107 protein-coding genes, 2 tRNA genes and 1 pseudogene (2 of these 110 only partly in view) are annotated in these 114,424 nt (G+C 55.7%); 62 read left to right on the forward strand and 48 right to left on the reverse strand.

What is annotated here, in order from left to right; genetic code table 11:
• The 4 genes from AC0L7R_RS08655 to AC0L7R_RS08670 all read left to right on the forward strand — a co-directional run.
• Positions 1–979 carry the 3' portion of a sensor histidine kinase gene (locus AC0L7R_RS08655; RefSeq protein ID WP_247129008.1) on the forward strand. Its footprint begins 776 nt before the window's first position, so only the last 979 of its 1,755 coding nucleotides appear in the window; the start codon falls outside the window, past its left edge; it ends in the stop codon at positions 977–979.
• Between the two features lie 11 nt (positions 980–990).
• Positions 991–2,328 carry a sigma-54-dependent transcriptional regulator gene (locus AC0L7R_RS08660; RefSeq protein ID WP_247128831.1) on the forward strand — a complete coding sequence of 446 codons (1,338 nt, stop codon included), beginning with the start codon at positions 991–993 and terminating at the stop codon, positions 2,326–2,328.
• A gap of 74 nt (positions 2,329–2,402) precedes the next feature.
• Positions 2,403–3,152, forward strand: coding sequence for a hypothetical protein (locus tag AC0L7R_RS08665; protein WP_473660327.1), 750 nt, complete (start codon positions 2,403–2,405; stop codon positions 3,150–3,152).
• Positions 3,153–3,585: 433 nt separating this feature from the next.
• Entirely contained in the window at positions 3,586–6,459 is a 2,874-nt protein-coding gene (locus AC0L7R_RS08670; protein ID WP_473660329.1) for an Rne/Rng family ribonuclease, read from the forward strand.
• A 167-nt stretch (positions 6,460–6,626) separates the two neighbouring features.
• Here the strand turns inward: AC0L7R_RS08670 and AC0L7R_RS08675 are convergent, their stop codons facing one another.
• On the reverse strand, positions 6,627–6,893 hold the full coding sequence (locus tag AC0L7R_RS08675) for a sulfurtransferase TusA family protein (protein ID WP_473660383.1): 267 nt from the start codon (positions 6,891–6,893) through the stop codon (positions 6,627–6,629).
• Positions 6,894–6,966: 73 nt separating this feature from the next.
• Here AC0L7R_RS08675 and AC0L7R_RS08680 point away from each other — a divergent pair, with 73 nt between their 5' ends.
• The 3 genes from AC0L7R_RS08680 to AC0L7R_RS08690 all read left to right on the forward strand — a co-directional run bounded on the left by AC0L7R_RS08680 (position 6,967) and on the right by AC0L7R_RS08690 (position 10,410).
• Positions 6,967–7,722: a cytochrome c biogenesis CcdA family protein gene (locus AC0L7R_RS08680; protein WP_348109089.1), complete on the forward strand. Its 756-nt coding sequence runs from the start codon at positions 6,967–6,969 to the stop codon at positions 7,720–7,722.
• 67 nt (positions 7,723–7,789) lie between these two features.
• Positions 7,790–9,061, forward strand: a complete 1,272-nt coding sequence (locus AC0L7R_RS08685) for a hypothetical protein (protein WP_473656479.1) — start codon at positions 7,790–7,792, stop codon at positions 9,059–9,061.
• A complete protein-coding gene (locus AC0L7R_RS08690; RefSeq protein WP_473656482.1) occupies positions 9,058–10,410 on the forward strand; it encodes a cytochrome P450 in 1,353 nt (450 codons plus the stop codon). The genes AC0L7R_RS08685 and AC0L7R_RS08690 overlap by 4 nt, the downstream gene beginning before the upstream one ends.
• A 461-nt stretch (positions 10,411–10,871) precedes the next feature.
• Here AC0L7R_RS08690 and AC0L7R_RS08695 read toward each other — a convergent pair whose 3' ends face one another.
• The 6 genes from AC0L7R_RS08695 to AC0L7R_RS08720 all read right to left on the reverse strand — a co-directional run bounded on the left by AC0L7R_RS08695 (position 10,872) and on the right by AC0L7R_RS08720 (position 15,476).
• On the reverse strand, positions 10,872–11,108 hold the full coding sequence (locus AC0L7R_RS08695; RefSeq protein WP_247128825.1) for a ribbon-helix-helix domain-containing protein: 237 nt from the start codon (positions 11,106–11,108) through the stop codon (positions 10,872–10,874).
• On the reverse strand, positions 11,101–11,280 hold the full coding sequence (locus AC0L7R_RS08700) for a DUF4169 family protein (protein ID WP_247128824.1): 180 nt from the start codon (positions 11,278–11,280) through the stop codon (positions 11,101–11,103). The genes AC0L7R_RS08695 and AC0L7R_RS08700 overlap by 8 nt, the downstream gene beginning before the upstream one ends.
• Before the next feature lie 75 nt (positions 11,281–11,355).
• Positions 11,356–12,747 (reverse strand): class II fumarate hydratase, encoded by a 1,392-nt coding sequence (gene fumC / locus AC0L7R_RS08705; protein WP_348109084.1) that lies wholly within the window; start codon positions 12,745–12,747, stop codon positions 11,356–11,358.
• Positions 12,748–12,826: 79 nt separating this feature from the next.
• Positions 12,827–13,300: a ClpXP protease specificity-enhancing factor SspB gene (locus AC0L7R_RS08710; RefSeq protein WP_473660385.1), complete on the reverse strand. Its 474-nt coding sequence runs from the start codon at positions 13,298–13,300 to the stop codon at positions 12,827–12,829.
• Between the two features lie 128 nt (positions 13,301–13,428).
• Complete coding sequence (gene chrA / locus AC0L7R_RS08715; protein ID WP_473656483.1) at positions 13,429–14,676, reverse strand: chromate efflux transporter; 1,248 nt, start codon at positions 14,674–14,676, stop codon at positions 13,429–13,431.
• Positions 14,673–15,476 (reverse strand): chromate resistance protein ChrB domain-containing protein, encoded by an 804-nt coding sequence (locus AC0L7R_RS08720; protein WP_473656484.1) that lies wholly within the window; start codon positions 15,474–15,476, stop codon positions 14,673–14,675. The genes chrA and AC0L7R_RS08720 overlap by 4 nt, the downstream gene beginning before the upstream one ends.
• Before the next feature lie 236 nt (positions 15,477–15,712).
• On the opposite strand from AC0L7R_RS08720, the gene AC0L7R_RS08725 reads away from it, so the two are divergent.
• Positions 15,713–16,366, forward strand: coding sequence for a hypothetical protein (locus AC0L7R_RS08725; protein ID WP_473656485.1), 654 nt, complete (start codon positions 15,713–15,715; stop codon positions 16,364–16,366).
• Here the strand turns inward: AC0L7R_RS08725 and AC0L7R_RS08730 are convergent, their stop codons facing one another.
• The 3 genes from AC0L7R_RS08730 to mepK all read right to left on the reverse strand — a co-directional run bounded on the left by AC0L7R_RS08730 (position 16,367) and on the right by mepK (position 20,397).
• On the reverse strand, positions 16,367–17,017 hold the full coding sequence (locus AC0L7R_RS08730; protein WP_473656487.1) for a DUF1194 domain-containing protein: 651 nt from the start codon (positions 17,015–17,017) through the stop codon (positions 16,367–16,369).
• Between the two features lie 44 nt (positions 17,018–17,061).
• Positions 17,062–19,683, reverse strand: coding sequence for a peroxidase family protein (locus tag AC0L7R_RS08735; RefSeq protein ID WP_473656488.1), 2,622 nt, complete (start codon positions 19,681–19,683; stop codon positions 17,062–17,064).
• 144 nt (positions 19,684–19,827) lie between these two features.
• A complete protein-coding gene (gene mepK, locus AC0L7R_RS08740; RefSeq protein WP_247128817.1) occupies positions 19,828–20,397 on the reverse strand; it encodes a peptidoglycan L,D-endopeptidase MepK in 570 nt (189 codons plus the stop codon).
• Between the two features lie 328 nt (positions 20,398–20,725).
• Between mepK and AC0L7R_RS08745 the strand changes: the two genes are divergently transcribed.
• The 4 genes and pseudogenes from AC0L7R_RS08745 (at position 20,726) to AC0L7R_RS08760 (ending at position 24,947) form a co-directional block, all read left to right on the forward strand.
• Complete coding sequence (locus AC0L7R_RS08745; protein WP_473656489.1) at positions 20,726–22,342, forward strand: L,D-transpeptidase scaffold domain-containing protein; 1,617 nt, start codon at positions 20,726–20,728, stop codon at positions 22,340–22,342.
• 43 nt (positions 22,343–22,385) lie between these two features.
• Positions 22,386–23,468 (forward strand): UDP-3-O-(3-hydroxymyristoyl)glucosamine N-acyltransferase, encoded by a 1,083-nt coding sequence (gene lpxD / locus AC0L7R_RS08750; protein ID WP_473656490.1) that lies wholly within the window; start codon positions 22,386–22,388, stop codon positions 23,466–23,468.
• 26 nt (positions 23,469–23,494) lie between these two features.
• A complete protein-coding gene (locus AC0L7R_RS08755) occupies positions 23,495–23,752 on the forward strand; it encodes an acyl carrier protein (protein ID WP_348109075.1) in 258 nt (85 codons plus the stop codon).
• A 3-nt stretch (positions 23,753–23,755) separates the two neighbouring features.
• Positions 23,756–24,947: pseudogene (locus AC0L7R_RS08760) on the forward strand (beta-ketoacyl-[acyl-carrier-protein] synthase family protein).
• Between the two features lie 54 nt (positions 24,948–25,001).
• Here AC0L7R_RS08760 and AC0L7R_RS08765 read toward each other — a convergent pair.
• Positions 25,002–25,634: an invasion associated locus B family protein gene (locus AC0L7R_RS08765; RefSeq protein ID WP_473656492.1), complete on the reverse strand. Its 633-nt coding sequence runs from the start codon at positions 25,632–25,634 to the stop codon at positions 25,002–25,004.
• Between the two features lie 417 nt (positions 25,635–26,051).
• Between AC0L7R_RS08765 and AC0L7R_RS08770 the strand changes: the two genes are divergently transcribed.
• Complete coding sequence (locus tag AC0L7R_RS08770) at positions 26,052–27,593, forward strand: helicase HerA-like domain-containing protein (protein ID WP_473656493.1); 1,542 nt, start codon at positions 26,052–26,054, stop codon at positions 27,591–27,593.
• Between the two features lie 68 nt (positions 27,594–27,661).
• Here the strand turns inward: AC0L7R_RS08770 and AC0L7R_RS08775 are convergent, their stop codons facing one another.
• From AC0L7R_RS08775 to AC0L7R_RS08785, 3 genes are read right to left on the reverse strand one after another with little or no spacing between them, the layout of a single operon-like run.
• Positions 27,662–28,963 (reverse strand): HlyC/CorC family transporter, encoded by a 1,302-nt coding sequence (locus tag AC0L7R_RS08775; protein ID WP_348108309.1) that lies wholly within the window; start codon positions 28,961–28,963, stop codon positions 27,662–27,664.
• Between the two features lie 53 nt (positions 28,964–29,016).
• On the reverse strand, positions 29,017–29,976 hold the full coding sequence (locus AC0L7R_RS08780) for a tyrosine recombinase (protein ID WP_473656494.1): 960 nt from the start codon (positions 29,974–29,976) through the stop codon (positions 29,017–29,019).
• A complete protein-coding gene (locus AC0L7R_RS08785; protein ID WP_473656495.1) occupies positions 29,973–31,529 on the reverse strand; it encodes a hypothetical protein in 1,557 nt (518 codons plus the stop codon). The genes AC0L7R_RS08780 and AC0L7R_RS08785 overlap by 4 nt, the downstream gene beginning before the upstream one ends.
• A 318-nt stretch (positions 31,530–31,847) precedes the next feature.
• Here AC0L7R_RS08785 and AC0L7R_RS08790 point away from each other — a divergent pair, with 318 nt between their 5' ends.
• Both AC0L7R_RS08790 and aroB read left to right on the forward strand, forming a co-directional pair.
• Positions 31,848–32,414, forward strand: coding sequence for a shikimate kinase (locus AC0L7R_RS08790; RefSeq protein WP_473656497.1), 567 nt, complete (start codon positions 31,848–31,850; stop codon positions 32,412–32,414).
• A complete protein-coding gene (aroB, locus tag AC0L7R_RS08795; protein WP_473656498.1) occupies positions 32,411–33,523 on the forward strand; it encodes a 3-dehydroquinate synthase in 1,113 nt (370 codons plus the stop codon). The genes AC0L7R_RS08790 and aroB overlap by 4 nt, the downstream gene beginning before the upstream one ends.
• A gap of 6 nt (positions 33,524–33,529) precedes the next feature.
• On the opposite strand, the gene AC0L7R_RS08800 is transcribed toward aroB, so the two are convergent.
• Positions 33,530–36,019 (reverse strand): ATP-binding protein, encoded by a 2,490-nt coding sequence (locus tag AC0L7R_RS08800; RefSeq protein ID WP_473656499.1) that lies wholly within the window; start codon positions 36,017–36,019, stop codon positions 33,530–33,532.
• Between the two features lie 42 nt (positions 36,020–36,061).
• Positions 36,062–36,565: a putative pterin-binding protein gene (locus AC0L7R_RS08805; protein WP_473656500.1), complete on the reverse strand. Its 504-nt coding sequence runs from the start codon at positions 36,563–36,565 to the stop codon at positions 36,062–36,064.
• 314 nt (positions 36,566–36,879) lie between these two features.
• Here AC0L7R_RS08805 and AC0L7R_RS08810 point away from each other — a divergent pair, with 314 nt between their 5' ends.
• A complete protein-coding gene (locus AC0L7R_RS08810; RefSeq protein WP_473656501.1) occupies positions 36,880–37,494 on the forward strand; it encodes a response regulator transcription factor in 615 nt (204 codons plus the stop codon).
• Positions 37,495–37,500: 6 nt separating this feature from the next.
• On the opposite strand, the gene AC0L7R_RS08815 is transcribed toward AC0L7R_RS08810, so the two are convergent.
• Positions 37,501–38,820, reverse strand: coding sequence for an ATP-binding protein (locus AC0L7R_RS08815; protein ID WP_473656502.1), 1,320 nt, complete (start codon positions 38,818–38,820; stop codon positions 37,501–37,503).
• A gap of 45 nt (positions 38,821–38,865) precedes the next feature.
• Here AC0L7R_RS08815 and AC0L7R_RS08820 point away from each other — a divergent pair, with 45 nt between their 5' ends.
• Positions 38,866–39,774 (forward strand): MBL fold metallo-hydrolase, encoded by a 909-nt coding sequence (locus AC0L7R_RS08820; protein ID WP_473656503.1) that lies wholly within the window; start codon positions 38,866–38,868, stop codon positions 39,772–39,774.
• A gap of 86 nt (positions 39,775–39,860) precedes the next feature.
• Positions 39,861–39,935, forward strand: a tRNA-Asn gene (locus AC0L7R_RS08825).
• A gap of 56 nt (positions 39,936–39,991) precedes the next feature.
• Here AC0L7R_RS08825 and AC0L7R_RS08830 read toward each other — a convergent pair.
• Complete coding sequence (locus tag AC0L7R_RS08830) at positions 39,992–40,822, reverse strand: nitroreductase family protein (protein WP_473656505.1); 831 nt, start codon at positions 40,820–40,822, stop codon at positions 39,992–39,994.
• Between the two features lie 117 nt (positions 40,823–40,939).
• Between AC0L7R_RS08830 and AC0L7R_RS08835 the strand changes: the two genes are divergently transcribed.
• From AC0L7R_RS08835 to AC0L7R_RS08860, 6 genes are read left to right on the forward strand one after another with little or no spacing between them, the layout of a single operon-like run.
• Positions 40,940–41,653 carry a 2Fe-2S iron-sulfur cluster-binding protein gene (locus AC0L7R_RS08835; RefSeq protein ID WP_473656506.1) on the forward strand — a complete coding sequence of 238 codons (714 nt, stop codon included), beginning with the start codon at positions 40,940–40,942 and terminating at the stop codon, positions 41,651–41,653.
• The gene (locus AC0L7R_RS08840; protein ID WP_473656508.1) at positions 41,653–41,994 is read left to right on the forward strand and encodes a succinate dehydrogenase; all 342 of its coding nucleotides are present in this window, start codon (positions 41,653–41,655) and stop codon (positions 41,992–41,994) included. The genes AC0L7R_RS08835 and AC0L7R_RS08840 overlap by 1 nt, the downstream gene beginning before the upstream one ends.
• Complete coding sequence (sdhC, locus tag AC0L7R_RS08845) at positions 41,991–42,332, forward strand: succinate dehydrogenase, cytochrome b556 subunit (protein ID WP_473656509.1); 342 nt, start codon at positions 41,991–41,993, stop codon at positions 42,330–42,332. Before AC0L7R_RS08840 ends, sdhC begins: the two co-directional genes overlap by 4 nt.
• 1 nt (position 42,333) lies before the next feature.
• Positions 42,334–44,094, forward strand: a complete 1,761-nt coding sequence (locus AC0L7R_RS08850; RefSeq protein ID WP_473656510.1) for an FAD-binding protein — start codon at positions 42,334–42,336, stop codon at positions 44,092–44,094.
• A 22-nt stretch (positions 44,095–44,116) separates the two neighbouring features.
• Positions 44,117–45,073 carry a fumarate hydratase gene (locus AC0L7R_RS08855; RefSeq protein ID WP_473656511.1) on the forward strand — a complete coding sequence of 319 codons (957 nt, stop codon included), beginning with the start codon at positions 44,117–44,119 and terminating at the stop codon, positions 45,071–45,073.
• A complete protein-coding gene (locus AC0L7R_RS08860; RefSeq protein ID WP_473656512.1) occupies positions 45,070–45,735 on the forward strand; it encodes a fumarate hydratase C-terminal domain-containing protein in 666 nt (221 codons plus the stop codon). The genes AC0L7R_RS08855 and AC0L7R_RS08860 overlap by 4 nt, the downstream gene beginning before the upstream one ends.
• Here AC0L7R_RS08860 and AC0L7R_RS08865 read toward each other — a convergent pair.
• Complete coding sequence (locus AC0L7R_RS08865) at positions 45,732–46,610, reverse strand: LysR substrate-binding domain-containing protein (RefSeq protein WP_473656513.1); 879 nt, start codon at positions 46,608–46,610, stop codon at positions 45,732–45,734. The two genes, AC0L7R_RS08860 and AC0L7R_RS08865, sit on opposite strands and share 4 nt — an antisense overlap.
• A 183-nt stretch (positions 46,611–46,793) precedes the next feature.
• Between AC0L7R_RS08865 and AC0L7R_RS08870 the strand changes: the two genes are divergently transcribed.
• Entirely contained in the window at positions 46,794–47,621 is an 828-nt protein-coding gene (locus tag AC0L7R_RS08870) for a DUF2059 domain-containing protein (protein ID WP_473656514.1), read from the forward strand.
• A complete protein-coding gene (locus tag AC0L7R_RS08875; protein ID WP_473656515.1) occupies positions 47,618–48,106 on the forward strand; it encodes a hypothetical protein in 489 nt (162 codons plus the stop codon). The genes AC0L7R_RS08870 and AC0L7R_RS08875 overlap by 4 nt, the downstream gene beginning before the upstream one ends.
• Here the strand turns inward: AC0L7R_RS08875 and AC0L7R_RS08880 are convergent.
• Positions 48,103–48,450 (reverse strand): hypothetical protein, encoded by a 348-nt coding sequence (locus tag AC0L7R_RS08880; protein ID WP_348106604.1) that lies wholly within the window; start codon positions 48,448–48,450, stop codon positions 48,103–48,105. The genes AC0L7R_RS08875 and AC0L7R_RS08880 overlap by 4 nt on opposite strands.
• Positions 48,451–48,627: 177 nt before the next feature.
• On the opposite strand from AC0L7R_RS08880, the gene rplU reads away from it, so the two are divergent.
• The 8 genes from rplU to AC0L7R_RS08920 all read left to right on the forward strand — a co-directional run bounded on the left by rplU (position 48,628) and on the right by AC0L7R_RS08920 (position 54,903).
• Positions 48,628–49,419 (forward strand): 50S ribosomal protein L21, encoded by a 792-nt coding sequence (gene rplU, locus AC0L7R_RS08885; protein ID WP_348106603.1) that lies wholly within the window; start codon positions 48,628–48,630, stop codon positions 49,417–49,419.
• A 12-nt stretch (positions 49,420–49,431) separates the two neighbouring features.
• Positions 49,432–49,701 carry a 50S ribosomal protein L27 gene (rpmA, locus tag AC0L7R_RS08890; protein ID WP_183530947.1) on the forward strand — a complete coding sequence of 90 codons (270 nt, stop codon included), beginning with the start codon at positions 49,432–49,434 and terminating at the stop codon, positions 49,699–49,701.
• 149 nt (positions 49,702–49,850) lie between these two features.
• A complete protein-coding gene (locus tag AC0L7R_RS08895; protein ID WP_247128787.1) occupies positions 49,851–50,414 on the forward strand; it encodes a GNAT family N-acetyltransferase in 564 nt (187 codons plus the stop codon).
• Positions 50,387–50,929, forward strand: a complete 543-nt coding sequence (locus tag AC0L7R_RS08900; protein WP_473656516.1) for a GNAT family N-acetyltransferase — start codon at positions 50,387–50,389, stop codon at positions 50,927–50,929. The genes AC0L7R_RS08895 and AC0L7R_RS08900 overlap by 28 nt, the downstream gene beginning before the upstream one ends.
• A complete protein-coding gene (locus AC0L7R_RS08905; RefSeq protein ID WP_473656517.1) occupies positions 50,922–51,419 on the forward strand; it encodes a GNAT family N-acetyltransferase in 498 nt (165 codons plus the stop codon). The genes AC0L7R_RS08900 and AC0L7R_RS08905 overlap by 8 nt, the downstream gene beginning before the upstream one ends.
• A gap of 73 nt (positions 51,420–51,492) precedes the next feature.
• A complete protein-coding gene (obgE, locus tag AC0L7R_RS08910) occupies positions 51,493–52,545 on the forward strand; it encodes a GTPase ObgE (protein ID WP_247128784.1) in 1,053 nt (350 codons plus the stop codon).
• Entirely contained in the window at positions 52,533–53,639 is a 1,107-nt protein-coding gene (proB, locus tag AC0L7R_RS08915) for a glutamate 5-kinase (RefSeq protein ID WP_473656519.1), read from the forward strand. The genes obgE and proB overlap by 13 nt, the downstream gene beginning before the upstream one ends.
• A 7-nt stretch (positions 53,640–53,646) precedes the next feature.
• Complete coding sequence (locus AC0L7R_RS08920; protein ID WP_473656520.1) at positions 53,647–54,903, forward strand: glutamate-5-semialdehyde dehydrogenase; 1,257 nt, start codon at positions 53,647–53,649, stop codon at positions 54,901–54,903.
• Positions 54,904–54,909: 6 nt separating this feature from the next.
• Here AC0L7R_RS08920 and AC0L7R_RS08925 read toward each other — a convergent pair whose 3' ends face one another.
• A complete protein-coding gene (locus tag AC0L7R_RS08925) occupies positions 54,910–55,503 on the reverse strand; it encodes a histidine phosphotransferase family protein (RefSeq protein ID WP_473656521.1) in 594 nt (197 codons plus the stop codon).
• Between the two features lie 28 nt (positions 55,504–55,531).
• Between AC0L7R_RS08925 and AC0L7R_RS08930 the strand changes: the two genes are divergently transcribed.
• The 3 genes from AC0L7R_RS08930 (at position 55,532) to olsA (ending at position 57,442) form a co-directional block, all read left to right on the forward strand.
• Complete coding sequence (locus AC0L7R_RS08930) at positions 55,532–55,711, forward strand: DUF3553 domain-containing protein (protein WP_247128780.1); 180 nt, start codon at positions 55,532–55,534, stop codon at positions 55,709–55,711.
• 134 nt (positions 55,712–55,845) lie between these two features.
• On the forward strand, positions 55,846–56,616 hold the full coding sequence (locus AC0L7R_RS08935) for a GNAT family N-acyltransferase (protein ID WP_473656522.1): 771 nt from the start codon (positions 55,846–55,848) through the stop codon (positions 56,614–56,616).
• Between the two features lies 1 nt (position 56,617).
• Positions 56,618–57,442, forward strand: a complete 825-nt coding sequence (olsA, locus tag AC0L7R_RS08940; RefSeq protein WP_473656523.1) for a lyso-ornithine lipid O-acyltransferase — start codon at positions 56,618–56,620, stop codon at positions 57,440–57,442.
• On the opposite strand, the gene AC0L7R_RS08945 is transcribed toward olsA, so the two are convergent.
• Entirely contained in the window at positions 57,425–58,054 is a 630-nt protein-coding gene (locus AC0L7R_RS08945) for a thiamine phosphate synthase (RefSeq protein ID WP_473656524.1), read from the reverse strand. The genes olsA and AC0L7R_RS08945 overlap by 18 nt on opposite strands.
• Positions 58,055–58,193: 139 nt before the next feature.
• Here AC0L7R_RS08945 and AC0L7R_RS08950 point away from each other — a divergent pair, with 139 nt between their 5' ends.
• The 3 genes from AC0L7R_RS08950 (at position 58,194) to AC0L7R_RS08960 (ending at position 61,622) form a co-directional block, all read left to right on the forward strand.
• Positions 58,194–58,934, forward strand: a complete 741-nt coding sequence (locus AC0L7R_RS08950; RefSeq protein ID WP_473656525.1) for a TrmH family RNA methyltransferase — start codon at positions 58,194–58,196, stop codon at positions 58,932–58,934.
• Between the two features lie 75 nt (positions 58,935–59,009).
• Positions 59,010–60,152 (forward strand): heme A synthase, encoded by a 1,143-nt coding sequence (gene ctaA, locus AC0L7R_RS08955; protein ID WP_473656526.1) that lies wholly within the window; start codon positions 59,010–59,012, stop codon positions 60,150–60,152.
• On the forward strand, positions 60,153–61,622 hold the full coding sequence (locus tag AC0L7R_RS08960) for a carboxypeptidase M32 (protein WP_473656527.1): 1,470 nt from the start codon (positions 60,153–60,155) through the stop codon (positions 61,620–61,622).
• A 68-nt stretch (positions 61,623–61,690) separates the two neighbouring features.
• On the opposite strand, the gene AC0L7R_RS08965 is transcribed toward AC0L7R_RS08960, so the two are convergent.
• Positions 61,691–62,473: an enoyl-CoA hydratase gene (locus AC0L7R_RS08965; RefSeq protein WP_473656528.1), complete on the reverse strand. Its 783-nt coding sequence runs from the start codon at positions 62,471–62,473 to the stop codon at positions 61,691–61,693.
• Between the two features lie 60 nt (positions 62,474–62,533).
• On the opposite strand from AC0L7R_RS08965, the gene AC0L7R_RS08970 reads away from it, so the two are divergent.
• Positions 62,534–62,959 carry a hotdog domain-containing protein gene (locus tag AC0L7R_RS08970; protein ID WP_473656530.1) on the forward strand — a complete coding sequence of 142 codons (426 nt, stop codon included), beginning with the start codon at positions 62,534–62,536 and terminating at the stop codon, positions 62,957–62,959.
• Positions 62,960–62,999: 40 nt separating this feature from the next.
• On the opposite strand, the gene AC0L7R_RS08975 is transcribed toward AC0L7R_RS08970, so the two are convergent.
• On the reverse strand, positions 63,000–63,230 hold the full coding sequence (locus tag AC0L7R_RS08975; protein WP_247128771.1) for a DUF1127 domain-containing protein: 231 nt from the start codon (positions 63,228–63,230) through the stop codon (positions 63,000–63,002).
• Positions 63,231–63,316: 86 nt separating this feature from the next.
• On the opposite strand from AC0L7R_RS08975, the gene AC0L7R_RS08980 reads away from it, so the two are divergent.
• The 7 genes from AC0L7R_RS08980 (at position 63,317) to AC0L7R_RS09010 (ending at position 69,076) form a co-directional block, all read left to right on the forward strand.
• Positions 63,317–64,738 carry an aminotransferase class I/II-fold pyridoxal phosphate-dependent enzyme gene (locus tag AC0L7R_RS08980; RefSeq protein WP_473656531.1) on the forward strand — a complete coding sequence of 474 codons (1,422 nt, stop codon included), beginning with the start codon at positions 63,317–63,319 and terminating at the stop codon, positions 64,736–64,738.
• 204 nt (positions 64,739–64,942) lie between these two features.
• A complete protein-coding gene (locus tag AC0L7R_RS08985) occupies positions 64,943–65,260 on the forward strand; it encodes a DMT family transporter (RefSeq protein WP_247128769.1) in 318 nt (105 codons plus the stop codon).
• A 17-nt stretch (positions 65,261–65,277) separates the two neighbouring features.
• Positions 65,278–65,901 carry an isochorismatase family protein gene (locus AC0L7R_RS08990; protein ID WP_473656532.1) on the forward strand — a complete coding sequence of 208 codons (624 nt, stop codon included), beginning with the start codon at positions 65,278–65,280 and terminating at the stop codon, positions 65,899–65,901.
• A 268-nt stretch (positions 65,902–66,169) separates the two neighbouring features.
• Complete coding sequence (gene rplM, locus AC0L7R_RS08995; protein ID WP_247128767.1) at positions 66,170–66,631, forward strand: 50S ribosomal protein L13; 462 nt, start codon at positions 66,170–66,172, stop codon at positions 66,629–66,631.
• Entirely contained in the window at positions 66,631–67,128 is a 498-nt protein-coding gene (gene rpsI, locus AC0L7R_RS09000; protein WP_247128766.1) for a 30S ribosomal protein S9, read from the forward strand. The genes rplM and rpsI overlap by 1 nt, the downstream gene beginning before the upstream one ends.
• Before the next feature lie 124 nt (positions 67,129–67,252).
• Positions 67,253–67,621 carry a hypothetical protein gene (locus AC0L7R_RS09005; RefSeq protein ID WP_473656533.1) on the forward strand — a complete coding sequence of 123 codons (369 nt, stop codon included), beginning with the start codon at positions 67,253–67,255 and terminating at the stop codon, positions 67,619–67,621.
• Positions 67,622–67,687: 66 nt separating this feature from the next.
• Positions 67,688–69,076 carry a PepSY domain-containing protein gene (locus AC0L7R_RS09010; RefSeq protein WP_473656534.1) on the forward strand — a complete coding sequence of 463 codons (1,389 nt, stop codon included), beginning with the start codon at positions 67,688–67,690 and terminating at the stop codon, positions 69,074–69,076.
• A 52-nt stretch (positions 69,077–69,128) separates the two neighbouring features.
• On the opposite strand, the gene AC0L7R_RS09015 is transcribed toward AC0L7R_RS09010, so the two are convergent.
• Genes AC0L7R_RS09015 through AC0L7R_RS09040 form a run of 6 tightly spaced genes read right to left on the reverse strand, consistent with a single transcriptional unit; the run spans position 69,129 to position 74,019 of the window.
• On the reverse strand, positions 69,129–69,674 hold the full coding sequence (locus tag AC0L7R_RS09015) for an acyloxyacyl hydrolase (protein WP_473656535.1): 546 nt from the start codon (positions 69,672–69,674) through the stop codon (positions 69,129–69,131).
• A gap of 26 nt (positions 69,675–69,700) precedes the next feature.
• Positions 69,701–70,318: a TetR/AcrR family transcriptional regulator gene (locus AC0L7R_RS09020; RefSeq protein WP_247128762.1), complete on the reverse strand. Its 618-nt coding sequence runs from the start codon at positions 70,316–70,318 to the stop codon at positions 69,701–69,703.
• Positions 70,311–71,171 (reverse strand): polyphosphate kinase 2, encoded by an 861-nt coding sequence (ppk2, locus tag AC0L7R_RS09025; RefSeq protein ID WP_473656536.1) that lies wholly within the window; start codon positions 71,169–71,171, stop codon positions 70,311–70,313. The genes AC0L7R_RS09020 and ppk2 overlap by 8 nt, the downstream gene beginning before the upstream one ends.
• A 44-nt stretch (positions 71,172–71,215) precedes the next feature.
• Entirely contained in the window at positions 71,216–72,223 is a 1,008-nt protein-coding gene (locus tag AC0L7R_RS09030) for an alpha/beta fold hydrolase (RefSeq protein ID WP_473656537.1), read from the reverse strand.
• Positions 72,198–73,115 carry a homoserine O-acetyltransferase MetA gene (metA, locus tag AC0L7R_RS09035; protein ID WP_247128759.1) on the reverse strand — a complete coding sequence of 306 codons (918 nt, stop codon included), beginning with the start codon at positions 73,113–73,115 and terminating at the stop codon, positions 72,198–72,200. The genes AC0L7R_RS09030 and metA overlap by 26 nt, the downstream gene beginning before the upstream one ends.
• A 37-nt stretch (positions 73,116–73,152) precedes the next feature.
• A complete protein-coding gene (locus AC0L7R_RS09040; RefSeq protein ID WP_473656538.1) occupies positions 73,153–74,019 on the reverse strand; it encodes an ATPase in 867 nt (288 codons plus the stop codon).
• A gap of 148 nt (positions 74,020–74,167) precedes the next feature.
• Between AC0L7R_RS09040 and AC0L7R_RS09045 the strand changes: the two genes are divergently transcribed.
• Positions 74,168–75,112, forward strand: a complete 945-nt coding sequence (locus tag AC0L7R_RS09045; protein ID WP_473656539.1) for a glutathione S-transferase N-terminal domain-containing protein — start codon at positions 74,168–74,170, stop codon at positions 75,110–75,112.
• A 28-nt stretch (positions 75,113–75,140) separates the two neighbouring features.
• Here the strand turns inward: AC0L7R_RS09045 and AC0L7R_RS09050 are convergent, their stop codons facing one another.
• The 5 genes from AC0L7R_RS09050 to mnmA form a co-directional block, all read right to left on the reverse strand.
• Positions 75,141–75,359 carry a hypothetical protein gene (locus AC0L7R_RS09050; RefSeq protein WP_473656540.1) on the reverse strand — a complete coding sequence of 73 codons (219 nt, stop codon included), beginning with the start codon at positions 75,357–75,359 and terminating at the stop codon, positions 75,141–75,143.
• A 174-nt stretch (positions 75,360–75,533) separates the two neighbouring features.
• Positions 75,534–76,154: a VTT domain-containing protein gene (locus AC0L7R_RS09055; protein ID WP_473656541.1), complete on the reverse strand. Its 621-nt coding sequence runs from the start codon at positions 76,152–76,154 to the stop codon at positions 75,534–75,536.
• A complete protein-coding gene (locus tag AC0L7R_RS09060; RefSeq protein WP_473656542.1) occupies positions 76,151–76,510 on the reverse strand; it encodes a hypothetical protein in 360 nt (119 codons plus the stop codon). The genes AC0L7R_RS09055 and AC0L7R_RS09060 overlap by 4 nt, the downstream gene beginning before the upstream one ends.
• An 81-nt stretch (positions 76,511–76,591) precedes the next feature.
• Positions 76,592–77,653 carry an acyltransferase family protein gene (locus AC0L7R_RS09065; protein ID WP_473656543.1) on the reverse strand — a complete coding sequence of 354 codons (1,062 nt, stop codon included), beginning with the start codon at positions 77,651–77,653 and terminating at the stop codon, positions 76,592–76,594.
• Positions 77,654–77,665: 12 nt separating this feature from the next.
• The gene (mnmA, locus tag AC0L7R_RS09070) at positions 77,666–78,805 is read right to left on the reverse strand and encodes a tRNA 2-thiouridine(34) synthase MnmA (RefSeq protein WP_247128752.1); all 1,140 of its coding nucleotides are present in this window, start codon (positions 78,803–78,805) and stop codon (positions 77,666–77,668) included.
• 143 nt (positions 78,806–78,948) lie between these two features.
• Between mnmA and sciP the strand changes: the two genes are divergently transcribed.
• The 5 genes from sciP to AC0L7R_RS09095 all read left to right on the forward strand — a co-directional run bounded on the left by sciP (position 78,949) and on the right by AC0L7R_RS09095 (position 84,634).
• The gene (gene sciP, locus AC0L7R_RS09075; protein ID WP_247128751.1) at positions 78,949–79,227 is read left to right on the forward strand and encodes a CtrA inhibitor SciP; all 279 of its coding nucleotides are present in this window, start codon (positions 78,949–78,951) and stop codon (positions 79,225–79,227) included.
• A gap of 90 nt (positions 79,228–79,317) precedes the next feature.
• Positions 79,318–80,031 carry a response regulator transcription factor CtrA gene (gene ctrA / locus AC0L7R_RS09080; RefSeq protein WP_247128750.1) on the forward strand — a complete coding sequence of 238 codons (714 nt, stop codon included), beginning with the start codon at positions 79,318–79,320 and terminating at the stop codon, positions 80,029–80,031.
• 124 nt (positions 80,032–80,155) lie between these two features.
• Entirely contained in the window at positions 80,156–82,315 is a 2,160-nt protein-coding gene (gene ligA, locus AC0L7R_RS09085; RefSeq protein WP_473656544.1) for an NAD-dependent DNA ligase LigA, read from the forward strand.
• Positions 82,312–84,402, forward strand: a complete 2,091-nt coding sequence (gene recG / locus AC0L7R_RS09090) for an ATP-dependent DNA helicase RecG (RefSeq protein WP_473656545.1) — start codon at positions 82,312–82,314, stop codon at positions 84,400–84,402. The genes ligA and recG overlap by 4 nt, the downstream gene beginning before the upstream one ends.
• 109 nt (positions 84,403–84,511) lie before the next feature.
• Positions 84,512–84,634: a hypothetical protein gene (locus tag AC0L7R_RS09095; protein ID WP_281378350.1), complete on the forward strand. Its 123-nt coding sequence runs from the start codon at positions 84,512–84,514 to the stop codon at positions 84,632–84,634.
• A gap of 200 nt (positions 84,635–84,834) precedes the next feature.
• Here the strand turns inward: AC0L7R_RS09095 and AC0L7R_RS09100 are convergent, their stop codons facing one another.
• Complete coding sequence (locus tag AC0L7R_RS09100) at positions 84,835–85,281, reverse strand: iron-sulfur cluster assembly scaffold protein (protein WP_473656546.1); 447 nt, start codon at positions 85,279–85,281, stop codon at positions 84,835–84,837.
• A 67-nt stretch (positions 85,282–85,348) separates the two neighbouring features.
• Here AC0L7R_RS09100 and hisI point away from each other — a divergent pair, with 67 nt between their 5' ends.
• Positions 85,349–85,708 (forward strand): phosphoribosyl-AMP cyclohydrolase, encoded by a 360-nt coding sequence (gene hisI, locus AC0L7R_RS09105; protein ID WP_348106570.1) that lies wholly within the window; start codon positions 85,349–85,351, stop codon positions 85,706–85,708.
• Positions 85,709–85,715: 7 nt separating this feature from the next.
• On the opposite strand, the gene gluQRS is transcribed toward hisI, so the two are convergent.
• From gluQRS to rocF, 6 genes are all read right to left on the reverse strand, one after another.
• Positions 85,716–86,534 carry a tRNA glutamyl-Q(34) synthetase GluQRS gene (gene gluQRS / locus AC0L7R_RS09110; protein ID WP_473656547.1) on the reverse strand — a complete coding sequence of 273 codons (819 nt, stop codon included), beginning with the start codon at positions 86,532–86,534 and terminating at the stop codon, positions 85,716–85,718.
• Positions 86,531–87,886, reverse strand: coding sequence for a methylenetetrahydrofolate--tRNA-(uracil(54)-C(5))-methyltransferase (FADH(2)-oxidizing) TrmFO (gene trmFO / locus AC0L7R_RS09115; RefSeq protein WP_473656548.1), 1,356 nt, complete (start codon positions 87,884–87,886; stop codon positions 86,531–86,533). The genes gluQRS and trmFO overlap by 4 nt, the downstream gene beginning before the upstream one ends.
• A 42-nt stretch (positions 87,887–87,928) precedes the next feature.
• Positions 87,929–88,660 (reverse strand): hypothetical protein, encoded by a 732-nt coding sequence (locus AC0L7R_RS09120; RefSeq protein ID WP_473656549.1) that lies wholly within the window; start codon positions 88,658–88,660, stop codon positions 87,929–87,931.
• Positions 88,661–88,765: 105 nt separating this feature from the next.
• Positions 88,766–91,516 (reverse strand): DNA gyrase subunit A, encoded by a 2,751-nt coding sequence (gene gyrA / locus AC0L7R_RS09125; protein WP_473656550.1) that lies wholly within the window; start codon positions 91,514–91,516, stop codon positions 88,766–88,768.
• 94 nt (positions 91,517–91,610) lie between these two features.
• Positions 91,611–92,654: an ornithine cyclodeaminase gene (locus AC0L7R_RS09130; protein ID WP_473656551.1), complete on the reverse strand. Its 1,044-nt coding sequence runs from the start codon at positions 92,652–92,654 to the stop codon at positions 91,611–91,613.
• Complete coding sequence (gene rocF, locus AC0L7R_RS09135; RefSeq protein ID WP_473660386.1) at positions 92,651–93,580, reverse strand: arginase; 930 nt, start codon at positions 93,578–93,580, stop codon at positions 92,651–92,653. Before rocF ends, AC0L7R_RS09130 begins: the two co-directional genes overlap by 4 nt.
• Before the next feature lie 98 nt (positions 93,581–93,678).
• Here rocF and AC0L7R_RS09140 point away from each other — a divergent pair, with 98 nt between their 5' ends.
• Positions 93,679–94,098: an Lrp/AsnC family transcriptional regulator gene (locus tag AC0L7R_RS09140; protein ID WP_247128740.1), complete on the forward strand. Its 420-nt coding sequence runs from the start codon at positions 93,679–93,681 to the stop codon at positions 94,096–94,098.
• A 6-nt stretch (positions 94,099–94,104) separates the two neighbouring features.
• Here AC0L7R_RS09140 and AC0L7R_RS09145 read toward each other — a convergent pair whose 3' ends face one another.
• Both AC0L7R_RS09145 and AC0L7R_RS09150 read right to left on the reverse strand, forming a co-directional pair.
• Entirely contained in the window at positions 94,105–94,551 is a 447-nt protein-coding gene (locus AC0L7R_RS09145) for a disulfide bond formation protein B (protein ID WP_473656552.1), read from the reverse strand.
• The gene (locus AC0L7R_RS09150; RefSeq protein WP_247128738.1) at positions 94,551–95,129 is read right to left on the reverse strand and encodes a YqaA family protein; all 579 of its coding nucleotides are present in this window, start codon (positions 95,127–95,129) and stop codon (positions 94,551–94,553) included. The genes AC0L7R_RS09145 and AC0L7R_RS09150 overlap by 1 nt, the downstream gene beginning before the upstream one ends.
• A gap of 112 nt (positions 95,130–95,241) precedes the next feature.
• On the opposite strand from AC0L7R_RS09150, the gene ypfJ reads away from it, so the two are divergent.
• The 4 genes from ypfJ (at position 95,242) to AC0L7R_RS09170 (ending at position 107,378) form a co-directional block, all read left to right on the forward strand.
• Complete coding sequence (gene ypfJ / locus AC0L7R_RS09155; RefSeq protein WP_473656553.1) at positions 95,242–96,102, forward strand: KPN_02809 family neutral zinc metallopeptidase; 861 nt, start codon at positions 95,242–95,244, stop codon at positions 96,100–96,102.
• 67 nt (positions 96,103–96,169) lie between these two features.
• Positions 96,170–96,255 (forward strand) — tRNA-Leu (locus tag AC0L7R_RS09160).
• 629 nt (positions 96,256–96,884) lie between these two features.
• Positions 96,885–105,215 carry an Ig-like domain-containing protein gene (locus AC0L7R_RS09165; RefSeq protein ID WP_473656554.1) on the forward strand — a complete coding sequence of 2,777 codons (8,331 nt, stop codon included), beginning with the start codon at positions 96,885–96,887 and terminating at the stop codon, positions 105,213–105,215.
• A 264-nt stretch (positions 105,216–105,479) separates the two neighbouring features.
• Positions 105,480–107,378 (forward strand): Hint domain-containing protein, encoded by a 1,899-nt coding sequence (locus AC0L7R_RS09170; RefSeq protein ID WP_473656555.1) that lies wholly within the window; start codon positions 105,480–105,482, stop codon positions 107,376–107,378.
• Here AC0L7R_RS09170 and AC0L7R_RS09175 read toward each other — a convergent pair.
• The 3 genes from AC0L7R_RS09175 to hemB form a co-directional block, all read right to left on the reverse strand.
• On the reverse strand, positions 107,375–107,971 hold the full coding sequence (locus tag AC0L7R_RS09175; RefSeq protein WP_473656556.1) for an NTP transferase domain-containing protein: 597 nt from the start codon (positions 107,969–107,971) through the stop codon (positions 107,375–107,377). The two genes, AC0L7R_RS09170 and AC0L7R_RS09175, sit on opposite strands and share 4 nt — an antisense overlap.
• A 9-nt stretch (positions 107,972–107,980) precedes the next feature.
• The gene (locus AC0L7R_RS09180; protein WP_473656557.1) at positions 107,981–108,538 is read right to left on the reverse strand and encodes a YSC84-related protein; all 558 of its coding nucleotides are present in this window, start codon (positions 108,536–108,538) and stop codon (positions 107,981–107,983) included.
• Between the two features lie 184 nt (positions 108,539–108,722).
• Positions 108,723–109,721 carry a porphobilinogen synthase gene (hemB, locus tag AC0L7R_RS09185; RefSeq protein ID WP_473656558.1) on the reverse strand — a complete coding sequence of 333 codons (999 nt, stop codon included), beginning with the start codon at positions 109,719–109,721 and terminating at the stop codon, positions 108,723–108,725.
• A gap of 123 nt (positions 109,722–109,844) precedes the next feature.
• Here hemB and AC0L7R_RS09190 point away from each other — a divergent pair, with 123 nt between their 5' ends.
• Positions 109,845–110,366: a component of SufBCD complex gene (locus AC0L7R_RS09190; protein ID WP_247130030.1), complete on the forward strand. Its 522-nt coding sequence runs from the start codon at positions 109,845–109,847 to the stop codon at positions 110,364–110,366.
• Between the two features lie 39 nt (positions 110,367–110,405).
• Complete coding sequence (mfd, locus tag AC0L7R_RS09195; protein WP_473656559.1) at positions 110,406–113,858, forward strand: transcription-repair coupling factor; 3,453 nt, start codon at positions 110,406–110,408, stop codon at positions 113,856–113,858.
• Here mfd and AC0L7R_RS09200 read toward each other — a convergent pair.
• A protein-coding gene (locus AC0L7R_RS09200) for an MFS transporter (protein ID WP_473656560.1) crosses the window boundary here: on the reverse strand, positions 113,855–114,424 show its 3' end. The gene runs 639 nt beyond the window's last position; 570 of the gene's 1,209 nt are visible here — the last part of the coding sequence; the start codon falls outside the window, past its right edge — the gene reads right to left on this strand; the stop codon is at positions 113,855–113,857. The genes mfd and AC0L7R_RS09200 overlap by 4 nt on opposite strands.

Below are 114,424 nucleotides of genomic sequence, written 5' to 3' on the forward strand. Positions count from 1 at the left end.
CCGCGAAATCCGCGTGCCGTTCCAAGGCTGGCGCATGGTCAGTTTCACAACTTACAGTTCGGTCCGCGAAAAGGTGAACGGGGTTCTGGCGCTCGAAGTCATGGGATTCGCGATCCTGTTGGCGCTAATGTTCTGGCTGTCGAACCGCCAGACGACGTCACGGCTGATCTTTTTCCAACGCGAGTCGGCAGAGTTGCGCGCACTGAACGCAAGGCTACAGCGAGAAATTGCCGAACGCGAAAAGGTCGAAAAGACCCTGGAAGTGGCCGAACAAACGCTTGCGCAATCGTCGAAATTGGCAGCACTCGGCGAGATGTCGGCGGCCGTGTCGCACGAGTTGAACCAGCCGCTGGCCGCGATGAAGACATACCTCGCAGGTGCCCGTCTTTTGCTGCAACGCAAACGCCCTGATGAGGCGCTGTCATCCTTCCAGCGGATCGATGATTTGATCGACCGAATGGGTGCGATCACGCGTCAGCTGAAATCTTACGCCCGCAAAGGTGCCGATGCCTTTGAACCCGTTGATACAAGGGCCGCGGTGTCGTCTGCGCTTGCGATGATGGAACCGCAATTGAAAACCCGCGACGTCGATATCACCCGCACTTTGCCGTCTGAACCGGTGATGATCATGGGCGACAGGCTGCGTCTGGAACAAGTGATTATTAACCTGCTGCGTAATGCGCTGGACGCCACCAAATTGTCCGATGATCCGGCGATTGAAATCATCCTTGCCGCTGGTGACACCGTTAGTTTGACGGTCCGTGATAACGGGCAGGGGATTGATGACTTGGATGAATTGTTCGAACCATTCTACACCACAAAAGAGCCGGGTGACGGCGTGGGCTTGGGGCTTGCGATCTCTTCCGGGATCGTAAACGACCTAGGCGGACGGCTGACTGCGCGCAATGCAGTGGCCGGGGGGGCTGTTTTTGAGGTGCAGCTCCCTATCTATAAAGAACACGTTGCTGCGGCAGAATAAGGAATGATCCGATGAACAAGGCTATGAAGATTGCCATTGTGGATGATGAAAAAGATATGCGGCAGTCGATTTCCCAGTGGCTTGCGCTGTCTGGATTCGACACCGAAACATACGCCAGCGCCGAAGATGCGCTGAAAGGCCTGTCGCCTGATTTTCCGGGGATCGTTGTCAGTGACATCAAGATGCCGGGCATGGACGGGATGCAGTTTCTGAAGAAACTGAAGGGCGTCGATAGCAGCCTGCCTGTGATTATGATCACCGGCCACGGCGACGTTCCGATGGCTGTTGAGGCGATGCGCGTTGGTGCGTTTGATTTCTTGGAAAAGCCGTTCAACCCTGACCGGATGACGGAACTGGCAAAACGGGCAACGACGGCACGCCGTTTGACGTTGGACAACCGTGCGCTGCGCCGCGAATTGTCTGATGGGACCGCGATTATCAAGAAACTGATTGGTCAGTCGCCTGTGATGGAACGTCTGAAGGAAGACATTCTTGATCTGGGCCAGGCCGACGGCCACGTGTTGATCGAAGGCGAGACTGGGACAGGCAAAACGCTGGTTGCCCATGCCCTGCACGCTGTTGGTGCGCGTGCGTCCAAGACGTTTAGCCTGATTTCATGTTCTGCCTTTGACGAAGACAGTCTTGGCCGCCGACTATTTGGTCCTGCCGATGAAGGCGAACCGATCCCCGCGATTGAAGCCGCCCGTGGTGGCACATTGGTGCTGGAAGACGTTGAAGCGTTGTCGGACAAACTGCAGGCCCGTCTTCTGACCGCCATTAACGAGCAGGGCACGCCTGCCGAAACGCGCATTGTCGCGATTTGTAATCTGCAAGAGCAGGACAAGACCTGCGAAAGCGTTCTGCGGCCTGATTTGTTCTATCGCCTTGCTGCCCTGCGGATCACAGTCCCACCACTGCGCCAGCGCGGCGAAGATATTTTGACGTTGTTCACACGTCTGGGCGAACAGTTCGCTGATGAATACGGTTGTGACGCGCCAGAGGTGACAGCACAAGAAGCCGCACAGCTATTGCAGGCGCCTTGGCCGGGCAATGTGCGTCAGTTGATCAACGTGGCAGAACGGGCCGTGTTGCAGAACCGCCGTGGGTCTGGGTCAATTGCATCGCTTTTGATGTCGGACACCGAAGAAATGAAGCCGGTGATGACGACTGAAGGCAAGCCGCTGAAAGAGTTTGTCGAAGCGTTCGAGCGGATGCTGATCGACAACACGATGCGCCGCCACAAAGGCTCTATCGTTGCGGTCATGGATGAACTCTGTCTGCCGCGCCGGACGTTGAACGAAAAAATGGCGAAATACGGGCTGCAACGGTCTGATTATCTGGCTGCGTAAAGCGCACACATTTGAACTCTGTAAACACCTGTCGTAGCTTCTGCCGCGACAGGTGTTTTATTTTGGGGTGTGTGATGCGGAAAGTTGTGAGTTTGATTGCGTTGGCGGCTCTTGCAGCTTGTGGTGGGACTGGCAGTGGTCGCGCTTATCTGGGCGGCATCATTGAGGAAGTAGACATCAACGGCAACTTTGTCGGCGTACCACCTGAAGATGTGCAGATCGTGCGCGACGGCGTCAACGCTGTGGCGTTTGGTTTTTCGCGTGGGCTGGATGCGACGGTCGTAGGAAACTCTTACCAAGCCTCATCGGGGGACACGGGTAACTTCGGCGTTGCAGGTATCGTGCCGGGATATGATGTGGGCGAACCGATCTTGTCCGGATCAGCATCCTTAACAGGTGACTACGCCTTCACAAAAATCACAGGGTACGAAGATACGCCAAATGCCGCGAATTGGACCGAAGAAGAATTTGCAGGTTTCATGACGGCAACAATCACCTTTGACCGTGAAGAGGCGGATATTTCCGATCCGGAAGACCCTAGCACAGCCGGTGACGTTGATGTTTACCAGAACGACATGATCCTCACTGGTGAATCTGTCGATGGACGCTTTGTCGTCGAAGAGTCGCGCATTTATGATTTGTTGAACCAACGTGATCTGTCTGCGCCGTCTGTCGTCTCGGACCTGAACATCACAGTCGATGGGCAGGCACTATCACCGCGTAACGAAGTCGTTGCAGGCCAACGTGGTGTGGTCGCCGCGTTTGCCGGATCACAAGATAATACAATCATAACGGGTGGCTTCGTTTTGGGGCGCGACAACTGATCCGCCTTACTTATCTTGCGGATTAACATGCGATTTCGGTCATCTACGTCGATCTACACTTGTTTTCGGGCATGTAAGTGACCTATGTATAAGGAACGGGAGTGCCACGAGAAGGATCGTTGTGACCCCGGTGAGATTCTCTGACAGCGTCGCGCGGCGAATACGCCCCCCGAATGATGATCAGCTGATTTGGCGGAAACGCCATATATAACGCCTAGGGCGAGAGATCACATCAACCGCTAGGCCTTGAATGGGTGTCGCGAAACCGCGACGCTGGAGACCAACGCGATGCAAAGCGCGCCAGATACAGGCTACGACGCACGCGCCCCGAGGGGCCGCGACGACGCCTACGCGCACATCGCCAACATCAGACACATCACAGGCGCGTCTGCCCCACCGGGGCGGCGCGATTTGTCGTGTGCGAACGGACAATATGCCAAAGAAAATGCTAATCGATGCAACACACGCGGAAGAAACCCGCGTTGTTGTCGTAGACGGAAACAAAGTAGAGGAGTTTGATTTCGAGAGCCAGTTCAAGCGTCAGCTTGCTGGGAACATCTATTTAGCCAAAGTGACACGGGTTGAACCATCGTTGCAGGCTGCTTTTGTTGACTACGGTGGGAACCGTCACGGTTTCCTCGCGTTCTCTGAAATCCACCCTGACTATTACCAAATCCCTGTGGCTGACCGTGAAGCGTTGATCGCTGAGGAAAAAGCCTATGCCGAAAGCCTGAAGGCTGAAGCGGAAGCGCAGGACGAAGAAAAGCCAAAACCAAAACGTCGCCGCCGTAGTCGTGCCAAAGCGTCCGAGACTGTATCTGATGATGCAGTGGCAACGGCCGAAGTTGCGTCAGACGATACCGGCGCAGAAGTCGCTGGCATGGAAACCATTGATCTGGAGGAAGGCGACGAAGGGTCGTCTCCGATGGAATTGGTCGCGGAAACGCCTGTTGAAACGCCGTCTGCTGATGATGATGCAGCGACTGGTGACGCGGACGCAGCAGTAGTGTCAGAAGATGCACCGGCAGAAGTCGGTGAAGAGGCCGCGGATGACGCATCCTCTGACGATGAAGATGACGCGCCGAAAGGCAAAGACGCCACGTCCAAAGACGACAGCATCGAAAGCGTCGCTGAAGAAGACGACACCGACGAAGTTCGTCCTGTGCGTAAGCCACGTCCAAAACGCTATAAAATTCAGGAAGTGGTAAAAGTTCGCCAAATTCTGTTGATTCAAGTTGTGAAAGAAGAACGCGGCAACAAGGGCGCTGCCCTGACGACTTACTTGTCACTGGCGGGTCGTTATTGCGTTCTGATGCCAAACACTGCGCGTGGTGGTGGCATTTCCCGCAAGATCACAAACGCTGCCGACCGTAAGAAGCTGAAAGAAATCGCGAATTCCATGACCGTGCCCGATGGGGCAGGTTTGATCATCCGGACTGCGGGGTCCCAGCGGACCAAGGCCGAGATCAAACGCGATTACGAATACTTGCAGCGTATGTGGGAACAGATCCGCGAACTGACGATGAAATCTATCGCCCCTGCGAAGATTTACGAAGAAGGCGATCTGATCAAACGGTCGATCCGTGATCTGTATAACAAAGACATCGACGAAGTGATTGTCGCGGGCGACGAAGGCTACAAAACAGCCAAGACGTTCATGAAAATGATCATGCCGTCCCATGCCAAGAACGTGAAGCATTACAGTGAGCAACTGCCGCTGTACGCGCGCTATCAGGTGGAAACCTATCTCGGCGGTATGTTCAATCCGACGGTTCAGCTGCCATCTGGCGGTTACATCGTGATCGGGATCACTGAGGCGCTGGTTGCGATCGACGTGAACTCTGGCCGTGCGACCAAAGAAGGCTCGATCGAGCAAACAGCGCTGAAGACCAACCTTGAAGCGGCCGATGAAGTGGCCCGTCAATTGCGTCTGCGTGACCTTGCTGGTCTGATCGTGATCGACTTCATCGACATGGACGAACGCCGCAACAACATCGCCGTTGAAAAGCGGATGAAGGACAAGCTGAAAACAGACCGCGCCCGTATTCAGGTCGGTCGGATTTCCGGCTTTGGTCTGATGGAAATGTCGCGTCAGCGTCTGCGTCCGGGTATGCTGGAAGCAACAACGCAGATGTGTTCGCATTGTCACGGGACAGGTCTGCTGCGGTCTGACGACAACGTATCGCTGTCGATCCTGCGTGCCTTGGAAGAAGAAGGCACACGCGGTCGGTCGAAAGAAGTTCTGGTACGTGCGCCGATTGCGATTGCTAACTTCCTCATGAACGGCAAACGCGAGCATATCGGCGATATCGAAGCCCGCCACGGCATGTCCGTGCGGATCGAATGTGATATGTCACTGACATCGCCCGACTTCGCGATTGAGAAGTTCAAGACAGCGACACGTGTCGTGCCGGAAGCGGCCGCACCAGTTGTCGGATCATCCGTGATCATGGACGACGATGACGATCTCGAGCTGCTCGGTATGACTGACGAGGACGAAACAGAGGTAACTGCAGAGGCAGAGACTGAAACGTCGACTGAGGATCAACCAAAACGCAAACGTCGTCGGCGTCGTCGGCGTCGGGGTGGCGGCGGAAACGCGGATGGCCAGAACGGCGAGACGCAAAACGCTGAAGGGCAAACCGAAGGCACGACTGACGGGGAAGCTAAACCTGCGGATGCGCCGTCAGAAGATGCTGAAACGGTCAACGACGATGCTGCTGAAGCGCCTGTGGCTGAGGGTGACGCAGAGGTAAAAGAGAAACCGAAGCGGACACGCACGCGCAGGTCGCGTAAGAAGGTTGAAGAACCAGTTGCGGCAGACGCACCAGTTGCAGAAGAAACTGCTGCGGCGGAAAACGCACCAGCCGAGGTTGCGACGACTGAGGCGGCACCGGCTGAAGAGCCGGTTGCGGAAGAAAAGCCAAAGCCAAAACGTCGGAGCCGTGCAAAGAAGGCGGCACCAGTGGCGGAAGAGGCCGCGACCGAAGAGGTGGCAGCGACTGAAGATGCGCCAGCCGCTGAAGAAAAGCCAAAACCGAAGCGGCGGTCTCGGGCGAAAAAGCCTGCGGTAGTAGTTGCGGAAGAAGCGCCAGCCGCTGAGGCACCAGTTGAGTCGGAAGAAGCACCGGCGACTGAAGCGCCAAAGGCTGAAGCCCCCGCCGAGCCAGCAGCGGCTGAACCCGCGCCTGCGCCAGAGCCCACACCGGAACCGGCACCCGAGCCAACGCCAGAGCCGGTTGCTGAGACCAAGGCCGATGAGCCCGAAAAACCAAAGCGTAAAGGCTGGTGGTCATTGGGCCGCTAAGACATAGAAAAGGGCCGTCGCATCATGCGGCGGCCCTTTTTCTCTATGTGAACGGCTACGGAATGTGCGATTCTCGAAAAAGCGCTACGGCCCGTCCGCGATCTGCTGATCCCCGAATCGATCCGTTTAAAGCCGCGCTGCGGCCTTCGGTTATTCAGGGGAAATCGTCACTTGCGGCGGATGATGAACGTTAGCACGCCGTCGGCATCGTTTTGATCAAGCAGGGTATGACCCGCCTCAGCGCAGAAATGCGGTACATCGATCACTGCAGCAGGGTCGTCCGCGACCATTTCCAGAACGGCGCCAGAGGCCATACCAGACAGGCGTTTACGGGCTTTCAGGACCGGCAACGGACACAGCAATCCGAGCGCATCAAGAGTGTGATCAGGTGTTGTCATATCAGGCAGGTAGGGCCGATGTTTCAAAGAGTCCACAGACTTGTGACGATCTGCGTCGTGACGCCGCCGCATTCCCCGCGTAGGGAAGGGGTAAGGAGACCGAATTCCAATGCTCGAAGCTGATCTGATCCTAGACGCCACGCTTTTGCCTGCGATTATCATTGCGATGTCTGCGGGCCTGTTGTCGTTTTTATCACCCTGCGTTTTGCCAATCGTGCCGCCATATCTGGCCTACATGGGCGGCGTGTCGATGGGCGAGATGGACGAAGATCGCGCGGCGCGGCGGCGGGTTCTGTTAGCGGCCGCATTTTTCGTTTTAGGGCTTTCGACGGTTTTTCTGCTGCTTGGGTTCGCGTTTTCCGCGCTCGGGCGCACGTTCCTGCAATTCCAAGATTGGTTCTTGTTGATCGCGGGTATCGTCGTGATGATTTTCGGGGCGCATTTCGTGGGCGTCTTCCGGATTGGTTTTCTTGATCGCGAGGCCCGCGTGGATATTGGCGACAAGGGTGGATCCGCCATGGGCGCCTACATTCTTGGTCTTGCCTTCGCGTTTGGCTGGACACCTTGTCTGGGGCCGATCCTTGGCACCATCCTTGGGCTCGCTGCGTCTGAGGCGGATGTTGCGCGTGGCACGGTTCTGCTGGCTTTCTACGCGCTTGGCCTTGGTATTCCGTTTCTGCTGGTTGCTGCGTTTTTCCCACGTCTGAAAGGCGTGATGGGCTGGATGAAGCGCCATATGGGCCGGATCGAGCGGACGTCTGGCCTATTATTGTGGACGGTTGGCCTGATGATGATCACGGGTCAGTTCGCTGCGATGAGCTATTGGATGCTGGAAGCTTTCCCTGCCTTAGCCAACTTCGGCTAAAAGGCTTATTATCGGCACAGTTTCCGGTTATGCTGTCGAAAACGCCGAGCAGCATATCAGGCAGCACATGACGAGTACCACAGGTTCACAACAGGTTCAGCGCCGACGAGTGTTCTACATTCCTGGCTATGATCCTATTCATCCGCGCAGGTATCGCGAACTTTACCGCAAAGAAGGGGCTGCCCAAGCCCGGATTTCCGGCTATGACATAGGCATTACGCCAAAGCTGAAATCGAAAACCTTCGGGTGGCACGCTGAGGCCGAGATTGACGGTCAAAAAACGTCTGCCGACATTGATGTGCTAATTTGGTCCGACATTGTGCGCGACAGTATGTCCAACACGATCCCCGCCACCTACTGGCAGCTCATCCGGACCGCATGGACCTACATCGCAACAGGCGCGTTAGGCCGGTTGATGAAGATGCGTAAGGGGCCGGTGATTGCGGCGCTGTATCCGGTTGGGATGTTGATTTTGCAGCTTTTTCTGGCAGTCGTCATCGCCTTTTGGGTGCGTTTCGTTTGCGGCCGTATCTTGGGCGTCTTGGCATTTCAAGGATTGGGATTTGCGCCGAGTCCAACGTTCTCAATCTCTTTTCTCATTACGAGTTGGGTGGTTGGACTTTGGATCGGGCTGAAGGTGCTTAAATGGTTTAAAGCGAAAGACGGCAAATTTTTCGCATATTATCTGATGCACGATTATTCCTATTCGGCGAAATGGCGGGGTGCGAATCCGGCACCACTGGAAGCCCGTATCGCAGCGTTTGGTGATCAAATCGCTGCGGCCTTTAACGATGACGTGGAGGAAGTCCTTGTTGTCGGCCATTCATCCGGCGCGCATCTAAGCGTTTCGATCCTTGCCGATTTGATCCGCGCGGGCAGAGTGCCTTTGGATGGTCCTCGGTTAGCGTTTCTGTCGCTGGGGCAAGTTGTCCCGATGGTGTCGTTCTTGCCAGAGGCCAAGCGCCTGCGCGCTGACTTGGCCTATCTTAGTGCCCGAGACCGGCTAACGTGGGTCGATGTGACAGCGCCCGGTGATGGTTGCGCCTTTGCGCTATGTGACCCTGTGGCGGTGTCAGGTGTGGCGCCGACGGATAAGAAATGGCCGCTGGTGGTGTCTGCAGCCTTTACCCAAACACTGAAGCCTGAGACGTGGAAGGCGTTACGGTGGCGGTTCTTTCGGCTGCATTTCCAGTATCTTTGCGCCTTCGACAATCCGGGCGATTACGACTATTTCCAGATCACTTGCGGGCCAGTGACCTTGGCTGACCGCTACAAAGATCGCGCGGCATCCAAGAGCCGGATTGAGACGCCTTTGTCAAAATACACAAGCACATCATGACCTTGCCACCCAAACCTAAATCGCGGCCTGATCGTGTGTCGCTGTGGCAGTATATGAAATTGTTCCGCGCCGATATTCTGTCGGCGCAGCCTGCAAAGCTTTATCGTGCATGGATGGCTGAGTTTAAGACGCCGTTCTTTCGCAGTTATCTGATCAACGATCATAGCTTGATCAAACGCGTGCTGAACGAACGGCCGGATGATTTTCCGAAGTCGGATCGCATTGGTGCTGGCTTGCGGCCGTTGCTTGGTAATTCGGTGTTTCTGACAAATGGTGACGTTTGGAAACGGCAGCGGCGGATCATTGATCCCGCGTTTGAAGGTGGGCGGCTACGCGATACGTTTCCGGCGATCTGGGCGGCAGGGGAAGCCGCTGTTGCGCGGATGGCGCCACATGCCACGAATACGCCGTTTGAAATTGAACCGGAAACAAGCCACGCCGCCGCGGATGTCATTTTTCGAACCTTGTTTTCGATCCCGATTGAAAACGAGATCGCATCAGAGGTGTTCGATAAGTTCAAATCGTATCAGCGCACCCAACCAATCTTGAACCTTGCAGCCTTTGTACCGGGGCCGTCGTGGATGCCGCGTTTCTTCCGCAAGGACACGAAAGAGTCCGCAACGGCCATTCGAAAGCTGATCACGAAACTGACCCAAGATCGATTGGATGACATTCAAAGCGGCAACGTACCTGATGATTTAGCGACGAAAATCATGACGACGGCCGATCCCGAAACGGGCGAGAAATTTGATGTCGAAGAAATGGTGGATCAGGTCGCGATCTTCTTTCTGGCGGGACACGAAACTAGCGCATCTGCCTTGGCATGGACACTTTATCTGTTGGCGATGTATCCCGAATGGCAGGATAAGATCGCGGAAGAAGCCGCTGAAATGACATCGGAATTTTCGCAACTTTCAACTTTGAAACATACGCGGGACGTGTTTCGCGAAGCGCTGCGCCTGTATCCACCGGTGCCAATGATGGTCCGCGAGACAACAAGGCCCGAAACGTTCCGTGGGCGGTCCGTGAAACCGGGTGCGCAGGTTGTTGTGTCACCGTGGCATCTGCATCGCCAATCGCGGCTTTGGGACAATCCGGATGCATTCGATCCGGCCCGATGGGGGACTGAAAACGGGAAATCCTGCCAAAGAGAGGCCTATTTGCCGTTCTCAGCTGGCCCCCGTGTGTGTACCGGTGCCGGTTTTGCGATGATTGAGGGCGTTGTGTTGCTCGCGCAATTGGTACGTGCGTATCGGTTTGAAATCGCCGAAGGACGTGTTCCCGTGCCCGTCGCACATTTGACGGTCCGTTCGAAGGACGGAATATGGCTGCGATTCGTGCCGCGCTAAATGTGATTGTTGCCGACGTTGTGACAATCGCGATCTGGACGCGCGTTCGTGTCGAAAGCGCAAACTGAGCAATTTGTCTAATATTTGTGTCGATCGTCCATTATTGTTATTTAATTTCCAATGCTTACGCTGATTAACCCTTTGTTAATGTACCCGATAATAGACTGTGAAATGCGTCGAAAAGGTGCGTTTTTGTCAGAAGCGCGACACAGTGTGTGTGTTGGGATGGGTAGGAATTGAATGATGTTTGGACAGTCTTCAGAAAGCGTAATGGGAAAAATGGTTGGTTTACGGGCGCGTCTACGCGCGATTGGTGCACCTTCGGAACATACGCTGTACGCACGTAAGGCGGCTGCACTCCATAAAGGTCGGTCAACGACCGTTCCTGCGTCGGCGCGCGATGGGCGCCGTACAAACGCCCGCCTTGAGCACGACAGTGCATCTCTAATCCGCAAGGGTCTTTATTCTGGTACGCGGTCCTGAACGTCCTTTAGGACAAATACACGGATCGCTGACGCGAGCCCGATATCGCCCCGCTGTGCATCAATTTCACGGGCCAAGTCGTTAATCGGCTGACCACGCCGCGCGGCAATCTGGCGAAATGCGTTCCAAAAGATATCTTCTAGTGACACGCTCGTCCTGTGACCTGCTAATGTCAGGGACCGTTTGACGGGCCGACCTGTGAGTACGTCATTCATCATCGAATTTCAGCGCATCTAACCGCGCAGAGGCTTGTTTTGATTGGGTAACCTCAAGCAGGCGTTGTGCTTTGCTTTGCCCGAACTTCACGGAATTCGCATCGGCGCGCAGTTTCTTTTCGGTGCGCGCTTTGTCTTTACGGACCTTGTTGAGGTTAATCGGCGTTGTCATGGTGTCTCTGTCATAAATGAAAAACGCGCGCCGTGATAGCAGGGCGCGCGCTTGAAAACTTATATTGGAAGGCGCTTACTTTGGCCCGATCATATCCTCGGGGCGCACAACCTTTTCAAAGGTTTCTTCGTCCACAAAGCCTAGCTTGATCGCTTCTTCTTTTAGTGTGGTGCCGTTCTTGTGCGCCGTCTTCGCGACAGTCGTCGCGTTGTCGTAGCCGATGGTCGGCGCGAGTGCTGTCACAAGCATAAGTGATTCACGCATCAGTTTTTCGATGCGGTCTTCGTTGGCTTTGATGCCAGATACGCAGTTGTCAGTGAAGGCAGAGGATGCGTCACCGATAAGCTGCATAGATTGCAATACGTTATAGGCCATCATTGGCTTCATGACATTCAGTTCAAAGTGGCCCTGTGAACCAGCGAAACCGACTGCGGCATCGTTACCCATGACGTGCGCACAGACCTGCGTGATCGCTTCGACCTGTGTTGGGTTCACTTTGCCCGGCATGATGGACGAGCCAGGTTCGTTTTCAGGCAACATCAATTCGCCGAGGCCGCAGCGCGGGCCAGAACCCAGCATACGGATGTCTGCTGCGATCTTGTAAAGGCTGGCAGCGACAGTTTTCAACGCGCCAGACATTTCGACAAGGGCGTCGTGACCTGCAAGTGCTTCGAATTTGTTCGGCGCAGTCACAAACGGCAGACCCGTAATCGCCGCCATTTCGGCAGCGACGGTTTCACCCCAACCTTTTGGTGTGTTCAGGCCGGTGCCGACGGCTGTGCCGCCTTGCGCAAGTTCGTAGATCGCGGGAAGAGCGGCTTTGATGCGGCGGATGCCCATAGCAACCTGGTGAACGTAGCCGGAGAATTCTTGGCCCAATGTCAGCGGTGTTGCGTCCATTGTATGGGTCCGACCAATCTTGATGATGTGGTCGAATTCCTGCTGTTTCTGCTCCAGTGCCGCGTGCAGTTTAGCAAGACCCGGTAGCAACACGTCATGCGCTGTGGTCGCCACGGCGATGTGCATGGCTGTCGGGAATGTGTCGTTAGACGACTGGCCCATGTTGCAATGATCGTTCGGGTGTACCGGGTCTTTGGACCCGATTTCGCCGCCCAAGATTTCAATCGCGCGGTTTGAAATAACTTCGTTTGCGTTCATGTTCGACTGTGTGCCGGACCCTGTTTGCCAAACGACAAGCGGGAAGTGATCGTCGAGCTTGCCAGCCACGACTTCGGATGCCGCTTCGATCATCGCGTCGGCCAGTTTCGCATCCAGCTTGCCGCGTTCTTTGTTCGCCACGGCGCAGGCTTGCTTAATCACGCCAAGTGCACGGACGATTGCAACAGGCTGCTTTTCCCAACCAATCGGAAAGTTCATGATGGAACGCTGTGTCTGCGCCCCCCAATACCGGTCTGCTTGGACCTCCAGTGGGCCAAAGCTGTCGGATTCAGTACGGGTGGCGGTCATGGGACGCTCCAATCGTGTAAAGTATGCGGTTGTATACCGATTAGGCCGCAATTTCGGCCGCGGCAAGTCTTCAGTTCGGTTATTTGCGGAATTGATCGAGGCTGACCACATCAGCGTCTTTGCGTTCGGACGCTTGTTCTTCCGGCTCGGGCTCTACCATTTCTTGCATGGGCGCCTCTGGGATCGTTTCGACGTTTTCAGATTCGTCGTGATCATCGTCGTCGTCTTCACTTTGGGTTTCAAACCGCAGCCCGAATTCTACGGATGGATCCACAAACGTCTGGATCGAATCGTAGGGGATATAAAGCGGTTCCGGGTTTTCACCAAAGTTCAGAGTGATCGAAAACCCTTCGTCCGTTACTTCAAGATTGTCGAACCAATGCTGGATCACGACGGTCATTTCGCCCGGATACCGGTCCGAAAGCCAATCAGCGATTTCGACGTCGGGGTGCATTGTATCAAAGGTGATAAAGAAATGATGTTCGCCCGGTAGGCCATTTTCGGCGATGTCGGACAAAACTTTTTGGATCAAGCCACGCATGGCCCGGTGCATCAGGTTTCCATAATCAATGGTGCTTGAGGCTGGTGTACGGGTCACGGGCGGCACGTCCTTCACTTCACTTAACTGACCGACAACATACGGGATTCGAAGAGGGATGAAAGGGGGCGTGCGCAAACGTGTCAGAACATCGCGAGTGTTCCACTGATTGCAGCACAGATAAACAGGACCCAAAGGAGATTGATATGTCGCCACAGCAAGAGCACACCAGCCAGTCCGGCCAAAGCGACTGCTAATGGCTGGACGGTCATCAGGTCTGGCCAAACACTTGTGATTGGACCTGCTGTGAAGGGTGTGACAGTGCCGAAAAAGACATGGAGCGCGAACCACACTGACAGGTTGGCGATGACCCCCACAACCGCGGCTGTGATGCCAGCAAGTGCCGCCTTCAGGCGCGGCTGTTGTTCCAGCCAGTCAATCAGCGGCGCGCCTGCAAAAATCCAGATAAAGCAGGGGACAAACGTCACCCACAGCGTCAGGACACCTGCGATCAATGCTAGTCCGGTCCCGCCAGCCTTTGCACCTGCGATCATGCCAACAAATTGCGTCACAAGGATCAGCGGTCCGGGCGTCGTTTCGGCCAGCCCCAATGCATCCATCATTTGTGGCGTTGTCAGCCAACCATAATCGCCAACGACCGCTTGGGTCATATAGGCCAGCACCGCATAGGCCCCGCCAAAGGTGACCACGGCAAGCCACGCAAAGAACGCACCAATTTCGGCAAGGATAGGATCGGCGTTTCCAATCAGGGCAAAGGGTGCGGCCCAAAGCAAACAACCGATTACGATGACCGCGAAACTTTTGGCCCACGGGAATTTTGCACTTGGCGTCGCAACTGTATCAGTCGCTGCGGTCATGGCCCCGACAATGGCCGCGATAACAATGACAATTGGAAAGGGCAGTGCGAAAAAGAATAATGCGACAAAGGCAAATGCAGCCAGCCAAAGTGCCGTGCGCGACACGAGCGCGCGTTTGGACACTTTGATCAATGCTTCGATGACGATCACGACAACGGTCGCTTTCACGCCCAAGAAAATCGCTTGCACGAGTGGTAATGAGCCGTAACTGCCGTACAGCAGGGCGAGCGCCATGATGACGATTGCGCCGGGTAGGACGAACAATCCGCCGCCGATCAAACCACCCAGAATGCCGCGCTGTCGCCAACCTGCGTAGGTGGCAAGCTGCATGGCTTCGGGTCCGGGCAGCAACATGCAGAAAGATAACGCTCTTAGGAATTGATCTTCGGTCAGCCAATCGCGGTCTTCGACCAGAGATTTATGCATCAAGGCAATTTGCGCGGCGGGGCCGCCGAACGACAGCAAACCGATGCGGCCAAAAACGCGGGTCAGGTCAGCGTAAGACGGGGTCATTGGTACGGCCAATCATGTGTTTCGTCTTGGCCATCACGGGCCCAGCGATACAGCGCGTCATAAAGCGGCAAAGCGGCTTCTAACTGGGCCTGATCGTCTTTGTATTGGCGTGACAGACCGACAGAAAGCGCGAGCAATCCCGCAGCTTCTGGCACAGACGTATCATCGGTATCTGCGGCGCGTATCACGCGGCTGAGGCGGTCCAGCGCCGGTGTGCGCAGACCAAAGTGGTCCAGCATCGCGTCAAAGGTGCATTGCCCGTCGCTGTGGGTGAATGTGACGTCCGGCACATCAAACGCGATTGCGTCGAACTTTTCAGCGACCATGACAACTTCGGCGGGCGGGACAAAAAGAACACGGGCGTCAGGTGCTATGAAGCGGCGGATCAACCAAGGGCAAGCAATGCGGTCGATCTTGGGGCGGTGGCGAGTGACCCACAGGTCGGTGCCTGACAGAGCCTCAAGTGGAATGCTGGGGTAATCCGTTGCCAACCATGCCAGAATGCCGCCGGCCAGAACTTCGGCAGCAATGCCATGACTGCGCAAAACGGCGGCGGTGCCGTGGCTTAGTTTCTTGCCTTTCTGACAAACAACAACAACGGATTGGCCATGTAGGACAGGGATCATAGCCGTGATGTCTTTGTGGCTGCACGATACGCTTGTCGGGATGCGATACGGATTTTCTGCGACGTCTTCGGGAATACAGACGTCGATGATCACGGGGCAATCTGGCGTCCCGATCAATCGCATCAATTGCTTGCAGGACATTTCGGTGAAGCCAGGTTTTTGGGTGTCAGCCATGAGGGCATCCTTTCTGAGATGGTCAGTGGATGCGAACCTTTGGCATCAGCCTCACGGGGCGGTCGCAATCCCCATGACCTAGGAATGGCGGTCTGGGGGCCATGGGTCAAGGCAAAATTATGGGGCGCGCAGATTGTGTTGCGCTGTCTTATTGTGGTAGTTGGCGAAACAATAATAACGACATATTGCGGTGTACAATTCAAAGTTTGGGCCGCGTCGCGTGGGGGAATGAGTAGATGAAACTAGGCGAAGCCATTGGAATGGTTGCCGTTGGCGCGATTGCGACATTCGGTGTGACACAATTTCTGTTCACGGATGCTGCACCGGAAGAGACAACTGGAATCGGTGCAAATGTACCCGTTGTTGACGCAGCACCGACGGAGATTGCTACGTCAGGCAATGTGGCGGCGGATACGCCCGCACCCTTGACCGATGACGTTCAGGTTTCCCGTATGGCGTCCAACCTCGACACCTTTGCTATTTTGGAACAGGTCATCAGTTCGCATCAGAACGAAGATGCCGCAGCTGGTGACGACGTCGTCAAACTGACGCCTGAACAGGAACAAGTCATTGAAATGTTCCGTGCAACGGCACGACGCCAGAACGAAAACAAAGGGGCTGCTGGTGATGGTAGCCTAGTGTTGAATAACATGGCCGTCGTTGGGTTGAACGTCCGCTATTATTACACCGTCATGTTGCCACACTCTGCGCTGACACCGGAGCAAGTGATGGAACGGCAGCAGTCGAAAGTGATCGGCGCTGTTTGTGGGTCGCCAGAAATCAAAATCTTGATGGAAGATTACGGTTTTGATTACACCTATTCATATCTGTCCGAAGATCGCCGCTTGATCGGCACGATTGATGCAAACCTCGAGACCTGCACGGGCTGATTAACCTAGCACTTGGCTGAGTTCCCTAATGATCTTGCGTCTTATGGCGTCGGGGTATTCACGGTGTGTGCGCGCGGTAATCACAAACCCATCGCGGGTGATGATATGCCTTTGAAAGAAGGTTGTGATGGCGACGCCCATTGATTCAATCGCGATCCCATTGATCGTAATCCCGCGACGTTGGGCAAATTGCCGTGCTGTGCTGCTATCCGATCCGGCATTCGGGGTGCCATCGCCAGAGATATCAATGACTTGCCGCTTACAGTCCGGGGCGCTGCGAAACAGTTCGACGGCGTAGTATATCGCCTCTGCGGGTGCTGTGTCGGACAACACAAACGCACGGGTCATCAAACGGGCGTCGGCGGACAAGCGTTCCGCATCAAATTTCGTTCGTATTTGACGCCATGGGATGCTGAGTTCTTGGCGTTCCGCCCCTGACCATTGCATCACGGCGATTGCAACGTCGCCCGCGACCATTGCATCAACGATTTCGGGATCCAGTAGAGCGTCGGCCATACCATCAACCTGCAAACGGTATTCGGCAACATCGACGGAATTTGACACATCAATCGACAAAACAAGTGCTGTATCACAAGCCATGCAGGGCGATGCAAAACCAAGACATGCAGCGATCAGACGAAGGATTTTCATTCCGACAGCCTGCGCGGGGTTGCTGCAATTTGCAACCTTCCGCTTTAGGCAGTGATCATGCGAGCTTCGTGGCGTTTGATCTGAAGGCGGGCAGAGGGGCCGTAGCTGATCGGGCTCATCGCGACTTTGGGGAAGAGGCGGAACAATTCTGCTCGCGTCGCCGCAGACAGGGCATCAAGCGCCATCGCACCCGGATGGAAGCTTTCGGACCACGCGCCGTCAGCACAGATCACTTCGTGCCTGTCAAACGCGAGATGCACGTATGTGACCGTGTCGCGGTGGACCTGCCGGATGGTGGTGTCGTTGATCAGGTGCTTGGCTGGCGCCAATGCTTCTTGTGTGCCGCTGGCCAGTTCGCAACGCCATCCGGACAAGAGCATCCGGTGTTGCGGCGACACTTCAAACGCGGCGTGCGCACCAAGCGCATTTTCAGCAAAGCGGATTGGCGCGAGATCACCCAGAGCAGCAACCGTTGTCGTCCCAATCCATCGGATCGGCTGCGCGCCGTGATCGCGCGTGATGACCAGATCCCCAGTGTGCAGCGCCTCAATCGGGATTTCGCCGCGTGGTGTCAGGATCAGTGCGCCAGTCGTGAAACAGGCAACCGTTTCAATGTTTTGGAAGGCAATGCTGTCACCGGTTTCACTGCCGTCAGCATCCAGATAGACCACTGTTCCGTTGACCGCATTCGGATCATCATTCTGATAATCGACGCGGAAACGACTGCCTTTGATGGTCAGTGTGTCATCGCCTGAACCACCGCTTATTTTGTCGACATCAGCACCTGCCTCGACAGTGATCGTATCACTGCCGCTGCCAAGAAAGACCTCGGGTGCGGACGTGTTTCCACCAAGGCTGACGGTGTCGTCACCGGCCCCTGCACGGATACGCGCGACATCTGCAAAGTCATCAAGCGTGATTTCATCGTTGCCGCTGCCGCCGGAGACGTCACCTAGGACTTCGCCATCGCCGCCGACATACAGAACATCATCTCCGCTTCCCGTACGCACATCGCCGGTGATGGTGCCGCTGGTCTGGGTGAAGGTGTCGTTGCCGCTGCCGTGCTGCACATTGCCGTCAACGATTGTGCCGCCGCGTACCGTGATTTCGTCATCGCCAGCGCCGCCTTGCACCGTGCCGTCAATGCGTTGCGATACAAGGTCGAAATCGTCGTCAAACCACGTTGTGTCCGGTGCGGCCGTATCAACCAAATCCATGGGTGCGGCCAAGAACGGATCGTCCTGCACCGCATCAACGCCCGTTGTGCGCATCAGGATATCGTTCAACCCGCTTTGTTGTACCTCGGCGATGATGTCTTCGCCAATCGCCGGATCAAGCTGACCGAATTCGGGATCTGCGTCGCGGATACGGCTGAACTGGTCTGCGACGATAAACGTAAACGTCGGCCCCAGTTGCGTGTCGCCAATCGAATCCTCGGCCAATCCACCAACCCACAGATCAACGTCATGGACTGTATCGTAAACCTCGGCCAAGGCGGCTTGTTGATCTGGGTCGGATGTGATGATCGAAAAGTCGTAAGGATCGAGCGTGTCCGGATCAATATCACCGAGCAAAGCCGCACGGGTGTCCACGTAACTTTGCAGGCCATGATCTTGGCCGCGCAACAGGTTCAATGCCACAAGGCTGAACCCTGAAAGACCATCGGGCGACGACAAAAAGAAGTTCAGGTCATCCACAACTTTGGTGTCGAATTCTTGCGCGTTGCTGGTTAGCTGTCCGCGCAGGATCGCATCCAGATCGCCGTCTTTCAGTGGATAGGCGTTAAAGAACGCGTCCATAATGGCCAAGTCACCATCTTCGGTATCAGTGCCATCGGCGTTGATGCGGGGTAGGGTGCTGGACACCATCGTGTGACCAAACCGGAACGCAGCCGTGGAAAACTCTACCGATATTTCACCCACGGCATCCGGATCATGACCGTCATAATCACCAGCGGCTTCACCGATCAGATGCGGCAGCCATTGTTCATATGTGATTGACTGCAATTCATAAGTAACGATCTGGCGTGCTGCATCAAACAGCTGATCATCCGTCCAATCGGGATGTTCTTCAGCCAACCGTTCGGCCCAATAGTTATGTTCACGCGCCATGACCGTGTGCATCGACGCAAGTGCCGGATTTTCGTTGGCGCGTATGTCGCCCGATAGAAAGACCGGATCGTCCGAATGGATATCACCCGCCATGAAACTATCAGGATCAGCCAGCGGCATGAGCCCGTCATCGGATGCAGGATCGTCCGACATTCGGAGTTTTCCGCCCGCGAAGCTGCGCAAATCCGCGGTGCGTTCTTCGGTCGTTCCATAGACTTGGCTGCCGTCGATCTGCCAAGAAATGGCATTGGTCGGCACGCGTGCGCCATCTTCGCCGATCTCATAGACGGACCGCGCGAGAGGGGCGACAAGCCCCTCAGCGGTCAAAACCTCTGCGTGGCTTTCTAGCGATAGCGTAATGTCGTGGTCCAGAAACTGACCCCACGCCACAAACATATTGCTTAGCCCCGCCGCATTCGGCGTGTCACCGTCTTGGTCAAACAGATTGGCCGAAATCGCGACCGGATCGGTGCCGCCGACAACTTCGCCGACGCCGTCAGCATAGTTTGCTTCGGTCAAACGGATTTGTGGCTTTGGATCGTGGGTAAAGGGCATGGAACCGGTCACACTTGTTAACGTGTCCCATAGGTTTCACGATTCTGTGTTGTGACAAAGGGCTATGTGGCAGAAAAAAGGCCTGATTATATGGCGTTAACCAGATAATCAGGCCGATTTAATTGGATTGTTTCTAGTGCGGGATCAACCGCCCCAAGACCGGACAGGACCACAATCCATATGCACGAAATTAGAGCCGGAATACCGACCGACACCACCGGCAGCACATGACCGTGCAGCGCGCGCCATCTGCGCGGTAGAGCGGCTTTCCAAGCGCAGATCAGCGGCCTGACCTTGGATGTGCAGTGAATTGCGTGCCACGCCCGAAGACCGGCTGCGCAGCATCGCGTTCGTTTCAGGTGACCGGTAACCGGACAACAACATGTACGGTTCGTTTGCATCCAAAAGACGCAAAGACGCGGCCATGATATCGATGTTGCGGATATCGATATTGATTGTTTTGTTGTTACGCCAGTCGCGCATGAACGTGTTGATTTCAGCCAGCGCTTCACCAACGTATTGGCCTTCGATCCAGTAGATCGTGTCCATGCGTTCGCCGGTGCGCCCGGAATACATCCGCAAGCGGCGTACGTCGCCGCCTCCGCGCAAGAATCCTGCTGCATTTGAATAGGTTGGTGCCGCTGCTACAGCTGTTGCTGCAAACGCGCGAAGCACGCCGCGTCGGGTCATGCCCGATGTCGAAGTATTTGTCATATCTATGCGCCTGTCCCGTCGCTCGATCTGATGTCGGCTTTTCGCCGACGATGCACTGTTCCCCCAGATGCACGCACAACTTCTCACAAACCTGTCAGTCAACCAAGTGCTTTGTGTCGAAATGGCCATAATTCATCCAAAATAGGCGAATTTCGGCCAATTGAACGGATCAAACATTGGTCGTGTCATTTTGATCACGTCTAGTGCCGTCAGGCATACAGATGATTTCAACGTGATTAGACACCTACAACATATTGTGCGTACACAGTTGGATAACGCTGCCCGCGGCAATAATTTCGGGCAAAAGACGAGTAATCTAGGGGGAATAATGGGTCGGTTTATCGATTTCGCTGGCGCACGGTTGCGTCGTTTTGGATGTGTTGTAAGCGTTGTCGCACTGGCCGGAACTGCCATTCCTGCAAGCGTTCAGGCACAAGTCACTGCTTTTCGCCAAGCCGTTGCTGAAACTGCAGCGCGTGATGATGATGTGGCTGCGTTTTACCGGTCTCGTAATTTCGAAGGGATTTGGAGCGGCGATTCGGCGATGGGGCACCGCAATGCGTTGTTGTCCGCGCTTGAAAATGCAGGTCACCACGGCCTGCCCACGAACCGCTATGATGTCGCGTCCCTAATTGCACAAATGCAATCTGCACGGACACCAGCAGAGCTGGGTGAGATCGAAGTGCTGTTGACCAAGACGTTCTTGCAATACGCCCGCGACGTCCAATCCGGTGTGTTGCGTCCAAAGTCGGTTGATCCGATGATTGTCCGTGAAGTAACCTATATGCCGCGTGTCGATCTTCTGACGGAATTCCGCAGCAGCAACCCTACGACTTTCTTGCGGTCATTGCCGCCAAGCACACCAGAATACACGCGATTGGTCGCTGCAAAATTGCGTTTGGAAACCCAACAAGCGACAGGCGGTTGGGGTCCGGTCGTGAATGCTGAAAAGCTGGAATCAGGAGCCACTGGCGCGGAAGTCATCGCCTTGCGGAACCGTTTAGTTGCGATGGGGTATTTGGAGCGGTCTGTCACCGCGACCTATGATGCGCAGATCGTCGAAGCTGTTCGTGCATTTCAGCGCAGTCATGGTTTGCAAGAAGACGGCACTGCTGGTCCGTCTACAATCGCAGAAATGAACCGCCCGATTAGCGAACGACTTCAGTCGATTGTGGTCGCGATGGAACGCGAACGTTGGTTCAGCCAAGACAAAGGCGACCGCCATGTTTGGGTGAACTTGACTGATTTTTCAGCGAAGGTCGTTGATTTTGGCCAAGTTACCTTTTCGACCCGTTCCGTAATCGGGGCCGTCGATCCGGACCGCGAAACGCCAGAATTTTCCGACATCATGGAATATATGGTGATCAACCCGAGCTGGTACGTCCCACGCTCTATCGTCACAAAAGAATACCTGCCGCAGATGCAGCGTAACCGTGGCGCTGCTGGTCATTTGCTGATCACGGACCGCAATGGCCGGACGGTGAACCGCGCGAATATCGACTTCAACCGTTACAACGCGCGTAACTTCCCGTTCTCAATGCGCCAGCCTCCGTCGAACCGGAACGCCCTTGGTTTGGTGAAATTCATGTTCCCGAACCAATACAACATCTATTTGCATGACACGCCCGCCAAAAGCCTGTTTGGCCGCGAAGTGCGCGCCTACAGCCACGGCTGTATTCGTTTGAACGATCCGTTTGATTTCGCCTATGCGTTGCTGGCGAAACAGTCTGATAACCCCGAGGAATTGTTCCAGTCGCGCTTGCGGACTGGCAACGAATCGCGCGTGACGTTGGATGAAGCTGTTCCTGTGCATTTGGTGTACCGGACCGCGTTTACGACGAACACGGGCGACGTAGAATTCCGTCGCGACATCTACGGACGTGACCGTAAGATCTGGAATGCACTGACCCGCGAAGGGGTGGTCGTTCCCGGCGTTCAGGGCTAAGTCTGTCGCACGACCTTCAAGCTGGGTCAAAGGGCAGGGATAGATGACACAAACGATTGCGACGATCGCACAGGCGCTTGGTGCTCAGGTTCTGGGCGACGGGACTGTGGCTGTTCAAGGCCTGTCAGAACCTGCGTCAGCAGGACCGGATGATCTGGCTCTGGCAATGTCACCGCGTTATGGCGACGCGCTGAAGGCAAGTGATGCCGTTGCTGCAATCGTCTGGGCGGATGCCGATTGGCAAGCGCTTGATCTGAAAGCCGCGATTGTTGTGCCACGTCCGCGTCTCGCGATGTCAGTCCTGACCCAGATGATGGACAAGCCTTTGATCGGGCAGGGTATCCATCCGTCTGCAATCATCGATCCATCGGCCACTATCGCGGAAGGCGTATCTATCGGACCGTTCTGTGTGGTTGGCGCAGATGCAGTCATCGGGGCTGATACAACGATTGTCGAACATGTCAGCATCGGGGCTGGTGCAATGGTTGGCGCGCGCTGTGAAATACATGCGGGCGTGCGGATCGGGCGAAATGTGCGGATCGGGGATCGGGTCATCTTGCACCCCAATGTTGTGATCGGTGCGGATGGGTTTTCATTCGTCACCGCGACACCTTCTATTGCTGAAATCGGACGACGGACACTGGGCAAGACGGCTTTTGAAGCATCAGATGACGCCATCCAACATCGTATCCATTCACTTGGCTCAGTTGTCTTGGGTGATCATGTCGAAGTTGGTGCAAACGCGACCATTGATGCGGGCACCATTCGTCCGACGCAAGTTGGACGCGGCACGAAGATCGATAACCTTGTGCAAGTTGGGCATAATGTCATTGTCGGCGAAGATTGCCTTTTGTGCGCGCAAACGGCTGTGGCAGGGTCTGCTGTGATCGGAGACCGGTCAATCTTAGGGGGGAAGTCAGGTGTCGCTGATAACATTTCTATTGGATCCGATTGCCTGCTTGGTGGCGCCGCGATTGTGCTGGGCAATACACCTCGTGGCAGCTTTATGATGGGCTATCCGGCCAAGCCGATGCTGACGTTCCGCGCTGAACAACGGGCGCTGCGCGATGCGGCCCAAAACGGGGCCCGTCGTAATCTTGTTTCCAAACCAAGTGATGATACATAAGCGCAAAGTCAGAACGAGGTCGGTCCGTGAATACCCAAGACAAAGTCATCGCTATTATCGCCGAACAAGCTTTGATGGACCCGTCTGATATCAAACTGACTGATACGCCGGAATTGCTTGGGATCGATAGTATGGGGCTGGTTGAAACCATCTTCGGGATTGAAGAAGCCTTTGATATCTCCGTTCCATTTAACGCGAACGAACCATCGGAAAGCGATTTTGACATCTCGAATGTCGCGGCCATCATCAAGGCGGTTGACCGTCTTGTGACAGAGCAGGCCTAGCCTATGCGCCGTGTGGTGATCACGGGTGCTGGCACGATTAACCCATTGGGTCATGATGTGGCGTCTACAATGGACGCAATGCGCGAAGGGCGCTGCGGTATTGGTCCGCTGGATATCCGTGACGTTGATCGGCGCACAGGTGCGTGGCTATGACGAAGCGGACCATTTTGATCGCCAGAAACTGACGCTTTACGATCGTTTTACCCAATTTGCGCTTTTGGCCGCAGATCAAGCGATTGCGCAGTCTGGCATGAACTTTGATGGCGAACTGTCTGATAAGTCAGGTGTTATTCTTGGCACGTCCGGCGGCGGTCTGAATACCCAAGACGATAACTACCGCGCCGTTTATGAGGACGGTAAAAACCGTGTCCATCCGTTTATCGTGCCACGTCTAATGAACAACGCGGCTGTGTCCCATGTGGCCATGACCCATAATCTGCGCGGTCCAAGCTTTACCGTTGCGACCGCATGCGCGTCATCCAATCACGCTATGGGACAGGCGTTTAACATGGTCCGGTCCGGGATGGCACCAGTCATGGTTACGGGCGGTTCAGAGGCGATGCTGTGCTTTGGCGGGATCAAAGCATGGGAAGGTTTGCGGGTCATGTCAAAAGACGGCTGCCGCCCGTTTTCTGCCAATCGCAACGGGATGGTGCAGGGGGAAGGGGCAGCTGTGTTTGTGTTTGAAGATATGGAACACGCTCAGGCCCGCGGTGCTGAAATCCTGTGTGAAGTCGTGGGGTTCGCCATGTCTTCCGACGCCTCTGACATCGTGGTGCCATCACCGGACGGGGCTGCCCGTGCGATTGCTGGTGCGGTACGGGATGCGCAGGTCGATGTCGATGCTGTTGGCTACATCAATGCCCACGGGACCGGCACGACCGTGAACGACAAAACGGAATGTGCCGCGATCAGGGATGTGTTTGGCACGCATGCGGACAACCTTATGATATCGTCCACGAAATCGATGCATGGTCATCTGATCGGCGGTACGGGCGCGGTTGAACTTTTGTCCTGCATCATGGCCGTGAAAGACGGTGTCATCGCACCGACGATTGGGTTTGAGACGCCCGATCCGGCCTGCGATTTGGATGTCGTGCCGAATGAAGCGCGAGATGCAAAAGTTGATGTCGCCTTGTCCAATGCCTTTGCATTTGGTGGCCTGAACGCTGTTATCGCTGTGAAAGCCGCATAAGAAAGGGCGCCGCAGATTTCTCTGGGCGCCCATCTATCAATCATAAATCGTGTCTTATTCTGACAAGCCGTCGTAGCCTGCCGTGAAGCCGCTCAAAGAAACGGTCAGTTCAACTGCTTCGTCAGGTGCTGCTGCTGGGACCATCACGATGGTCGCCGCGTTGCCGCGTTTGAATTGTGCGACTTCTTCTGCTGTGAATCCCACACGAGCCACGCAGCCTGCGGTGTTGCAGAATGTGAACGGGTAACGACGTGCCGCACCGCCATCAACTGACAGGGTCAACTGCTGTGTCAGAAGCGTTTCCAGTGGTGCCACGATTGTTGCCCCAGCTGCTGCACGACCGGAACCTTCCAGCGGGAAGATGCTGATTTCAGCGACAGAATTGCCAGACGCGTCATTCAACAGTTGATAGAGCTGGCAAGGATCGGCGTTGCCGGGTTCGGATTTTAGACAACGGTAGACCCAATCACCAGATTCCCCACGCACGTAAGGTTGGCCAACTGCAAGATCATCAACAGTTGGTTCTGCTGCGTCGTCAAGCAACGTACCCAATGATAGGCCATCAGCAGGATCAGCTTCAACCGCTGGTGCGGCTTCTTCGGTGGCGTCGTCAGTCGCAGTCTCTTGTGCAAATGCAGGTGTCGCCAACATCAAGGCGACCAAAAACGGTGTAGCGGTCTTCAACATGAATATCAGTCCATTGGTTTTAGTTGACTCGGATTAGCACGGCAAAACACGGGTGTCAGGGGCAAAACCGCTCAAAGCGGCAAAGGTCTGCTTATATCCACCTGCGCAACCAACATGGGTCAAGAAAAAAGGGCCCCTGCAGCGCAAGGACCCTTCTTCTATGTCTCCCTGTCGGACTTTGCCGACTTATTACGCGAACGCTACGGAATGACGCACAGATCGTCAACTGGATAGTTCGAAAAATTGAGTAAAACGGGGGATTAAGCCGAAAAAAGCCGTGCCCGAAGGCACGGCAAGTCTGACAGGGAGTCAAGCGCCGCGCATCTGGGAGGGGGGAGTGATGGCCGCGCTACATTAGACCTAGCGCAAACTAGTTAAGAATGTATTTTGTCTCAGCACAAAGGGAGTACTCAGCGGATGTCTGACAGAATTTTTATTGGTGGCGGTGGTCAAGACTACGCTGAAGCGCAATCCTTGTTGCTTGATAAGTCAAACCGTCATGGTCTGATTGCGGGCGCGACGGGCACCGGCAAAACCGTGACGCTCCAGATTTTGGCGGAAGGGTTTGCCGCTAATGGCGTGCCGGTGTTTTTGTCAGACGTGAAGGGTGATCTGTCAGGCCTTGCCGCGTCGGGCAGCGTTGACTTCAAATTGCACGATCCATTTATGAAACGGGCCGCGACGATCGGCCTTGATCTGCAATACGATAAGTTTCCGGTCACCTTCTGGGATCTGTTCGGTAAACAAGGCCATCCAATCCGCGCGACTGTCGCCGAAATGGGGCCGCTGCTGCTGTCCCGATTGATGGAACTGACGGACGTGCAAGAAGGTGTGATGAACGTCGCCTTCCGGGTCGCCGATGAGGAAGGTCTGCCGCTGCTCGACCTAAAAGACCTGCAAGCCTTGCTGGTCTGGGTCGGACAAAACGCTTCTGATCTGTCATTGCGCTACGGCAACGTTTCAACATCATCTGTCGGGGCGATCCAACGACAGTTGCTTGTGTTGGAAAACCAAGGTGGGTCTGCATTGTTTGGCGAACCCGCGCTTGATTTGCACGATCTGATGCGCACCGATACGGACGGGCGCGGTATGATCAACATCCTCGCGGCAGACCAGTTGATGGCCAGCCCGCGGCTTTACGCGACATTCCTGCTGTGGCTGCTGTCCGAATTGTTCGAGGTCATGCCAGAGGTCGGCAACCCCGATAAACCCAAGCTCGTGTTTTTCTTCGACGAAGCCCATTTGCTGTTCGACGACGCGCCCAAAGCGCTGGTTGATAAGGTCGAACAAGTTGCCCGCCTGATCCGGTCCAAAGGCGTGGGCATCTATTTCATCACGCAAAATCCTGCCGACGTGCCTGACGATGTACTGTCACAGCTGGGCAACCGTGTGCAGCACGCCCTACGTGCCTTCACAGCGAAAGATCGCAAAGAACTGAAATTGGCCGCACAAACCTATCGCGACAATCCGGCATTCGATACCGCAGAGGCGATCCAGGAAGTCGGAACAGGCGAAGCGGTCACATCGATGCTTGATGCAAAAGGCATCCCTATGATCGTGGAGCGGACGCTGATCCGCCCGCCGTCTTCGCAATTGGGGCCGCTGTCCGCGACCGAACGCAAGGCGGTGATGAACGCGTCACCGATGGCGGGCAAGTACGACACAACCATCGACCGCAACTCTGCGCATGAAATGCTGACCAAACGCGCGGCAGATGCAGCAGCCGAAGCGGAAAAGGCAGAAGCCGAAGAAGAGCGTCTGGAAGAAAAAGAACGCGAATTCAAAGCCGCACGGCGCTATACAGGGACGGGCACAAAAGGCCGGTCAACGTCGCGTCGGTCTAGCAAAGACACCAGTTTTGGCGGGGCGCTTGCGTCCGTGGTTGCAAAGGAGCTGAAAGGCACCACTGGCCGCCGTTTGGTGCGTGGTATCTTGGGCAGCCTGTTCAAAGGGCGCTGATCCTTCGGTCCCTTTGGCCAAAAATTTCCGCCGGAGGCACCATCTAGGCGCCGCCGGCGGATAAGTCATTAAAGTGGCCGGATCTTCAGCTCGGCGATCCGGTTTTCTTCTTTGCTCACGACTTCAAACCGGAAGCCGTGGAAACTGAACACCTGACCTTCAATCGGGATCATCTGCGCTTCGTGGATGACCAGACCGGCCACTGTGTTGGCCTCTTCGTCGGGCATGTTCCAATCGTGGGCGCGGTTCAAGTCGCGGATCGTCATGCTGCCATCCACCAAATAGGTGCCGTCGGCACATTTCTCGATCTGGTGGTCTTCGTCTTCGTCGAATTCATCGGCAATCTCACCGACGATTTCTTCCAAGATGTCTTCCAGCGTAATCAAGCCCTGCAGGCCGCCGTATTCGTCCACAACGAGCGCAAAGTGCGCTTTACGCAGCAAGAACTGGCGCATCTGATCGTCGAGCGTTGTGGTTTCAGGCACAAAATAAGGGTCCATTGCGACCGACATGATGTCGAAGGATTGCAATGCTTTTTCCGTGTTCTCGTCACTGGTCAGCAAATTATATAGCGCCCGCGACAGGTCTTTGGCGTGGATCACACCAACGATGTTTTCGGGATCGTCACGGTAGATCGGGTGGCGCGTGTTTTTGGACTGTAGGATTTGCGCCAGGATTTCTTGGGCGGGAAGGGCGGCATCAACCATTTCGATGTTCGAACGATGTAGCATGATTTCTTCAACCGCGCGTTCGTTCAGGTCAAGCGCGCCCAAAATCCGGTCGCGGTCTTCTTTTTCGACGAAGCCTTCGGAATGGCCAAGTTGCAAGGCACCTGCGATTTCTTCGCGAACCGCAAGGATGTGGCTGTCAGGGTCTGTTTGCACACCGAACAGGCGCAAGATTGCGCGGACAAGCACACGCACCATTGCAACGATGGGTGAAAAGATCAGCACCACAAATGCAATCGGGCGCGCCACGCGGGATGCGACCAATTCGGGGTTCGTGATCGCGTAGGTTTTGGGCAGCACTTCGGCGAAGATCAGCACCAGTAAGGTCATGATCAGGGTTGCCGCCGCCACGCCGTTTTGGCCAAAGACCTTGGTCAGTACGGCGGTTGCAAGCGATGTCGCCAGAATGTTCACGACGTTGTTGCCCAGCAGAACCGACCCGATCAAACGTTCGCTGTCGTCTGTCAGGTCCAATGCGGTTTCAGCACCCTTCGATCCACGATCCGCAGCAGAGCGCAGTTTGCCCCGTGATGCGGCGGTAAGAGCGGTTTCGGACCCAGAGAAAAAGCCTGACATGGCAAGCAAAACTAAAATAGCGGCCGCAGTAATCCAAAACGCGGCGTCAAATGTCGAGGGGTCCATTGCTCTCTTTCAATAATAGGGTGGTGGGAAAGTAAGGGTTACAGGTCTGACGATCAAGACGCATCGTCATCCTTCGTTGTTTTGGCCTTTGACAGCGGGTGGTGTTCCATCACCAGCGCCGTCAGCCGTTCGTCTACCACGTGTGTGTAGATTTCAGTCGTGGCCACATCCGCATGGCCTAGCATCGTCTGGATCGCCCGCAGATCCGCGCCACCGGCTAACAGATGCGTGGCAAAGGCATGGCGCAGCGTGTGAGGTGTAACTTTGTCGGGCGAAACCCCCGCTGTGACTGCAAATTCCTTGATCATGCCGAAGAAGCGATGCCGCGTCAGATGGCCGGCCTTGGACCGAGATGGGAACAGAAATTTCGATGACGGCTTTCCAAGCGCGCGAGCCGCGTCGTCGGCTTCATCCCATGCGACCAGCCATTCTGCCATCGCAGCTTTGGCAGGGGGTGACAGGGGGACCATACGTTCTTTGCCACCTTTGCCGCGGACCAACAGCATCGCAGGATCGCCACGCGCGGACGTCACCGGCAACGTCACCAGTTCAGTCACCCGCATGCCTGTGGCATAGAGCAGGTGCATCAGGCAGGCGTTGCGCTTGCCTTCTTTCTTATGTGCTGCAGCGGCAGAGATCAGCGCGTCAACTTCTTCAATCGATAACGTCTTCGGCAGCGATTTCTTCTTACCCGGACCTTTGATCTGGATGGCGGGATTGTCCGCGCGCCAGCTTTCCTCAAAGGCAAACCGGTACAATTGCTTGATTGCGGACAAGCGGCGTGCGCGTGTCGATGCGGATAGCCCTTGGGTGTCGCATTCGATCAAATAACCTTCGACGTCGTCTTGGGTGGCGGTTGCAAAGTGTTTGCCAAGCGGTGTCAGCCATCCGGCAAAGTCTTTGAGGTCATTGGCATAGGCAAGTTGTGTGTTTGTCGCGGCATCAAGTTCGGCGGCCTGCGCTTCTAGAAACGCCTGCACCCAGTGCATCATCGGGCGATCAGCGGGGGTCATGTTGGCCGCTCTAATAACAACAATTGCAGGCCTGCACGGCGTGCAACGTCTTCGAGACCCACGGATCGCAGAAACGATAGCGCTTCGGTCAAGGTCTGGTAATCGCCCGACATGCCCACATCAACCAAGGCGATAGATCGCAGGATAGCTTCGCCTAATTGGCCGTTTTCAACCATGTCTTTCAACGCATCAGGGGCGCTGACGTCGCCAAATGCATCCGCAATGGCGCGGCGTAGCGGGTCGGTTGCTTCAACGCCCTGAGGAACGCCGCGCGCAAGTGCCACAAGGAACGCGTCGCCGACGCTGCGGGCAATGGCTGTTGCTTCATACGATGACGACAACAGGCCGACAGCCGCGGCTACTTCTGCGGCTTTGCCTTCCAGGGGCACATCGACCAGATTGGGTCCGAAGTTTTGTGCAAAGGCGATTTCCGTCTTCACGAATTTCATTGCGTCCCAAGCAGCGGGCAAGGTCGCTGCGATCGCGTCTGGATCGTTTTCACGGATGGCTGTGTCGAAATCTTGTATCGCATCCGCACGGTCCCACACCCCGCCAGAGGCCGACGGCCGCCGCGACGTATACAGTGCGAACAACACATTACCTGCGATGGCGCCGTGGCGGGCAAGGCGTTCGGCGGCTTCCAGTTGGCTTTTCCAACCCACCTGATTGCGCAGGTCTGCATGGGCAAAGGCACGGGGCAGACGGTTTGTCGTCATCCGCTCGCCAATTGCTTCATAAAGGCGAAACACCAGCGGGCTAATCCGTTCGGGCGTGCCAAGTGGCGGTTCACCTTCGTAAAGTTCAGGATCAAGGAAGCGCGACAGCAGTGCTTCTTCATCTTCCGAAATATCGCCCAACACCCGATGTGTATTCAAAGACAAAGCGGCCGCATTCCAGTCACCACCACGGGCAAGGCAGAAAATGCGGGCGGCATAGGTTGGGGCCACGTCAATGCGGGCCTGCAAGGTGTGGCAGGCCATATCTTCTGATCCGGTCAACAGGGCCACATCAAACCAACGGCGGAAAAGATCGGGGGTATCGGCACCGGCTTGTTCGAGCAGGGCTTGGGCAGGTTCAATCGCGCCGATATCCAGCAGCTTATCAACACGGGCTTGGAACAAACCGCCTGCTGCCGATGCGCCCAATGGTGGATCAGCCTCAGCCATCAACAAGGTCTTCAGCAAATCCTGCATGGCCGGCAAGCCATCGGTTTGTTGGGCTTGGAGCAATGCGATTAGGGTTGCTTCTTCGCTGGCAGACCAAAGCGTTGCGGGCAATCCGGTTAGATCGGATGACAACAGGCCAATCGGATCAGGTGACGGTCCGTCAAGCGGGGTCGTCGTAACAGATGGTGTCCCAGCGCCGGATGCAACAGGTGCTTCATCGCGCACTGCAGGCGCCGTTGGTAGGCGACGTGTTGGGATCTTTGCGGGTTCAACGCTTTGGGATAGCCAATCAATGGCTGACAAGGGTTCAGCCGATTGTGCGTGAACCTGAGGTCCTAATGTGGCGGCAAACGTGCCAAAAACAAATGTAAGAACAACAGGTTTCATATCACTCCAAATCCAACGTCAGAGGTTCCACGACCTGAACCCGTGGTGGGGCAAAATCACCGGGGAAAAATATCGGACCTACATATGCGTAGCCGATCAAGCCTATCGCAGCCAGAGCTGTCAAAAATACCAGTGCTTTGATCAGTCGCCACATAGATTGCCTCGAAATTGTGTTAATTGCCCAATGTTACGGTTATCGGCCCGCATTTGCTTGCGTTTATATATGGCCTTTTCGGCAAGATCACGCCATTGAATGATATAAATCATGATTAAGCGGGTCACAGCCGATGACCTGCCTGAATATACAGCGGACCAGACATGTCTCAAGCCACTGAAGATGCATATTGCCTGAAAAAGACTGTTGTTCTGGTTGGAATGATGGGATCGGGAAAAACGGCCATTGGCAAGGCGTTAGCGGCCCAGCTTGATGTGGCATTTCTGGATAGTGACGCTGCCATTGAAGAAGCTGCCGCAATTTCAATCGCCGAGATTTTTGAGCGCGACGGTGAAGCCTTTTTTCGCAAACGCGAAGCCGAAGTGATTGATCGGTTGCTGGCAGGTGATCCGTGTATTTTGTCTACAGGCGGTGGCGCATTCCTCACCGACACAGTGCGTGCCGCGATTGCGGATAAAGGGGCGGCCGTGTGGCTGGATGCATCTTTGGACATTCTGTGGGAACGGGTCCGCAATAAGGACACGCGCCCGCTTTTGCGAACCGACAACCCACGCCAGACGCTGTCTGACATTTTTGACGTCCGTGTGCCTGTATACGCGCAGGCCGGAATACATATCAAAATTACTGACAACGCATCCATCGAACAAACAACCGATATGGTTGTGAAAACCTTGTCTCAATACCCAGACCTGCTGGAGAAATTGTCATGACGACGACACCGCGTACCGTTTCCGTTGATTTGCCCGGCCGCGAATATGACATCCAGATTGGGCCGGGTGTATTGGCGCAAGCTGGGCCGCGTATCGCCGAGATGACGCGCCGCCCGCATGTCACGATTATCACAGATGAAACCGTGGCGGGGCTGCACCTAGCGACGCTGCAAGCAAACCTTGAGGCATCTGGTTTAACCTCTGCGGCACTTGCCTTGCCTGCGGGTGAAGCGACAAAATGTTGGGCCCAGCTGGAACGTTCTGTCGAATGGCTTTTGTCCGAAAAGGTTGAACGTGGCGATATCGTCGTGGCCTTTGGCGGCGGGGTGATCGGTGATCTGGCTGGGTTCGCGGCCGCAGTCTTGCGGCGCGGGGTCCGCTTTGTGCAAATCCCGACGACGCTGCTGGCGCAGGTCGATAGTTCGGTTGGCGGCAAGACGGGTATCAACTCTCCGGCTGGCAAGAACCTGATCGGCGCATTTCATCAGCCAAGTTTGGTGCTTGCGGATACTGATCTTTTGTCAACGCTGGAAAAACGCGATTTCCTTGCGGGGTATGGCGAAGTTGTCAAATACGGCCTTCTGGGCGACGCCCAGTTTTTCGATTGGCTGGAAAGCAATGCGCCGGGCATGGCGGGCGGCGATATGGCAGCACGAGTACAGGCAGTGACGCGGTCGTGTGAAATGAAAGCCGATATCGTCAAGCGCGACGAGACAGAGCAGGGGGATCGTGCCCTTTTGAACCTCGGGCACACGTTCTGTCACGCCCTTGAAGCGGCGACTGGATATTCGGATCGATTGCTGCATGGCGAAGGTGTCGCCATCGGCTGCGCTTTGGCGTTTGAACTGTCATCTCGTCTGGGCCTGTGTAGTCAGGAAGACCCAAGCCGCGTGCGCGCGCATCTCAAAGCGATGGGTATGAAGACCGATCTTGCGGACATACCGGGCGATTTGCCGGGGGCCGAGGCGCTTTTAGATTTGATGGCACAAGACAAGAAGGTGCTTGATGGCAAATTGCGGTTCATCCTCGCGCGGGGTATCGGCGATGCGTTTATCACCAGCGATGTGCCATCCGATGCAGTGCTGAAGGTCCTGAAAGACCAACTTTAACGCAGCTTAATTGCGCTTTAAGAGCCCTCGTTTCGTGTCCTGCCATTCTGTCGGTAACGCTTGCAAAGCGTGGCCAACGAGGGTCACTTCGCCTGCGCGTGCTGCAACCGACAAATCTGACAGGCTTTCGGCAAATGCTTTGGATTGGAACGTAGCGGCGCTGCCTGCGATTTTGTGGGCTTGATCGGCGATGTCGTCTAACGGCAAGCTAGACGTCTGGGACCATTCCACAAAACTGTCGGTCTCAGAAATGAACCGCTTGAGCATTTTGGCATAGGCTTGGGAACGGTACACATCGCCTTGATCCCGCGTTTCGGCATCAGGCACATTTTGCAGTTCGGTCGATCTAAGAACGTCCAAAAGGCTGTTCTTTGACAGCGGTTTTGTCAGCGTTGCGACCATCCCATCTTCTTTGAATGCAGCTTGGTCTTCGGGCAGCGCGTGCGCGGTAAGGGCGACAATCGGGGTTTGCGCAGACTTGCCATGGCCAGAACGGATTTTGCGTGCGGCAGTGCGACCATCCATCACGGGCATGCTGATATCCATGAAGATCAGATCGAAACGCGTCTCGGCGGCTGCATCGACACCTGATTTGCCGTTGTGTGCCTCGACGACTTTGTGGCCGGCGTTTTCCAACATTTCACGGGCCAGAATCCGGTTAATGTCGTTATCATCAACTAACAGGATCGAAAGAATGGTACTTGGTGGGGCTGTTTTAGGGATGGCATAGACATCCACAGGCTTTTCGGCTGCTGGCATCGGCAATGCGACCTTGAATACACTGCCTCTCCCAACTTCCGTTTCCACCGAAATGACACCACCAAGCGCATCGACAAACCGCTTCGCAATGCTCAGGCCCAAGCCGGTGCCGCCGACTTCTCGATCAAATGCCGCGTTACCAGTGACAAAGTCATCAAAGATACGATTTGCCAGATCTTCGGTCATGCCGGGACCGGTATCTTGGATGCAAAATACGATGTTGTCCGATGAAGTCGCGTTGTTGTCACCGATTTCGGCTGTCACAAGAACCTCGCCAGCGCGGGTGAATTTTACGGCGTTACTGATCAGGTTGATCAAGACTAGCTGTACCCGATCCGGATCGGACAACACCCAGTCGCGGCTTTCACCGATCCAGTGCCACCTTAGCGTGGTATCCGACGACACGGCCATTGCGCTTTGGTTATCAATGATATCCTGAACCAGAATGCTGATATTCATGGGGCCAGTCGTGACCTGCAGTTTGCCCGCGTCATAGCGCGTAATATCCAGCACATCTGAAATATGGCTCATCAGCAATCGACCAGAGGTTTCCATATTGCGCATGTAGCGATCTTGCTGAGATGTCAGTTCAGTATCCTGCATCAGCGACAGGTTACCCAGTAACCCGTTCAATGGCGTGCGGATTTCGTGGCTCATCGTTGCCACAAAATCGGTCTTGATCTTTTCGCCCTCAAGGGCCGCGTCACGGGCTGTGACAAGTTCCTGTTCGGCGGCTACAACACGAGAAACATCGCGCACGAAAACGACGTAGATTTTGCTGTCGTGAAGCTCTGCGGCTTGGATCGACAGTTCAATTGGAAACACGCTGCCGTCTTTGCGTGATGCGTCCATACGACGTCGGCCTGCACCGATCATGTGCTGAAGCCCACCGCGACTGAGCCGCTGTAGTCCGGTGCGTTGTTCATTCTGAACGGTCTTGGGGTTGATGATGTGGGCGACATCCTGACCGATGGCTTCGGCTGCTGCGTAGCCGAAAATTTTCTCTGCGGCTTGCGAAAATTCGATGATCTCGCCGTAATCGCTGCTCACGATGATCCCGTCCAATGACGTCTCGATCACTGTGTTCATACGGGTCGCGATTTCTTTTTGAGCGCGTTCGCGGGTAATATTGATCGTATTCAAACGGTTGAGATACAGAATTGATGTGGCAAGTGCCCCGACAAAGACCACCAGTGCCACAGCCAATTGCGCCAATGTCCCAGCTACAGCTTCGCGCTGTCGGTCCGCATTTGCAGCGAAGATCGACAGACCGGCATTCGACAATCCTCGAACTGTGGTACGTGCGTCCTGCGCGAGCGTTTTCAGGGCATCCCGTTGCGCGATGAAGTCTTCGTCGGATTGGTCAACGATCGCAACTGCGTCGTCCAAAAAGGCGCGGGTCAGGGCCAACTGCGCTGCGAATTGATCAGATTGGCGCAGTTTCTCATAAACTTCGGCGACTTCAATCGTATTCACGCGACTGTAAAAGACGTCAAATCGTCGTCTGATCCGGTCCGGTGGTTCTTCGAAAAGATTAACGGCGTTTACAAAATCGAGGAATTCAACCTCGGTCTGGGCTAGCGACCATTGCGCATTATCGGATCTTGCGGATCGCAGGCTTTGCATTTCGCGCGCAACATTGTTGGCTAACAAACCAATCGCGATAAGGGCGGCCAAACCGGCCAGACCCGCAAGGGTCCGACCGGTTCGGGTTCGTGTGTGAGTGGTTGCTGGCACAAGACCGCCCCAAAGGTTCAAGAAATATTTGTACCTACGGGGTTACTTGACGACAGCTATTCTGTCGAGTTGCCAGATACTGCGGGAATATATGACCTCGGATCGATATTCGGATGCGCTGTCATACGGGTAGATGATCCAAAGTGGCCCTTTATCACGGATCGACATGCGGTCGCCGTCCATCAAATAGGCCAGTATTGGCCCGCCTTCGATCGCGTCAGTCACTGGGATTTGTACTGAATAATCGTTGATTGCAGTTGCTTGCAACGATCCAGTTGTTGTCCCCAGAACATCGGCTAGTAAATGAAGCGAGACACCTTGGAAAACACTGACACCATCCGTCCAAATGGTGCTGGTTTCTATTTGCGTGTCATCCAAGGCTTCCAACATGGCGTAATCGAACTGCAGCGTTTCGCCTACGTTGGTCTGTGCGATGTCGCCACCCACCGTGAGGATAACATCCCCGACCGGTGCCAAGAAATCTTCTGCAGTTGTAATTGTCGGTCCGCAAACGGCTGCAAAAGCGATGGGTAATAAAAAACGCACGGTAGTCTCTCTTCTATCGGTACGTCGACTTTGGCACCGAATCCGCAATCGGTAAAAAGAACTTTGGGATAAGGAGATACCCAGAAGGGTAGGTTTTGTAGGCGTAATCACGTTTTAGTTGATTGTATTTTTACTTTACCTCGTCATCGTTCTCAACGAAGATGTGGGAAATCATTTGGTTGGCACATAGGTTGTAACGACAAAATAGTCGTGCATGCCTACCTAGAGTTGTATCGGTTTTATTTCCCCATGATGTTGTTTGATGATTTGATGTATGTTCGTGTCACGGACGCGGGTGTCGCTAAAGGATTGATATGAAAGTTCTTATTGCAGACGACCATGAACTCGTCAGGGATACCTTGGCGATGTTTCTGGACATCGAAGGTGGAATCGCCAGTGATCTTGCTGGTACATTCGAAGAAGCGACGCGGAAACTTGATCAGGACGGCCCGTTCGATTTGGTGCTGCTTGACTTCAATATGCCCGGCATGAATGGTCTTGAAGGGCTTAAGACGGCCATCGCGTCTGGCAGCGATCAACGTTTTGCATTGATTTCAGGCGAAGCGACCCGCGAAATTGCCGAAGAAGCGCTAGAGCTGGGTGCAGCCGGTTTCATCCCTAAATCCTTGCCTGCCAAGTCGCTCGTGAACGCTGTCCGGTTTATGGCGATGGGCGAACGCTACGCGCCTGTCGAATTTATGACGGCTGAAGAACCCGCGACGCCGCATCCGATTGCTGATCAGCTGACGAAGCGCGAATTGCAGGTTTTGCGCGGTTTGACCGAAGGTAAAACGAACAAACAGATCGCCCGCGATCTGGAAGTGCAGGAACCCACCGTCAAACTGCACATCAAGAACACGTACCGCAAAATTGGTGCGCCAAACCGCACTGTCGCGGCACTTATCGCCCGGGAATCGGGTTTGTTCTGACGCTGGCTATCGAGCCAGAACCAAATCCGCCTTTAGTCCGCCCAAGCGTTCGCTGTCGCCCAGCCGCAGCATGCCGCCATGCGTCCGCGCGATATCGCTAACGATCGACAGGCCCAGTCCCACGCCGCTGCCTTTGTTTTGGTTACGCGCTGGATCTAATCTGACGAAGGGACGTGTTGCTTCATCACGTTGATCTGCTGGAATACCGGGGCCATCGTCCTCAACCGTGAAGCGGACGCTACGGTCTGTGACGGACAGGCTGATCTCCGCTGTTTGGCCATAGCGCAGCGCATTACCGACAAGATTGTCCAGCGCACGCCGGATCGCATCGGGGCGCATCGCGAAGCTTGTTCCTGCGGGAGCCGTTTCAATGCAGGTCAATGCAAGCCCGCTGCGTTTCGCGTCTTCCATTACCGCATCAAGCAGATCAACTGGATCCGTGGGTTCAAGCACATCTGCAGCGTCGCTGCGTGCGAAATCAAGAAATCCGTCGAGCAACTGCTGCATTTCATCGACGTCTTTAATCAGCGGTTCGACGTCTTCGTTGTCCAGCATCGACAGGCCAAGCCGCATACGTGTCAGAGGCGTTCTAAGATCATGACTGACGCCTGACAGCATCATCGTCCGGCTTTGCGTCTGACGTTCAATTCGGTTGCGCATGTCCAGAAACGCCATGCCCGCGGCACGGACTTCAAGCGCACCAGTTGGATTGAAATTGGTCAGACGGCCTTTACCGTAATCTGTTGCTGCCGCGGCCATGCGTTTGATCGGGCGCAGCTGATTGCGCAAAAAGAAATAGGCGATGGTGGTCATGATTGCACCCATCACAACCATAATAACCAAGAGCTGATGGGGGTTAGACGCCGAAACACGGTTGCGGCGGAATGAAACCTCGAGCGGCCCTTTGTTCGTCTCTAGCCAAAGCGTCACAACCCGCCGTTCCGCAAGCGAAATGCGCAGAACGTCAGGGACCTGTTCACGCAGGTTGGTAATCACTTTGCGACCTGTCAGGTCCTGAAACGGTTTAACATCGTCGGGCAGCATCGGGCTGGCGGGCAGGGTGGTTGTCAGCTCTAGTCCCGTTGTTACACGATCAAGCGCCACGCGGGCCGCTTCGTAATCGACAGCGCCGTTGACTTGGGATTGCAGGAACCGCAACTCAATCGCCATGGCACTGGTCATTGATTCCGTGACACCGTCAAAGTGGCGTTGAATAAACACCACCGACACAAGCAACTGCAGCGTCACAACAGGCAGCACCAAAATCAGGGCGGCGCGGCCATAAATGCCACGCGGCATTGCGTTTTTGATCCAACCTAGAAACATTGCAGCAGGCTAACCCGCCCAGCGCCAAACAAAAAGTCACAAGCGATGCCAGATTCAGATTTTCACGCAATAGCCGGTCAACTTACGGTGTTAGAACCAGACTTGGGTCTCGTTTTGGCACCGAACCCGTCGCCCATGACAGGGCCTGGCACCAATACGTATCTATTGGGCCGTGAAAGCATTGCGGTCATTGATCCGGGTCCCGCAACTGACGCGCACTTGGCAGCATTGATTACCGCAATCGATGGTCGGCCTGTCAGCCATATTGTCGTCACGCATAGCCATTTGGATCATTCACCGCTCGCCAAACCACTATCCAATCACACTGGCGCGCCTGTTATTGCATTCGGGGATACCTTTGCGGGGCGCAGTGCCGTGATGACGGCATTGGCAAAGGACGGCATGGCAGGTGGCGGCGAAGGGCTGGATCACGACTTCGCACCCGATCAGCTGGTCAAGGATGGCGATGTGATCAAAGGGCAGGGATGGGACCTGTCTGTGATCCACACCCCCGGACATCTGGGGAATCACATCGCACTCGGGTGGAATGACGCGATTTTTGTGGGTGATCTGGTGATGGGCTGGTCAACTTCGCTGGTGTCGCCGCCCGATGGGGATATGACAGACTTTCTGGCGTCATGTGCGCGGCTGCGTGAAATCCCTGCACGCGTGCATTATTCCGGCCATGGCGCGCCGATCAGTGCCCCGCATGCCCGCCTAACCGAACTGATCAACCACAGAGAATCCCGCACCGCCCAAATTTTGGCGACACTGCAAGACGGCCCGCACAGCGTCAGCCAAATTGTGACGGCAATCTATACCGATTTGCACCCGCGCCTTCATGTGATCGCGGGGCGGAATGTATTCGCCCATCTTGTTGATTTGTATGTACAAAACAAAGTTGCCGTGGATGAAAGGCTGCATCCCGAAGCCGTCTTTTCGCGGACTGACTGACAGGGAAATTGCAAGAAAAGTGAAAAAAGCAATTTAACCCTCTGGACGCGCCGAAAACGCATCGTTATAGACCGCGCATACAGTGTTCCGACGTAGCTCAGCGGTAGAGCAGTTGACTGTTAATCAATTGGTCGTAGGTTCGATCCCTACCGTCGGAGCCAAAGAATTCAAGGGCTTAGTGAGAAATCACTAAGCCCTATTTCTTTGGTAAATCATGCTAATCCAGATTAAATCCCTTCGCGCGAATGAACGCCCCGAAATCGGCCCGCTCCGGTGCGCTGTATTGACGAACCTTGTCCGTGGACCATCCATATGCGGTTGCTGTTCCGAAACGATCTTCATAGCGTTGTTGTGCGTAAGGCTGGGTCAGGGCGCGATCCGTATCATAGGCATTGACCGTCTGTTGAAGGTCCGTTTCTTGATACGTGTCCCGATGGACGGTCGCAGCCAATGGCAGACGTTTTGAAATCACCTTCGGTGCTGCTGGATATCCGACGGCCAGGCCAGCCACTGGAAACACATGTTGCGGAAGATTCAGAAGCCGTGACACAGCTGCCGCCTGATCCCTGATTCCGCTGATAGGGCAGCATCCGAGCCCGATTGATTCCGCAGCCGTCACAAATGCGCCCAGCGCGATGGCTGCGTCCACACTCGCGTTGAAGAAGGCATCAAGGTGATCGTTCGCAAATGGTATGTCGTGCCACGCGTGGCTCAGTCGTTGGCGCCGGTTATTTCCACAGAAGACGGCGATCATTGGCGCACCAGTGACCCATGGTTGCGTCGTGACCATATCTGCCAGTTCCTTGCGTGGCCCCGCAGATGTCATCAACACAATATCGCGCTGTTGCAGATCGCTTTTTGTCGGGGATGCCAATGCAACGGCGCAAAGCGTTTCAAGCACCTCTGTTGGTACACGTTGATCTGTAAAGGCACGACACGATCCACGGTCCGCCATACCTGCCAGAACCTCAGCACCCGGTAATTGATCAGGTACGTCCCTGTGATCTTGAAACCGAGACTGAAGGGCAGTGTGCAGGTCAGTTGTCATGCGCGGATGGCTTTCTGTCAGTAACGCTTACAGTTTGATTAAGCGTTATGTGGATTTATAAAGCACAGCTATTTTGGTAAGTATGCAGCGCGGCTGACCAATTGGGAAGTGTAGGGCATGACACCATCGACGTTGAAAGTGACCATTGCGCGCGGTGCGGCGGGCGACGACACGTTTGATGTCCCTGCGACGGCTAATCAGACCGTACTGGATGTGGTGTCGTGGATTCAGCAAAACGCAGATCCGACCTTAAGCTACCGGTTCGCGTGCCGCGTTGGGATGTGCGGAAGCTGTGCGATGATGGTGAACGGTGTGCCGCGGTGGACCTGCCGGACGCATATATCCAAGGTTTTGCAGGGGGGTACGGTATCGATTGGACCGCTGCGGAACTTGCCTGTGATCAAAGATTTGGTCGTCGACATGGATCCCTTCTTTGACAAATGGATTGCGGCAGAAGGGGTGCACCACCCAACAGCGACACGTGATGATCCCATCGCCCCAGTAGATGAAACATCTGCCGCACGCGTTGTCGCAAACGCAGGGATCGAATGTATCAACTGTTCCGTTTGCTACGCGGCCTGTGACACGGTGACGGGTAACGATGATTACCTTGGCCCAGCAGCGCTTCAACGGGCGTGGACGGTGTTGAATGACGCCAAAGACGGAGACAAAGCGGCAATCCTTGATGCGGTTTCCGGTCAGGGCGGATGCCACAATTGCCATTCCATGGGGTCATGCACTGCTTATTGCCCCAACGACCTTGATCCGATGACGGCCATCGCCGGATTGAAGCGGGCCACAGCTAAATCCTTTTTCAAAAGGGGGCGCTGATGCTGACATTGCGCCTTTACATATTGCAACGGATCACAGCGCTTTTGATGGCTCCGTTGGTTATTGGACATTTGGCCGTGATGATCATCGCCGTCCAAGACGGGCTGAGCACGGCCGAGATTCTGGGGCGGACCCAAGGCTCTGCTGCATGGTTCATGTTCTATGGCACATTTGTTGTTGCCGTCTGCATCCACGCTGCAATCGGTTTGCGCGTCGTTGCGCATGAATGGGGCGGGCTAAAGGGCATTGGGCTAGACGCCTTCATGTGGGTCACCGGTCTGGGGCTGTTCGCACTAGGCGCGCGCGCGGTCTGGGCTGTGACATTCGGAGGGGCGCTATGAAAATGCCGCCACGCGCCCATCCTCTTTGGATTGCCTATATTCTGCATCGCGTCTCAGGTGTTGCGTTGGCTGTCTTTTTGCCGCTGCATTTCTGGGTGCTTGCGATGGCATTAAATGATCCGGCGGGGTTTGACGGGTTCCTGCATTTGACCGACTACACTGTCGTGAAGCTCGCGGAGTTTGGTCTCGTGTTTGGGCTTGCGGTACATATGTTTGGCGGCTTGCGCCTTATGGCGCTGGAATGGCTACCGTGGAGCCCGCCTCAAAAGACACTGGCCGCGGGGGCAGCCGCCGCGTCATTTTTAGTCGCAACATTGTTTTTGATGAAGGCGCTGTAAAATGGGTTTGACCGATATTGATCGCCACGACACGGGTATCTTGATCATCGGCAGCGGTGGCGCGGGTCTTTTCGCGGCATTGCACGCGCAGCAGACAGCGCCTGAGGGGACAAAGATCACAATCGCTGTGAAGGGGCTGATCGGGAAATGTGGTTGCACACGGATGGTGCAGGGCGGCTACAACGTCGCGATGGGCGGCGGCGACACAGTTGAACGGCACTTCATGGACACGATCAACGGGGGCAAATGGCTCCCCAATCAGGACATGGCATGGCGATTGTGTGAACAAGCCGTTGTGCGGGTCCGCGAATTAGAGAACGAGGTCGGATGCTTTTTTGACCGCAATCCCGATGGCAGTTTGCATCAAAAGGCATTTGCAGGCCAAACGGCGGATCGCACCGTCCACAAGGGTGATCTGACGGGCATCGAAATCATCAACCGCTTGATGGAAAAGGTGCTAGCGAGCGGTGTCGAGAAACTACAAGAACAACGCGCGATTGGATTGATTCCCACGAAAGATGGATCGGCGCTGGCGGGGGTCTTGTTCATCGACATGCACACCGGCGGGTTCCGCTTGGTGCGGGCCAAGACGGTGCTGATGGCCACGGGTGGCGGTCCGTCCATGTACAAGTACCACACGCCGAGCGGTGACAAGACGATGGACGGCTTGGCGATGGCGCTGCGGGCGGGGCTCAAGCTGCGCGATATGGAAATGGTGCAGTTCCATCCGACGGGCCTGCTGGCCGGCGATCATACCCGCATGACCGGTACGGTACTGGAAGAAGGATTGCGCGGGGCAGGTGGTCAGTTGATCAATCACTCCGGAGCGCGGTTTATGTTTGATTACGACGCAAAGGGCGAACGCGCCACACGTGATGTCGTCAGCCGCGGTATCTACGCGGAGATGCGCAAAACCAATGATCCCGCACAAGAAGGCGTCTTTATTTCGATGGCGCATCTGGGCCCGGACAATGTGCGTAAGAAATTCAAAGGCATGGTATCGCGCTGTGCAGACAGCGGATTTGATCTGGCGGCAGGCAAGGTCGAAGTCGTGCCAACCGCTCATTACTTCATGGGGGGCGTTGTGGTCGATGTCGACACGCGCACGGCAATGGAAGGGCTCTATGTGGCGGGCGAAGATGCAGGCGGCGCACATGGGTCCAATCGGTTAGGTGGCAATGGCGTTGCGAACTCAACTGTCTATGGCGGGATCGCAGGTGACGTGATGGGGCGCGATATCCGGCAAATGCCGTCACTGCGCGATCCGGATGAGACTGTTCTGGCGGCAGAAATCGCACGCGCGACCCATCCGTTGGACCGTAATCCTGCCTTAGTTCACCCCCTGCGCCAAGATCTTCAAAACGTCATGTGGGACGACGTTGGTGTCATGCGGACAGCGGTTGGACTAAAACGCGGCTTGCAAGGGATCGCAGCTGTGTCGGATCAGCTAATGGACGTAGGCGTGGCGGGCGATACGCTGGCGTTTAACCTGACGTGGCACGATTGGCTGAACCTGCGGTCACTGTGCGATGTTTCTGAGGTGATCACCAAAGCGGCGATGGCCCGCGAAAATTCGCGCGGTGCTCATTACCGTGAAGACCATCCCGAACCGGGCGCGATGGAAGACAGTGATTTCACAGTGGCGCAGCAAACTGGCGATGCGGTGAATGTCTCGCGCGAACCGGTTCAATTCACAATCGTGCGTCCGGGCGAGACGATCCTGCCCGATGATGCGCCCGAAACGCTCGTGGCTGTGCCATGACCCGTACAACAAAGGATATCAGATGATTCCTATCTCGCTTATTCAATCCACCGCCGAAACGCTGATGGACAAGGCGGCCATTGAAATACCGCAGGATTATCTGGACGGTCTGCAAGAAGCCGCACGTACCGAGGACGGCGATCTATCGTCATTCGTCCTTAAAGCAATGCTCGAAAACTACGATGCCGCGAAGGAAGACCGCCGCGCGATGTGTGGCGATACCGGCGTGCCGCGTTGGTTTGTGAAGATGGGAAATGATGCGGCCGTCGAAGGGGGCATGTTTGCGTTGGAAGGCGCGTTGCGTCGTGCCACCGCCAGCGCCACCAACGGGGTTCCACTGCGTCCCAATCGCGTCCATCCACTTTGGCGGACGGATCACAACAACAACGTCGGCATTGGTGCGCCCGAAATTGAATACGGGTTTGAACCGGATGGTGATTGGATTGATCTGATCACGGTTCACAAAGGCGGGCTGTTCGGGTCCGATTACCGGATGTTGTTTCCGTCGGATGGTATTCAGGGGATCAAACGGTTCTACCTCGATAGTCTGATGGCTTTCGGAAAACGGGGATTGGCCTGTCAGCCAGCGATCATCGGTATCGGGCTTGGCGGATCAAAAGACACCTGCATGACGCTTGGCAAGCGGGCATCGACGTTGCGGATTGTCGGGTCACGCAATAGCGATCCCGAGATTGCAAAGATGGAAGATGAATTCAAAGACCTTGGGAATTCCATTGGCATGGGGGCCATGGGCTTTGTCGGTAAGAACATGGTCATCGATTGCAATATCGAGGTGGGCTACTGCCACACAGGTGGGATGCCGATGTCGGTGCATGCGTTCTGTCTGTCATCGCGCAGGGCCGTGGCGCGGATATTCCCTGACGGGCGTGTAGAACATCGGACGGACCCCGATTGGTTTACACCCTACCAAAGACGCGAAACCGTCGATTGGACCCCAGTACTGGAGGCCGCAGAATGACCATTCGTGAAGTCCGCCTGTCTACGACCCCAACCCCCGAAGCCATCGCTGATCTGCGGCTTGGCGACATCGTCTATCTTGATGGCCTCATGTATACAGCCCGCGAAGGCGTTTACATGCGCGCGCTTGAAGACAAAGCGAACATTCCGATGGAATTGCCAAGCCAGTCTGCCGCGAATTTCCACTGTTCGCCTGCAGCACGGATCAATCCAGACGGTAGCTTTGACATGGGCGCGGTGACCGCTACCGCATCGTTTCGCTTTGCCAAATGGTTACCTGAATGGATGGCCAAAACCGGCGCGAAGTTGATCGTGGGCAAAGGCGGAATGACGTCGAAAGACTACAAGGACTATTTCGTCCCCAACGGGGCGGTCTATTTATCTACGGTTGGATATGGGACAGGCGCGCTGCTGGGGCGTGGCGTCGAAAGCGTCGAAGCTGTGCACTGGAACGAAGAACTTGGGATCGCGCAAGCAATGTGGGTCCTGAAATGCAATCGGATGGGACCGTTCATCGTGGCCTCTGATATGAACGGCGACTGCCTGTTCGAACGTGAGAACGCAAAGATCGCCGCCAATATTGCGCATGTGTACGTAGGCACAAAACCAGCAGTTCTCAAACGCTACGGCGAAACCGACGACAGGTCTGACGAAGTGATTTAGGTCGTTTCTGCGATCACATCTGACAATGCGGCAAAGACTTCGTCCAACAAGCGGGTTTTGATGTGATCCTTGCGGTACGCCAGTCCCAGCAATCGGGTAGGCGCATCGGTTCCCAATGCGACCCGCTTTACCGCAACTTGTTCAAGCGGTTTGACGACCAGGTCAGGTACGATTGACACGCCAAGGTTCGCCTGCACCATACTTGTGATCGGTTCTGGGCTATCAAGTTCCATGGCTTCCGTCACACGCACTTTGTTTGCTACCAGCCAGTTTTCAATCAACGTCCCCAGCACGGCGCGACGGTTGAACCGAATGAACGGTCGACTGTGCAGCAACGCGATCGGATCATCCAGCGGGTCTTGGGCGTGGGCAATCAGTTGCAAAGGTTCACGGGCGAGGTCTTTGAAAGCGATGTCGGCGGGCAGCAAATGGGGACGGGTTACAATCGCGGCATCGACGGACCCGCGCGAGATATCGGCGAGCAGGGTTTCGGTCAAACCCGGTCGAATATGGATGCCAAGCGCGGGAAACCTGTCCTTCAACCGTGCCATTGCGTGTGGTGTCAGGCCGGTCAAAGTAGTCCGTAAAGCACCCAAGGTGACGACGCCGCTTAATCCATCGTCCCCCAGTACCGACGGCGCAAGGTTGTCGTAATCCGCGATCAACTGACGCGCCTTTCGGACGACGTCGTGTCCGATTGGGGTTAATTCGGGCGTGCGTGTGTCCCGATTGAACAGGGCCAACCCAAGGTCAGCCTCAAGCGTTTGCATTTGTTGGCTGACAGCTGCGTGTGTAACGCGAACCTCGTTGGCTGCTGCAGAAAATGTGCGGGTATCGGCCACGGCCACCAGCGTGCGCAAAAGGCGGATTGTCATGGGATATGCTTGATGCCTGTTGTCATGGCCGGAGGATACGCAAGCTATCGGCGAATTCCAAGTCACGCAAAGCCGCAGCGCATTGTGGCGTGTCAGCGTATTGCTGCAAGTTGAAGGGTATTGCGCTTGGAAAAACGCAAGGGCCGCCATATCTTAACAAAAGATCGCTAAAAGGATTACTTGATGTTGACCCGCCTGACCTTCGCCGCAGCCCTCGCGCTGACACCTGCCATAAGCTTTGCCAATGTGGCCAAAGAAGATGTGGCGAACCTGTTTGCGGCCATGGACCTTGATGCCATCGTGTCCATCATGCGCGAAGAAGGATTGGAATACGGGGAACAAATCGCTGAAGACCTGTTTCCGGATCGGACGTCTTCGGATTGGCCTGAAACGGTGTCACAGATTTACGACTACGACACCATGCGCGACGGGCTGGAAATGCAGTTTGGTGCGGCCTTGGGTGATGTGAACATCGACAGTCTGATCGCATTTTTCGAAGGCGAAGTTGGCCAGACTGTTGTCGGTTTAGAAGTCGCGGCGCGTCGCGCTTTGATGGACGAAGACATCGAAGAGGCCAGCAAAGAAGCGGCGGCCATCGCAATTGCCGATGAAACACCACGGTTTTCCTTGGTCGAGGAATTCGTCGAGACCAATGATTTGGTGGAAACCAATGTCGTCGGGGCGCTGAACGCAAACTACGCATTCTATCTGGGCTTGTTGGATGGCGGGGCCTTTGGCCAAGATCTGACAGAAGAACAAATTCTGACGGACGTCTGGAACCAAGAAACCGAAATCCGCAAGAATACCTATGAATGGGTCTATTCCTATCTGCTTATGGCCTACCAACCGCTCAGCGACGCCGAACTGCAGGCCTATATCGACTTTTCCGAAACCGAAGACGGGCAGGCGTTGAACACAGCTTTGTTTGTGGCCTTTGATGAAATGTTCGAAGGGATCAGCCGTGCGCTTGGTCTTGCGTCATCACAATACATGGCGGGGCAGGATCTATGATGCGCCCAAGCGCCTTGGCGGCAAGCGTGGTTATCGCGACTGCAAGCATGAGCCATGCAGACACGACCGAATTGATGTTCTGCGCCATGGAAAACAATTCAAAGATGGTGTCGGTCCGGTTGGACGGCGCGGATGTGACCTATGCGTACGGCAATCTCAACGAAATGTCTGATCTCGTGCTGACCACACCGGCTGCAGATGTCGACTACCAACCTTGGCCGGGCGTTGGGAACACCATATGGGAAACGATTACATTCTATAACGGCGGCTACGAATATGTGGTCGTCATGGGCGCCGAACGTCAGGACAATCCGCAGAAATACGGCGGCATCACTGTGCGCAAAGCCGGAGAAGAGATTGCAGCGCTCGACTGCATTCCGTCCTCCGTCTCCTTCGACTTCGGCAACCAGTTGTACGATGCGAAGACACAAGCAGGGTGGTGCCTTGATCGTGGCGCTAAGGGCGGATGGACCCGCTGTGACTAAGAACTGTAAACCATCAGCGCAGTAACTAACGCGCCGGGGTTGTTGTCGTAAATCCCGATGTCACCGCGTAACTGGACCAAACGGGCAGGGCGATCCTGCAGGGGAATGCCTGCTTCTTCCATCGCGGTGCTGATCGCTGGACCGCCGCCTGCCATGATTTCGGGGATGATCTGGTCAAAGGTGGATTTTACCGCGATTTCGACGCGTCCCCGCCGTTCGTTATAGATCGCGTTCTCAGTCGCGGATGTCAGGGCGTTGACGGGCCACAGCAACGGATTGCCAAGGTGATTGGCTTCGCTACTGCAGGCGGCTAGAAATATCAGTGAAATAAGTGTGCTGCGCATGGTTTTGGCCTCTTTCTGGGCTTGACTTAAAATACATCTGCGCACATAAGCCGCCATCTCATCAAGGCACTTGGTGAGGGTAAAGCGAAAAACTGCCCTTACAGGCACGCAGTCCACAGGTACCAAACACTCGTTCAATCGGGGGCCTCAGAGACGCGAAAGACAAAGGAATACACTATGTTTGCGGTTCTTAAGACCGGTGGCAAACAGTACAAAGTTGCATCAGGCGACGTACTGCGTGTCGAAAAATTGGATGCCGCCGCTGGCGACCAGATCCAATTCAACGAGATTCTCATGGTTGGTAACACTGTTGGCGCTCCACTTGTGGAAGACGCTGGTGTTCAGGCAGAAGTTGTTGACCAAATCAAAGGCCCTAAGACGATTAACTTCGTTAAGCGCCGTCGTAAGCACTCTTCTGCACGTAAGAAGGGTCACCGTCAGCAGCTCACAGTTGTTCGCATCGGCGATATTCTTGAAGCAGGCGCTGGCAAGTCCGGCGTGAAAGCTGCCGTATCCGGTGCTGGTAAAGTTGTATCTGAAGCAATCGCTGCAGGTAACGGCGCACCAACATCCAAGAAAGCCGAAGCTGCTGCAAAACGCGCTTCTACTCCGAAGGCTGCTAAGCCTGCGGCGAAGAAAGCCGATAGCGCACCAGCAAAAGCTGCACCAAAGAAAGCTGCAAAAGCAGACGCCCCACAGGCTGAAGCTGAAGTTGCAAACGCTGGTACAAAGCCTGCCAACCTGCTGAAAGAAGCACGTGGCGGTCAGCCTGACGATCTGAAGCGTATTTCAGGCGTCGGTCCAGCACTCGAAAAGAAGCTGCATTCAAACGGCATCTTCCACTTCGATCAAGTTGCAGCTTGGACAGCAGACGAAATTGCGTATATGGATGACCAATTGTCATTCAAAGGCCGCATTGAGCGTGACGAGTGGCTGAAACAAGCCGCAGAATTCGCTAAAGAAGCGTAAGGAGAGACACCAATGGCACATAAAAAAGCAGGCGGTTCATCCCGTAACGGTCGCGACTCAGCTGGTCGCCGTCTTGGCGTGAAAAAGTACGGCGGCGAAGTCGTGATCCCAGGCAACATCATCATGCGTCAGCGTGGCACAAAGATGTGGCCAGGTATGGGTGTTGGCATGGGCAAAGATCACACGATCTTCGCAACCATCGAAGGCAACGTACAATTCCACAAAGGCCTTAAGGGCCGTACCTTTATTTCAGTTCTCCCAGTGGCGGAGGCCGCTGAGTAAACCGAAGTTTCCAAGGTAACGCATTTGGGGGGATCGGTGAACACCGGTCCCCCTTACTTTTTCATACTATCGACACGATATGAAAGTAGACGACAGTTCTGACGTGAGGCCCAGTTTGGGAGGCACCGGTTTTTCGAGGAGGGAAAGCCATGATGCACAATACAATCGCAACGCCGGATAAAGCGGCGACAAACGACCAGATCACAATTGCGGCGGACCGCTTTGTGTTACGCCCATTGCGGCGTGCTGATGTGGGTCTTGTCGCGATGTATGCAGGTGATGAACGTATTGCGCGCGGTACCCGTGCCATGCCGCATCCTCTGCCTCCGGGGACTGTCGAGGCGATGATTGATCGCGCCAGCGCCGATGACCGGCTTGAAGATATCTGGATTCTGGACGGCACTGATGGCGGGAATGCCGAAGCACTGGGCCTGATCAGCCTCAACCGGATGGACCGTGATCAATCCGAGATTTTCTATTGGATCGCGCCTGCGTTCTGGAACACGGGTCTCGCGACCGAAGCTGTCCGGACATTGCTGGCCGCAAATCCGCACAACGCAAAGCAAATTTTTGCTGAAGCGTTTCAAGACAACCCAAGCTCGGCACGTGTGCTGACAAACAACGGGTTCGACTATCTGGGCGATGCGGAAGCCTATTCCGTCGCTCGCAAGGCTACGGTGCCAACATGGACGTATATGCTCAAAATGGGGTGACCCCCGTACCGGTGATCAAAACGGCGCGGCTTGAACTGCGTCCGATGGCGCTGTCGGATGTCGATGCGATTGTTCCGCAGTTGAATAATCTTGACGTGACGCGTTGGCTTTCGGTTGTTCCGCATCCTTATACTAAAGAGGACGCGATCTGGTTCATCGAAGAAAACCTTGCAGGTCGCGCCGCGTCGTGGTCGATTTTCAAAGATGATACGTTGATCGGAAACGTCGGCGGTGGTGATGCCCACGGGTATTGGCTGGGCCAAGACCATTGGGCGCAGGGCTATGCGACTGAGGCCGCGATGGCGGCCTGTGCGCACCATTTCGCGACAACCGACGATGTTGAGATCACCAGCAACTACTTCCTCGGCAATGTCGGGTCAGCCAACGTGCTGGGAAAGCTTGGCTTTTTGCCGACGGACATCAGCACGTCACATTGTGCGGCGACATGCACAGACGTGCAGTCGCAAGGCATGGTGCTGACCCGTACCCGTTGGGAAAGCCTCCACAATGCTTGACCTGACGTATCACGACTGTGCGCCTGACGATTTCGATCCGATGATGGCGCTTGCCTCTGATTGGGATGTCGTACGCCAGCTTGGCCGTTGGAAATGGCCTGCGGATCCCGAACAAGTGCGGTTCTATTGCAAACCTTACGAAGGACGCGGTTTTCTTTGGACGATCAAGCACGGAGCTGAATGGGTCGGCCGTATCGGTATCACTAGTGGTGACATTGGCTATACGCTGCCGCGATCAGTCCATGGACGTGGTATCGCAACTCAAGCCGCGACCTTTGCGATCAATCACCACTTTGCGACAACAGATGATCAGGTGATCACCGGATCGACTTGGAACGACAATGCGGCCTCGCAGCACGTCCTAGAGAAATTGGGCTTCAAGCATTGGCAGACCTGCTACATGCGGTCGGTCGCACGGGGCTATCCGGTCTTGGTGCGCCAAAACAAACTGACCCGACAGGATTGGGAAGCCGGACCGCTGGCGTCTTAAACCCGCCACGCCTTGAGGGCGTGTAAGAAATAGATTAAGCGCCATCCAACACTGGTAGAAAGCACCCGATCCTATGAAGTTCCTCGATCTCGCCAAAGTCTATATCCGCTCGGGCAGCGGTGGTGGCGGCTGTGTGTCTTTTCGCCGCGAAAAGTTTATCGAATACGGTGGTCCTGATGGCGGCGACGGCGGCAACGGCGGGTCGGTCATTGCAGTGGCTGTCGAAAGCCTGAACACGCTGATCGATTTCCGCTACCAGCAGCACTTCTTTGCGAAGAACGGCCAGCATGGCATGGGATCACAGCGCACAGGGGCCACAGGCGACGACATCATCCTGCGCGTTCCTGTCGGGACCGAAATTATCGACGAAGACGAAGAAACAATCCTGTGTGACATGACAGAGGTCGGCCAGCGGTTTGTGATCGCCAAGGGTGGTAACGGCGGCTGGGGCAACCTGCACTTTAAATCCTCTACCAACCAAGCACCGCGCCGCGCGAACCAAGGGCAAGAAGGCATTGAACGCACGATCTGGCTGCGGTTGAAGCTTATCGCGGACGTTGGACTGTTGGGGATGCCAAATGCCGGCAAATCCACGTTCCTCGCTGCCACATCCAATGCGCGGCCAAAGGTTGCAGATTATCCATTTACGACGCTTGTGCCTAACTTGGGCGTCGTCGGCGTTGATAACGTTGAATTTGTGGTTGCCGACATTCCCGGCTTGATCGAAGGGGCATCCGAAGGGCGCGGTCTTGGCGATCTGTTCTTGGGTCACGTTGAACGCTGTTCAGTACTGCTGCACCTTGTCGATGGCGCGTCTGGCGATCCGGTGAAAGACTACGAGACGATCATTGGCGAACTCGAAGCCTACGGCGGTGATCTTGCGGATAAGCCGCGCGTAACCGTGCTAAACAAAATCGACGCGCTCGACGATGAAGAACGTGAATTCATCAAAGAAGAGCTGGAAGCAGCGACCGGGTCTCCCGTCATGCTGATGTCCGGCGTCAGCACCGAAGGCGTAACCGATGTGTTGCGCGCGTTGCGTGACCAGATTGACGCGGACAAGCTGCGCCACCGTATTGCGGAGGCGGCCGAGGAAGAAGACGAGGACGCACCGTGGCAGCCTTAACCGACGCAAAACGACTAGTCGTAAAAATTGGATCAGCGCTGCTGGTTGATCGGGACACGGGCGATTTCCGCGGTGACTGGCTGCAATCGTTGGTGGATGACGTGGCCGTTCTGCGCGCACGCGGCACCGACGTGGTGCTGGTATCTTCCGGATCGATCGCGCTAGGGCGCGGGGTCTTGGACCTACCTGCGGGGCCATTGCCGCTAGAACAATCTCAAGCGGCCGCAGCTGTCGGGCAAATCCGGCTCGCACGGTATTACGAAGAAGCATTGGCCAAACACGGGCTGTCGGCGGCGCAAATCCTTGTCACGCTCGAGGACTCGATGGACAGGCGGCGGTATCTGAACACGCGTGCGACAATGGAAACGCTGTTGTCACTGCGCGTGACGCCGATTGTGAACGAAAACGACACGATCGCGACGGACGAAATTCGCTACGGCGATAATGACCGACTGGCAGCACAGGTGGCCGTGACCATTGGTGCCGACCAACTGGTGTTGCTATCAGACGTCGATGGTTTCTACACAGCGAACCCGCAACAAGACGCCACGGCGAAACGGCTGGACGTGATCGACACCATCACACCCGAGATCGAAACGATGGCTGGCGATGCGGGTTCCGGCTTGTCCAAAGGCGGGATGAAGACAAAAGTCATGGCAGCACGCGTTGCCGTTGAAGCAGGCTGCGCCATGGCGATCACATTAGGGTCGCCCTTAAACCCATTGAAAACGCTGGAAAACGGTGCACCGTGCACGTGGTTCACCGCACAGACCGACCCACAAGCCGCCCGCAAACGGTGGATTGCCACAATGAAACCAAATGCGCAGGTGGTGATTGATGCGGGTGCACTGGACGCGCTGCGACGTGGCAAAAGTCTGCTACCGGCAGGCGTTGTCGCGGTCAGCGGCAGCTTCGGGCGTGGCGACCCAGTTGCGATAGAAAATGAAGCAGGCCAAGTGCTGGGCGTGGGACTGTCACGTTACACAAGCGCCGAGGCCCGCCAGATCAAAGGCTGCCGGACGCAAGATATTGAAGACGTGCTGGGTTACAAAGGGCGCACCGCCTTGATCCATCGCGATGACATGGTGCTGTGAGGAAAAAATGACTGAAATCAATGATATGATGCATGAAATTGGCGCAAACGCACGCGCCGCAGCCGCGATCCTTGCAGCAACACCGGCACCGGCGAAGCGCAAAGCATTAGAAGCCGCTGCAGACGCCGTCTGGGCGCAGCGCGACCACATCATTGCCGAGAACGTCAAAGACATGGCGTTTGGCGCGAACAAGGGCCTCAGCCCTGCGATGATGGACCGTCTCATGCTGGACGAGGACCGCATCAAAGGCATGGTCGATGGGCTGCGTGCAGTGGCCGCGCAAGACGATCCCGTTGGCGAAGTGACCGAAGAATGGACGCAACCCAGTGGGCTGCACATTCAACGTGTCCGCACGCCGATTGGCGTGATTGGTGTGATCTACGAAAGCCGCCCGAATGTGACGGCGGACGCAGGGGCGCTTTGCTTGAAGTCGGGTAATGCCGTGATTTTACGGGGCGGGTCGGAAAGTTTTCATTCAGCAACGGCCATCAACGCGTGCCTGCAAGAAGGGCTGCGAGCCGCGGGCCTACCGGAGGCGGCGATCCAATTGGTTCCAACACGCGACCGCGAAGCCGTCAGCGCGATGTTACAAGCCGTTGACCACATCGACGTGATCGTGCCGCGTGGTGGCAAAGGCCTTGTTGGGTTGGTGCAAAAAGAAGCCCGCGTGCCTGTTTTTGCGCACCTTGAGGGGATTTGCCACGTCTACGTGGACGGATCGGCTGACTTGGAAAAGGCGCGCGCTGTCCTGTTGAACGCAAAAACCCGCCGGACCGGGATCTGTGGGTCGGCGGAAACGGTTCTGATCGACCAAGCCTTTTTCGACGCGCAAGGTGCTGGTCTGGTCAACGATCTAATTGCGGCAGGCGTCGAAGTCCGCGCGGACGGACCCTTGGCAAAAGTCGAAGGAACGATACCCGCGAAACCAGATGATTTTGGCCGCGAATTTCTGGACATGATCATCGCGGCACGCGTTGTTGACGGTGTCGACGGTGCGATTGCGCATATTCGGGAACACGGGTCCAACCACACAGATGCGATCATCTGCGAAGATGACGCTGTTGCGCAAACCTTCTTCACGCAACTCGACAGTGCGATCCTGATGCGCAACGCCTCAACGCAGTTTGCTGATGGTGGCGAATTCGGGATGGGCGCCGAAATTGGGATCGCGACGGGCAAGCTTCACGCCCGTGGACCCGTTGGCGCGACTCAATTGACGAGCTTTAAGTACCTCGTCACGGGCGATGGAACGATCCGGTCTTAATTGTATTTACTTGAATGTCGCGGTGATCTGGTCGCCGGTTACTGCGATATTCAGGGTGCGACGCGCCTCCTGCAGCACAATGGGAAGCAGGGCGAATTGCACCTCGGCGGCGGAATGTTCGTATCCCAATCTGGGTCGCGTCAGGCTGTCCCACAGGCTTTCATCATAGTTCATCCGGTCGCCATGCGCGGTTAAGGTCCATTTATCGGCGTCTTGAATAATGGTGATGTCGCCACCGACAGGAAACGCGGTTTCAAAGCATTGCAGCAGTAGAAATGCGATGCGCACGTCGCGCCGCGCATGATCGTTGTCGACCTGCCAGTAATACGTAAACCGTCCTGATTTTGCGGTGGCTGACAGGATCGAAAGGACTTCGGTCCGGCCAATGATCTGATCCGCACTGGCGGCACCAAAGGCCACGCGAAAAAACCTGATCCGTGCATTTGCGTTCTCGACACTTTCACTGATCAGCGCCATTTCGGGCCCTGACGTCGATTCAGTCAATCCAATCAATTCGACCCCATTGCCGATTGCACCAATTGGACTGATAAGGTCGTGGCATATACGAGATCCGACCAGTGCTGCGATGTCATTGCGCATGATTTGGGCCTAACGTGAAAGAAATACGATGTCTGAGATGAACGCGATACTTGAGCCGGGCATGATCGTCCGTCACACCGAGAAGCCAGAGTGGGGCGAAGGGCAGGTCCAATCGAATATTGCAGGGAAAATCACGGTCAATTTTCGCGAAGAAGGAAAGGTTGTTATGGATGCCGCACACGTCATTCTTGAAATAGTCACCTTCTGAAATATCTTGCAACCAAGGGTAGCGTAGGCAGTAATTCTGTCAACTCATGTCTGTTTTGTGTAGCTGCAGAAAGTTGATAGAGTGTTAACAATCGCTAACCATCAATTTCCATCTCAGGACATAATGCCAGTCCCATGAATATCGTTTCTCCACCTTCCCGATTTGCGGTCTCGTTGGCCCAAGGACCAGAAGACCTGCACGCGGTGCAACGGTTACGTTATGATGTCTTCTGCAAGGAAATGGGAGCTGATAGCGCTGGAACTGACCACGCCGCGCAAACCGAAGGTGACCCTTTTGATACGTTCGCCGATCATCTGATTTTGCGTGATTTGTCGTTGAAAGGTGCGGCACAAGTCATTGGAACATATCGTCTTATGCGGACCAAGCAGGCAGTGGAAGCGGGCGGTTTTTACTCGGCCCGCGAATTTGACCTGACACCTTTGACCGACGGGCGCGACGATGTGCTGGAGCTAAGCCGGTCCTGTATTCGGGCGGATTATCGCGGCGGATTGTCTTTGATGCACCTGTGGCAGGCATTGGCCCGCTATGTCGAAAGTCATCATATTTCGTATTTGTTTGGCGTTGCGTCCTTTCCGGGCGTCGATTTGGATGTTCACCGGAACGCGATCCGGCACTTGCATGCGAAGCATCTCGCACCCGCAGATATACGTCCCTGTGCGCATGGTGACGGGGCCGTTGACCCGTCCGAATTTGCGGGCGACGTGGATGATCATCGGGCCGCTATGGTCGCGATGCCGTCTTTGATCAAAGCGTATCTTCGGATGGGTGGCGTTGTGGGGGCTGGCGCGTTCGTTGACCTCGATTTTCAGACGACGGATGTTTGCATGATATTGGAAACCGCGCAGTTGTCGGCGCGCCAACGCGCGATGCTGGGGGCCCAATAACGTGTCGGAACCATGGGATTCGGTCGACCATCCGACAATGCCCGCAATCGGGGTAATCGGTTGGTTTCATATTGTCCGACGGGGCGTGCCACTGATCCTGATGATCGCGGTTTGCTTGATGTTGCTCTTGGTCGTGCGATTGATCGAAGCTCCAATCTGGAAGGCCAAGCGCCCGATCACGCCGTTCATCACGCAGTTCGTGTGCAAGAACGCGTTTTATATCATGGGTATACGGCACGAAGTTCAGGGCAAGGTGATGCGCGGACCCGGTGCTGTTGTCGCCAATCATGTGTCTTGGTTGGATATTTTTGCACTGAACGCGACCAAGCGTATCTACTTCGTGTCGAAGTCAGAAGTTGCCAAATGGCCCGGTATCGGTTGGCTCGCACGGGCCACCGGAACCGTCTTTATTCAGCGTGATCGGAAAAGTGCAAAAACGCAGGTTTCTGTTTTTCAGGAACGATTAAAAGCGGGCCATAAGCTATTGTTTTTTCCTGAAGGGACGTCGACCGACGGGCTTCAGGTGCTTGGCTTCAAGCCTACGCTATTTGCTGCGTTTTTTGACCATGATCTGCGTGAGACTATGCGTATCCAGCCGGTAACAGTGAAATACATCCCTGACGAAAGCAGCGATCCCCGTATTTACGGTTGGTGGGGCGATATGGACTTTGGTCCGCATCTGCTGGCCACACTGGCCGCAACCCGTCAGGGCGCGGTCAGTGTGCGGTATCATGAACCCGTAAACGTCCGGGATTTCGCAAATCGCAAAGAGCTGAGCCTTGCTGTTGAAACTGCGGTGCGCGCGGGCTTAAGCCACGATCGCTGAACGCAGGTCAGCGAAGGCTGCAATTGGATCTTCTGCGGACCATATTTCGTTGCCGATACCGAAGAAATCAGTGTGCGGCGAAATCTTGGTGATCAATTCTTTGGTCAACGCACCTTCCGCGACAACCGGCACTTCGATCATCATGGACCACCATTCGAACAGGTCGACTTCTGCTTGTGATCCATCTCCCAGCGACGTCTGTCCACAGGGGCCGAACGCCACATAATCAACGCCCAATTCACCGGCTGTCATACCGTCGTGGCGAGAAGTCCCGCAGAAGCTGCCGACAATGGCATCATCGCCCAGTTCTTTGCGGACTTTCTTCACAGACCGTGCGCCGTCCGTCAGGTGCACGCCATCAAGGCCCAGACGTTCGACCAGTTGGATATGTGTGTCGATCACCAATGCGACGTCGCGCGCGTGTGTCACTTCGCGTAAGGCGTCTGCCGTGCGGGCGATCACGTCTTCGTCTTTTGTGCCCAAGGCCAATCTGACGCATCCGACCTCTGCGGCATCAAGACAGGCGCCGAGAATATCCGGGTAGGTCATCAATTCGACCTCTGACGGGGTGATCAGGTACAGCTGGGGCAGTTCTACGTCTGAGTCGGCCATGGGTAAATTCCGTCTTTTATCTTGTGTTGCCCCCCTTTAGCTGGATTTTTGCCGCTTGGCTATCAGTGTCGCAAAGCTGTTACGCTTGTCTTAACCGCGCGTGCCACGTATCAGGCGGGCGATCTTTAAAGGAACCGAAATGCCCCAAGATACGCCTCAACCCGCGTTTGTTCTGATCCGTCCGCAGATGGGTGAAAATATTGGTGCGGCTGCGCGTGCGATGTGGAATTTCGGATTGGACCGGATGCGGATTACAAGTCCGCGAGATGGGTGGCCAAACCAAAAGGCCGTTGCGATGGCCAGCGGTGCGGGGCGGCTGTTGGACGAAGCTGTGATGTGCGACAGCACTGCCGATGCAATTGCCGATTGTACCTATGTCTATGCCACGACTGCGCGTCCCCGCGAGCTGACAAAGCCAGTATTTACGCCCGCATTCGCCATGAAGGACGCCGCGCAACGTATTGCAAATGGTGAAAAAGTTGCAATCCTGTTTGGACCTGAACGGGCAGGGATGGAAAACGACGACATCGCCAAGGCGAACGCGATTATCTCGGTCCCTGTGAACCCTGAATTTGCGTCGCTGAACCTTGCGCAATGTGTGCTGCTGACCGCCTATGAATGGCGTCAGGCGACCGTGGACACTGTGCCGTCCATCGTTTCCATGGAAGGTGAATGGGCGTCACACGCGGAAATGGAAGCGCTGGCGACTCATTACGAAGACCGGATGGAAACCGCCGGTTTTTTCTATCCCGAACACAAAGCGCCGAGCATGAAGATCAATTTGCGTAACCTGTGGTCGCGTCTGCCGTTGACCCGCGCGGATGTGCAAATGTTGCACGGCGTGATGCGACAAATGGTGCGCTGGAAAGAGCGCGATTAAGCCCCAAATTGCCCTGTGACTCGCGTGCACAACCCGTGCACAATGCGCGCACTGACACATCCGGAGATCCCGTAAATGGCGACCAAGCCCCGCAATATTTTTGAAGAGGTCAATACGACCGAAAAGAAAGCCGTCACGACTGGCGGGATCGACGCGAAAGGACAGGGCGCGCGTAAGGGCATTCGCGCCTGGCTTTACGTGTTGTTTGCGCTTGTCGCGGTCATGATCGCTGTTGGTGGTTTGACGCGTTTGACCGACAGCGGATTGTCGATCACAGAATGGAACCCTGTGTCGGGTGCGTTGCCGCCGATGAATGCCGCGGATTGGCAGGTTGAATTTGATAAATATCGTCAAATTCACGAGTACCAAGAACAGAACAAAGGCATGTCCCTGACTGAATTCCAGTTCATTTACTGGTGGGAATGGGGGCACCGTCAGCTGGGCCGTTTCATTGGTGTTGTCTGGGCGCTTGGTTTCCTTGGGTTTGCGATTACCCGCAATATTCCAACGGGTTGGACGGGGAAACTGTTGTTCATCGGCGCCTTGGGCGGCCTGCAAGGCGCGATTGGCTGGTGGATGGTGTCCAGTGGACTTGAAGTGGGGATGCTGGATGTGGCGTCTTACCGGCTTGCCACGCACCTTGGCCTCGCGTTTGTGATTTTCGGGTTTATTGCGTGGTACATTCTGCGGCTTTCGCGCCGCGAAGCGGACCTGCTGCAGGCGCGTCGTTTGGGGAATCCGACGCTTGCGAAATGGGCGTCGGTTCTGGTTGGTCTGACGTTCATCCAGATATTGCTTGGCGCGTTGGTCGCCGGCATTGATGCGGGCCGCGCTTTCCCACAATGGCCGCTGATGGCGGGTGGGTTTTTACCGCCTGATCCGTTTGTATTGGAGCCTGTTTGGCGGAATTTCTTTGAGGACGCAGGGCTGGTCCAGTTCATGCACAGGATGGCGGGCTATGTCCTGTTTGTCTTCGGGATCGTCGTCTGGCTGCGCGCGCGCAAATCGGCCAATGCGCAAACGCGGTTCGGTTTTAACTTGGTGCTTGCGATGATGGTTGTTCAGATGCTGCTGGGTATTGTGACCGTGTTGTATTCTGCGCCGTGGCAAATCGCGATTGTGCATCAGTTTGGCGCGGTTGTGCTGTGGGTCTTGGTCCTGCGGGCGCGGTTCTTGGCGACTTATCCGTTGCCGCAATCTGTGCGGGGGGCCGCGTAGATGTCCGCTTATACAGAATTGATGGCGTTTCAGCGCGAAACCGAAGCGTTATCGCAGGTCGCTGGCCGTTTGGGCTGGGATCAGGAAACGATGATGCCGGAAGGGGCAACTGACCAACGTGCAGAAGAACATGGCGCGATGGCGAACGTGCTGCACGCGCGTCGAATTGATCCGCGCATCGGTGACTGGCTTGAGACCGCAGAAGCGGGCAGCGATGTTGAAGCAGCAAACCTGCGGCAGATCAAACGGTCGTATACGCGGACGTTAAAAGTTCCGGCTAAGTTAGCGGCAGAGCTGGCAAAAACCACGTCGCTTGCGCATCGCGTGTGGGCGGATGCACGGGCCAATGAAGATGTCGCAGCGTTCCTGCCGATGTTGGACAAGGTAGTGGCGCTTCGGCGGGAAGAAGCCGGTGCGGTTGCGGGCGATGCGGATGCCTATGACGCCTTGCTGGACGACTATGAACCGGGTGCGACGGGGGCTGAGCTGGGTGCGATGTTTGACGCGTTGCGTCCGCGTCTGGTGGCGCTGCGTGCTGCGATCCTGGACAAACCTGCGCCTGCCGCATTGTCCGGTTCCTTTGACGAGGCGGCGCAGCTGGCATTGTCGACCAAGCTGGCGCAAACGTTTGGGTATGACCTGAAAAGCGGACGGATCGATAAGGCTGTTCATCCGTTTTCGAGCGGGTCCGGTCTGGATGTGCGGATCACGACGCGCACTGAAGAACGTGATCCATTCAATTGTTTTTATTCAACAATCCATGAAGTCGGCCATGCGTGTTACGAGCAAGGGATCGACAAGCAGCATCTGCTGACGCCGCTTGGTGGCGGCGTGTCGATGGGTGTGCATGAAAGCCAAAGCCGGATTTACGAAAATCAGCTTGCGCGGTCGGAGGCGTTCACTGGATGGCTTTATGGGCAGATGCGTGATGCGTTTGGGGACTTTGGGATCGCGGATGCGCGTGCGTTTTATGCCTGCGTGAACCGTGTGGCGGACGGGTTTATCCGAACCGAAGCCGATGAGGTGCAATATAACTTGCACGTTCTGCTGCGGTTCGATCTGGAGCGGGCGCTGATGTCAGGCGATTTGGCCGTCGCGGATCTAGAATCCGCGTGGAATGATCGGTTCTTGTCTGATTTTGGGTATGCGGTCGACAAGCCGTCGAACGGGGTTTTGCAGGACGTGCATTGGTCCGAAGGTTTGTTTGGGTATTTCCCAACGTATACGCTTGGGAATGTCTATGCGGGTTGCTTGAATACAGCGATGCGGACGGCAGTCCCTGCGGTCGATGCCGATCTTGCAAATGGCGACACAGCGGCGGCCACGGGATGGTTGCGCGAGAACGTGCAACGCTTTGGCGGCCTTTATGAACCCAAAGATTTGATCACGCGGGCGACGGGTGCGGCGCCGAGCGAGGCGCCTTTGCTGGATTACCTCGAAGCGAAGTTTGGCGATATTTACGATCTCTAGAATGGCCCTGCGGGGCCATCTGGGGTTTTGCACCCCAGACCCCGCAAGATATTTCTGACCAAAAGAAGTTAGGACCAGTCCGGTTTGCGTTTCTCCAAGAAGGCTGCGATGCCTTCGTTGGTGTCGCGATCCTGCATGTTTGCGGCCATGACGTCGGCGGTGAAAGCGTAAGCATCCTGTGTCGCCATGTGGGTTTGCGCGTAAAATGCCGCCTTGCCGTAGCGGACGGCGGCGGGCAATTTCGCGGCAATGCTTGCGGCCAAAGCACGGGTGGCTGATTGCAGATTTTCTGCCGGAACAGAACGGTTTATCAGGCCAAGTTGTTGTGCTTCGGTGGCGTCGATGAAACGACCCGTTGTCAGCATTTCAAAAGCGGATTTCGTTGGGATGTTGCGCGTTAATGCCACCATGGGCGTTGAGCAGAACAAGCCGATGTTAACCCCGTTGACCCCGAATTTTGTCGTATCAGCCGCGACTGCCATGTCGCATGTCGCGACAAGTTGGCAACCGGCGGCTGTGGCGATGCCGTGGACCTGAGCGATCACAGGTTGCGGGAGCGTTTGAATGCGCTGCATCAACGCGCCACAACGGCCAAATAGGTCTTTGAAATAGGCGGCCCCGCCATCATCGGCGCTGCGTCCGGCCTGCATTTCTTTCAGGTCATGGCCTGCGCAGAACGCTTTTCCACTGCCGGATAGGATCACAACACGGATTGTATCGTCTTCTGCGATTGTATCGAGTTCGGCGTGAAGCGCTGCTAGCATCGCGTCGGACAGCGCGTTCAGCCGTGCGGGCGCTATCATTTCAATGTGTGCGATGTGGTCAGTAACGTCGCGTGAGAGCAATGTCATAGGCTTGCCTTTAGGTTGGTTTCACGGAAGCTTAGGCCGTGATTGGGAGTGAGGGAAGACATGTCTGACATTTTGAAAATGGATATTCCGGCGCTTGAGGCGTTTTTGGAACGGGATTTCACGCAAGTCGCGGACATGTTCGGGCTCGATGCGCTGGATGAGACGGAATTGACGGTGCGGTTACGTGTTCAAGAACAGCATTTGCGTCCGGGCGGGACTGTATCAGGTCCGTCGATGTTCGCGCTCGCGGATGTGGCGATGTATCTTGCGATCTTGGCGCGGATCGGGCCGGTCGGGTTGGCGGTGACGACCAATTGCAGCATTGATTTTATGCGTAAACCTGCCGCTGGCGTTGATCTGATTGCAAAGGCGCGGGTTCTTAAGTTGGGGCACGTTTTGGCTGTGGGGGATGTTCTGCTGTTCAGCGAAGGGCAGGCGGACCCTGTTGCGCGGGCGTCGCTCACGTATTCGATCCCCAAGCACTAAAAAAAGGGGCCGGAGGATATCCGGCCCAGTCAGGAAGATCTTAACGTTGGTAGAAGCGCTTGTTCGCTTCGCGCTTGGCCTCAGCTGACGTGAGGCCGATGTCGTCCAATTCGTATGGATCAAGACGACCAAGCGCCTTGCGGGTTCGCCAATTCATGTCCCATTTCGTCGCCATCACCGCCACGGTCACAGCAACACGGGCCAGCGTTGGAAGCTGTGCCTGAGAGTTGAGGAGAGCGAGTTGGGCGGGGTGGATAGCGTTTGATGACATGATGCGTCCCTTTCAAATTGTATTGACACATTTGCAGTTGTTTCGTATCTATTTGGTACATTGTACTGCATGCGTGGGTCGAGAGAATGATTGTATCCGATACAAAATGGCAACCAAGTCTGTCTGGTGCGGGGCGTGCGAAGTATAAGGCGTTGGCGCAGGCCATTCGCGAAGCGATTGTATCGGGACAATTGTCTGCCGGTGAACAACTGCCGCCTGTGCGTGATCTTGCGTATCGAATCAATGTCACACCGGGCACCGTGGCGCGGGCCTATGCGGTCCTGACAGATGAAGGGCGTCTGACCGCTGGTGTGGGTCGCGGTACATTTGTGACGGAACGCAAAGCTGTTGCGCAATCCGTTTGGGATGCACCTGCGATGCTGGATAACGTGGCTGAGTTATCGGAGCGGGTTCATCTGTTGAGCCCGAAAATGCCGGAGGTCGGGCAGGGTGCGATCATGCGGGGGGCTTTGCAAGCGCTCGCTACGGAAATGGTGCCCGAACATCTGTTGAACTACCCGAGCCGGGTCACAGATATCGCTGCACGACGCGCGTTCAAGGCATCTTTGACTGATACGCCTGTCGGTCCGTTTGATGAAAACGATGTGATTACGTCGCATGGCGGACAAAGCGCAATTATCATGATTTTACAGACGGTTCTGCATGGACCTTCACCTGTTATTGCGGTGGATGAGCTTAGCTATGGTGGGTTCCGCTCGGCTGCTGTGATGTCGCGCGCTCAAGTTGTGGGGGTGCCTTGGGATGACGAGGGGCCTGATCCGGCGGTGCTTGAGGATTTGATCAAAACGCAGGGTGTGCAGGTGTTTTGCACCTCTGCCGAGGTCTGCAATCCGACTGTGCGCACAACATCGACGCCGCGCCGTAAGCAGATTGCGAAGCTGGCCCAGCGCTACGGTATCCATATCATTGATGACGATTGTTATCGGTTGATGCGGACTGAACATAACGGACCAAGTTATCGCGCGTTGGCACCGGATTTGGGGTGGTATGTGACGTCCCCGTCAAAGTCGCTGACGGCCGCTTTGCGGATCGGTTTTGCGGTGGCGCCTTTGGATTGGGGCGCGAACCTTGCCCGCACGTCCACGTTCCATTCGTTTGGTGTGACGCGGCTTGTGACGGATATGTATGCATACATTATGGCCCAGCCGGAATTGCCGGACATTATTGAGCGGATCAAAGGCCGGATTGCCGAGGATGTGCGGGCGGCGGTGAATATACTTGGCGGTCACAAGCTGACGTGGTCAGAACAGGTGCCGTTTTTGTGGCTAGAGCTGCCGATGGGCTGGCGTGCTGGCGAGTTTAAGCAGCAGGCGGAAACCGCGGGCGTGTTGATCAAATCGGCAGAGGATTTTGCTTTGCGCGATGGGCGATCAAACCATGCAGTGCGGATTGCGATCAACGGGCAGGTGAGCCACGAACACTTTGCGTCGGGGATGCAAACGCTGCGCGAGATGCTGGATAATCCGCCGGATATTATTTCGGTTTGACTAGGGGTGCTACGGGCGGTTCGGCACGCGGATTGAGCCTATTTTGAAGACTCACGTCGGGATGTTTCTTTTGCCGCCATTCCTAGTCGACCGGTAAATTGACAAGTCTTGATGTCACGTTTAATCCTTTGCCATAGGCCTGCCGGGACGACCCGGCCATGACAGGGCATTAGTCAGGACGACCTGCGGATAGTGGAGGTCGAAATGGCTTGGTTTTATCTTTTCATCGCAGGTGCATTGGAAGTCGCTTGGGCCGCGGGGCTCAAGAAGCTTGGGATTGGTTTCTCTTGGACGCTTGGCGTTTTGACGCTTGTTGCGATGATCGCGAGCCTTGTGGCTCTTTATGCCGCGATGGCACGTCTACCGCTTGGGATTGCCTATCCAATCTGGACGGGGATCGGTTCAGTCGGATCGGTGATTGTGGGCGTGATGGCGTTCAATCAAAATCTTAGCATGGCCGGAATAGCAGGTCTGATATTTCTGATGATCGGGATGTTTCTCATTGGATCAGATGCGCATTAATACGAAGGGACACGAAAATGACGACAGCAACCAAAACAGCAAGAAATCTGATCGAAGGCCGGCCTGCACTGATCGTGATCGACATTCAGAAAAGCACCTTCATTGACGATAGTGAAGTGCGGTCCATCGATAACATGCCGGGCTACAAGGATCGGATGATCGCTGCGCGCGACTTGGTGGATGCCGCCCATGAGAACGACGTGCCGGTGATTTTCATTCAGGAAATCCATCGATCTGACCTTATTGATTTCGGACGTGAACTGGACGGGGACGAGGACGTTCACTGTCTGGAAGGTGATCCGCGTACAGATGTCGCCAAAGAGGAAATGGGATATCGCAAAGGCGACTACATCATTCCGAAGCGGCGTTACTCCGCGTTTTTCGGAACTGATCTGGAAATTCTGCTGCGGGGGCTTAAGGTCGATACGCTTTTGCTGTGCGGCGGGCTGACCGATGTCTGCGTCCACTATACCTTTGTTGATGGGCATCAGTCCGACTATTTCTGCCGCGTCGTGACCGACTGTGTCGGTGGATCATCTGTTGAGGCGCATGAAGCGGCATTGAAAGCGATGGAATACCTGCAAACGGGCGCGGTTCAGCATCGGGCGACGGTGATTGAAGCGATGTCAAAGCACCAATAAGCGAGTTGGCCCATTGAACATTCCATGCGCGTGAATGCGAAGCGAAGCGTTCGCTGTGGTGGGGATGAGGGGGAATGGTGAGAGTTTCGGTGCGGAAACGTCCGTAGCGTGATAATTGCGTGGGGTATTTTGATACCTTATTTTTAACCTGTTGAAATACAACGCTTTAATTGCTTCTTTTTCTCTTGTTTGTGTCCTGCACACCTTTATAAGCCCGTTATCCGAATGACGGGGCTGTAATGGTCCCCCCAAACCTTTTTGGTGAGATATGAAAACCTTTTCTGCGACTCCGGCAGATGTAGACAAGAAATGGATCCTGATCGACGCTGAAGGCGTTGTTCTGGGTCGTTTGGCGTCCATCATTGCCATGCGCTTGCGCGGCAAGCACAAAGCATCCTTCACGCCGTCCATGGACATGGGCGACAACGTGATCGTTATCAACGCTGACAAAGTTCAGATGACTGGTAACAAGCGTGATGAAAAATACTACTGGCACACTGGCCACGTGGGTGGGATCAAATCCCGCACCAAAGGCGAGATCCTTGAAGGCAAGCACCCTGAGCGCGTTCTGATGAAAGCTGTTCAGCGTATGTTGCCAGGTGGTCCACTGTCCAAGAAGCAGATGACAAACATCCGCGTCTTCGCTGGTGCAGAGCACGGCATGGAAGCCCAGAAGCCTGAAGTTCTGGACGTTAAGTCCATGAACAAAAAGAACACGAGGACTGCATAATGGCCGATCAGATCAACTCTCTCGAAGAGCTCGGCGCGGTTGCAGAAGGCGTTGTCGCTGAAGCACCTGTGGCTGAAGTCGTCATCAACCGTGAACCAGTTCGTGACGAACTGGGTCGTTCATATGCCACTGGTAAGCGTAAAGACGCTGTTGCCCGTGTATGGATCAAGCCAGGTTCTGGTAAGGTCACTGTAAACGGCAAAGAAATGAACACTTACTTTGCACGTCCAGTGCTGCAGATGATCTTGGCGCAGCCATTCTCTGTTGCTGGAGTTGCTGGTCAGTTCGACGTTGTCGCAACTGTCAAAGGCGGTGGTCTTTCCGGTCAAGCTGGTGCGGTGAAGCACGGTGTTTCTAAAGCGCTTCAGCTTTATGATCCGGCCCTGCGTCCTGCGTTGAAAGCTGCTGGCTTCCTCACACGCGATAGCCGTGTTGTTGAGCGTAAGAAGTACGGTAAAGCAAAAGCGCGTAAGAGCTTCCAGTTCTCCAAGCGTTAAGCTTTGGAGCGATGGTTTTGGAAAGGGCGTCCTTTGGGGCGCCCTTTTTGTTTGCGCTTTGCCGGGGCTGTATTTGGTAAATGGCCTCTCGTGTCCGACGTCGAAATGATCTAGGTCGCGTGGCATGTTCAAAGCGTTGCGGATCATTTCCAGTCTTTTGACGCCCGTTGCGCTGATTTGCGCGATGGTGATGTCCGGCTTTGCCCATGCTCCCGCTGTTCAAACCGAAATGACGCCAGAGCTTGCAGCCTATGTCGCTGCTGGTGGTTTGTTGTCTGATATTTGTGGCAATACAGGCGGGCAGGACGGTGCTGTGGGTCAAAAGTGTGAGGCCTGCCGTCTGGCGGGTGGCGCGCTTATTCCGCGTGATTGTCACGGTACTCCGCTGCGTTTGCTTGAACAGACACGCATTCAGACCTTTGTCGCCGTTCAACTGCACAATGCGCGCCCACTTGATCCTGCGCGGCTGACGCGCGCACCACCCCAAGCCTGATCTCTTCACCCATTAGAGTTCAATTTCGCCCGCTTGCAAGCGGGTCTTAAGGCATGGAGCCAAATCATGAAAGCAACCGACATTACCGCGCCGCCCGAGGGCCGCGTAAACAAACTTTATTTCGCCGCGTGGCGCTGGCATTTCTACGCTGGTCTATTTGTTATTCCGTTCCTAACAGTATTGGCCGTCACAGGAATGACCATGCTGTGGATCGCGTGGATTGACGGGAGAGACGGGGAACGGACAGCCGTGATCCCACAGGACATTATCCAGCCGGTTTCCGTACAAGCGGATGCTGCTTTGGCCGCCATACCCGAAGGGACGCTGAAGCAGTACGTCGCCCCACGTACACCCGATGTGGCGGCATTGTTTCGCGTCGATTCTGGCGGCGATGCCACGATGGTCGCCGTTGACCCATACACCGCAGAGGTGATCGAGACATTTCCACGTCGGAGCGGATGGTACGATTTCGTCGACGGTATCCACAGTGATCTGATGCTTGGTGTCACTGGTGACCGGATGCTCGAGACGGCCGCATCCTTGGCGTTGGTCCTGATTGCCACAGGGCTTTATATGTGGTGGCCACGCGGTGCTGGATGGCGTCGTGCGTTTGTTCCAACTTTTGGTCGCGGTCGCGCGTTGTGGAAATCGCTGCATGGCGTTGTTGGCATCTGGTTATCCTTGTTTTTGGTGTTCTTCCTGATTTCAGGTCTGTCGTGGGCCGGGATCTGGGGCGGCAAAATGGTTCAGGCGTGGAGCCAGTTTCCTGTAGAAAAATGGAACGAAGTCCCATTGTCGGACGAAACCCATGCCAGTTTGAACCACGACCGCCGCGAAGTCCCGTGGGCGCTGGAGCAGACACCATTGCCGGCGTCCGGTAGTGACGCGGGTGTTGCAGGTGTGGACTCGGGTCCCGTGACCATCGACACGGTGGACCGCCATGCGCGTGAAATCGGGTTCGATGCCCGCTATCAGTTGAACGTGCCACGTTCGGCAACGGGTGTGTGGACGCTAAGCCGCGATTCCATGAATACCGATAGCACTGATCCGATGTCCGATCGGACTGTTCATGTGGATCAGTATTCAGGTAAGATTTTAGCTGATGTGCGGTTCGATGATTATTCGGTCGCTGGGAAAGCCATGGCCGTTGGGATCGCGCTGCACATGGGTACTTTGGGGTTGTGGAGCGTTCTGGCCAACACGATCATCTGCCTATCCGTCTTGTTCCTGTGCGTCAGTTCGGTCGTGCTGTGGTGGAAACGCAAGCCCGCGAACGCTGGCCGGCTTTCCGCGCCGCCAATGCCGAAAGAGCTGCCGTTATGGCAGGGCGCAATGTTCGTGGGGTTGGCCGTATCAATGGCGTTCCCGATGGCTGGGATTGCGTTGCTTTGTGTGCTGGCGGTGGATGCGTTCATCCTGTCTTGGTTGCCAAGTCTCCGCTATCGCTTGACCTAAAGTGACGTTGGCACCGCTCTGTTTTGGGGCGGTGCCATTCGGCTAACGGTTGCTAGAACCGTGACGTGATCTGTGGTCCGTTTTCCCATTCGACTGCGTAGCGGATGGACAGTGTTTCTAGCCCCGGGTTACGTGCGTGGGTGTCTGCGTTGGACCGGTGGTCATAGGCGACTGTGATTGTGCTGCCGTTGTCGAATTCGTACCCGATCCCGAAAGCTGATCGGAATTGCAGGGCACCGCCAAGGTCGATGCCTTCGCGTGGCGCGTAAAGGCCTGGCATCATGGATGTTTCAATGAACAGCGGGCTGTCAAAGACGTTTTGCGATGTCCATTTCCAGCCGACACCAAACCACGCAGAACCGTCCGTTGTCAGGGACAGTCCGTATGTTGGTTGGAACGGCCCTTTGCGGCGGTGGCTGTCGTAGCCCATGTAGAATTCTTCGGCGATGCTTTCATCGTTGAATTGCACGTCGGCGAATTGGTAGGACAGGCGCGCTTGCGCGGGTTCTTTGATCAGGCAGCCTTCGTTCGGGCAGTCATTGGCCGTCATGTCAGCGACGCTTGTCAGCAACCAGATAAGGGCAAGGGTTCCGTCCATTGGTGGTGTCCTATGTGCAAATGAGGTTAGGCGTCAGGCGGCAAAAGGCCAAGTCCGCGCAGGTAGATGCCGATACCCGTTTCGAGCAGGTCTTCGGGGGGAAAGGGGCTCTTGGTGCCGGGGGATCCGCGGGCGAAAAGTTCAACGACACCGTGCGACAGCGCCCAGATGTGGGCCGAGAACATCTGTGGCGGTGGGCGGCGGTCTGCGGGGATGTGGTTGCTGAGGTCTGTTGCCGCTTTTTCCAAGACGCCCAGCGCGCGGGTCGCGGAGGCGTTGAGCGCTGGGTTTCGCTGGATCGAAATACCGGATTCGAACATGGCCACGTAATGGCCCGGAAATTTGTTTGCGAAGGCCAGATAGGCGCGGCCCGTTTTGAGGAACGCTGTCAGCGCTGATGGTTTGCCGCCGTCATAGGCGTGTTCCATCAGATCGCCGAAGATGTCGTAACCTTGGTGCGCGGCTTCCGCGATCAGGTCTTCGCGGCCTGCAAAATGGCGGTAGACGGCAGCGGGTGTTACGCCTGCTTCGCGCGCGGCCTCTGACAGAGAAAAGCCGGTCGGGCCTTTGGCTTCGATCAGCGTGAGGCAGGATTTGACGAGTGCCTCGCGCAGATTGCCGTGATGATAGCCTTGTTTAGGCATGCCACAGGTCCGGTCCACCAGCGATTTTATCGTCGACTTTGGGCAGGTCTTTGTTTGGGTAATCAAGACCTTGCAAGACGGACTTAATGGCGTTCACACGGGCGCGTTTTTTGTCGTCGGACCGCACAACTGTCCACGGTGCGAAATCGGTGTGGGTGCGCGTCAATGTTTCGTCAATTGCCGTGGTATAGGCGTCCCATTTCGCAAGGCCAGCGACGTCGATCCAGCTGAGTTTCCACTGCTTGAGCGGATCGCTTTCGCGGTCGAGGAAACGTTTCAGTTGCGTTGCACGCCCGACATTGAGCCAGATTTTGAACAGCTTGATGCCGTCGTCGGCGAGCATCTTTTCGAAGTCGCCGACTTGGTTGAACCAGTGTTGGCGCTGATCAGGTGTGCAGAAGTCGAACACATGTTCCACAACGCCGCGATTGTACCAGCTGCGGTCGAAGAAAACGACTTCACCTGCGGCGGGTAAATGTTTGATATAACGTTGGAAATACCATTGTGTAGCTTCGACTTCGGTCGGCTTGGAAAGTGCTACGACACGTGCGCCGCGCGGGTTTAGATTCTCGCGGAACCGCTTGATCGTCCCGCCTTTACCAGCCGCATCACGGCCTTCGAAAACGACTGCGACGCGTTGGCCGGTCTCTTTGACCCATGCCTGCATTTGCACGAGCTGGATTTGCAGCGCTTCGATTTCGGCCTCATAGTCGTCTTTATCCCACGCCGTGTCGTATGGGTAATCGGGGTTGATGATCCGCTTTTTCTTGGCGGATTTGATCAGATCAACCACATCGTCCGGCGCTTCGTTTTTGAAGTAGGCGCTGATCCCACCATCAAGCGGTTTAGACATGATAAAACTCCCTGAATTTCGCTAGTTATGGCGATTTTAGAGACTTAACGCAATCCGGCGCGGTCTGCTGCGCGTACAATCGCGTCGACTGCGGCTTGCGGGTCAGCATGGTGCGGCATGTGGCCGACACCGGGTAGGCTGGTCAAACGTGCGCTGTCCACGATTTTCACAAATTCAATCGGGTGAACGAAGTCAGGCACCGTTGTGTCCGCTGTCCCGTGGAGGATTTCGATGGGAAGCGTTAGCTGTGGATAGCGCGTCGTCATTTCGACGACATGCGGGCGCAGGGTGTTTACTTGGCGGACGTTCGCGCGGAATGTTTCTTGGCGCACGGCTAAGGGCGCACCGATGTGGGCAACATATCCTTCTGGGACGGGGTCGGGTGCAAAGATGCCTTCTACCGCGCCTTCGATGGTGCTGAGCGGCGCAAAGGCCGAAATTAGCGGGATCACGACGGCGCCGCCAATGGGGCTGCCGTTCACGGTGTAGTAGGCCCCAAGATCATCCGGCCATGGCATTAGAACACCGCCAAAAGATACGATACCAGAGGCGTTTACAGGTGCTTCTTCACCTAGACCGATGTCTGCCCAAGCCATGGCGACGATGCCACCGAAGCTATGTCCCGCGACGATTGGATTTTCGATGCCAAGTTGGGTTGCGGCTTCGCGTAACATCCGCGCTTGATCGGCTGGGCTGTCACCATCCGTGGCAAGTGGTCCGGTTTCGACCTGCGGCACGCGGTCTGTGTATCCAAGACCCGGACGGTCAAAGGCAGTTACGGTGAAATCATCGGCCAGCCGGTCTACCAGATCAAAGGTAAAATCGCGCAGGTTGCCGCCCGCACCATGTAACAGAACCACATGCGGACCGGACCCTTTTTGCACGTAATGCACGCGTCCACCTGTGACTTCGGCGAATTGGCCGACAGGCGGGAACGCCTCTTCGGTGGCTTGGGTTCGTGCCGATGACACGCAACCCGTTAGCAAAGCCGAAAGGCCCAGCGCCGCGCCCGTGTATGAAAGTCCCTTAAGTGCCGATTTTATCAATGTCATAATGCGTGGTCTGGTAGATCTCGTTGATCCAATTCCCGTAGAGCAGATGGGCGTGGGAACGCCATTTGTTCAGCGGTGGTTGGGTCGGATCATCCCCCGGATAATAGTTGGTAGGCACATTGATCGGCGTGCCTTCGGCAACATCGCGATCATATTCCTGTTTCAGCGTCCCACTGTCGTATTCAAAGTGGTTGAATATATACAGAGCACGATGTGCCGGATCTTCAACCAGTGCGGGACCAGAATCGTCACTTGTGATCAGGGTTTTCAGCCCCGACGCTGCGTCAATTTCGTCCTGACGCATTTCGGTCCATCGACTGACAGGGATTACGCAGTCATCCGAGAAGCCGCGCAGGTAAGGCGACGCCGCATCGCAAACACGGTGCCGGAAGCACCCGAAGGCCTTGTGATCCAGCAGGTGCTTTTTCACATCGTGGAAGTAGTTGATCATCGCCATGCCGCCCCAGCACACCCCGAAGGTGGAATGCACGTTGGTTTGGGTCCAGTCCATGACTTCACGCAGTTCGTCCCAATAGGTCACGTCGGTAAAGTCGAGGTGTTCGATTGGTGCGCCTGTGATGATCAGACCATCGAATTTCTGATCCTTCACGTCTTGGAACGGCTGGTAGAATTCGGCCATATGTTCCGCCGCCGTATTCTTGGTCTGGTGTTCAGACATCCGGATCAGCGTCAGTTCAATCTGCAGCGGGGTTGCCCCGATCAATCGTGCGAACTGGTTCTCTGTCTGGATTTTCTTGGGCATCAGGTTCAGCAACGCGATCCGCAACGGGCGGATGTCCTGATGACCGGCTTGGTCTTCATCAAGCACCATGACGCCTTCGTTGGTCAGAACGTCAAAAGCGGGCAGGGCGGCGGGCAGTTTAATCGGCATAGTGTAACCTCACGTGGGTCGGATGGCAGAGATAGGGCTAACCCCTGCGCATCTCAAGGGCGTCAGCGATCATGCCAACAAAACCCTCCTGATCGTGAACACGTGTGACCGCGTCTTGGGGGACAGTGATGCCCCATTTATCGGCCATCGCTTTGTAGCGCGGCTGACGATGGGCGAGCGCCTTTGCAAAGGCCCAGCGGATAAAGTCATCCGGATCAACCTGATCAGGCGCTTTGTTAAATTCGGCCAGATAAGCTTGCCAAGTGTTTAACAGAAAGACCGGATCGTAAGACATCGGTTTTGGTTCTTTGTCGAACCTGCGGATCAGTTCGGCCGTATGCGCATCAGTCCCTTCGATCCAAACCATCAGTGTCTTGGATGCGAGGTCCGTCATGATCGGGTCGTTGTCGTCGTCTGTATCGACCCATTCGCAGATTGATCCGCCTGTGTCGCAAATGAAATGCGGGTATTGGTACAGATCGGTCGCACGGTCGATAAAGTGACCGGTGTCGTGCAGGGCTGCAACCTCAGAGCGTTGAAATTGATCCTGCCGTTTGGTGTATTCGTCCCAATCCAGCCCGCCCAGCGCCGGATTGCCCGGTTTGCCAAGATAAGACGACATCGGTTTGAGGTCATCGAACGAGATGTTCGACCCGATGTAGATCGAATTGGACCGCAGCAGGTCGCGCAGGAACGGAACTTTCATCGCCTCGCGTTTGGCGTTGTCCGCAATCGCTTCGCCCATGTACCGCGTGCCGATCCGGTAATCGATCGAGTAATGAAACCAATCGCCGCCATCGCGCAGCATGGTGGACAAATAGGTTTTCCCAAGCCCCGACATCGCAAAGATGAGGACGCGTTTCTGGGGGGCGTTACGCCATTCGGCTGCAGTTTCGTAAATCATATGCGCAGGAATATGCGCGGACTGGGGTGGGCGCTAGGGAAAAAACCACATCGCGGTTTGTTCGTGTCTGTATGTGTCCGGTGGACTTTTCCTAAAGACGCTTGCACGGTGCGGCACGACCAGACCCGTACTTTGAAAAGGTAACCGAATGACTGACACGACGCCCGAGATTATCTTTCATAATTATCCGCAGTCGCCGGTGGCTGAAAAGGTGCGTGTAGCCTTTGGGATCAAGGGGCTTGCTTGGAACGATGTTGAAATTCCCCGCCTACTGCCAAAGCCGATGCTGACTGCATTGACTGGCGGGTATCGGCGTACTCCTGTGATGCAGATCGGTGCGGATATTTATTGCGACAGCCAGTGCATCTTGCGTGAATTGCAGCGTCGTTATCCGGAGCCGAGCTATATACCCACTGCTGATGCGGGGCTGATGTGGTGTCTAAGCCGCTGGACGGACGGGGAGTTGTTCACGCTTGCCCTGAAGCTGGTTCTTGGCGCGCAGGGTGACAATCTACCACCTGACTTTGCCGAAGACCGTGGGCGTTTGTATTTGGGGGAAGACTGGGCAGAGGGGCTGAAGAAAGCCAACGCTGATCTGCCGCATATCGTGGCGCAATTGCGTGCCCCGTTGTCGTGGATCAACAGCCTGTTCAGTGATGGGCGCAAATACCTGTTGGGCGATGCGCCAGCCGCGATTGATGCGCAGGTTTACCATATCATCTGGTTTATCAAAGGTCGCTGGTCTGGTGGCCCCGAGATGTTGTCCGAATTCACCGCATTGACCCGTTGGGAAGCTGACGTTGCCGCATTGGGCCATGGGACACCAACGCCCTTGGATGCGCAGAATGCGGTGGAAACGGCGCGAGATGCCGCGCCAAAGTCGTTGATTGGCGTGGCTCTAAATGATCCGCAAGGTTTGAAGGTTGGTGATCGTATTTCGATCAACCCCGACGTAGATGGGGGCGAACAGCCTGTGGAAGGGACGTTACGCTATGCGGACGCCGAAACCGTCAGCATTGATCGCAAGGGCGATGATGTTGGCGAGGTCGCGGTGCATTTCCCGCGTGCAGGCTACCGCATTACGGTGCTGTGACACTGCCGGACACGCAAAGACTAAGGTCTTACGCTGCGAGTTTGACGCGAACGATATAGGCGACTTCGCCGCCAAGGCTGGTCAAGGTATAGAGTGCGGGTGTGTCGGCATCGCAGATCAGTCGCAGGCTTTTTAGCTTTGCGATTGTATTTGCGTCGTGTTGCAGCTTTGAATGCGCAATACTGCTGAGCACGCCGCGTTCGGCGGACGTTAAAGTCTCGGCTAGAAGTTCAGCAATGCGATTCACGTGTCTTTTCCTTTTTCAAAAAGATTAACGTCGGTGCATTTGTTGGTCGCGGGGAATTGGGGCGCAAAAATAACCTAACCTACGTTTTGGGTCATACCGTTAAGCATTGAACGCAGCAGGGCAGCGTTTCCGTCGCGGCCTATTGCACGGGCGACAAATCGAGGTTGGTTTGGGTTATTGGCCGTGTTCGGCTGCGATTTCTGCCAGATGTGCCCGCCATTTACGGCGCAACCAGATCACGCAATAGAGCACCAGCAAGCCTGCAAAGATGATCCCGAAGAAGTTGCTGAGGATATCGGCGACCTGCGAAAGCTGGGATGCAAACATGTAGCCCAATGACACATAGGCGGCTGTCCAGATCGCGGCCCCGATTGCGGCCATGATCGTGAACTTCAACCATCGCATGCCACCCGCGCCGCACAGATAACTGATGTAGGGGCAGGTGGGGCTGAGGACCGTGTGGCTGAGAAGAACTGCAACGTGGCCCTTGGAATGCAGCATAGCTTCGCTTTTTTCCAAGACGGGTAGCAGTCGCGGTTTGCCCCGCATCCAATTCAGAATGCGCGGCCCAAATCGGGATGCGATCATAAATGCAATTTGGTCGCCAATGAGGAACGCTACAAACGCAACGACAAAAACCTGCCACAGCGTCAGGTCGTCCGACGCCGCAAACGCCCCTGACGTCAGCACAAGAACAGACGACGGCAGCGGCATCGCGAGGCACGCTAACGATACCACACCAAACAAGAGGAAAAGTCCGTATTCCGGAACAAGGCCGATCACCGCTGCGGTCATTTTTGGGTCTCCGCACGGAAAGCTTCTGCAGCAGCGCGGACTTTTTCGGTCAACGCGTCCAGTGACATGTTCTGTTCAGCCGCAATGGTACGCATGGTCATGCCGCGCGGCCCACCTTCGGTCAGCCCAAAGATTTCGCCAACAACGGGCCGTGGCAGATCATAGGACATGCCAACGTAGCGCGGTGTCATCCATGCCTTGAGCGCTTCATCTTGATGGCGCGGATCATTGAAATACAAGAAATCCAAGAAGATGTCGGCGGCGAACCAAAGACCGGCGGCACAGGCGATAATCAAGACGGCAAACACGCCAAGATGATTGCGCAGGAAACTCCAAATGGGGTGCGGTCGGCTCATCCGGTTGTCCTGTCCTGTTCAGTGTGGCTTGCGCACCGCGCGGCATTTCTTGCGTAGACCATGGTGGATGGTCGTCCGGTGTCAAGCGGGTGATCCTAACAGGCGTCTGATCCAGCGCCGTCCGGGCCTTTCAATAAGGTGATACAGGATCGCGGACGCCACGTAGATCGTGGTGATCGAAATGACAGCGGTCGTTTGTTCGCTAAGTCCACCAATCCGTTGAGCGACAACAGGGACGGCAAATAGGATGAGGATGTGTACCATGTAGGTCGCATACGAAATCTCGCCCAGATAGATCAAGACGGGATGGCGCAGGATATTGGATCGCTCTTGCGTGGCCAAATGCGCCAGTGTCGCAAGGAACACGGCGAGGGCCATAACGATTAAGCGTTCATCGGCTTGGAATGCAGACAAGAGGCCAACTGCTGCCAAGCTGATCCAAAGGCAAGGTCTGACCCAGGCATCAGGAAGCCGTCGTTTCTCAATGACCAAATATATCGCCAAGCCGATGAGGAATTCGGTCATGACGCGGATGATCCCGAAATCAAACATCAGTTTGGTGATGGAACGGTCGAGGACGGCCAAGGTGAACAGGGATGCGGCAGCGAAGAGGCAAATCGCCAGAACAAGAGTGACAACTGGTCGAAAGATCAATGCGATTGTCAGACTGATTGGAAACATCAGGTAGGCAAAGGTTTCCGCGCTGACTGACCAAGACGGGAAATTCCAAGAATGCCCATCCGTCACCCCCCACGCATGCATTAGCGCGAGGTGCCACGGCAAATGCGCCCAGTTTTGCCCTTCGGCGACCGTTTCCGCGCCCATAATCGAAAGCGCCTGATAGGCCGCGACAAAGGTCAACGTCATCGTCAGGTGAAGGGGGTAAAGACGGGCGAAGCGGTTTGTAAGGAAGCGTTTGTAGGAAAATGTGCCTTCTCGCCACGCTGAGAGGTAGACATGCGCCAGAATAAAGCCGCTCAACATGAAAAATAGATCAACGCCTAAATGGCCGTCGGCGATCAGGTTGTTTCCAATGGTCGGGGGATTTGCCGCGTCAAAGAACTGATGAAAAATCACCACAATGAAGGCCGCCAAGGCCCGTACTGACGTCAATTCCTGAAGGTTACTTGGCAGAGGCGTCATGCTGGCTGCAGCTCAATAACCGCGCCAGATCCAGCCGCCGCCCAGAACGCGGGTTCCGTCAGGGTCATAAAACACGCAAGCCTGCCCGGGTGATACGCCTTCTTCCGCGACGAGCAGTTCGACTTCAGCTTCGGTATTCGAAATTGGCCGCAGAACGGCATCAATGGGTGGCTTGGTTGACCGAACCTTTACCGCGATTGTGCGTTCACCGCCGTCCATCAAGTCGCCGTCGCCCAGCCAATTGATTTCCCGCAGGGGAACTTTGCGTGTTGCGAGCAGGTCTTTCGGCCCGACGATCACGTGCTTTTTGTCCACATCCAGCCGCACGACATACAACGGATCGGCCAAACCGCCGATCCCCAGGCCGCGGCGCTGACCGATGGTGTAATGGATGACACCGCGATGCTGGCCAAGGACGTTGCCATCCGTATCCACGATATCGCCAGGTTCGGCAGCACCGGGACGCAGCTTTTCGATGACGGCTGCATAGTTGCCGTTGGGTACAAAGCAGATGTCTTGGCTGTCGGGTTTGTCCGCAACGCTTAGTCCGTATTTCGCGGCGAGCGCACGTGTTTCTTCCTTGGACGTGTGATGGCCAAGCGGAAACCGCAGGTAGTCTAGCTGTTCACGGGTGGTCGAAAACAGGAAATAGCTTTGGTCTTTGGTTGGGTCGCCTGCCGAATGGAGTTCCGCGCCCGCGCCGCCCATCATGCGCTGGATGTAGTGACCGGTCGCCATGCAATCCGCGTCGAGGTCGCGGGCGGTTTCCAACAGGTCTTTGAATTTCACACGCTCGTTGCAGCGGATGCAGGGCACGGGTGTTGCACCAGCCAGATAGCTATCGGCGAATTCGTCCATCACGGCTTCTTTGAAGGTGTTTTCGTAGTCTAGGACGTAGTGGGGGAACCCCATCTCTTCGGCGACGCGGCGCGCATCATGAATATCACGCCCCGCGCAACATGCCCCTTTTTTGGCCAAAGCGGCCCCGTGATCGTACAATTGTAAGGTTACACCGACGACGTCATAGCCTTCCTCGTGCAACTTTGCCGCGACAACAGAGCTGTCCACACCACCTGACATCGCTACGACGACGCGGGTTTCCGACGGCGGTTTTGCAAAACCAAGGGAATTTAACGGTTGATCCAAAGACATATCACACCAATTTTTTATGGGCTTTCAGGGCGTTTCCAACAAATTTGCTGAAATTGCAAGTTACTCCGTTTCGGCAAGCTTACCGAAACTTAAGCGATTTTCTTCATATGTGCGTCCCAGTGCAAAATGCAAAGGGAAGCAAGATGTATTTGCGAAAGATTGATGGGCCACGTTCCGTGACGCTGCCCGATGGGTCAGTGATGACCCGCGCTGATTTGCCACCGACCGACACACGACGTTGGGTGGCATCGCGCAAGGCGTCCGTCATTAAAGCCGTAGCCGCAGGGCTGCTGACACGGCCTGAGGCGTTGGAGATGTACAGTTTGTCCGATGAAGAGTTTGCGGAATGGGAAACCGCAGTCGCCGAACACGGGGAGGCCGCATTAAAGACGACGTCGTTGCAGCGCTATAGACAACCCTAGGGAGAAGTGGCATCTTTTTTGTTACCGGTAACGTGTCATTAACTATTCTTGCAATATGTTGGTGGTGCCAAGAAAAAGCGGAGAAAACAGATGCGCGTACTGCTGGTTGAAGACGACCCGACGACTTCAAAAAGCATCGAATTGATGCTCACTCATGCGAACCTAAACGTTTATGCGACCGATCTCGGGGAAGAAGGGATCGATCTTGCCAAGCTGTACGATTACGACCTGATCCTTCTGGACCTGAATTTGCCTGATATGAACGGCCACGAAGTGCTGCGGCAACTCAGGATGAGCCGGATTGACACACCAATCCTGATCCTGACGGGCGATGACAGCACCGAAGGAAAAATCAAGGGATTCGGCTTCGGCGCGGATGATTATTTAACGAAACCTTTCCATCGCGAAGAACTGATCGCGCGGATCCATGCGATTATTCGCAGATCGAAAGGGCACGCCCAGTCCATCATCAAAACCGGACGCATTGCAGTCAATCTAGACGCGAAAACCGTGGATGTTGGCGGGAACACAGTTCATCTGACCGGCAAAGAATACCAGATGCTCGAATTGCTTTCGTTACGTAAGGGGACAACGCTGACCAAAGAGATGTTCTTGAACCATCTCTATGGCGGTATGGATGAGCCGGAACTGAAAATTATCGACGTGTTCATTTGCAAGTTACGCAAAAAGTTGAGCAACGCGACCAATGGTGAAAATCACATCGAAACTGTTTGGGGGCGCGGCTATGTGCTGCGTGATCCAGAAGTTGGTGTAAACGAAGAACGGCTTGCCATCGGGGCATAAGCCGTCGGTGCGATAGACCAAGAGAATGACAAAAGGGCGACCGATCTGGCTGGACGAGCTAGAACGGTCGCCCTAAAACTTTGCAGAGGGGCCATGGGGTCACCAAACTGCAAGGGACTGTCCAATGGCGCCAACCATCGCTCAAACCGACCTGAACGATTTGCTTGAGATCGACGCGGCGGGTGTAGGTAAGGATGATGCAGCGGCGTTGCTGTCGCGTCTGGCTGCCGTTCTGGGTGATGCGAATACAGCGTATCATACGAACGATGCACCAGAGATTGATGACGCGACCTACGACCGGCTAAAGCGATTGAACGCCGCGATTGAAGCGGCCTACCCAGACCAGAAATTGCCGAACAGTCCAAGTGATCAAGTTGGGGCTGCTGTTGCTGACAAGTTCGGCAAGATTGCGCATGCGGTTCCGATGTTGTCTCTGGGCAATGCGTTTAACGCTGATGATGTCGTCGACTTCGAAAAGAGCGTGCGCAAGTTCCTGAATTTGGACCAGACGACGCCCTTGGCGTTTACGGCCGAACCCAAGATTGACGGACTATCGTTGTCGTTACGGTATGAAGACGGTGTGTTGAAACAAGCGGCCACGCGGGGTGATGGTGCTGTTGGCGAAAACGTTTTGGCGAACGCGCTGACGATCACCGATGTACCGCATCGGATTTCGGGTGCACCCGCGGTGCTTGAGGTGCGTGGCGAGGTTTACATGAGCCATGCTGATTTCGCCGCGTTGAACGCGCGACAGGTGGAAAAGGACGAAAAGCCGTTTGCGAACCCGCGCAATGCGGCGGCCGGATCTTTACGGCAGTTGGATTCGAATATCACCGCGGCGCGTCCGTTGAAATTTTTCGCTTATGCGTGGGGCGAACTGTCCGAACCGTTAGCAGACACGCAATCCGGTGCGATTGCGCGGCTCAAGGCGCTTGGATTTAGCACGAACCCTTTAACGCGGACATGCGATACGGCGGCAGATATGATCGCGCATTATGAGCAGATCGGGCATGATCGGGCGGACCTTGGGTATGATATCGATGGGGTTGTCTACAAGGTGGATGATTTGGAATTGCAGCGGCGTTTGGGGTTTCGGTCCACGACGCCGCGTTGGGCGATTGCCCACAAATTCCCCGCCGAACTTGCGTGGACGACTTTGGATGCGATCGACATTCAGGTCGGGCGCACAGGGGCTTTGTCACCGGTTGCGCGGCTGACGCCAGTGACAGTTGGCGGCGTCGTTGTGTCGAATGCGACGTTGCACAACGAAGATTATATCGCGGGTTTGGGCGGCGATGGCGAAGCGATCCGCGAAGGGGGTGATTTGCGCGTCGGCGATCTGGTTCAGATCTACCGCGCGGGCGATGTTATTCCAAAGATCAAGGATGTGGACCTTTCAAAACGTCCCGATGATGCGGTGCCTTATGTATTTCCAGAGGTGTGTCCCGAGTGTGGATCGCCTGCGGTGCGTGAAGCGGGGGATGCAGTGCGGCGCTGCACTGGTGGATTGATTTGTCCTGCGCAAGCCGTTGAAAAGTTGAAGCACTTCGTCAGTCGTGGTGCGTTTGATATCGACGGGCTGGGTGCCAAACAGGTCGAAATGTTTTATCACGACGATGCTTTGCCGATTAAGGAACCTGCGGATATTTTCACGCTTCGCGCCCGCAATGATGCGGGTTTGGCAAAGCTGGAAAACCGCGATGGGTTCGGTAAGACTAGCGTGAAGAACCTGCTGGATGCCATTGATGATAAACGTGAAATCCCGCTTTCGAAATTGCTGTTCTCGTTAGGGATACGGCATGTCGGCGATTCTGGTGCGCAGTTGCTCGCCAATCATTATAGTAGCTGGGATGCGCTTGCGCAGGCTGTGGATCGTGCGGTCATCGGTGAAGGATCTGCTTGGGACGATCTTTTGGGCATCGACGGGGTCGGCGCGGTGATGGCGACATCGTTCCTAGAGGCGTTTCACAATGACGCCGAACGCGCGTCGATTGATCGTTTGATCGCCCAATTGCAGGTGCAGGACGCCGTTGTGCGCGACACGTCCGGCAGCCCTGTGGCTGGCAAAACGGTTGTGTTTTCGGGGACGCTGGAAAAAATGACGCGGGCCGAAGCAAAGGCGCGCGCAGAGGCGTTGGGGGCGAAAGTATCCGGGTCCGTCAGTGCCAAAACCGACATCTTAATCGCGGGGCCCGGTGCGGGATCAAAAGCGACGAAGGCCGCGTCGTTGGGCGTGGAAACACTGGACGAGGACGGCTGGCTGGCGCTGATCGGCGACGCATGAGCGGGCGTCCGGACGTTCTTTTTCCGCTTTTTGCGGGGCTTCAAACGCTTGATGGGATCGGTCCCAAGACAGCAGTGACCTTGCAGGACGTGGGCGTTCAAAAGCCGCGCGATATTTTGATGACCCTGCCGGTGTCAGGCGTGGATCGTCAATTGCGTGGCTCTGTCCGTGATGTTGTGGCGCCTGCTGTGGCGACTGTTACGGTGACGGTCGGCGCGCATTATCCGCCAAAAACGCGGGGAAGGCCGTACCGCATTCATGTGACGGACGAGCAGACCGAATTCCAGCTGGTGTTTTTTCATGCACGCGGCGATTATTTGCAGCGACTTTTGCCGACGGGGCAAAAGCGGATCGTGTCGGGTAAGGTCGAGATTTTCGATAGTGTCGCCCAGATGGTCCATCCCGATCATGTCGTCACACCGGACGAGGCCGCGACATTTCCGACGTTTGAACCAGTCTATCCGCTGCATGCGGGGATTACGCAGAAATTGATGTGGAAAGCCACGCGGTCTGCGTTGGAAAAATTGCCGGACGTGGTTGAATGGATTGATCCTGCGTTAAAGGATCGTGAGGGGTGGCCGGATTGGGCAGATGCTTTGTCGCTGGCCCATGCGCCGTCCACCATGCAGGATCTTTCGCCTGAACATCCGGCCCGTGCGCGGTTGGCGTATGACGAACTTTTTGCGCATCAGATTACATTGGCTTTAGCACGCGTTGTGGCGCGGCGCGGCAAGGGGATCGGGTCCAAAGGCACCGGAGTTTTGCAGCGTAAGGTGTTGGATGCGTTGCCTTACCAGCCGACGGGGGCACAGACCCGTGCCATTGCTGAGATCGCGGCAGATATCGCGAAACCGTTGAAGATGAACCGGCTTTTGCAAGGGGATGTGGGATCGGGCAAGACGCTTGTGGCGTTGATGGCGTTGCTTTGCGTTGTCGAAGCTGGCGGGCAGGGCGTGATGATGGCCCCGACCGAGATTTTAGCGCGCCAGCACCTGGAAGGGCTGCAGCCGTTGGCAGCGGATGCGGGTATCCGGTTAGAATTACTGACTGGCCGTGACAAAGGTGTGGCGCGTCGTGACAAACTGCAGGCGCTGGCCGACGGTGACATTCAGATCTTGGTGGGCACCCATGCGGTGTTCCAGAAAGACGTGCATTTTCATGACCTTCGGCTTGCGATTATCGACGAACAACACCGGTTTGGTGTGGCGCAGCGGATGGAATTAGGGGCCAAGGGGCAGGCGGTTGATGTGTTGGTCATGACGGCGACGCCGATCCCGCGCAGCCTCGCCCTAGCGCAATACGGCGACATGGATGTGTCGGTGTTGGACGAAAAACCGCCGGGGCGGACGCCAGTCCAAACGGCGCTTATTTCGACGGGACGCATGGACGAAGTCGTTGAAAAACTGCGCAAAGCGGTTGCCGACGGAAAGCAAGCCTATTGGGTTTGCCCGCTGGTCGAGGAATCCGAGGTCGTGGATATGACCGCCGCCGAGGAACGGTTCAAACGGCTGCGCGCGGCGTTGGGCGAAGGCGTTGTGGGGCTCGTCCACGGTCAAATGCCGCCTGCAGACAAAGATGCTGCGATGGCGAAGTTCGTGGCGGGCGAAACGAAGGTTTTGGTCGCGACAACGGTGATCGAGGTCGGCGTGAACGTCCCGAATGCGTCGATCATGATGATCGAACGCGCGGAAAGCTTTGGTTTAGCGCAGTTGCACCAGCTACGGGGCAGGGTCGGGCGCGGGGCGGCGGCATCGACGTGTCTTTTGTTGTTCCAAGAACCTATGTCCGAAACAGGTCGGCGGCGACTGGAAATTCTACGCGAAACCGAAGACGGGTTCCGGATATCGGAAGAGGATTTGGCCATGCGCGGTGCCGGTGATGTGATCGGGACAGCGCAATCGGGTTTGCCGCGTTTCCGGATCGCGGATTTGGAACGGCAATCTGATTTGATGGCGGTGGCGCAGACGGACGCCAGAAAACTGCTGACGGATGATCCATCGTTGGAAACTGATCGGGGCAAGGCGGCGCGCGTGCTACTTTGGTTAATGGAACAGGATAAAGCGATCCGTTTGATTTCAGTGGGTTAGTCTGTTTGTTCTAAAAAGTTCACAAATGTTCTTATAAAGTTCTTTACAGAAGGTTTCCGATATGGGAACAAAGTGGCAGCAGAACAAACTAGCAACAAGGAGCGCCGACATGGCCAAAGATATCAAATCCGCACTGATCCGCAGCAGCGATACGATCATCTCTGACGCGCTTGGTGTTGCTGCTTTGTGTGTGATGCTTTTTGTTGGTCTATCGCTGCCCGCGATGGTCTGACCTGCCTGGAACGCATGTTCGGTTCACGTAATTTGCCTGTCCCACCTCGCAATTGCTGACCTGCCCGTCCCGTCCTGATTTGGGGATTTGCCTCTCCCTTAGGATTTAGAGCCGGACATGCGATCCAACTTCCTGCCGCCGCCATCCTTGCCCGGATGCGCGGCGGTTTTTTTATGGGGCAAGGTTATAGGACAGGGCGTTTAGGCGGTGGTTTTGGCCGCGTGGATCGCGTCAAGTGTCGCGTCAAATGCAAGCAGGATCGACGCATGACGGTTTTTGTAGTCTTTCGCAGGTTCCAAAACATCAAGTCCATCGAACGGCGGGTCTGGCACGGCCCCATTTTCCTTGAGCATCGCAAGAAGCTGATCACGCCCATGTTGGATTTGTTCAGGTGTGAGCCCAACGATGGCTGATCCGATCACGGATGCTGCGGCTTGACCTAATGCGCAGGCTTTGACGTCTTGGGCGTAGTCGCTGATCTTGCCGTCCGTCAAGGTCACATCAACAGTTACCGTTGATCCGCACAGAGGGGACCGTTTTTTGGCGGTTCCGTCCGGTTGTTGCAGGCGTGTGGTCCGTGGCATGTCGGCTGCCAGCGCCAGAATACGGCCCGAATAGAGTTTGATCATGTCGTTTTCGGCTGTCACGGCGTTTGCCCTTTCGCGTTGTCCCCCATAGATAGGCCGCAGGATGGATTTTGCAAAGGCCAAGACGATGACATTTGATCCAACAACACTGACGTACAATGACGCAGGCCTGATCCCCGTGATCGCGCAAGACGCTGAAACGCTTGAAGTCTTGATGATGGCGTGGATGAACGCGGAAGCGGTGGCCAAGACGCTCGAGACCGGAAAAGTGACCTATTGGTCGCGGTCGCGGCAGGCGTTCTGGATCAAAGGTGAAACATCCGGTCATACGCAAGCCTTGGTGGCGATGCGCGTTGATTGTGATCGCGATTGTCTGTTGGTGACGGTCCGCCAGATCGGGGCCGCGTGCCACACGATGCGCCGGACGTGTTTCTACACGGGTGTCGAGACTGGCGAAGAAGTCGAGCTGATGAAGCCTGAGTTTTAAAGTGCGGCTATGCTGGTAGGCCGACCATGCGGCGGATGTCGTCTGGTGTGGCACCTTCGGCGCGGTAGCTCGCTATGGATTTCGATTTGTTGATCTTAGCGAGACGTTTGCCTGTGGCATCGGTGATCAGGCCGTGGTGCTGGTAGATCGGTGTCGGCCAGCCCATGAGATGTTGCAGGATGACGTGAATCGGCGTGAGCGGTGCAACGTCTTCGCCACGGATCACATGCGTGACGTTTTGCAGGGCGTCGTCGTGCGTGCAGGTTAGGTGATAAGCGGGGTCGCCGGTGTCCTTGCGTCGCAGGATCGGTGCGCCGATGCTTTCTGGCATTTTTGACGTAAGTATAGTGACTTCGTCGTCGTTATTCATGTAACGCAATTGGGCGGGCAGGTGGTTGAGGGCCGCCTTTATGTTAAGCCGGATTGCGTCGGTTGGTGCGGCCGACGCCATCGTGCGAGCGGCGCAAGTGTACGGATAGATTGGTCCGTCTGGACCCGGTTTTGCGCCCGTATTCAGAATGCGTTTACGATCACAATCGCACGGGAAAACGAGGTTTTTGGCCGCGAGCGCGTCAATCGCATCCGCATAATCGGACAGGTGTTCAGATTGTAAGCGCGGTGGTTCGTCCCACGTGCAGCCAAGCCATGCCAAATCGTCTAGTATCTGTGCGATGTGTTCTGGACGGCTGCGCGTGCTATCGAAATCTTCGATGCGCAGTAGGAACGTCCCGTTCTGCGCCCGTGCCGTGTCATGCGCCAACAGCGCCGAATAGGCATGCCCGATGTGCAGCGCCCCAGTCGGCGATGGTGCAAAGCGCGTAATCACGCAGCGGTTTCAGCCTGTTGGCCAAGCCATGCTTGCCAATCGATCTTCGCGCGATCTGTGTAGCCTTTGTAGCGTTCTTTGCGCCCGCGACGTCCTGATTTCATGCCTTCCAGTGGTGGGAACAGGCCGAAATTGACGTTCATTGGTTGGAACGTTTTCGCTTCCGCACCGCCCGTGATGTGGGTGACAAGAGCGCCCATCGCCGTCGTGTTTGGTACCGGAGCGAGAGTTTGTCCGGTCAGTTCGGCCACCGCCATGCGTCCTGCAAGCAGCCCCATCGCGGCGCTTTCGACGTAGCCTTCAACGCCTGTGATTTGACCCGCAAACCGGAGATTTGGTTTCGACCGAAGCCGCATTTCGTGATCAAGAAGCGTGGGTGAATTGATAAATGTGTTCCGGTGGATGCCGCCAAGCCGTGCAAATTCTGCATCTTCCAGACCCGGAATCATTTTCAGAACAGTCTTTTGCGCGCCGTACTTCATCTTGGTCTGGAAGCCGACGATATTATAGAGCGTGCCAAGCGCGTTGTCACGGCGCAGTTGCACGACGGCGTAGGGTTTGTTTTCGGGATCATGCGCGTTGGTCAGGCCAACGGGCTTCATCGGGCCAAATCGCAGGGTTTCGCGGCCACGTTCGGCCATGACTTCGATCGGCAGACAACCGTCGAAATATCCTGCGGTTTCGCCTTCTTTGAACTCGGTCTTTTCAGCGGCCAGTAGCGCGTCGATGAAGCCTTCGTATTGGTCTTTGGTCATCGGGCAGTTCAGGTAAGCGGTTTGCTCTTCCAGCGTTTCGCCTTTGTCATAGCGCGACTGCATCCATGCGACGTCCATGTTGATGGAGTCGTGGTAAATGATGGGCGCGATGGCGTCGAAGAACGCGAGCGCCTCGGCGCTGGTCTCTGACTGGATCGCTTCGGCAAGGTTGCCTGACGTCAACGGGCCGGTCGCGACGATCCACAACCCATCGTCGGGCAGCGATGTGATTTCGTCGTATGAAATCGAGATGTTAGGATGCGCTTTTAATGCTGCTGTAACGCTTTCTGCAAAGGGATCACGATCAACGGCCAATGCGCCGCCCGCAGGAATACGGTGCTTGTTCGCCATGTCCATGATCAATCCGCCAGCGGCGCGCATTTCCCAATGCAGCAGGCCTACAGCGTTTTGTTCATGATCATCTGACCGGAACGAATTCGAACATACCATTTCGCCCAGATTACCAGTGCGGTGGGCAAAGGTTTCAACCTTCGGGCGCATTTCGTGGATAACCACGTTGATGCCGGCGTTTGCAGCTTGCCATGCGGCTTCGGAGCCGGCCATGCCGCCGCCAATGATATTGAGTGTGTGTGTCATGGTCCGCGATGTAGCGCGAACCATGGTGTTTGCAAAGGGCGATTAGAAGCCTGAACGTACAGAATTAAATGCACTGCGGATGTCGAAGGTTGTTCCGCGACCAGCGCCAAGCGCGACATTTGCGCCGACACCGATAAATGTGCTGTCGCTGTCGCCTGCATCAAATTGGCCGAGCTCGGCATAGATGCTTGGCCCTGCATTGAATTTGTAGGATGCGCCTGCGCTGATTGACGTGATGTCTTCGAGATCACTGTTCAAGTAACCAAAAGATGCGTTGGCTGAAATGGCCTCAGTCACAGCGTAGCTGGCATCCGCGCCGAACAACGTAGCGCCCGAAAGCGAAGCGAGGTTATCTGAATCGAGTTCACTGTCGTAGAAGCCCAGAAAAGCTTCGCCACCGATGTTGCCGCTTTCAAAGCCGCCTTCGAGGCCGGTCATGCCTTGCCCGAAAGCAATACCATCATCTTCATATGCATCGGCAGAACGGAAAACGCCGACAGAGGCGCTTTCATTCACATGATAAATGAGGTGTGTTGTCAGGTTGCCGCCGACTCCAGTTAACAGACCTTGATCGTATGACCCGATGTTCGCGGAAATCGCCCAATTGCGATTAAAGCTGTATTCAATCCCAGCAGAATAATTAGGAGAGATATTGTTATCGTCTTCAGCATAGCTTTGAGCTTCGGCGCCAAGATATCCGCCGGTAAATCCCTGCGCGGATGCTGTGCCTGCCGTCAACGCAAGCGCGCTTGCCAAAATTGCTTTGTAAATCATTTTGTCACCTCAAGTTGGTAGAACGTCGAAATGCGTTCCTTGAGGTTGTGGATACGGTACCCCTCGCGCTCCGGCAATCGTACCGGTCACGCGAGGGAAAACCTGTTACGCGTCTGCATCACCTTCGGTGGTATCGTCGGCGTCTTCTTGCTCGGCGATCCATGCCACGCTGACGACTTCTTCGCCTTTGGCCGTATCGAAGACCTTTACGCCGCCAGCAGATCGTGACCGGAAGCTAATGCCTTCGACGGGGACGCGGATGGATTGGCCCGCCGATGTGACGAGCATGATTTGATCGCCCGTATCAACCGGGAAGCTGGATACGATTTCACCGCCACGCATTGCTTTGTCCATCGCAGTGACGCCCATGCCGCCACGGCCACGCACCGGATAATCGTGTGATGACGACAGTTTACCAGACCCTTTTGATGTGATCGTGAGGATCAGGTTTTCGGATGCGGACATTTCTGCATAGCGTTCCTGACTGATCGCACCAGCTGGCGCTTCCTCGTCTTCGACCTCTGCGTCGTCGGCCAGACCTGCCATTGCGCGGCGCATTTTAAGGTAAGCGGCACGTTCATCTGCCTCTGCGTCGAAGTGACGGATGATCGACATGGAAACGATTTTGTCGTCGCCTTGCAGCTTGATGCCGCGCACACCGACGGAGTTACGTGAGTTGAACACGCGCACATCGGTAGCCGGGAAGCGGATCGCGCGGCCCGAATTTGTGACCAGCATTACGTCGTCATCGTTGGATGCGATACGAGCATTGATCAGTGTTGTGTTTTCGTGTTCGCCTTCGAACTTCATCGCGATTTTGCCGTTGCGCATCACATTCGTGAAGTCTGACAAGGCGTTACGGCGCACAGTTCCTGCGGATGTCGCGAAGACAACCTGCAGATCGGCCCATTCTTCTTCGGGGCGATCGACTGGCATGATGGCGGCAATCGACACGCCAGCCGGGATCGGCAGGATATTGACGATAGCTTTGCCTTTTGCCGTGCGTGACCCAAGCGGCAGGCGCCATGTCTTGAGCTTGTAGACCATGCCGTCTGTTGTGAAGAACAACAGTTGCGTGTGGGTGTTGGCGACGAAAAGCGTCGTGACGACGTCTTCTTCTTTGGTTGCCATCGACGACAGGCCTTTGCCGCCACGCCGTTGCGCGCGGAAATCGGCGAGGGCGGTCCGTTTGATGTAACCACCCGAGGTCACGGTCACGACCATGTCCTCTTTTTCGATCAGATCTTCGTCTTCCATGTCGCCTGACCAGTCGACGATCTCTGTCCGACGCGGCACGGCGTAGTTGTCACGAATTTCGATCATCTCATCGCGGATGATTTGCATGATCCGTTCGCGAGACCCCAGAATTTCGAGATATTCTTTGATTTTCTTGGCGAGCTCTTCCAGCTCGTCCGTCACTTCTTTCACGCCGATCTGGGTCAGGCGTTGTAGACGGAGTTCAAGGATCGCACGGGCCTGTGTTTCGGACAGGTTATAGGTGCCATCGTCGTTCGCAGTGTGGGTAGGATCGTCGATCAGTGCGATATATTCTAGGATCGATTCTGCTGGCCAGCGACGTGTCATCAGTTTTTCGCGGGCTTCAGAAGCGTCAGCGGACGACCGGATCGTCGCGACGATTTCGTCGATGTTGGTGACCGCAACCGCCAAGCCGCACAAGATATGCGACCGTTCGCGGGCTTTGCGCAACAGATAGGCGGTGCGGCGTGCCACAACGTCTTCGCGGAAGTCGATGAAGTTGGTCAGGAAGCTGCGCAGCGTCAGCTGTTCCGGCTTGCCGCCGTTCAACGCCAGCATGTTGCAACCGAAGTAGGTCTGCATTGGCGTGAAGCGGAACAATTGGTTCAAAACGACTTCTGCCGTCGCGTCCCGCTTTAGTTCAACAACGACCCGTACACCGTTGCGATCGCTTTCATCTTGGACGTGGGCAATGCCGTCGACCCGCTTATCGCGTACAACTTCCGCGATTTTGTCGATCATATTCGACTTGTTCACCTGATAGGGGATTTCGTCGATGATAATCGCCCAGCGGTCTTTGCGGATTTCCTCGATGTGCGTTTTGGCGCGAACGATGACGGACCCGCGACCTTCAAGGTAGGCTTTGCGCGCGCCAGAACGGCCCAGCATAACGCCGCCTGTCGGGAAATCGGGGCCTGGCACGTATTCGATCAGCTCTTCGATAGACAAATCAGGGCTGTCGATGAGCGCAAGCGTCGCGTTGATGACTTCGCCTAGGTTATGTGGCGGAATGTTCGTCGCCATACCCACGGCGATACCGCCAGCGCCGTTGACCAGCATGTTCGGGTATTTTGCGGGCAGGACGGTCGGTTCTTTGTCCTTGCCGTCGTAGTTGTCTTGGAAATCGACCGTGTCCTTGTCGATGTCATCAAGCAGCGCCAGCGCCACCTTCTTCATCCGGACTTCGGTATAACGGTAGGCCGCGGCGCGGTCGCCGTCCATGGAACCAAAGTTGCCCTGACCATCAAGCAGGACCAATGACATCGAGAAATCCTGCGCCATCCGCACAAGTGCGTCATAGATCGCGCTGTCACCGTGCGGGTGGTATTTACCCATGGTTTCGGCAACCGGACGCGATGATTTCCGGTACGGTTTGTCGTGCGTGTTATTGGTTTCGTTCATCGCGTACAAAATACGACGGTGAACTGGTTTTAGACCGTCCCGCAGGTCCGGAATCGCACGGCTGACGATGACCGACATCGCATAATCGAGATAGCTGGTTTTCAGCTCGTGTTCGATTGTGACGGCTGGGCCATCATATACAGGCTTTTCAGGCCGATTTTCGTCTGCGTTTTCAGGGGTTTCCGGGGTATCGCTCACGTGGTCCGCCTAAGATTCTGGATCTACTATAATTTGTTGATCAGAATGTAACAGATACCAGATCGCGTGTGCAATGCCCCGTACGCCTTGATGCCTATTTCGCCCGCATGACCATGCCGAAAAGGTCCCGTGGATCGTCCGGATCGGCGATCATATCGAGGTTTTTGAAGAACTCCGTCCCTTTGATTTTATCATGGACGTAACGCAGGGCGGAAAAGTCTTCGATCGCAAAACCGACGCCGTCGAACAGCGTAATCTCAGTGGCATCTTTACGACCGGTGGCCGTGCCGTTGATGACTTCCCACAGTTCTGTAAACGGGTGGTCCAGCGGCATTTGCTGCAATTCGCCTTCGATCCGCGTTTGTTCGGGATATTCGACGAACATAGATGCGCGGGCTACGATATCGCTGTGCAATTCGGTCTTGCCCGGACAGTCGCCGCCAATGGCGTTAATGTGCACGCCGTTGCCGACCATGTTGTCGGTCAGGATGGTCTGCATTTCCTTGTCGGCGGTCGCGGTAGTAATGACGTCCGCGCCTTCGATGGCTTCTTCGGGCGATTTGCATTGGATCACCGTGATCCCGCGCCCCGCAAGGTTTGACGCGCATTTTGCCGTCGCTGCTGGATCGATATCGTAAAGACGTACCGTGTCGATGCCGCAGACCGCCTTCAACGCGATGGTTTGGAATTCGGATTGCGCGCCGTTGCCGATCATAGCCAAGGTTTTGGAATTCGGCCGCGCTAGGTGTTTTGTCGCCATTGCCGACGTCGCCGCGGTACGCAGTGCGGTCAGAACGGTCATTTCCGAAAACAAAACGGGGTAGCCTGTGTTCACATTGGCCAAAAGACCAAACCCCGTGACGGTTTGCAGGCCTTCTTTCATGTTCTTTGGGTGGCCGTTCACGTATTTGAACCCGTAGAGTTCACCGTCGGATGTCGGCATCAATTCGATCACGCCAACGTCGGAATGTGACGGCACGCGCGGTGCTTTGTCAAAGATCGGCCACCGTTTGAAGTCGGTTTCGACTTCGGCGGCGAGTTCTTTCAGGAATGTCTCGAGGCCCACATGGTGGACCAGTTTCATCATGTTTTCGACTGAAACAAACGGGACGAGGGCAAGGTGGGAAGGTTGGTTCATTTCCGGCTCCGTGTCAGGCGATCAAAGACGCGGCGGCCCATCAGGCTGGCGACAAGATCAACCATCAGGTTGGCGGTCATACCGCGGTCATCAAGGAATGGGTTCAGCTCAACAAGATCAAGAGAACCGACTAAGCCGCTGTCACACAACATTTCCATGATCAGGTGCGCTTCGCGTGTGGTTGCACCGCCAGGAACGGTTGTGCCGACGCCGGGGGCTATGCTTGGGTCAAGGAAATCAACGTCCAGCGACACATGCAGCGCGCCGTTGACGGACGCGACGCGGTCAAGGAAGGCTGACAACGGTGCGCTGATACCTTGTTCGTCAATGGACCGCATGTCGTGCAGGATGGCATCTGTGCCAGCGAGCGCGGCACGTTCGGCCGGATCGACCGACCGCAGGCCGATCATGCAGATGTTTTCAAGCGGGACAGGGGATTTTAGAGGGGGGAAAGCATCGAAACCTTCGCGGCCAGTGAAATAGCCAACAGGCGTGCCGTGCAGGTTGCCGCTGTCCGTTGTGTCAGGCGTGTGAAAATCGGTGTGGGCATCGAGCCAGAGAACGAAAAATGGGCGGTCCTGTTTGGCGTAATGCGCGGCCATTCCGGACACCGTGCCAGCGGCCAGTGCGTGATCGCCACCTAAGAAAATCGGCATTCCCGATTGTGCCGCGTTTTCAGCGGCTTCTGATAGGGTCTTAGTCCAGCCAACTGTGCGTTTCAGATCATGCACAAGCGGGTTCTTCGGCTCAGGCACATCAACTTCGGCAGGCGTTAAGTTTCCGAGATCCGCAACACTGTGGCCAAGGTCAGTCAGCGCTTCGGTGATTCCGGCGGTGCGATAGGCATCTGGACCCATCAGGCACCCTTGGCGGCGTTTACCGCAATCGACGGGCGCACCGATGAGGATGCAGTTCTGTTCTGTCATATTCTGTTTCATGATCACATGGTCCGATGCCTTTCGTGCTTTTTGAAGTGCATATTTTGTGCTATTTGGGCGATCATTGATCGAAATGGACAGTCGAAATGGACGATACGGATAGACGCCTGATCGCGCACTTGCGGCAAAACGGCCGTGCAGGCATTTCTGACCTTGCTGCAAGTCTTGGGGTGACGCGCACGACAGCCCGTAACCGGCTGGAGCGGTTGCAGACCGATGGCGAGATCATTGGCTTTACCGTGCTTACCCGCAGCGATGCGGCGACACATCCGGTGCGCGGGTTGATGATGCTTGAGATCGCGGGGCGTAGCGCGGAAAAGGTGTCGCGCCTGTTGTCCAAGATTCCCGAAGTTCAGGCAGTGCATTCGACAAACGGGATATGGGACCTGATCGCAGAGATCGGCACCGATACGCTTGAACAATTTGATCGCGTGTTGACTGATATTCGCCGCAATGACGGGATTACGAAATCAGAGACGAATTTGTTGTTAAGCAGCCGTCGTTAAATTACTTTAACGACGGGCTGCAACGATCCATAACCAAACGGCAATCAGCGAAAAGACAGCATTCCAAGACGCCATGGACAGACCCAGCATTTCCCAGCTGACTTGATCGCACATCACCAGCACTGGACCGTCAATAGACAGGAGGTCCGCGCCTGATGACGCATCTAACCCGCCGCCTGTGCAGGATGATGGGCCGGGCCAGTATTTGCGCTCAACGCCGGAATGAAAGACGCCGATGGCCGCCGTTGTCAGCGCCGCGAGTGCGCCGAGATAGCCTAGAATACGTGCCGGAATGATCAGGGCGAGAACACCGATGGCGATCGCAGCCATATGCGGCCAGCGTTGCCAGTAGCACATCGTGCACGGCGGATAGCCGAAGTATTGGAACACATAAGCACCGCCCAGAAGGGCGACAGACACGCCTGCTGCGATTATGACGTGCAAACGGTTCATTATAGTAGTCCTACCAGTGCAAAGCCGCCCAGCAGCAGCACACAGAAAACAATGAACATCAGGCCCAGACGTTTTTCGATGAAGTCGCGGATGGGTTCACCAAATTTCCACAGCAATGCGGCAACAATGAAGAACCGCAGGGCGCGCGCGACGATGGCCGAGATGATAAAGACTGGCAACGAAAGTGCTGTCACACCAGACATGATCGTGATGACCTTGAACGGGAAGGGCGTCACCCCTGCGATCAGCACGGCCCATGCGCCATATGCGTTGAACTTTTCGCTGAACTCGGCGACCGCATCCGCTTTGCCATAGAAATCGAAGATTGGCTGGCCGATCGTTTCAAACAACGCGTAGCCGATGAAATACCCGAATAGACCGCCAAGAACCGATGCAACTGTGGCCACACCAGCAATCAGAAACGCACGGCGCGGTGCTGCGATGATCATTGGGATCATGATCACATCCGGCGGGATCGGGAAGAAAGACGATTCGACAAACGCCACGACAGCGAGCGCCCACAAGGCGTAGGGCGATTGGGCCAACGACAAGGTCCAGGCATAAAGGCGTTGTAGCATTGATCGTCTCCGATTTGTTGCGCTGCTTAGGCCACGGGTTTGAGACGGGGTCAAGCTTGTGTCACAGCGCAAAGTGCCGCAACATGGCAGGGTTTAAGAGGTGAGGTTCCTTATGAAGTGGCAAGGTCGGCGTGGAAGCAACAATATCGAAGATCGGCGCAGGCGCCCGTCACGGCGTAAAGCGGGGGCAGGTGGGCTAAGTGGTATCGGCCTGATCGCGGTTGTTGTGATCGGTTATTTTCTAGGTGTCGATGTGACTCCGTTATTGAATGGAGGTGCCACCGACGGGATCGCAACCGAGCGCAGTGTTGAAATTACACCTGCCGATGAACGCGTAGCACAATTTGTGTCCGTGACATTGGCAGACACAGAAGACGTATGGACGGATATCTTTGCGCGCCAAGTTGGCGAACCTTACGAGGCCCCGACGCTGGTACTGTTCAAAGGGCAAACGCAATCTGCGTGTGGCGGCGCGTCTGCGGCGACAGGGCCATTCTATTGCCCACCTGAAGAAAAAGCGTTTTTGGACACTGACTTCTTTGTCACCATGGAACAGCGATTAGGTGCGGGGGGCGACTTCGCTGCCGCTTATGTCGTGGCTCATGAAATTGCCCATCACGTTCAGAACGAATTGGGGATTTTGCCGCAAGTGAACAGGATTCGCGCGCAGTCGGATGCGGAAACGTCAAATGCCTTGTCTGTACGGGTTGAGCTGCAGGCCGATTGTTTTTCAGGAATCTGGGCGCGGACCGTGCAGGAAAAGTTCGGGACCTTGGAGCGTGGCGATATCGCTGAAGCGATGAATGCAGCGGCACAGATTGGTGACGATACGCTTGCACGTAATGCCGGACGCGCTGTGCGGCCACATACATTCACCCATGGCACTAGCGCGCAACGGCAAAGATGGTTCCAGCGCGGATTTGAAAGCGGTGATCTGACAATTTGCGATACTTTTTCCGTCGATCAACTTTAATCGCATTTCAGGGCGTTAGGGTGATTGACGATCCTGTTCAGACCTCTTAGGAGGGCGGCATTGGTACGCCGGTGTGGCGGAATGGTAGACGCAGGGGATTCAAAATCCCCCGTTGGTGACAACGTGCCGGTTCGAGTCCGGCCACCGGTACCAATTTTCTGGAAATCATAGGCATTAACAACTCTTGCCCGAATGGGGCAGGAATTGGGCCGTGCGATTCTATTTCCGTTTCTAATTTCATGACAGTTCAGGCTTTCCCCCGGTATTGCCTGCCATGCTGGAAACAATTTTCAGTGATGGGCCATTTTTCCGCCGCAATCCATTGACGTAGGGTTAATGGGCTTTGATTGGTTCTGAAATTGAAAAAATCTTTACGAAATTCGGTTTCATTCTGAAAGAAATCAACTGTAATTCCATTGTTAACAATCTGTTAACACTTTTGGTTGGAATTATTGTTTTAGATTTGGAAACAATGACTTGTCGTCCAAATGACATAACGCGGGTGAGCGGCCCTAAAGGCAGATCACGTCAGGGTTGTTTGTGGTCTTTTTGCGCCATTTTTTCCCTTTTTGTCGCCACTTTGCTTGTTATACGACAGGGTGACTCTGGGTGGGGTCCGGGTTTTTGGGGAATCCGACATGTGGTCCGTCGTGGCGGAGCAAGGTGTGAATAGTAAATGTCTGCGATGTTGCCAGTTGGTCAGGATTGCAAAAGAAATCTAATACGAGTGGGTCTTCCCATTTGGTTTGCGTGGCCTTTCCAAGGTCTTAGGAGAACAAGTTATGACGAAGACGATTGATTTTAATGATCTATCTGGTGGTACGATTGTTGATAATGAATACCAGTCTGCGGGTGTGACTATTCAGGCTTGGACGGCTGGTGGTGTTGGAAATCGGGCAATGATTTTTGACACGTCGAACCCGACGGGTGGTGATTACGATCTTGCGACGTCGAACTTGGGCAATGCTTTGATTGTGTCGGAGGATGGTGACAGCCACGATCCGGATGATGCGATTGGCGGGACATTCCGGTTCCGTTTTGCGGATGGCGCTGATCTGAAGTCTCTGACTTTCCTTGATAACGAAGAAGGTGCGACGGTTCGTTTTTACAATGAACACGGTCAACTGATTGCGACACGTCAGATCCCGACGACGGGTGACAATGGCCAGTACATTGCGACGTTTGATGTTGAAGGCGTTTATACGATGGACGTGCAGCTGCACGGGTCGGGTGCTGTTGATAACCTGGTTTATGATGACATTGGTCCTGATCTGGATGGCACGGTTGAAGGCACGGCTGGCGACGACGTGATTGACGTGAACTACAACGGTGACCCGGATGGTGACCGTGTGGACAATAACGATGCGATTTTGGCAGGCGACGTGGGCGACGACGATTTGATCGTGGCGGGCGCTGGCGATGATCTGGTCAAAGCCGGGAACGGTGATGATCTGGTGTTTGGTGGCACAGGTCACGACACGCTGATGGGCGAAGACGGTGATGATACGTTGTGTGGTCAGGACGGCGACGATGTGTTGTTTGGCGGCAATGGCGACGACATCCTTGAGGGGATGAACAACAACGATCTGCTTTACGGCGATGCGGGCAACGACGACCTGTATGGTGACGCGGGCACGGACACGCTGTTTGGCGGGTCTGGCGATGACCTTCTGAAGGGCGGTTCCGGCAACGACATTCTTGTTGGTGATGGTGCGGACGCGGCAGGCACAACAGAATTCCTGATCGATTGGGATCAGCTGGGATCTGACGGCAACCAGACGCTGACGGTTGATGGCCAGTCTGTGAACGTCAGCGTGGGCACGCCACAAAGTGCGGGCGGCAAAGAATGGTTCGTCGAGAACGGCATGCTCAAAGCGTGGGACGTGACAGAACCGACCACAGCGGACATGCATTTTGACACCGAAGTCTCGAACGTGTCCTTCACGCTTTTGGATGTGGATGCGCTTGATAAGATCACGATCATGGCGAAGGACGCACAGGGCAATTTTGTTGAGGTCCAGTTCGAAGACACGGGCGTTCACACAGTGAACGGCAACATGATCATTGGGTCCCAGACGAATGCGGCGGGTCCGGGTGCAGATAACAACGGCCAGGATGTTGCGGTGACCATTGCAGGTCCTATCCAGCATCTTTGGATTGTTCTGGATGACGGTCCGGAGCGGGATTATTCTGGCACGGTTGCAGTTACAGACATCACGTTTGAAATCCCTGCGATTGCAGACGGTGTTGACGGCGACGACGTCCTAATGGGCGGCGCTGGTGATGATGTGCTGTTGGGCAATGGCGGCAACGACAATCTTGACGGCGGTATCGGCAACGACACGCTCGAAGGTGGCGATGGCGACGACCGCTTGTTTGGCAACGACGGCGACGACACCCAGTTTGGTGGCGCGGGCAACGACGTATTGGGCGGTGCTGATCGCGGCAACGACGTGTTCTACGGCGGTGACGGCGACGACATGGTTGAAGCCTCTTACGGCAACGACACGATCTACGGCGATGCGGGCAATGATAACCTGTGGGCGTCTGCGGATAACGATCTTGTTTACGGCGGCACAGGCGACGATAGCGTCTACGGCGGCCACGGTCAGGACACGGTTTACGGTGACGCGGGCAACGACACGCTTTCCGGCGGATCAAATGACGACACAGTTTACGGCGGATCCGGCAACGACGTGATCGAAGGCGACGCGCTGTATAAAGACGATACCGGTGCGGCTGGTAATGACGAACTTTACGGCGGTGCGGGCGACGACACCATCAACGGCGGCGCAGGCGATGACCTGATCTGCGGTGATGATGAAGACGGGGCCACGGGCCGCGTTGATCAGCTGACACTGCAGTGGACCGAAGCTTTGCCAGCGGGCACAGCCCTTGGTGCGACGCAGACGGTTGCTGTTGACGGCATGAACGTCACGATCGGTTTTGCGCAAGAAGACGAAGGTGCGACAGCCGACGTTGAAAACACAGCGATGTATGTGGAAGCGGGCGAAGCGTTTGATCCGAACTCCGGTCTGCACCTGCACGGCCTGGGCGGCGAGGGCGGTGTTGATAACACGTCCACCACGACACTGAGCTTTGCATCAAATGATGCGGCGTACGGCGATGAAGTGCAGGACGTGTCTTTCCGGATCAACGACATTGATAACGGGACCGATGCGGACGACCACATCGATATCGTGACAGTGCGGGCCTATAACGCGGCTGGCGAAGAGATTGCGGTCACGATCACAGCTGAATCAGGCGCACAGATCATCAACGGCAACACAGTGACGGGTGGTGTTGAGCACACAGATGGCGTGACACCAGCGGCACAGGCCGGATCGGTTCTGTTTGAAATCGCAGGCCCTGTTGCGCGGATCGAGATTGATTACGACAACGGCGAGACGACAGATCAGCGCGTTGACGTGTCTGACATCAACTTCTTCACCACGGCATCCGAGGGCACATCCGAGGCTGGCAACGACGTTCTGAACGGGGACGCCGGCGATGATGTGATCTACGGCAAAGGTGGTGACGATGTCATCACGGGTGGTGCTGGCGCAGATGAAATCTATGGCGGCGACGACGCGGATACGATCATTGGCGGTGCCGGTGATGTGGTCGACGGCGGTGCAGGCGGCGACGATAACGATGTGCTTGACCTGACGGGTCAGGGGTCGTTCATCCTGACGGGTCCGGACGGCACAGGTAGCCCGATCCCTGATAGCAACGGCAATGGCCTTGACGGTCAGGTTGTGTTTGTGGACGCCGATGGCAACCCAACAGGCGAGACGATCTCTTTCACCGAAATCGAAGAGATTGTGGGTGATGAGGTCACGAACTTTGACCCTGATGCGCTGGATGATGTTGTTGATGCAACCGAGGACGGTGTGTCCGATCTGGGCAACGTGCTGGACAACGACACGGACGCAAATGCGGGCGACACGCTGACAGTGGGTGCTGTGAACGGGGACGAGACACTTGTCGGGACACCTGTTGAAGGGTCTGACGGCGGTCTTGTGACGATCAACCCGGACGGGACTGCATCCTTTGATCCAAACGGCGACTTTGAGGCGCTTGGTGAAGGCGAAACAGCCACAACAACAGTGACGTACACGGTTGATGACGGCAACGGCGGCACCGACACGGCGACTGTGACGATCACAGTGACCGGTACAAACGACGCGCCAGATGCGACGGCGGATGTTTACACGCAAGATCAAGACGCAGACGGTGGCCCTGCGATTGGCAATGTCATCGGTGACAACACAGGTGCGGGCCAAGACAGCGATCCTGAAGGTGACACGATCCGTGTGACGTCTGTGACGAACGGCACAGACAGCGCCGATATCACAGATCCATTTGGTGCCTTTGGCCAGGGTGTGACTGTTGCGGGCGACAATGGTGGTCTTGTGACGATCAACAACGGCGGCAACATCTACTTTGATGCCAATGGTGAGTTTGACGCATTGGGTGAAGGCGATACAGCCACCACCACAGTGACTTACACACTGACAGACGAGAACGGTGCGACCGATACGGCGACTGTGACGATCACTGTCACGGGTACAAACGATGACCCTGTCGCGGTGGCCGACACGGGTAACGCGACCGAAGACGACCTGACCGATCTTGGTAATGTGTTGGGGAATGACACGGACGTTGACGGCGACGACCTGACGGTTGGTGCGGTGAACGGCGATGAGACACTTGTTGGTACGCCTGTGGCTGGCGACAACGGCGGTCTGGTCACGATCAACGCAGACGGCACAGCTAGCTTTGATCCAAACGGTGACTTTGAAGCATTGGGTGAAGGCGAAACAGCCGAGACCACAGTGACTTACACCGTGACGGATCCATCAGGGGCCACATCAACCACAACGGTGACTGTGACAGTGACTGGCGTGAATGATGCGCCAAATGCTGTGGATAGCGCTTATGTGGTCTCGCAGGATGAAACATTCGGCGATGTGGATGCCAATGCGATCACTGACGATACAGGTGCAGGGGCTGACAGCGATCCAGAAGGCGATGATCTGACAGTTGTGCGTGTGGACAACCAGACAGGTAACGTGGGCAACGCGGTTGCTGGCGACAATGGTGGTCTGTTCACTGTGAACGCAGACGGGTCTGTGGACTTTGATGCCAACGGTGAGTTTGACGATCTGGGCGCGGGCGAAGACGCGACCACAACGATCACTTACACCATCGCAGACGAGAACGGTCTGGAAGACACAGCGACTGTGACCTTCACAGTGACTGGATCGAACGACGGTCCTGTGGCTGTGGCGGACGATCTGACAGCGGGTGAGGATGATCCTGCGGGCGTGATCGGCAATGTGCTGGACAACGACTCTGATCCGGATGGTGATCCGCTCACAGTTGGTGCGGTGAACGGGGACGAGAGCCTTGTTGGCACACCTGTTGACGGCTCTGACGGTGGCTTGGTCACAATCAATCCGGACGGCACGGTCACATTCGATCCAAATGGCGACTTTGACGATCTGGGTGAGGGTGAAGAGGCCACAACAACGGTCACGTACACTGTGACCGATCCATCCGGTGCAACATCCACAGAAACTGTGACGATCACAGTGACGGGGACAAATGACGCGCCAGTGGCTGTGGCGGATACAGACAGCACCGATCAGGACACTGTCATCGATCTGGACAACGTCTTGGGCAACGACAGCGATCCGGAAGGCGATGACCTGACGGTTGGCGCGGTCAACGGTGATGAGACCCTTGTCGGGGCACCTGTTGCAGGTGACAACGGCGGTCTGGTCACGATCAACGCAGATGGCACAGCCAGCTTTGATCCAAACGGTGACTTTGATGATCTGGGTGCAGGCGAAACCGCTGACACCACAGTGACCTACACCGTCACGGATGAAAACGGTGCGACAGACAGCACAACAGTGACTGTCACAGTGACGGGTACAAACGACGGCCCAACAGCAGTCGCGGATACGTTTGACGCTAATGAGGACGACGTGACCGATCTGGGCAACGTGCTGGACAACGACAGTGATCCGGACGGTGATCCGCTGACGGTTGGTGCGGTGAACGGGGATGAAACCCTTGTTGGGACACCTGTTGACGGCTCAAACGGTGGCTTGGTTACAATCAATCCTGATGGCAGCATCAGCTTTGATCCAAACGGCGACTTTGAAGCACTTGCCCCGGGTGAAACTGCTGAGACCACTGTCACATACACCGTGACAGACCCGTCAGGTGCGACATCCACGGAAACTGTGACCATCACAGTGAACGGTGTGAACGACGGCCCTGATGCGACAGACAACGCCTATGTGGTGTCCTTGACGGAGACTGCGGGCGATGTGGACGGAAACGTCATTACGGGTGACACTGGTAACGGTGTGGACAGCGATCCGGAAGGCGACGACCTGACGGTTGTGGCGGTTGACGGTGACGCGGCCAACGTGGGCAACGTGGTTGCTGGCGACAATGGCGGCACATTCACGATCAATGCTGACGGGACTGTGGACTTTGACGCAGGCGACGACTTTGACGATCTGGGTCTGGGGGCGACACGCGACAGCTCTGTGACCTACACAATCGTTGATGAAAACGGTGCGACAGATACTGCGACTGTGACCTTCACAGTGACAGGTATCAACGACGGGACAGTCCAAGGCACCGATGGCAACGATGTGATCAACCCGAACATTCCTTATGTGGATGCGGATGGTGACATCGTTGATGCCGGCGACGGTATCTTGCCGGGCGACGAAGGCACAGACAATGACGTGATCGAAGGCTTCGGCGGCGATGACGTGATTTCTGCTGGCGCTGGAGACGATGATGTCTTTGGTGGCACGGGCAACGACACCATCAATGGCAACCAAGGCGATGACAATCTGTTCGGCGGTCAAGGCGAAGACACCATCAACGGTGGTCTTGGCAACGACACCATCAACGGTGGTGCGGACGACGATCAGCTGAACGGCCAGGATGGTGACGACACCATCGCGGGTGGTGCAGGTGATGACATCGTCAACGGCGGTGCAGGCGACGACGAGTTGCGCGGTGGGTCAGGCAATGACATCATCGAAGGCTCTGAAGGCGAAGACACCTTGTTCGGTGGCACAGGTGACGATGATCTTTGGGGTGGTCTGGACGACGACACCGTGATCGGCGGTGCTGGCAATGACACTGTGGCCGGTGAAGCTGGCGACGATGAATTGCACGGCGGCCTTGGCGACGACACGTTCTTTGGCGGTGCAGGCAACGATGTGATCGAAGACCGTGAAGGCAGCGACACAGTCGATGCAGGCGACGGCGACGACATCATCAACGTGGGTTCAACCCAAGGGGATGAAGCGCCAGACGTGGGATATCCGGAGCAGCCATCTGCGACGATCCCAGGTCTTGTGTTCCCGGGCTATGATGCTGATGAGGATCCAAACGACGACAAAGACTTTGTCGACGGCGGGGCTGGCAACGACATCATCAACACAGGTGATGACGACGACAGCATCATCGGTGGGTCCGGCAACGACACGATCAACGCAGGCTTTGACGACGATACTGTTGACGGCGGCACAGGCGATGACTTCATCGAAGGTGGCGAAGGCAACGACGTGATCGAAGGCGGTGCGGGCGACGACACCATCTACGGTGGTCTCGAAGATCCACTGGCGGATGCGGTCAGCTTCCCTGATGACGAACCAGACGCCGCGGGCTTCCAGGACCTTGTTCCTGAAAACAACGGGGACACGATCTTTGGCGGTGACGGCAACGATACGATCTTCGGCCAAGACGACGATGACACGCTGTTTGGTGGCGCTGGCAACGACGTGCTGGACGGCGGCGTGGACGACGACCTTCTGGTTGGCGGCGATGGCGACGACGTTCTGATCGGTGGTCAGGGCAACGACAGCATCGATGGCGGGATTGGCGAAGACACGATCTTTGGCGGTGCAGGCGACGATACGGTCACAGGCGGCGAAGACGGCGATGTTATCTTTGGTGGCGACGGCAGCGACAGCCTTGAAGGGCGCCGTGGCGACGATGTGATCTCTGGCGACGACGGCGATGACAAGATTGTCGGCAACGGCGGCGATGACAGTCTGTTTGGTGGCGCTGGTGACGATGAAATCACTGGTGGCGAACAATCCGACTACATCGAAGGCGGCGACGGCAACGATGACGTCAACGCAACCGACGGCGATGACACGATCTTCGGGGGTGCCGGCAACGACGACCTCGAAGGTGGTCTGGGCAACGACACGATCGACGGTGGTGAGGGTGAAGACCTGATCACCGGTGGCGCAGGTGTGGACGATCTGTCCGGTGGCACCGGCTCTGACACATTCTTCGGCGGTAACGGCGGTGATGTGGTCACGGGTGGCGAAGACGCTGATGGTCAGGACATCGATGTCCTCGACCTGACGGGGTCCAACGTCGACCGGATCGATTACGTAGACGGCGACCCGGAAGCAGGCACGGTGACGTTCCTCGACGGGTCCACGATGACCTTCTCGGAAATCGAAAACGTCATCCCGTGCTTCACACCGGGGACATTGATCGCGACACCAAAAGGCGAGCGTCTGGTCGAAGAGCTGCAAGTTGGCGACCGGATCATCACCCGCGACAATGGCATCCAGGAAATCGCATGGATGGGCCACAAGCCGATGTCAGGCCAGCAGCTGGTGCAAAACCCGCACCTGCAGCCTGTTCTGATCAAGGCGGGTGCACTTGGCCACGGTCTGCCGGAACGTGACATGATGGTGTCACCAAACCACCGCGTGCTTGTGTCGTCAGACAAAACGCAGCTGTACTTCGAAGAAAGCGAAGTGCTGGCAGCAGCCAAGCACATGGTCGGGGCGGAAGGCATCCATACAGTCAACGTGATGCAGACGACCTACGTGCACTTCATGTTCGAGCGGCACGAAGTGGTGCTGTCAAACGGGGCATGGACGGAAAGCTTCCAGCCAGGTGACTATTCCCTCAAAGGTATCGGCAACAGCCAGCGGAACGAAATCTTCGATCTCTTCCCTGAACTGCAGTCAAAAACCGGCCTCGAAAACTACCAGTCAGCACGCAAAGCGCTCAAAAAACACGAAGCAAAACTCCTGCTCAAATAAGCGCAAAAACGCAAAACACAAAAACAACGCCCGCTGGATACAAAAAACTAGCGGGCGTTCGTACGTGGGGAACAATTATTTCAGATGCGCTGAATTGTTTCGTAACCCAACGTCAAAATTAGCCAAAACCCACAAAACAAGGCAAAAATTTGCCCTTTGAGTGGCATCCGGACTTATTCCCCCTGTATTTTCTAAGTGAGCTTAATAGATAGAGCCCAATCGCCGCACTGCAGCGGACATAGATATGCACGATGGGGAACTATCATGGCTGAGATCAACGGTACTTCAAATACAGACGTCATTCAGGGCACACCCGAGGATGACACCATCAATGGCTTTAATGGTCAGGACACGATTTCTGGTGAAGGCGGCGACGACAGCATTTTGGGCGGCGACGGCGACGATATCCTTTATGGGGATAACGGCGAAGGGATAGCGCCCGGCTCTGATGCAACCCCGCTATCGCTGAATATCAACAATCTGGTTAGCGACACGTCTTCGGGCAATGACAACGCGCAGGTAGGTGATGTGGCCGTCTATGCGAATGTTGCGCAGTTGGATGATGGGACGCAGGTGTCTGCACGTTTGATCCTTGTTGGAACGTCTGATCCTGATCTGAACATTGATCTGTCTGGCGGACGTGGCTACGAAATTCTACTGAACGCCCGTAACGGCACGACACCAACGGATGGCGGCGAAACGGCTAGTTTTCGGATGGAGTTCTTTGATCCAGCGACAGGCCAGCCAATTGCGCTGAATTCTACGGCGACATTCAACGATCTGGACCGCAACAGCCCCGGCGATCAGGAAAGCGTCACATTGGACGCGGATAGCTTTAGCGCCTTTGGCACAGCGGCTGATACGTCTTTGCTGGTCAGTTCAGCGCCTGGGTCCGTAACAGCCGCTGGTGGCGAGGCGAACAGCCCCGACGATCAAGACGCATGGTTTAGCGCTGAATTCAGCGACCGGACATTTATCGAATTTACGCTTGAGACACGGACGACTGGATCTGGTTTCACCATGAATGGTGATCTGATTGATGACGCGGTCGTGACACCGATCGAGCCGGGCAATGATGTGATCTCTGGCGGGTCTGGCCAAGACACGATCTTTGGTCAGGGCGGCAATGACACCTTGATGGGCGACGACGGCGACGACAAACTTTTCGGCGGCGCAGGCGACGATGTTCTGGACGGTGGTCAAGGCCAAGACGTTCTGGAAGGCGGCGAGGGCGCAGATACGCTTAACGGTGGTACGGGCGATGATCAATTGTTTGGCGGTGCGGGCGAAGACGTGCTTGTGGCTGGTCCTGACAACGACCGTCTGTTCGGTGGCGACAATTCCGACCTGTTCACAATCGGCGGTGCTGGCAATCATGTGATCGTCGGCGGCGAAGACGCGGACGGGTCTGACGTTGATGTGCTGGACCTGACGGCCGGTTTGGGCACCGCATACGCGGATTTCAACCTGATCCGTGATCCGAATGATCCCGAAGCGGGCCGCGTCGAATTGCTTGATTCGAATGGCAATATCACGCGGCGCGTGGAGTACTCCGAAATCGAAAATGTCGTGATCTGTTTCACGCCGGGCACCAAGATTGCGACGCCAAAGGGTGAAGTCGCTGTCGAAACTCTGCGACCGGGCGATAAGGTGTTTACGCGCGACAACGGCATTCAGGAAATCACTTGGGCGGGTAGCCGGACTTTGTCTGGGGATGAACTTGTGAAATCACCGGATTTGCAGCCCGTACTGGTGCGTGCCGGATCGCTGGGTGCAAACGTCCCAGAGCAGGATTTGCTGTTGTCACCAAACCACCGTTTGCTGTTGAGCGGGCAACGCGCCGCACTGCACTTTGAAGACAACGAAGTCTTTGCGGCTGCGAAGCACATGACAACCGCTGACGGCGTTGATCAGGTGCAGTCCAGCGGCGTGACCTATATCCACCTGATGTTTGAACGGCACGAAGTGATCTTGTCAAACGGCACATGGACCGAAAGTTTCCAACCGGGTGATTATGCGTTGAAGGGCGTTGGCACGTCCCAGCGCAACGAAATCTTCAAGCTGTTCCCTGACTTGGCGCATCTTGCGACCGAAAAAGCAGGCTTTGGTGCAGCGCGTCGCGTGTTGAAGAAACACGAAGCAGCCATTCTGGCAAAACACTAGCGTCCAGTGGCGCGACGCCACGCGGCCCAGTCTTCGGGTGTGTCCAGATCAAGAAGGGCATGCTTTTCCGGCAATTGGACCAGACAGGTCTGGTCTTTATGGGCCTTGAGGATCGGCGCGCCGCCCGTATCGCCGGATAGATCGCCAAATGCGGGTCGTAAACTCGCGTCAAAGATCACGGGATGTCCGGGTTTGCCTGCGTCCGTCGCTCCACGCCAAATCAGATGATCGGGGCATTCTTCGCGGGTCGTCAGCATCGTAACCAAGTCCGCGGCCGTAAGTGCCGCTAGATCAGCCAGCAGCACCATAAAAGCAGGGCAATCGGGCAGGGCGGCGACACCTGTTCGCAATGAAACTGCCATACCATCCGCAGCATCAGGGACGATGACAGCGCGTGCAGACGTGCACGGCAACAGCGCTGCGCGGGGATGAACAGGATGTGGTAACGTGACATAGACGTCAGGCGACACCTGTTGTCCCGCGTCAATCTGACGGCGCAGTAAAGCCACGCCGTCGATCTTTTCCAATAGTTTATCCGTCCCGCGCATCCGTGATGACTGGCCAGCGGCAAGGATCAGGATCGGGAGCGCCATTGATGCGCCTTACGGGATGATCCGCGTGTATTTGGTGCCTTCAAGCGTTGCACCGATGCGCAAACCTGTTTGGCCAAACACAACAGCAATCACGGGGGACAGCGATGTGGTTGTTTCGGCGCGCAAGGTCTCGCCCTGTGAACTCAGTGCGTATTCAAGATCAGCACCGGCAGCCCAACCCGGGGACTGGCGGAATTCAACAAGCGCTTCTTGCGTCATGAAGAACAACACATGACTGAATTGTTGTGCGCCGATCTGGAGACCCGCAGACCCGGACGTTGAAGAATAATAGTCAACGGTTGATGGGCCGACACGCAATGCACCGCGCCCAAATGATCCGCCAAGACCAAGACCCAGTTCGGTCACAAGGGGCATGATCAATTGACCAGCTGACCGTTGTGCCAGATCACGGGTGCCCGGATAAGTTTCGTACATGAAGGCCAAGGTGCTATCGACGCGCGCGTCAATTGTTGCGGCCCCGTTGGTGCCAATGCCATTGCCGCAGGCCGCCAAGGTTGTTCCTGCCAATGCCGCGAGGCCAAACTGCCGTCTGGAAAAAGTGCTCATATGTCGCCTCAGTTGTTTTTGATGACCCGTTTCTCGGGCCTTGGGCGTTATCTTAAAGGGAAATAGCTGTGCTGTCACCTGTAAGATCAGTCATCGGTGCGTTTGGTCCGTGTTGGATTTGGGATCTTGTAGATCCCAAGCCTTCGGCGAGGATATTTGGAGCCAAAAGAAGCAGGGACGCGGTCTAGCCGTTGAGAAGACGTGCGATTTGCGGCGCAAAGTAGGTGAGAACCCCGTCGCAGCCCGCGCGTTTGAACGCCATCATAGATTCCATCATGACTTTGTCGCCATCAACCCAGCCGTTTTGTGCGCCCGCTTGGATCATCGCGTATTCGCCAGAGACTTGGTAGGCGAAGGTCGGCACGCCAAATTCGGTTTTCACGCGACGACAGATGTCCAGATAGGGCATGCCCGGTTTGACCATGATCATGTCTGCGCCTTCTTGCAGGTCGCGTTGGACAAGCCGCATCGCTTCATCGCTGTTGGCCGGATTCATTTGGTAAGTGTTCTTATCGCCTTTGAGGGCTGCGGATGCGCCCACCGCATCGCGGAATGGGCCATAGAAAGCGGAGGCGTATTTGGCGGTGTAAGACAGGATTGTAACGTCCTGATGTCCCTCAGTTTCGAGTGCTTTTCGGATCGCGCCGATGCGTCCGTCCATCATGTCTGACGGCCCAAGGATATCAGCCCCCGCATCGGCCTGCGCCAGTGCCATTTTAACCAAGGCATCGACCGTGCGGTCGTTCACGATGACGCCGTCTTCGACAAACCCGTCGTGGCCGTTGATATTGTACGGATCAAGGGCGATGTCAGTCATCACGGCGATCTCGGGGGCTACGTCTTTGATCGCGCGGATCGCTTGGTTGGTCAGGTTATCGGGCGACCATGCCTCTGCGCAATCCTCTGTCCGGCTTTCCATGCCTGTGTAAGGGAACAGACAAATCGCGGGAATACCGAGGTCCTGCGCTTCTTTCGCCGCTTTCGCCACACGGTCAACCGTCCGCCGCACAACACCCGGCATGGATGCCACAGGCGTTTCATCATCCGTGCCTGCCATCACAAACACAGGCCAGATCAGATCATCCACCGTCAACGTATTTTCGCGCATCATGGCCCGCAAAGCAGGGGTTTGGCGCATCCGGCGCAGACGTGCGGCGGGAAATGGAGGTACAACTGGTGTCATGATCGGGCCTTTCTGGTCACAGGTTCTTGGATACATCAAATTCGGCCCTTCACAAGTCTGGGCATCCATGAATGCGCCCGCTAGTGTCGCCAAAAATAACACCTGCGCACGAGGCTGCCACCCGTGAATTGGACTGAAGCCCTTTTCGACGTCATTGATATGCGATCATTCTCCAATCTCTGGTATTGGATCGGAATTGCTGTGCTTTGGTCATCCATGAGCCATTGGGTTCTGGGCGTGCCGTTTGACCTGATCCAACGTGCGCGGAAACGTGGCGGAGAGGCCGAGCAAGACCTCATTGATATCGTCCGTGTGAATGTGAACCGCTTATTGGGCATCGCGCGGTTTTCAGGCCCTTGGCTTTTGATGTTCGTCAGTTTTGCGAACACTGTTTTGTTTGTGCTGGCTTTTTTCTACTGGATCGAATTTGCCCAAGCGCTGCTTTTCATTGTTTTCCCGTTAAGCATCGTGGGGGCTGTCAGCCTGTCGAGCGCCCAGAACATCGAAACCAATGCGACAGACGCACAGTCGCTTTATAAGATGCTGCTGCGTCACAGGCTGTGGACACAGATCATCGGGATGGTGTCGATTTTTGTCACCTCGATGTACGGGATGTACCATAACTTGACGGTTCCGTTCTGGTAGGCAGTTGACAAGCCCTTCACGCGGGGTAGGTCAGTCGTCATGTCAAAGTCTCATCACATCACGATCGCTGGCGCACCCGAAGGGTTCGACGCCCAGCTGATCTTGCAGGAAATCTCTAAGTCCGACGGTCCCGTTGTGCATATTGCGCGCGACGACAAGCGGTTGGCTGCGATGGAAGCGGCCCTGCGGTTCTTTGCGCCCGATATGCCCGTTTTTACGTTCCCGGCATGGGACTGTTTGCCGTATGATCGCGTTTCTCCTAATGCGGATATTTCGGCGGCACGCATGGCCACACTGGCCGCACTGTCACACGGTATGCCTGCCAAATACGTTCTGTTGACGTCCTTGAACGCGGCGGCCCAGCGAGTGCCACCACGATCTTTGCTGCGTGAGGCGGCCTTCAAGGCGACGGTCGGCGACCGGATTGATGAAAAAGGTCTGCGAGCGTTTTTGGTCCGCATGGGCTTTACCCAAGCCCCCACGGTGATGGAGGCGGGCGATTACGCAGTGCGCGGCGGCATCATTGATATTTTCCCACCAGGTCAGTCAGGACCGATCCGTTTGGATATGTTCGGCGACGTGCTGGATGGGGCGCGGCGGTTTGATCCGGCGTCGCAACGGACCACCGAAAAGCTGAAAGAGATCGAACTGGCGCCAGTGTCCGAAGTGATCCTTGATGACGCGGCGATCACGCGGTTCCGGCAGAATTACCGGATTGAATTTGGGGCCGCAGGGACCGATGATCCGCTTTATGAAGCCGTTAGTGCGGGCCGCAAACATGCGGGGATCGAGCATTGGTTAGGCTTCTTCAACGACGATCTTGAGACGATTTTTGACTACACTGGGTCCGCGTCGATTACATTGGATGATCAACTGACGCCGTCGCGGATCGCGCGGTGGGACAGCATCGTGGATCAATACGAAACACGGATGCATGCCCTGTCGCAAAAGGGCCGCGTGGACACGGTTTATAAACCGGCACCGCCTGCGCTTTTGTATTTGGATGATGCCGCTTGGTCTGCTGGCGTTGCTGACAAACGTGTCGTCCAGTTCGCACCATTGCCGCAAGCCACAGGTATGGGTGTCGTTGATGCTGGCGGTCGTATTGGTCGTAATTTCGCGCCAGAACGACAAAGCGAAACGATTAACCTTTTCAGTGCGCTGGCGGATCACATTAAGGCCAAGATGGCGGATGGTCCGGTTGTCATTGCCAGCTATTCGGAAGGTGCGCGGGAACGCCTGACAGGGCTGATCGAAGACGAAGGCATCGGCGAAGTCATTCCCGTCAGCGATCATAGTCGTGTCGGTAAGTCCGGCGTGCATTTGGCGGTTTGGCCGCTCGATCACGGATTTTCTGCGCCCGGAATGACGGTGATTTCCGAGCAGGACGTACTGGGCGATCGGTTGATCCGAACGACGAAACGCAAACGCCGTGCCGAGAATTTCCTTTCAGAAGCCAACAGTCTAAACATCGGCGATCTGGTGGTGCATGTGGACCACGGGGTTGGTCGGTTCAAAGGCATGGAGGTCATCACGGCGGCCGGTGCCGCCCACGAATGCCTGCTGATCGAATATGCAGAGAGTTCAAAGCTTTATCTGCCTGTCGAGAATATCGAACTGCTGTCGAAATACGGGCATGACGAAGGTCTGCTTGATAAGCTTGGCGGCGGTGCATGGCAGGCGAAAAAGGCGCGTCTCAAGGAACGTATCCGTCAGATCGCCGAACGTCTGATCCGTGTCGCGGCGGAACGCGAATTGCGAACGGCACCATCGCTTGATCCGCCAGAAACACTTTGGGATCAGTTCCTTGCGCGCTTTCCTTACGCTGAAACGGACGATCAATTGTCGGCCATTGAAGATGTTTTAGACGACCTCGCGTCTGGCCGTCCGATGGATCGGTTGATCTGCGGCGATGTTGGTTTCGGGAAAACCGAAGTCGCGATCCGTGCTGCTTTTGTCGCTGCGATGTGCGGCGTCCAAGTTGCGATTATTGCACCGACGACACTGCTCGCGCGGCAGCACTACCAAAGCTTCGCGGAACGGTTCCGTGGTTTCCCGATCAACGTGGCCCCGTTGTCGCGATTTGTATCTGCAGGCGATGCGACGAAGACGCGTGACGGGATTACCAAGGGCACTGTTGATATTGTCGTTGGCACACATGCGCTTTTGGCCAAATCCATCCGGTTCAAGAACCTTGGTTTGTTGGTGATCGATGAAGAGCAAAAGTTCGGTGTGCAGCACAAAGAACGGTTGAAACAGTTGCGGACGGATGTCCACGTTTTGACATTAACTGCGACGCCTATCCCGCGGACATTGCAGCTTTCTTTGTCCGGTGTGCGCGATCTTTCGATCATTGGTACGCCGCCCATCGACCGGCTTGCCATCCGCACTTATGTTTCCGAATTTGATACGATCACGATCCGCGAAGCGCTGCTACGTGAACATTACCGTGGCGGTCAGTCGTTCATGGTTGTGCCGCGCATTAGCGACATGGCCGAGATGGAAGATTTCCTGAAACGCGAAGTGCCCGAAGTCAGCTTTATCGCTGCCACCGGACAGATGGCGGCAGGTGAGCTCGATGATCGGATGAACGCGTTTTACGACGGCAAATATGATGTGCTGTTGGCAACGACGATTGTGGAATCCGGTCTCGATATTCCAACGGCCAACACGATGATCGTGTGGCGGGCCGATATGTTTGGTCTGTCGCAGCTTTACCAAATTCGCGGGCGTGTTGGACGATCCAAAACCCGCGCTTATGCCTATCTGACGACGAAACCCCGCCAGAAACTGACCGATACAGCGCAAAAGCGTCTGCGCGTGCTAGGGTCGCTCGATAGCCTTGGGGCAGGGTTCACGCTTGCGTCGCAAGATCTTGATATTCGTGGTGCGGGTAACCTTTTGGGCGAAGAACAATCCGGTCAGATGCGTGAGGTTGGGTATGAACTGTATCAACAGATGCTCGAGGATCAGATCAGCGCGATCAAATCCGGTGCCGCTGAAGGGATCATTGACGACGGCGAATGGTCGCCGCAGATCAACCTTGGTGTGCCTGTTCTGATACCGGATGCTTACGTGCCTGATCTGGACGTTCGTTTAGGGCTGTATCGGCGTTTGTCTGAGCTGACGACGAAGGTTGAACTAGAAGGTTTCGCCGCCGAGTTGATCGACCGGTTCGGGAAACTGCCGAAAGAGGTCAACACGCTGATGCTGGTCGTGCGGATCAAGGCGATGTGTAAGAAAGCCGGTATCGGCAAATTGGACGCTGGTCCAAAGGGTGCCACGATCCAGTTCCACAACGATAAATTCGCATCACCTGAGGGGCTGGTTGCCTTTATCCACGACCAAAAGGGGCTGGCGAAGGTTAAAGACAACAAGATCGTTGTGCGACGCGATTGGACCAAGGACCGTGACAAGATCCAAGGCGCATTCAATATTGCACGCGATCTGGCCCAAAAATTGGCAGACGAACGTAAGAAACAGAAGGCCTAGGTTTCACCGGGCCGTTTGATGAGCGTGGTGAGCCATAGTGCAGCGCTCGCCATCACGAGCGTTGCGATGCCCATCGGCAGCGGCGTTCCGTCGTATAACAGTGCCGTAGGTGCGGCCAGCATGACTGCGCCAACGGTGGAAAACGCGGCGATAACGGAGGCGGCAAGGCCCGCGATGTGGCCCATTTCTTCCATTGCCAAGGCATTCAGATTGCCGATGGTTAGGCCGACTTGGAAAAAGTTGCCGATAACCCAGATCAGATAGGTCCCGAAGGCGATCCAATATAGCGCGTCAACTGTCGCCGTTGCGACCATGACGAGGGTCAAACCGATCTGTGCAATGAACATGCCCTTGACCATTGCACGCATCCCTAACGCGCCAACTAGACGCGCGTTCAGCAGTGATCCAGTTGCGGCCAACACGGCAATCGCTGCAAACCACAGATGAAAATGTTCGCCTTGCCCGAAGGTTTCATCAAACACCTGTTGGGTGGTCGAAAGGACCGTGAACAACATCCCGAAGGTCAACGTTTGTACGAAGATGGACAAGCGAGCGGTGCGATGGGC

The organism is Yoonia sp. D2-7, from assembly GCF_055809435.1.

Bases quoted from the DNA above. Each gene is read 5' to 3' on its own strand.
- AC0L7R_RS08930 (WP_247128780.1), top strand. From the start codon at position 55,532: ATGTCTGAGATGAACGCGATACTTGAGCCGGGCATGATCGTCCGTCAC.
- metA (WP_247128759.1), bottom strand. From the start codon at position 73,115: ATGCCGATTAAACTGCCCGCCGCCCTGCCCGCTTTTGACGTTCTGACC.
- ctaA (WP_473656526.1), top strand. From the start codon at position 59,010: ATGGCGACCAAGCCCCGCAATATTTTTGAAGAGGTCAATACGACCGAA.
- AC0L7R_RS08815 (WP_473656502.1), bottom strand. From the start codon at position 38,820: ATGTTTCTAGGTTGGATCAAAAACGCAATGCCGCGTGGCATTTATGGC.
- AC0L7R_RS09145 (WP_473656552.1), bottom strand. From the start codon at position 94,551: ATGAACCGTTTGCACGTCATAATCGCAGCAGGCGTGTCTGTCGCCCTT.
- AC0L7R_RS08680 (WP_348109089.1), top strand. From the start codon at position 6,967: ATGCTCGAAGCTGATCTGATCCTAGACGCCACGCTTTTGCCTGCGATT.
- AC0L7R_RS09120 (WP_473656549.1), bottom strand. From the start codon at position 88,660: ATGATTTACAAAGCAATTTTGGCAAGCGCGCTTGCGTTGACGGCAGGC.
- AC0L7R_RS08660 (WP_247128831.1), top strand. From the start codon at position 991: ATGAACAAGGCTATGAAGATTGCCATTGTGGATGATGAAAAAGATATG.
- AC0L7R_RS09130 (WP_473656551.1), bottom strand. From the start codon at position 92,654: ATGAACCAACCTTCCCACCTTGCCCTCGTCCCGTTTGTTTCAGTCGAA.
- AC0L7R_RS08875 (WP_473656515.1), top strand. From the start codon at position 47,618: ATGATGCGCCCAAGCGCCTTGGCGGCAAGCGTGGTTATCGCGACTGCA.
- AC0L7R_RS08905 (WP_473656517.1), top strand. From the start codon at position 50,922: ATGCTTGACCTGACGTATCACGACTGTGCGCCTGACGATTTCGATCCG.
- AC0L7R_RS08920 (WP_473656520.1), top strand. From the start codon at position 53,647: ATGACTGAAATCAATGATATGATGCATGAAATTGGCGCAAACGCACGC.
- AC0L7R_RS09040 (WP_473656538.1), bottom strand. From the start codon at position 74,019: ATGATTTACGAAACTGCAGCCGAATGGCGTAACGCCCCCCAGAAACGC.
- AC0L7R_RS09045 (WP_473656539.1), top strand. From the start codon at position 74,168: ATGACTGACACGACGCCCGAGATTATCTTTCATAATTATCCGCAGTCG.
- chrA (WP_473656483.1), bottom strand. From the start codon at position 14,676: ATGACCCCGTCTTACGCTGACCTGACCCGCGTTTTTGGCCGCATCGGT.
- AC0L7R_RS08970 (WP_473656530.1), top strand. From the start codon at position 62,534: ATGTCTGACATTTTGAAAATGGATATTCCGGCGCTTGAGGCGTTTTTG.
- AC0L7R_RS08945 (WP_473656524.1), bottom strand. From the start codon at position 58,054: ATGGCCGACTCAGACGTAGAACTGCCCCAGCTGTACCTGATCACCCCG.
- hemB (WP_473656558.1), bottom strand. From the start codon at position 109,721: ATGACACCAGTTGTACCTCCATTTCCCGCCGCACGTCTGCGCCGGATG.
- AC0L7R_RS08980 (WP_473656531.1), top strand. From the start codon at position 63,317: ATGATTGTATCCGATACAAAATGGCAACCAAGTCTGTCTGGTGCGGGG.
- AC0L7R_RS08820 (WP_473656503.1), top strand. From the start codon at position 38,866: ATGCCAGATTCAGATTTTCACGCAATAGCCGGTCAACTTACGGTGTTA.
- AC0L7R_RS09055 (WP_473656541.1), bottom strand. From the start codon at position 76,154: ATGACCGCAGCGGTGATCGGCCTTGTTCCGGAATACGGACTTTTCCTC.
- rpmA (WP_183530947.1), top strand. From the start codon at position 49,432: ATGGCACATAAAAAAGCAGGCGGTTCATCCCGTAACGGTCGCGACTCA.
- AC0L7R_RS08975 (WP_247128771.1), bottom strand. From the start codon at position 63,230: ATGTCATCAAACGCTATCCACCCCGCCCAACTCGCTCTCCTCAACTCT.
- AC0L7R_RS08985 (WP_247128769.1), top strand. From the start codon at position 64,943: ATGGCTTGGTTTTATCTTTTCATCGCAGGTGCATTGGAAGTCGCTTGG.
- obgE (WP_247128784.1), top strand. From the start codon at position 51,493: ATGAAGTTCCTCGATCTCGCCAAAGTCTATATCCGCTCGGGCAGCGGT.
- AC0L7R_RS08730 (WP_473656487.1), bottom strand. From the start codon at position 17,017: ATGAAAATCCTTCGTCTGATCGCTGCATGTCTTGGTTTTGCATCGCCC.
- fumC (WP_348109084.1), bottom strand. From the start codon at position 12,747: ATGACCGCCACCCGTACTGAATCCGACAGCTTTGGCCCACTGGAGGTC.
- AC0L7R_RS08670 (WP_473660329.1), top strand. From the start codon at position 3,586: ATGCCAAAGAAAATGCTAATCGATGCAACACACGCGGAAGAAACCCGC.
- AC0L7R_RS09010 (WP_473656534.1), top strand. From the start codon at position 67,688: ATGAAAGCAACCGACATTACCGCGCCGCCCGAGGGCCGCGTAAACAAA.
- AC0L7R_RS08925 (WP_473656521.1), bottom strand. From the start codon at position 55,503: ATGCGCAATGACATCGCAGCACTGGTCGGATCTCGTATATGCCACGAC.
- hisI (WP_348106570.1), top strand. From the start codon at position 85,349: ATGACATTTGATCCAACAACACTGACGTACAATGACGCAGGCCTGATC.
- rplM (WP_247128767.1), top strand. From the start codon at position 66,170: ATGAAAACCTTTTCTGCGACTCCGGCAGATGTAGACAAGAAATGGATC.
- AC0L7R_RS09020 (WP_247128762.1), bottom strand. From the start codon at position 70,318: ATGCCTAAACAAGGCTATCATCACGGCAATCTGCGCGAGGCACTCGTC.
- AC0L7R_RS09170 (WP_473656555.1), top strand. From the start codon at position 105,480: ATGGCTGAGATCAACGGTACTTCAAATACAGACGTCATTCAGGGCACA.
- AC0L7R_RS09140 (WP_247128740.1), top strand. From the start codon at position 93,679: ATGGACGATACGGATAGACGCCTGATCGCGCACTTGCGGCAAAACGGC.
- AC0L7R_RS08700 (WP_247128824.1), bottom strand. From the start codon at position 11,280: ATGACAACGCCGATTAACCTCAACAAGGTCCGTAAAGACAAAGCGCGC.
- AC0L7R_RS08770 (WP_473656493.1), top strand. From the start codon at position 26,052: ATGTCTGACAGAATTTTTATTGGTGGCGGTGGTCAAGACTACGCTGAA.
- AC0L7R_RS08835 (WP_473656506.1), top strand. From the start codon at position 40,940: ATGACACCATCGACGTTGAAAGTGACCATTGCGCGCGGTGCGGCGGGC.
- AC0L7R_RS08765 (WP_473656492.1), bottom strand. From the start codon at position 25,634: ATGTTGAAGACCGCTACACCGTTTTTGGTCGCCTTGATGTTGGCGACA.
- aroB (WP_473656498.1), top strand. From the start codon at position 32,411: ATGACGACGACACCGCGTACCGTTTCCGTTGATTTGCCCGGCCGCGAA.
- AC0L7R_RS09005 (WP_473656533.1), top strand. From the start codon at position 67,253: ATGTTCAAAGCGTTGCGGATCATTTCCAGTCTTTTGACGCCCGTTGCG.
- AC0L7R_RS08775 (WP_348108309.1), bottom strand. From the start codon at position 28,963: ATGGACCCCTCGACATTTGACGCCGCGTTTTGGATTACTGCGGCCGCT.
- AC0L7R_RS08810 (WP_473656501.1), top strand. From the start codon at position 36,880: ATGAAAGTTCTTATTGCAGACGACCATGAACTCGTCAGGGATACCTTG.
- AC0L7R_RS09030 (WP_473656537.1), bottom strand. From the start codon at position 72,223: ATGACATTGATAAAATCGGCACTTAAGGGACTTTCATACACGGGCGCG.
- AC0L7R_RS08990 (WP_473656532.1), top strand. From the start codon at position 65,278: ATGACGACAGCAACCAAAACAGCAAGAAATCTGATCGAAGGCCGGCCT.
- AC0L7R_RS08900 (WP_473656516.1), top strand. From the start codon at position 50,387: ATGGACGTATATGCTCAAAATGGGGTGACCCCCGTACCGGTGATCAAA.
- AC0L7R_RS09060 (WP_473656542.1), bottom strand. From the start codon at position 76,510: ATGAGCCGACCGCACCCCATTTGGAGTTTCCTGCGCAATCATCTTGGC.
- AC0L7R_RS08850 (WP_473656510.1), top strand. From the start codon at position 42,334: ATGGGTTTGACCGATATTGATCGCCACGACACGGGTATCTTGATCATC.
- AC0L7R_RS08860 (WP_473656512.1), top strand. From the start codon at position 45,070: ATGACCATTCGTGAAGTCCGCCTGTCTACGACCCCAACCCCCGAAGCC.
- mnmA (WP_247128752.1), bottom strand. From the start codon at position 78,805: ATGTCTTTGGATCAACCGTTAAATTCCCTTGGTTTTGCAAAACCGCCG.
- AC0L7R_RS08780 (WP_473656494.1), bottom strand. From the start codon at position 29,976: ATGACCCCCGCTGATCGCCCGATGATGCACTGGGTGCAGGCGTTTCTA.
- AC0L7R_RS08880 (WP_348106604.1), bottom strand. From the start codon at position 48,450: ATGCGCAGCACACTTATTTCACTGATATTTCTAGCCGCCTGCAGTAGC.
- rplU (WP_348106603.1), top strand. From the start codon at position 48,628: ATGTTTGCGGTTCTTAAGACCGGTGGCAAACAGTACAAAGTTGCATCA.
- sdhC (WP_473656509.1), top strand. From the start codon at position 41,991: ATGAAAATGCCGCCACGCGCCCATCCTCTTTGGATTGCCTATATTCTG.
- AC0L7R_RS09175 (WP_473656556.1), bottom strand. From the start codon at position 107,971: ATGGCGCTCCCGATCCTGATCCTTGCCGCTGGCCAGTCATCACGGATG.
- AC0L7R_RS08665 (WP_473660327.1), top strand. From the start codon at position 2,403: ATGCGGAAAGTTGTGAGTTTGATTGCGTTGGCGGCTCTTGCAGCTTGT.
- AC0L7R_RS08725 (WP_473656485.1), top strand. From the start codon at position 15,713: ATGAAACTAGGCGAAGCCATTGGAATGGTTGCCGTTGGCGCGATTGCG.
- lpxD (WP_473656490.1), top strand. From the start codon at position 22,386: ATGACACAAACGATTGCGACGATCGCACAGGCGCTTGGTGCTCAGGTT.
- AC0L7R_RS09095 (WP_281378350.1), top strand. From the start codon at position 84,512: ATGGCCAAAGATATCAAATCCGCACTGATCCGCAGCAGCGATACGATC.
- sciP (WP_247128751.1), top strand. From the start codon at position 78,949: ATGTATTTGCGAAAGATTGATGGGCCACGTTCCGTGACGCTGCCCGAT.
- rocF (WP_473660386.1), bottom strand. From the start codon at position 93,580: ATGACAGAACAGAACTGCATCCTCATCGGTGCGCCCGTCGATTGCGGT.
- ypfJ (WP_473656553.1), top strand. From the start codon at position 95,242: ATGAAGTGGCAAGGTCGGCGTGGAAGCAACAATATCGAAGATCGGCGC.
- AC0L7R_RS08745 (WP_473656489.1), top strand. From the start codon at position 20,726: ATGGGTCGGTTTATCGATTTCGCTGGCGCACGGTTGCGTCGTTTTGGA.
- recG (WP_473656545.1), top strand. From the start codon at position 82,312: ATGAGCGGGCGTCCGGACGTTCTTTTTCCGCTTTTTGCGGGGCTTCAA.
- AC0L7R_RS08950 (WP_473656525.1), top strand. From the start codon at position 58,194: ATGCCCCAAGATACGCCTCAACCCGCGTTTGTTCTGATCCGTCCGCAG.
- AC0L7R_RS09165 (WP_473656554.1), top strand. From the start codon at position 96,885: ATGACGAAGACGATTGATTTTAATGATCTATCTGGTGGTACGATTGTT.
- AC0L7R_RS08960 (WP_473656527.1), top strand. From the start codon at position 60,153: ATGTCCGCTTATACAGAATTGATGGCGTTTCAGCGCGAAACCGAAGCG.
- AC0L7R_RS09065 (WP_473656543.1), bottom strand. From the start codon at position 77,653: ATGACGCCTCTGCCAAGTAACCTTCAGGAATTGACGTCAGTACGGGCC.
- AC0L7R_RS08695 (WP_247128825.1), bottom strand. From the start codon at position 11,108: ATGAATGACGTACTCACAGGTCGGCCCGTCAAACGGTCCCTGACATTA.
- AC0L7R_RS08720 (WP_473656484.1), bottom strand. From the start codon at position 15,476: ATGGCTGACACCCAAAAACCTGGCTTCACCGAAATGTCCTGCAAGCAA.
- AC0L7R_RS09015 (WP_473656535.1), bottom strand. From the start codon at position 69,674: ATGGACGGAACCCTTGCCCTTATCTGGTTGCTGACAAGCGTCGCTGAC.
- AC0L7R_RS08935 (WP_473656522.1), top strand. From the start codon at position 55,846: ATGAATATCGTTTCTCCACCTTCCCGATTTGCGGTCTCGTTGGCCCAA.
- AC0L7R_RS08785 (WP_473656495.1), bottom strand. From the start codon at position 31,529: ATGAAACCTGTTGTTCTTACATTTGTTTTTGGCACGTTTGCCGCCACA.
- AC0L7R_RS08855 (WP_473656511.1), top strand. From the start codon at position 44,117: ATGATTCCTATCTCGCTTATTCAATCCACCGCCGAAACGCTGATGGAC.
- ppk2 (WP_473656536.1), bottom strand. From the start codon at position 71,171: ATGTCTAAACCGCTTGATGGTGGGATCAGCGCCTACTTCAAAAACGAA.
- ctrA (WP_247128750.1), top strand. From the start codon at position 79,318: ATGCGCGTACTGCTGGTTGAAGACGACCCGACGACTTCAAAAAGCATC.
- rpsI (WP_247128766.1), top strand. From the start codon at position 66,631: ATGGCCGATCAGATCAACTCTCTCGAAGAGCTCGGCGCGGTTGCAGAA.
- AC0L7R_RS08735 (WP_473656488.1), bottom strand. From the start codon at position 19,683: ATGCCCTTTACCCACGATCCAAAGCCACAAATCCGTTTGACCGAAGCA.
- AC0L7R_RS08965 (WP_473656528.1), bottom strand. From the start codon at position 62,473: ATGACATTGCTCTCACGCGACGTTACTGACCACATCGCACACATTGAA.
- ligA (WP_473656544.1), top strand. From the start codon at position 80,156: ATGGCGCCAACCATCGCTCAAACCGACCTGAACGATTTGCTTGAGATC.
- AC0L7R_RS08865 (WP_473656513.1), bottom strand. From the start codon at position 46,610: ATGACAATCCGCCTTTTGCGCACGCTGGTGGCCGTGGCCGATACCCGC.
- AC0L7R_RS08790 (WP_473656497.1), top strand. From the start codon at position 31,848: ATGTCTCAAGCCACTGAAGATGCATATTGCCTGAAAAAGACTGTTGTT.
- AC0L7R_RS08895 (WP_247128787.1), top strand. From the start codon at position 49,851: ATGATGCACAATACAATCGCAACGCCGGATAAAGCGGCGACAAACGAC.
- AC0L7R_RS09150 (WP_247128738.1), bottom strand. From the start codon at position 95,129: ATGCTACAACGCCTTTATGCCTGGACCTTGTCGTTGGCCCAATCGCCC.
- AC0L7R_RS08840 (WP_473656508.1), top strand. From the start codon at position 41,653: ATGCTGACATTGCGCCTTTACATATTGCAACGGATCACAGCGCTTTTG.
- AC0L7R_RS09180 (WP_473656557.1), bottom strand. From the start codon at position 108,538: ATGAGCACTTTTTCCAGACGGCAGTTTGGCCTCGCGGCATTGGCAGGA.
- mepK (WP_247128817.1), bottom strand. From the start codon at position 20,397: ATGACAAATACTTCGACATCGGGCATGACCCGACGCGGCGTGCTTCGC.
- AC0L7R_RS08870 (WP_473656514.1), top strand. From the start codon at position 46,794: ATGTTGACCCGCCTGACCTTCGCCGCAGCCCTCGCGCTGACACCTGCC.
- AC0L7R_RS08710 (WP_473660385.1), bottom strand. From the start codon at position 13,300: ATGCACCGGGCCATGCGTGGCTTGATCCAAAAAGTTTTGTCCGACATC.
- AC0L7R_RS08830 (WP_473656505.1), bottom strand. From the start codon at position 40,822: ATGACAACTGACCTGCACACTGCCCTTCAGTCTCGGTTTCAAGATCAC.
- mfd (WP_473656559.1), top strand. From the start codon at position 110,406: ATGTCAAAGTCTCATCACATCACGATCGCTGGCGCACCCGAAGGGTTC.
- trmFO (WP_473656548.1), bottom strand. From the start codon at position 87,886: ATGACACACACACTCAATATCATTGGCGGCGGCATGGCCGGCTCCGAA.
- AC0L7R_RS08690 (WP_473656482.1), top strand. From the start codon at position 9,058: ATGACCTTGCCACCCAAACCTAAATCGCGGCCTGATCGTGTGTCGCTG.
- AC0L7R_RS08685 (WP_473656479.1), top strand. From the start codon at position 7,790: ATGACGAGTACCACAGGTTCACAACAGGTTCAGCGCCGACGAGTGTTC.